This window comes from Litorilituus lipolyticus (genome assembly GCF_006439335.1).
Taxonomy (GTDB): domain Bacteria; phylum Pseudomonadota; class Gammaproteobacteria; order Enterobacterales; family Alteromonadaceae; genus Colwellia; species Colwellia lipolytica.
In genome coordinates this window covers 1-115343 of sequence record NZ_SAWY01000041.1, presented here as the reverse complement: position 1 = coordinate 115343, position 115343 = coordinate 1, and the positions used below count along the sequence as shown (strand labels likewise).

Here is a 115343-nt window from a genome sequence, read left to right as displayed (position 1 = left end):
ACCTAACGACAGTGTTTTACCAATAATTTTATCCGCAGAACTATAGCCCAGCTTTGAAACCGCTGTTTCATTCAAGATAATACTCGCTTGACCAATCTCAGTTGAATCTTCTGGCAAGGGTGTCAATATATCAGTGCCATACTGCTCATCAAACAAACGTCCCGCGATAGGTTTAACTTGATAAGATTCAAAAAAACCATAATCCATATTGTGATAGCTTAAAAAGACTGGCTCTACTTTTTGGCCATTTTCGTCAGTTTCTAGCAAAGTAAACTGGTTATTATTTTCATTGTCTTGCGTAGGGGCTTCTGAAGAAAAAGTTACTGCGCTAACCTCAGAAAGGTTAAGTAGCTCTTGCTTTAAACTCGATAAATTATCACCTGCTCGGCGAATATTAAGCACCAGTTTGTTATCGCTCTTATAACCTACATCAACAGAGTTTGAATAAATGGTTTGCCCATAAACCACTAAGGTTGCAATGACTAGCACAATAGAGGTAGCAAACTGAAAGATTACTAACAAATTTCGTAATTTTGTAGAATGACCAGACTCACTACTCTTACTCGCTTTTAGTATGTGACCTGGTAAAAATCTCGATAAGAACATGGCTGGATAAATACCTGCCCCGACACCGACTAAAGTTGCAACCGACATTAAACCAAAGAGTAATGAAGGCTCTTCAAATAATTTCAGTTCAAGTTGCGTACCTAGCACGTCATTATAAAAAGGTAAAACTAACTCAGATGCGGCAATGGCAAAAAGCAAAGCAATTAATACTAACACCACCGCTTCACTTAAAAACTGCATAGCAACTTGCTTTCGAGAAGCGCCAAGCACTTTTCTCATTGCTACTTCTTTGGCTCGCTTACTTGCTTTAGCAGTCGATAGGTTCATGAAATTAATACAAGCAATAGCTAATACAAGTAGTGCAACCACAATGAAAGTATTAATCATCTCTTGGTCACCCATTGGCGTCAAATCCCCCATATTACCTGCATGCTTTTTAGCATTTAAATGTAAGTCGGGAACTGACATAACTCGTTGAGTGATAAAGTCTGTGACCTGCTTACCGTTAGCTTTATCACCTAAAAATTGCTTAGACATTTCAACCAATGGACTTTCATTATTCATCCAATAAGTAATTCGATCTTGTAATTGAGTTACACTCACGCCAGGGTTTAATTTAAAGTAGGTATACACATTTAAACTAGTCCATGTATCAAGTGTGCCATTACCTGGCTGAAAGAGTGCTGGCTGCAAATAAAACAGCATATTAATATTTAAATGAGTATCTTCTGGTAAGTCTTTTAAAACACCTGAAATTTGCACGTCATTAGGGCCACCGCCGACACAACAAACGGTTAAAGTTTCACCAATCACGTTAGTGCGACCAAAGTACTTTATCGCTAATTCTTCAGTCACTAATAAGTTCATTGGCTGACTAAACGAGCTGGCGCGCGAACCATGGGCAAATGGCAAATCAAAAATATCAAGAAAACTACCATCCGCCATTGTCATCGATTCACTAAAAGCATCTTCTCCATTTCTTACTGTTAAAGACCATTGAATAAGACGCACCCCTGTTTCAATTTCATTGCTGGCATAGTCTCGGATCGCTTCCATCATTTTACCAGCAGAACGAACCGTTAAAAATGCAGGTTGGTTAGGCATGGTATACGCAGTGTGCATCCTGACTAATCTATCACTGTCAGTAAGCCAAGTATCAAAATTAGATTCTTGCTTAACAAATAACATAATCAAAATACAACTCATTAAACCCACGGCCAGACCAAAAATATTGATCACTGAAAATATGCCATTCTTAATAATATTCCGCCATGCGGTTATCAGGTAATTTTTAAACATAAGTTTCCCCTATTGAAGTCAGCAATTAAGCTGCTTTCACCCTTTCTGTGACCACATGTCCGTCAAATAGATTAATGGTACGTTTGGCATAATCAGCATGTGTTGGGCTATGAGTAACCATCACTATGGTAGTGCCTTCTGCATTTAGCGTTTGCAGCATTTCCATGACTTCTTGTCCATGTGCGCTATCTAAATTACCTGTAGGTTCATCAGCGAGGATCATTTTTTGATCACCTACTACCGCACGAGCTACTGCAACACGTTGTTGTTGACCACCTGATAACTGACTCGGCATATGCTTTGCGCGATGCGCTATACCCACTTTATCCATCACCTCAATAACGCGCTTATTACGTTCACTGGCAGGAATATTATGATACAGCAGTGCTAACTCGATATTTTCTTGCACAGTAAGCTCATCAATTAAATTAAAGTTTTGAAAAATGAAACCAATATTTTTCTTACGAATCACCGACAATTGTGCTTCTGAATAACTTGAAATATCTTCACCATTAAACTCATATGTACCTGAGCTAGGTGAATCCAACATGCCAATGGTATTTAGCAAAGTTGATTTACCACAGCCCGAAGGCCCCATAATAGCGACAAATTCTCCTTGAGCTATTTCAATATTCACGTTATTTAATGCGAGTGTTTCAACATCATCTGTTTGGTATGTTCTTGTTAAATTATGAAGCTTTAGCATAGCTATTTCCTTTTAAAATAATCTGTTCTTGTTACTGAGTAATTAAACGTTAAGCTGCTATTTTTCAGCAGTTAACTTAAGTCGTTGCATATCTTGATAACTGTTATAAGGGCTAGTAACAACACGCTCCCCTGCCTCTAAACCATCAAGCACTTCGATAAATTGATTGTTACGCCTACCGAGCCTAACTGGACGACGCACGGCTTCTTCCCCTGAGTCATTAACCACAAAGATCCAATTACCACCGGTATCTTGATAAAAAGCACCATTAGGAATAAGTGTTGCTTTACTGGCATCACCAAGTGTTAATTTTGTTTGAATAGTTTGTCCGCGACGAATACCGCTTGGTTGCTCACTCACAAAAGTAAAGTCCACTTCGAATTGACCATTTTGTACTTGCGGATAAATTTTACTAATCGTTAACGGGTAGTCTTGATACATAGCCCGTTGCCCAATATCAACGCGGCCTAAATAGAATTCATCAATAAAGGCCGTGACTTTATAATCGTTCGGTGTATCAATTTGCCCTAAACGTTCACCTCTACCAATACTTTGCCCCACTTCAACATTAAAGCCCGAGAGTTTGCCATCAACTGGCGCGCGCACATTCATGTTCTCAAGGTTTTGTCGAGATATTGCTAAGTTGCTCTCTAATCGTTCACTGGTTTCTTTTAGAAAGACCAATTGCGATTGTTGCATACGAGTATCAGACGCTTGGCTCTCTAGGGTCACAGCTAAGCGATTTTTATACCACTGCAAAGTGTCTTTGGTGTCATCAAGCTTTGACTGGATCACTGCGCCACTAGCAACTAACTCTTGCTCCCGTTGTAATTGTCTAGTTAACAGCTTAATCTGATATTCAATATCAATAATATTGCTTTTATGGCGCAAACGATTTTGCTCTAAACTTAATTCGATAGAACGCATGTTATTTAGTTGCTCTGCAACGCGGGCTTCATTGCCTAAGACATTAAGTTGCAAGCTTGCATTAGATAGCTCCACAATCAAATCACCCGCTTTTAATTCAACACCATCTTCAACAAGGATTCGTTCAACACGCCCTCCCTCAATCGCATCAAGGTAAACTGTTTTAGCTGGTGAGATTCGACCACGAACAGGAATGAAATCTTCAAAAGTCCCGCGTGTTACACTAGAAACTACAATACGGTTACTGTTAACCGCCAACGACTTTCCAGATAACTTACCGGTAAACTGTACCGCCAACCAACCAAGTAAAATTAGCGCAACCGCAACGACAAGCCATTTCATTTTACTTAACTTTTTCGGCTGCACTTTTCGATCCATACCAGCGCCTGAAACAGCACCTTGATCATTGTTAGATTGTTGAACCGCCTTTAATGAGTTACTCATTACTCAAATCACTTTTTAAATTTACAAATTAAGATAGTGATATGTATTACAAGAAACATTCCAAAACGTTAGCGATTGATTTATATAGATTAAAAATATTATTCAATAAATAGAGAAGAAAAAACTGTACGTTTGTGAACACTAAGTGTACGTTAATGAACACTTATTCTAATTCAATAAATTGCAAATAATGATGAAAACCGATGCACATATTCTGATTGTCGACGACGACCAAGATATTTTAGTCGCCTCAAAACTGTTACTTAAGAGACAGTTTTCACAAGTCACCATTTGCAACAGGCCAGAGCAAATCCCGAAATTATTTTCAGAAAACGACTTTGATGTCATATTACTCGACATGAACTTTGGCCCTGGCGAAAGCTCAGGTGAACAGGGTTTTTACTGGCTTGATAAAATACTTAATATAAAACCTGATAGTATTATCGTGATGATCACCGCTCATGGTGGCGTTGATGTCGCAGTTGAAGCAATGAAATTAGGCGCTACAGATTTTATTGCTAAACCATGGCAAAACGAAAAAGTTATTGCGACCCTATCAACAGCAGTGCAACTTAAAAAATCTCGCACTGAAGCTGAAAACCTTAAAGTCGCCAACCAAACGTTAGTCCAAGTTACGAATCAACTTAATCAAGTGCAAGCTCAGGAGATTATTAGCCAGTCTGCTACGATGACCAATGTTCAATCCCTCATAGCACGAGCCGCGCCAACTGATGCCAATGTACTCATTTTAGGTGAAAATGGCACAGGTAAAGAATTAGCGGCAAATGCACTACATAATCAAAGTAAACGATGTAACAATATTTTTATGTCTGTTGATTTAGGCGCTATCGCTGAGAGCCTTTTTGAAAGTGAGCTCTTCGGCCATAAGAAGGGAGCATTTACTGGCGCACACCACGATCGTGTTGGTAAATTACAAGCAGCCAATGGCGGCACCTTATTCTTAGATGAACTAGGCAATCTCCCTCTGCATTTACAAGCTAAATTACTTACCGTCCTAGAACAAAGGCAAGTCACCCCTTTAGGTGCAAATAAAGCTGTTCCCTTTGATGTACGTGTTATCGCTGCAACCAATATGAAAAAAACTGAGCTCACTAATGAAAGTAAGTTCCGTCAAGATTTACTCTTTAGACTAAACACAGTAGAAATAAATTTACCACCACTTAGAGAACGAAGCGAAGACATATTACCCATTGCTCAGCATTATCTAACGTTATATTGCAAAAAATATGGCAAGGCGAGCAAGGGAATCTCAAAGGATGCTAAAAATGCCATATTACATGATTCATGGCCGGGTAATATCAGGGCATTACGTCATGCTATAGAACGTGCAGTTATTCTTACAGAGCATGATGAATTAACCCTGAGTGACTTCCAGCTCAGCTCACCAGAACAAAGTAAAAAACCAAATATCAACAACTTACCTACAAAGCCTGATGTAAATAATCAACTATCAACAATTAGCGATGATGTTTCAGTTTCACCAGTAAATGAAGGTGAGTTAAATTTAGAAGCCATAGAAAAACATGCAATTAGCACTGCGCTAAAAAAGCACCGCTATAACATTAGCCACAGTGCAAAAGAGCTTGGCTTAACACGTGCAGCTTTATACCGAAGGATGGAAAAACATGGCCTTTAAACAATTTACTTTGCGGATCATTTTTCGCACGATATTAGCCATGGTAACCTTAGTGTTACTCACCGTTTTCATCACATCTCCTGGCTATCACGCAATGACAGTTTTGTTAACGATAGTTTTAGCTGTTCAGCTTGTTGAGTTAACAAAATTTGTCGCCAAAACAAATGCTGAACTTGTACGATTTCTTGATGCTATGCGCTATGGTGACTTTTCTCAGCGGTTTGATTTCACCAACCTTGGTACTGGTTTTGAAGAACTTGCCCAAGCCTTTACCGATATATTATCGCGGTTGCAAAGGGAACGAAATTCACAAGAACAAACGTTAAGGCACTTAAAGGCTATTGTTGAACATGTACCCGCTCCCTTGATCAGTATCAACACCGAACATAAGGTGACACTATGGAACAACAGTGCTAGACGTTTATTTGGTACTCATCCGATTGTCAATCTGAATGACTTATCATGTTTTGGTTCGCACTTTCCAAAGCAATTAATCGCAATGTCTGCCGGAGATAAAAAACTCATTCAACTAGATATCGATGGTATGGAACATCAACTCAGCGCTAAAGCGACTGAAATAAAAATGCCCAATACCAATGAACTCTTATTTAGTTTACAAGATATTCAAAGCGAATTAGTTTCGGCACAATTAGAGGCATGGCAAGATTTAGTGAGCGTACTTACTCATGAGATTATGAATAGCATTACACCAATAACTTCGCTGGCCAATACCGCATCAGTTCTCGTTGAAGATATAAAACCCAAAGTTCCCAATGATAATAACTTACAAGAAGAGTTAATTGATATCAGTGATGCCGTGACCACAGTAGCCAAGCGAAGTGACAGCTTAATGCAATTTGTTACTAGCTATCGCCGCTTAACACGCTTACCAAGCCCTAATAAAACATCAATCGAAATTAGTACTTTTATTGAAGAAGTCACCAAAGTAGCTTGCCATCATTGGCCTGAGAAAAACATCGTTTTAACTATCGATATTTCCCCTAGCTCATTAGATATTAATATCGACCATGACATGCTCGCACAAGTCCTCATCAACTTATTAAAAAATGCTGAACATGCATTAACAACAAGCAATAATAAGCAAGTAACCATCAAAGGTTTTATTAATCAACGTGGTAATCCTGTGATTGAAGTGAGCGATACCGGCTGTGGTATGAATAGCGATACGGCTAAAAATGCTTTTGTGCCTTTTTATACGACAAAAAGAGACGGCTCTGGTGTGGGCTTAGCTTTAACTAAACAAGTTATGCTTGCACATGGAGGGCAAGTTTCTTTGCAAACGACTCCTGAAAAAGGCAGCCATTTTAGTTTGATTTTTTAATGTTAATTCAAGCCATTATTAAATCAACATGTTATCGATATTGACTTGTTAATCATGACAGCTAACTAGCACCTGAAAATTTGCTGCTAAAGGTTTAATAAAAATGACCTTTTCGATTAAGGAAAGCTTCTCTCAAATGCTCAACTAATAAGTTTAGCTTTTTATCTGGTTGCCTTGAGCGAGGGTAAACCGCATAAATCCCCAGTCTTTTCGTTGAATAGTCACTTAATAATGATAGCAACTTCCCTTGCGCTAATTCCTCATGAATTAAAATTTTAGGTAAGTATGAAATGCCAAAACCATTTAATGAAGCCTGCTTAATCGATTCTAAACTGTTAGCATGAAACCGACCACAAACCTGTATATAGCAGTCTTCGCCATTTAGTTGAAATTGCCAATTATCTGGCCCAACACCTTCATATTTATATATCAAACATTGATGATCTTTAAGTTCACTCGGATGAACTGGCGTACCATGATTTTCTAAATAACTAGGACTTGCACAAACCACCCAGTGAGAATCAATTAATCGTCGGGCAATGAGCGACGAGTCTTCTAAATCTGCTGTACGAATAGCTAAATCGTAGCCATCATCAATGATATCGACCATCCGATTAGAGACGAATAACTCTACTTCAACATCTGGGTACAGTTTACAAAAATCAGCAATTGAAGCACTTAACAAAATATGTGCTGACACCACAGGTACGGTAACTTTAATTTTTCCTCGAACAGCATCACCATAACCAGTAACCGTATCTTGAGCATCTTGCAAAGCTTGTTTTGCAAGTCTTGCTTTACCATAAAGTGCTCTGCCTGCATCAGTTAATGTGAGCTTTCTTGTTGTGCGATAGAACAGTTGCACATTAATTTCTTGCTCCAATCGACTAATTCTTTTGCTCACTACAGAGTTTGTCATTTCAAGTTTATCAGCCACCTTTGAGAATGAGCCTTCATCAACTACTTGAACAAAAAGAAAAATATCATCTGCTTTAATCATTCGAAACCTTAATTATGTCAAAAAAGGAAAAAAACATTGTCTTTTATCAATATATATCAATAGTCCACAACATTGTACATTCAAGTAACTTTTGTTTGTTTAATTATTACAACAACCATAAGAACACTGAAAACAAGTACTGCAAACAGAAGCGCTAAACATATAATTATAATGATAAGGAGAAGAAAGATGAGTGAATTAACTCTAGGCTTATTAGCATTAGTTCCTATAGCACTTTCAGCAATACTCTTAATTGGCCTGCATTGGCCTGCCAAAAAGGCAATGCCCATTGTACTAGCTGCTACCGCATTTCTAGCACTGTTTGTCTGGGACATGTCAGCCAACAGAGTCCTCGCGTCGATCATGCAAGGTATGGGGATCACAATTTCTGTATTATGGATTGTCTTTGGCGCTATATTCCTATTAAACACCCTTAAAAATACTGGTGCTATTGCAGTTATTCGTCAAGGCTTTACCCATGTTTCACCCGATAGAAGAATTCAAGCCATTGTTATTGCGTGGTGTTTTGGTACTTTCATTGAAGGTGCTTCTGGATTTGGCACACCTGCTGCTATTGCCGCACCATTAATGGTAGCGATTGGTTTTCCTGCCGTTGCTGCAGTGCTAATGGGTATGATGATCCAAAGTACTCCTGTATCGTTTGGCGCTGTAGGTACGCCCATTATTATTGGCGTAAATAAAGGGTTAGATACTGTTGCCATTGAAGCACAATTAGCAACACAAGGTTGGACATGGGAGCAATATCTACAGTTAATTACCTCTGAAGTTGCCATCATTCATGGCATTATCGGTACTTTCATGCCATTGCTTATGGTAATGATGCTAACGCGCTTTTTCGGAAAAAATCGTAGCTGGAAAGAAGGCTTAGAAGTGATGCCATTTGCTATTTTTGCGGGTCTTGCTTTTACCATTCCTTATGCATTAACGGGAATATTTTTAGGACCTGAATTTCCTTCACTTATGGGTGGTTTAGTGAGCATGGCTATTGTGGTAACTGCTGCTAAGCAAGGCTTTTTAATGCCTAAAAAAACATGGCAATTTACTGATAAATCTTTATGGCCAGAAAAGTGGTTAGGCAAGCTTGAAATTAACGAAGACAAAACAACAACAGACAAACCTATGTCACAAGCTATTGCTTGGTTGCCATACTTACTAGTGGCAGCGCTTCTGGTTTGCTCTCGAGTCTTTGCTGAATTTAAAGCCATGTTATCAGGTGTGAGTTTAGGGTTTACCAATATTTTAGGCGAGGTTGGCATCAGTACCTCATTTAGCCCCCTTTATTTACCTGGTGGTTTGTTGATTATCGCAGCAATTGCCGCAATTTTATTACAAGGTACTCCTAACAACAGAACAAAAGCATTAACTAAAGCATTCAACGAATCAAGTAAAACCATAGTTAGCGCTGGGTTTGTATTAATGTTTACTATTCCCATGGTGAGATTATTTATTAACTCGGGTGTAAATTTGTCTGATCTGCCAAGCATGCCGATGGCGAGTGCACAGATGTTTGCAACCTGGTTTGGTGATGCTTTTCCTCTTATTAGCCCAACCATAGGTGCATTGGGCGCTTTTATAGCTGGCTCAAATACCGTATCTAATATGATGTTTAGCCAATTCCAGTTTGAAGCTGCTGTGAGTTTGCAATTGTCCCCTGCTCTGATCATTGCTGCCCAAGCCGTAGGCGCAGCTGCAGGTAATATGATTGCCATACATAATGTTGTTGCTGCCAGTGCGACGGTAGGGTTATTAGGACAAGAAGGTGCTACATTAAGAAAAACTATTTTACCGACCATCTATTACGTATTATTTGCTGGTGCACTTACCCTGTTTGCACTCTATGTTATGAAAATAAGTGGCCCATTAAGTTAAAAAAAGTCGATCACAGTAGTGCCGGAGAAATAAATGAACAATACACAGCTATTAGCTAATTTAACTAACATTCTGGGTGAAACCAAAGTTCGTGTTGGTCAAAAAAATACTGAGCATTACCGCACTGGTTGGCGATCTGGTGGAGGAAGCGCTTTAGCTGTGGTCTTTCCTAATACCTTATATGAATTCTGGCAAGTTTTAGAATGCTGTGTAACAGCCGACTGCATTATGATTATGCAAGCAGCTAATACAGGCCTAACTGAAGGCTCAACACCTAATGGTGACGATTATGATAGAGAAATTGTCATCATCAATACATTAGCGATGAACAAGTTGCTAGTGTTAGGTAATGGCGAGCAAGTTGTCAGCTTTCCTGGTACAACGCTACATACCTTAGAGAAGACGCTTAAGCCACTAAACAGAGCTCCTCACTCTGTTATTGGCTCCTCTTGTTTAGGTGCATCAATTGTCGGTGGAATTGCCAATAATTCGGGTGGTGCTCTAGTAAAAAGAGGCCCCGCTTACACTGAATTGTCTTTATACGCTTGGGTCGATGAGCAAGGACAATTAAAACTCGTTAATCATTTGGGTATTGATTTAGGCAGTAATCCTGAACAGATCCTCAATAACTTAGAGTCAGAAAACTTCACTCTTGAAACATTAGCAACAACAGAAAAAGCCAGCGCCAATGATTACATAGAACGCTTAAGAGACGTGAATGCCGAAACACCGAGTCGTTTCAATGCCGATACGACACGCCTTTATGAGTCAAGTGGTTGCGCCGGAAAAGTGGCAGTTTTTGCGGTACGTTTAGATACCTTCGACGTTGCTAAAAAAGAGCAAACTTATTATATAGGCACCAATAATCCCGACACTCTTACTCACTTGCGCCGTCATATTTTAAGTCAATTTAAGCATATCCCTGAAGTGGGTGAATATATGCATCGAGATATTTTTGATATTGCGCAAAAGTATGGCAAAGATACTTTTTTAAGTATTCAGCATTTAGGTACTGATAAATTACCCAAAATGTTCGCCTTAAAAGGCCGTATTGATGCAACGTTAAACAAAGCGCCCTTCTTGCCAAAGTATGCCACTGACAGAGTAATGCAGCGAGTTAGTCAATGCTTTCCACAACATTTGCCAGAACGTATGCTGGATTTTCGTAACAAGTACGAGCATCACCTTATTTTAAAAATGAGTGATGAAGGTATTGAAGAAGCATCACACTTTTTAGCTGAATACTTTCAAAGAAACCCAGAGGCAGGCAACTACTTTGTCTGTAATGAAGAAGAAACAGCAAAAGCTTACTTGCAACGCTTTGCAGCAGCAGGTGCCGCCATACGCTATCAAACACTTAATGATAATACCCTTGGCGATATACTGGCATTAGATATCGCCCTCAAGCGAAACGATCCTTTATGGGTGGAACAATTGCCAGAGTCCATTGCCAGTAAAATAGACAAGTCTTTATATTATGGACATTTCTTCTGCTATGTATTTCATCAAGATTACGTCCTTAAAAAAGGTGTCGACCCTATACAAGTTAAAAAAGAAATGCTCGCACTACTGGACTCTCGTGGGGCTAAATACCCTGCAGAGCACAATGTCGGCCACCTTTATGAAGCTGAAGAGGGAGTAAAAGCTTTTTATCAGCAATTAGACCCAACTAACCGATTTAATCCAGGTGTTGGTAAAACAGACAAGCACAAAAGAAATTGTTCGTGCTGCTAAGTTATGTGGAGTAAAAAACTATGCGTTTAAACCAGTGCTATAACTTTCAAGATTTTAGAAAACTTGCTAAGCATCGACTACCTGGCCCAATATTTAACTATATTGATGGTGGTGCTGATGACGAAACAACACACCGTCGTAATACTGAATCATTTGAAGGCTGTGACTTATTACCAAGCGTATTAACTGGCGTTAAAGATATTGATTTATCAACCACGGTTATGGGGCAAAAACTTGATACTCCTGTCTATTGCTCACCCACTGCATTACAGCGATTATTTCATCATCAAGGTGAACGCGCAGTGGCCAAAGCTGCGGAGAAGTTTGGCACTATGTTTGGCGTTTCATCACTCGGGACAGTAAGCCTTGAAGAAATAGCTAAACTAGTAGACACACCGCAAGTTTATCAGTTTTACTTTCATAAAGATCGTGGCCTTAATACTGCCATGATGCAGCGAGCTAAAGCAGCAGGTGTGAAAGTCATGATGCTCACCGTTGATTCCATCACCGGAGGAAATAGAGAGCGTGACTTACGTACAGGATTTTCTATTCCTTTTCGCCTAACACTAGGGGGAATGATGCAATTTGCCATGAAACCAATGTGGGGAATTAATTACCTTTTACATGAGAGCTTTAGTTTGCCGCAACTAGATGCACACTTAGACATGGGCAATAGCAGTAGCTCAATTGGCGATTATTTTACCAACATGCTCGACCCCTCAATGAACTGGCAAGATGTTGAAGATATGGTGAAGTATTGGGATGGTGAGTTCTGCTTAAAAGGCATTATGACCGTAGAAGATGCGAAGAAAGCGGTTGATATTGGCTGTACAGGTATCGTGATTTCAAATCATGGCGGTCGTCAACTCGACGGTTCAAGAAGCTCATTTGATCAACTGGCAGAAATTGTAGATGCTGTCGGCGATAAAATAGACATACTTTTTGACAGTGGCGTACAGCGTGGAACCCATGTACTTAAAGCGCTTTCTTTAGGCGCAAAAGCCGTAGGCGTTGGTAGAATGTATCTCTACCCTCTCGCTGCTGCTGGTCAGCAAGGTGTAGAACGTATGCTTGGCTTAATGCATGAAGAACTTATAAGAGATATGCGACTTATGGGTTGTAAATCGATTGAGCAATTATCACGTGAGAACTTAAGGTTTAGATAAAGTGGTAATAGCAGACTTTCGCTATTTATTCTTAGATGGCAACTTTGAGCCTAAAGCGGTCAAAAATGGTGGTTAATACTCAACAAAATTGACGTCGGCTATGATACTAAAGCTGGCGTTCCTCCATAGATAAAAACAAGAGCTTTTTGATGATTACTTCTGTCAATGAATCGCTAAGGCTGAATGTGAACTAAGCCACCAAAGCGTTCATAGAAACATTAAAACACAATACTAATCTTATTTTGAAATAGTGAGTGATATTACAAAATCAAAGTTGATAAGAAAAGAATCTCCTTTATCGAGGAGGTTTAATTGGAGGTATGTCCATTTAGACTATGAAAAGGCTGAAATTTGGTTAGTTTCTTATATTTTTGCCACAATAGTTCAACTTTATTTTGTCCTTCAAGCGCTCCTTCATGCTGCGCCTTACAAAATTGAACAAATTGCTCTTCAACGCCATTTTTAGGCTTGCTAAAACCTTGTTCTAACATAAACAATCGCTTTCCAACCTGAGTTAATAATTCAGATTCAGCGATGGTAAAATTTCCAGATTTACTAAAACCTCTCGGAAAATGCGCGTCATCATAAAAAGGTCCTTCAGCAATAAAACCGTGTATTAACTTCATATGTATCTCTGTTGACAGTCTATATATTTTGGCGGATTATGCGGCTATCTGAGTAAGCTGTAAAACAAATAATAATTATCGTAACGATAAGAGATAACATCATGGATGTAGAATTAATTAAAACCTTTTTAGAAGTTAAAGATTGTCGCCACTTTGGTAAGGCTGCTGAAAACCTTTACCTTACTCAAGCAGCAATTAGTACTAGGGTTCGCCAATTGGAAAGGTATTTTGGTGTACCATTATTTCACCGTGCTCGTAATAATATACAGCTAACATTAGCTGGAGAAAGGTTAGTTCCTCATGCTGAAAATATGCTTAATACGCTTAGAATGGCTAAACAAGATGTAGCGTTAGCCTCAGAACAAGTAGCGCAAATCTCTATTGCAGGCACCCCAAATACTTGGGATGTTTATATTCATGATGCGATATCAAAAATATATATCAACCAGCCTCAAGTTAGCTTAATTGCAGAAATCTTGTCACGTGAACAATTAACGAGGCAATTACTTGAACGAACATTAGATGTAGCCATATTATTTGATCCTCCAAAAGTGGAAGAGTTAAAAATTGAGCCTCTGCACATGTTCAAATTAATTCCTGTGACCACTTTTCAAAATGAAATTTCAAAACCCTCAGACGTTCAACGCTATATTATGATTGATTGGGGAACAAGCTTCATTAACTGGCATGCAAAAGAAGTTAATGGAATATCCATCCCTGCAATTAGAACAAGCACAGCGAGAATTGCATTAGATCTGATGTTGCAATGCGGTGGTAGTGCGTATCTTCCTGATATGCTCGCACGACCATTTATTGAGCAAGGAACACTATTTGAAGTGGAAAATTTGCCCGTATTTGAACGAGAAATTTTCAGCGCGTTTCATAAAGAGAATGAAAATGAAGAGCGTATTATTGAAATTAAGCAACTACTGAGAAAAGATGATCCTGAAGCACCAGCAATAATGACCCCTTAGCATTGCCCTTTATAATTTCAGCCCCCTTAAAGTAAAATATTTTTATCGTTAACTTAAAAATGTTTTACTTTTCTTTGTAAGAAAAAACGTAGATTATCCGATTTTAATATGAATATCTTTTGGTGAAAGACTAATGGCTATTGATCCGAATTTTGACGAGTCTTCTTCTGAAGAGCTGGATTTTGATAATGAAGAATCTTCTAGTGACCTAAGTAATGATATTGCTGAATTTGAATTGAATTCAGGGTTAAACGTAGGAAAAAATAGCAAAGCTAACTATAAACGTAATTTATTAGCTAAGCAAAGAATTGAACAGTTGCAGGAAGAAAGGCGACTTAAAAAATTCGAAGATGATTATTATGGTGATTGGGATTAATCTCACCAGATCTATTGACAACTGATATGTAACTAACTCATTTAAATATTAAATGAGCATTCTTACCACTTATTTAATGTAACATTATTGAATGAATCATATCTGATATTCAGAATGTTACATCTATAGGCCGCTCGATGAACATTCTTTTTTTAATGTACCCATGGGATAAAATTGATCCCGAAACAGACTCTACCTTAAGGCTAATACATGAGTGCGTATCACGTGATCATACGGTTGCTATTGCCACTCCGCATAACTTAACGATGCGAGATTCTGTTTCCAGTGCTTTTTGTCAAGTTTTTAAAAAAGGGGCAGCTACCCCAACAAATATTATGTCTTTTTACAAAAAGGCAGAATTTAAAAAATCTCGACTTCCTCTTGCTGGTTTTGACACCATCATTATGCGAGCAAATCCACCACTTGACCCTATTACTTTAAATTTTTTAGATTCAGTGCGTGAAGATGTATTTATCATGAATGATATCGATGGCTTACGGATAGCTAATACTAAGTTATATACGGCATCTTTCGATGACCCTGCTAATCATTTTATACCCGTTACGCATGTGTCTAAAACACCTGAATACTTAGTTGACGTATTGAATGATTCTGCATCTGGAAAAATGATCATGAAGCCATTAGATGGCTATGGTGGTCAAGGGGTTATTTTAGTTGAAAAGCATGCTCAGAAAAGCTTTCATTCTTTGTTGGAGTTTTATATTAACAATGGTAAAGGCGGTAATTACGTAATTCTTCAGGAATATGTAGAAGGTGCAGATTCAGGAGATGTCCGAATCTTAATGTTAAACGGTGAGCCAATCGGTGCTATGAAGCGCGTTCCTGCTTCTAACGAAGTACGCTCAAATGTGCATGCAGGTGGCACAGTTATAAAGCATACATTAACTAAAAATGAAAAAGCACTTTGTAAGCATATTGGGCCAAAACTTGTTCGTGACGGTTTATATTTTGTCGGTATTGATGTGATCAATGAAAAATTAATTGAAGTTAATGTCCAAAGCCCTGGTGGCATCATGAGAATTAACAAGCTAAATAACACCAAATTACAAAAGAAAGTTATTGATTTTGTTGAGAGTGTTGTTAATGCAAAAGAAGCATTAGCCCAACGTAAAAACGAATTTAGAAAGGCAATAAACGATGCGCACGTTGTCTGAGAAAGAATGTATTACCTTAATTAAAAAGGGTGAATGCTTTCATGCCGAAGTAGACGATGGCGCTTTTATTATCAAAATAGACGAATATGCCCCTATCATTTGTGCTGCTATTCATAATGGTCATCGTCTACGTAGTGATCTAACAAAAACATTTCTTCTGTCAAAAGAAGAACGTTTTTATGAAGAAGATCCGTATACAGATGAGTTAATATCTTCTTTTCCTATTCAGATTATAGGTAATGACTCGCGATTTGAGTATGATTTAAACCGAGCAAAAACTTTATCAACCTATTTTAAAACCGCATGGAATAAACAAGTTTGGCAAAAACCTTTAACTCAGAAGCAACGTGCAAAAAGTCATAGTAAACATCAAGCTTTTTATAACGTGCTTGAAGCAATTGTCACTGTTATCGAAAAGCAATTTAACAATGCGATAGTGTTTGATATTCATTCCTATAATTACAAACGCATAGAAAAAGACTCTCCTACTTTTAATATTGGTGGAGGTCAAATTGACGTAGAACGTTGGGGGAATGTTGTTAATCAATTTGAAAAACAACTTAATAAAATTGAATTGCCAAATTTAAATGTAAGAGCGGCAACGGATGAAATATTTCATGGTAGAGGCTATTTAATCACGCATATTAATGCTCATTTTGACAATACTTTGGTATTACCTACTGAAGTTAAAAAAGTATTTATGAATGAAGCATCTGGTGAACTTTATCCATTAGTTTTAGAAGAGTTAAAAGCTGGATTTAAAAATGCCATTAGTGAAACTGCCGCATTTTTTGTTCGTAGGTACGGCAAAAGAAAAAAAACTCAAAAGGCTGATATATTATCTTCAACAATTAGTGCTGAAGTTTTAGATTTAGATAAGAAGCTATTTTCATTGTGCAAAAGTATTGAAACATTGAATTTTATTAATCCTGTAAATTTGATCGCTCAACGAAATAAGTTTCTTAAAAAAAATAGCCATGTATCACCGAGTTTTAATTACAAGCAGCTCAATCTTGACCCGTATAAATTTAAAGAAAATTTGTACAACTTACCCGTGAGTGAAATCAATGATGCTGATATTCAACAGCTATATCGTCATGTAATTGATAACTTAGCGAGTAAAATAAATCTATTAACAACAATTGGTACAGATGATTTTGTTTATAACTCATTAAAGTACTACGGAGAACCTAGTCCAAGCGATATTGCCAATGCTCGATTTCTTCTGCATTTGAATGATGATGAACTTGAGAAAAATGAAGAACTATTGGGTGCTGATGGTGCGATTGATTATTTTAAGTCTCAGGCAAAAGAGTGGGGCCTTAATTGTAAAATAGAGAAATCTGCTAAAATAGTCGCTAAAGCTATGGTAAATAATGAGAAAGCCTTGTTGCTAATTAATAAGGAAGCACTTTTTACTCAAAAAGAATTGCATGCATTTGCTTATCATGAGCTTGGTATTCACATGTTAACCACGATTAATGCGAAAAAGCATCCACTCAAAGTCTTTAGTTTAGGCTTAGCAGGCAATACGCATACCCAAGAAGGCATTGCATTATATAGCGAGTATTGTTCAGGCAGCTTAACTACTAAACGCTTGAAAACAATTGCATTAAGAGTTATTGCCGTTCAATACATGTTGGAGCATGGCGATTTTGTTAAAACATATCACGCCTTAATGAATGAATTTAACTTAGACAAGGAGTTTGCTTTTACGTTAACAACAAGAGTATATAGGGGCGGTGGCTTTACTAAAGATTATTTATATTTAAAAGGTTTCAGAGATGTTTTAAACCTCGCTAAAGAAAGCTCTATTGATAATTTATTGGTGGGTAAAACAGGGTTACTTGATTTCAATGTCGTCTCTGAAATAGTAGAACGCGGCATGATCACTAAGCCAAAGCCTTTATTCGATTTAACCTATAAATCATCAGGTGATAAGGTTTTGGACTTTGTTGTAAATTCAATCAAGTAATTTATTGTAATAGACTTCAACTCAATACTTATAGCTATAAGTATTGAGTTGATTATGAATGGCTTCAATGAGCTTATAGCGGACATAAATGGAATTAACTTTATATGAGCCATTTACAACGTTGAAGTTACTTCCCTTAAATTCATAGCTTTCCTCTTCGTTCGGTTATTTAACAGATAAACACCTAAAGTTATCAATGCTGCCGCAAAGTACTCTTTTTTACCTATAGGTTCTAAAGCGATAAATGAACCTATCAATAACGCCACTACAGGTGTAATGTAACTTACGGAAGCTGCTTTAACGGCACCTAGTTGATCGATGATAAAATAGTAGATGATACAAGCGATGCCTGTTCCTAAGAAACCGAGACCAAGTGTGACAGAAGAAAAAACTAATGTATTTTTATTGATGTTACTCAATCCATCAAAGTCTATTACTACTAGCAAGATAATAAGAGCGATACCTAGTTGATAAGTCGTTAGAGCAGAAGCAGAAAGTTTTAAAGGTGATATAAAACGACTAGAGTAAACAAATGATGCACCTAAACAGACTGACGCCATTACCATAAAAAGTACACCTTCAATTGCAAATGATTTAAGTTCATTTGAAAATGGATTGGCAATTAAAAGAACACCGAGAAATCCAACCGTAATTCCAAATAACTTTTTTATAGAAAATGTTTCTTGTGGTAAGAAAATTACTGCGACTATAAAAGCAAATATTGGGGCTGCGCCGCTCATTGCGCCAGCAATACCTGATTGAAGAAGTTCTGTGCCTTTAACAAATCCGTATAGATTAAGAACTGTTGCAAACAATGACATTACAACAAAGTGATGTAGATGTTTAACATGCGCAAATTTAATCTCCTTTTTGAATAAGGCATAGGCAAAGACAGGGATAAATCCAAAAGCAACTCGCACTAGTACTACCTGTGTCGGGCTAATATGCCAAACAGCTATTTTCATGAGCATAAAATTACTGCCCCAGATTAAAGCTAGTAACCAAAGCCCAATGATTGCAATTGATTTAGAAGAAATACTCATGACTCTCACTCAAAAAATTTAACTTGTATTCATCTAGTTAGTTTCAATATAAAGAAAGCCAAGCTATTATTGAAATTAATAATTATTGATTCAGTTATTAATTTTATGGATATCTCAAAAGCAGACTTAAATTTACTAAAGGTATTTTTGGTATTAAGTGAAGAGCTTAATGTTACAAGAGCAGCCAATAGACTCCATTTAAGCCAATCGGCTGTTAGTGCTTCATTAGGGCGGTTAAGGGAGTTATACCAAGACCCTTTATTTACTCGTGCACAAGTTGGAGTTGTTCCAACAACAAAAGCCCTAAAAATGAAGCCTGCAATTGAAGAAGCCATAAATCAAATTAAGGCAACACTTTCTCCAAGTAAAGAGGTGGATTATTTATCCATAGAAAGAAATATAACGATTGGCCTATCTGATGATTTCGAGCTAACTTTTGGTAAAAAAATCATTGATGGGATTAATGATATTGCCCCCAACTTTACCGTGATATTTCGGCAAACAAATAGTGCACTTGTAGAAGAAGCCCTATTAAGTAGAAAAGTAGATATTAGTATTAGTGGTGGTGGGATAAAAGACCCTCGATTGAACAGCTATTCAGTTGGAAGTGCTGGATATATGTGTATTTTTGATAAAAAAGTCTGTTCCCCAAATTCGCCATTGACTCTAGAAGAGTTTATTTCATTGGAGCATTTACTAGTTTCTTACTCAGGTATTACTGGGGCGGTTGATGATGGACTCAGAGAGCTAGGGTTAAAGAGGAAGTTAAAAGCATCAACATCACATTTTTCGGCCTTATCATTTTTACTCGAAGACTCTGACATGGTTGCAACCATTCCAGAGTTTGCTGCCGCCACACTCATAAAGAATAAAAAATTAGGAATTTCATCATGCCCGATTTCTATGCCTCGTTACTCTGTGGAGGTCGGATGGAGACGCGAATCTGCAACTGATGATGCATTAATGGAAGTCAGGCAAGTATTAAGTAGCATAATAGCGATGCATTTTTCATGATGCATTTTGATTGCTAACCGTGTAAATCTCTACTATCTGTAGGCGCTTCAGAACGGCTATTCATGCCGTAATCTCTGATCACTCCAGCAACTCTTAATCTATAGTCTTCGAATACTCCTCCTCGTCCTTTAGATTGTGCAAATCTATGTGACTCTAATGTGCGCCATTCTTTTATAGCCTTTTCATCTTGCCAAAAAGATAAAGAAAGAACCTTATTATCGTTGGTAAAACTCTGAAAGCGCTCGATAGAAATAAAACCTTCAATTTTTGACAGTGACGGCATTAGTTCACTTGCTATTTCTAAATATTCAGGAGTTTTGCCTTCAGCTAAATAAACTTCAAAAATTACTGCAATCATAAACCACCTATTTTTAACTAGTTTCCGTATTCACGCTCTACTTTTGCAATACGAACTTTATAAGAGCCATACCATAACTTGCGGCCAGTTTTTTGTACTTCCAAATGCTCTGCATTTGCTTTCCAGTTTTTAATATCTTCTAGCTCAGCCCAATATGAAACTGTGATCCCAATATCTTCTCGAACTGACTCCATTCCTAAAAACCCGGGTTGCTGCTTTGCTAATTCAACCATACGCGTACTCGTTTCATCATAGCCATTATCTCCATCTGTTCTTGTAGAAGTAAAGATAACCGTATAGTACGGGGGAATTGGAGTAGATACTAGTTCAGACATTTTGTTTTCCTCAATTTACGAAAGCCTTAGGCCACATTATTAATGCATCTTATAAAAAGGTGATAATTACAATCACCTTAATCTTGATAGAGAAGGTTAAACTTTGCGTTTAACCTATTTAGCAGAGTATAGATAAGCAAAAACTATTACTGAAATTGATAATAATTGAATCAGTTATTAATGATATGGATATCTAAAGGTTGAGGCTATGAATGAATGGATACATATATAGAATATTAACACCATCCTTGGACTCAAATGTATGCTTTTGGCACGGAAGAGACGATACAAAATTCAAAGTTAATGTCAGCTTATAGCTAAATGAAGTCATAAAATATTCATTGATGCTAATGTCCACAATATCGGAAAAGCAGTCGTAATGATACGAAGTTGAAGGCCTATAGAACGCTCATTAACCATTCAATGAATAATTCAAACAAGATAAACCATAAAACAGTACTATAAAACAACATCGTAAAAACTAAGGTAAACATTTACTTAGATTGTTTTGTGTCCCACAGCTTTATACAGTGTTTATTGGGAAAAAATAATCACATTATCGAATTATCATCAAATCATAATACGATATACTCAACTAGTTACATCCGTCGCTAAAGATAGGCTTTTCAACGAGACTGTATCGAATCTTAAGCAAAGAGTCATTATAATAGCGCGTTTGCGTCCAACAAAATAATACACATTAAAATCAAAATTCAATAAGTAGCTTAATTCCTATGAAAAATTCCATTATTTCAGTGTTTCTACTGGCCACAGCTTTAGCTTCAACGGCTCATGCATCTGCCATTAAGCAGACCAAAGGTGACTTTGAAGATAAGTTTCGTCAACTAGAAGAAGTGCTGCCAACCCCGAACGTTTATCGCAATGCCTCTGGAGAACCGGGTGAGCGCTATTGGCAGCAACAAGTAGACTACAAAATAAAAGTTTCACTTGATGAAAAAAAACGTCGTATTAACGCTACAGAAGATATTAGATACCAAAATAATTCTCCGTACCGCTTAAAATACCTATGGGTGCAATTAGACCAAAACCGCTTTAAAGACGACTCCATTGCCAATATGGCCAGCAACTTCGGCGGCATGGGACGTCGTGGGCCAGTTAACACCGTAGGCGATGCAAATACCCCAACAAAATTAAACCTGAATGAATTACGTGCGATGCACTTTAAAGCCGATAATGAATTAGGTTATGAAATCAAAGCCGTTAAAGATAGTCGTGGTAATAAATTAGCTTTCACAGTAGTTGGCACACAAATGCGTGTTGACTTACCAAAGCCATTAAAATCTGGCGATGATGTAGAGTTTACCATTGATTTTGCTTTCAATATTGTTGAAGAAAACGCCGTGTCTGCTCGCTCGGGGTATGAAAAATTTGAAGATGGCAATGATATTTTCCTACTTGCGCAATGGTTCCCTCGTCTGCACGCCTACACAGATTACGAAGGTTGGAATAATAAAGAATTCTTAGGCCGCGGTGAATTCACTTTAGAGTTTGGTAACTACGAAGTAGAAATTGATGTACCCGCTGATCACATTGTTTCTTCTACGGGTGTATTAGCCAACCCGAAAGCCGTATTAACTAAAACACAACGTAAGCGTTTAGAGAAAGCTAAAACGGCTAAGCGTCCTGTGTTTATTGTTACCGAAGAAGAAGCCTTAGAAAACGAAAAAGAAGGAACCAACAAACGTAAAACTTGGGTATTTAAAGCGGAAAATGTGCGAGATTTTGCTTGGGCGTCATCACGTACTTTCATCTGGGATGCCAAAGGTCATAAGCAAGATAATGATGATACACCTCATGTCATGGCGATGTCTTTCTACCCTGTAGAAGGCGGCGATTTATGGAAGAAGTACTCAACTGAATCTGTTATCCATACCATGGAAGTGTATTCTCGTTTTTCATTTGATTACCCATACCCAACAGCACAGTCAGTTAACGGCCCTGTTGGCGGTATGGAGTACCCGATGATCACTTTTAATGGCCCACGTACCGAGCTACAAGATGACGGCGATCGTACCTATTCACAAGCAGAAAAGCGTTTCCTTATTGGTGTGGTTATTCATGAAGTAGGACATATCTACTTCCCAATGATTGTTAACTCAGACGAGCGCCAATGGACTTGGATGGATGAAGGTTTAAACAGCTTCCTTGACGGTGTAGCAGGACGAGAGTGGGATCCAACCATTCCTTGGGGCGTTGAACCACGTGATATTACCGGCTATATGAAGTCGCAATACCAAGTGCCTATTATGACGCAATCTGACAGCATTTTGCGTATTGGCCCTAACGCTTATACTAAACCTGCCGCAGCACTTAATATTCTGCGTGAAGTTATTTTAGGCCGTGAATTGTTTGACTTTGCCTTCAAGGAATACGCTGAGCGATGGATGTTTAAACGCCCGACTCCATCTGACTTTTTCCGCACAATGGAAGAAGCCTCTGGCGTTGATTTAGATTGGTTCTGGCGTGGCTGGTTCTACTCTACTGATCATGTTGATATTTCTATCGACAAGGTTTATCAAATGCGCTTAGATACTCATAACCCAGATATTGATTTTGCCCGTTTACGCGATATTGAAAATGATAAACCATCGTCTCTTTTTGTTGAGCGCAACAAAGCGGAAGGCAAAGAATTATGGGTTGACCGCAACCCTGATGTCACTGATTTTTACGATGATAATGATCGGTTTACAGTAACCAACAAAGAACGTAACAAATATCAAAAATTCCTCAAAGATTTAAAGCCTTGGGAACGTGAGACATTAGCGCGCGCCATTGAAGAAGATAAGAACTACTACGTATTGGAGTTCTCTAACCTAGGCGGCTTAGTGATGCCGATACTACTTGAGCTAACTTATGCCGATGGCAGCAAAGAAAATCAGTATATTCCTGCTGAAATCTGGCGTCGTTCACCTAAACAAGTACGCAAGTTAATTGTTACCGATAAAGGTAAACAATTAGTCAGTGCAGTGGTTGATCCAGGCTGGGAAACGGCCGACGTAGACGTAGAGAATAATCATTACCCACGCCAGATCATTCCTACGCGTATTGAAGCGTATAAATCGAAGAAGAGCAAAGACAAAGTTAAGCGCGATATTATGCAAGATATCAAAACCAAGCTTAAAGACGTTAAAAAAGAAGCGAAGGATAACTAATGGCTAAGCACCTGTTATTTATCTTAATAAGTTGTTTAATGGTGGTAGCAAACCCAGTGTTTGCCCACCAACAAAAAGCCGCTGAAACCACGGTTTTATTTAATAAGCGCTCTGGCCACCTTGAGGTAATGCATCGTTTCTATTTGCACGATACCGAACATGCGGTGCAAAAATTATTTGATAAGCATGCCGATATTATTAGTTCAAGCAAAACCCAGCAGCAATTTGCTGATTATGTTGCCAAACAATTCTTAGCCCGTGATTTGGATGATAAAGCACTGACACTAAATAACGTAGGTTTTGAGGTGGAAGGTAAGTTCTTTTGGGTCTATCAAGACGCTAAACTCCCCATTGAATTAAAAGGTATTAAGCTCTATAACGGCAGTTTACGTGAACTATGGCCTACGCAAATTAATATGGTCAATATTGAAGGTAAAGGACAAGTTAAAACCTTATATTTTAGTGATAGTAAAGACTGGTTAGTTACTACCTTTTAACAGTTAGCCCTTTTTATTCAACTGAATTGAGTCTGTCAGGTTTTGGAGAGTCTTTCTAAGCCTGACAGACAATTCACTCATTTGAGCTTGTTCTTTACAGCACAAACATTTAAAAAACACTTGCTAGCCATTAATGAGCATGTGCACCCAAATACTTGCGCCATAGCCTAAAGCAATTGCAGGCGTCCATTTTAAATGACTAAAAAAGGTGTATTGGCCACGAGCTTGACCCATTAATGCTACTCCAGCAGCTGACCCAATAGACAATAAGCTTCCGCCTACGCCTGCGGTTAAGGTAACCAAAAGCCACTGCATATGAGACATTTCTGGGTTCATTGTGAGCACAGCAAACATGACCGGAATATTATCAACAATTGCCGAGAGTATACCTACTAAAATATTTGCATTAATCGCGCCCAGTTCGCCATACATATAGCTAGACGCCATACTTAAATAACCAATAAAACCTAAACCGCCAACGGCTAAAATTACACCATAGAAAAAGAACAGCGTATCCCACTCTGCATGAGCGATTTTGGCAAACACATCAAAATTGTATTCATCGTCTTGAATACCCGGAGGGTTTTCTGTGCCGTGTGTCCAGGCATTTGACTTTCTACGCAAGTAATAACCATAAAATTTCAAATATGCCAATCCAGATATCATGCCAAAGACAGGGGGAATATGAAGAAAGTTATGAAAGCTTACCGCAGTGATTATGGTTAAAATAAACAAACCAACAATAGTCAAACCACCATATTTCATCACATTGCCGAGCGATTTTGTTTCAGGCGGGGTGCCACAAGGTAAGGCAAACTGCATAATAAAAGCAGGGATAATGAAATTAACCACAGCTGGAATAAATAACGAAAAGAACTCAGAGAATTCTATTACACCTTTTTGCCACACCATTAACGTGGTGATATCACCAAACGGACTAAAAGCGCCACCAGCATTGGCAGCAACCACTACATTAACACAGGCCGTTGCAACAAAACTTGCCTTGCCATTACCAACCGCTAAGATAACAGCACACATGATAAGCGCTGTTGTTAAATTGTCAGCAATCGGCGAAATAAAAAATGCAAGCAAACCTGTCATCCAAAATAAACTTCGATAACTAAAACCTTTCGCAACCAAGTAATTACGTAACGCGTCAAAGACGCCACGTTCCAACATGGCGTTAATGTATGTCATAGCCACTAGTAAAAAAAAGAATAACTCTGCGTACTCTAAAAAGTTATGTCTAATAGCAATTTCAACACTATGAGGTTGTCCCATACCGCCATATACAAGTGCTATCAAGAACCAAATAATGCCAGCAGCTAAAATGACAGGTTTAGATTTTCTCAGGTGCAGTTTTTCTTCCAAAATAACCAAAATATAGGCTAATGAAAAAACACCTAGTGCCACCGGCCCTAGCCAGTGGTGTGTTAAGCCAATAGAATTCGCCATGCTTTGTGATGCCTGAGTGTAAAAAGGCGAAAAAAGGCCTAGAACTAGGCCTAATAAATATTTCATTAATATGTCTCCAGTAAATAACGTTTCTTTTCTCAATTTAGTAAAACGATCATCAACGGATTTTCTAATACACAACAAGAATGCACATCAGAGCCCTAGACGTGCACTATGGGATTGAAATTACCGTTGAAGTTATTGAGGAGGAGCACGTATTAAATTGCTTGAAATATCATAACTATCCAGTCGAATCTGCAATAGTCTGTTTTCGAAATGACTTGGTGATAAAGGTGGGAGAGTTAGTGTAAAGGCAAGAAAGTCACAGTCTAAGGACTCACAAGATAAGTTATCTACAGCGTTACCTTGCCCTTCGGCAACCACAGCTATTTTCACATCTGAAAATAGCTCACTACGACTATCTCTTTCAGTTACCGTTAACGTGGTAGCATTTAAAAAAAAGCAAAGTAATAAAAACTGTAGTGTCGCTATCAACTGCAAATACTCGATGAAGTTCTAATGGCTTTGGCGTCTAAAATACCAACAAACGCTATTATCTTGCTTATGACTTGACTATGCAATTTAATTTTATTATGCGAAGAGAGACACCAAGTAGTATTAGTCAATCTCAGCGGCTTTGATCTTTGCTTCTCGAATCGCATTGAGCTTACACTTTCTTTGCGTTACCAAGTGTTTTTTCGCAAAATTAGCGCCGAGCCTATAGCCAGCATAAGCGACAAGTATCCACGCAATAAAGTTAGGTGTGTCAAATACATCAGGCCAATAGGTAAACCAAACAGCAGCAGCAACCATATTTTTAATCGCATCAATAAACATGTTGATTAGGGAGTCGAGAGTAAATAATGCAGCCACATCATGCCAACCAGTTACCCCCAGCCAAAAATTGGTAAACTGCAATAACTCAATAATGATGAAGGTTAATAGTGCCACTAGGCCATAAAATCCACCGCCAAAAGAAATCCATTTTGAATGAAAGTAACGTAGCTCTTTTTTATTTTTTCTCGATAAACTGACATATTCTTGATTATGCTTTTTAAAAGCATCTTCTATGGCAATATCCGTCGTTAAATAGCCATTTTTGTAGGCGTAATACATCATCACATAACTAAATACGCCAACAGGAAGGCCAACAAATAGCACCGCTTTGATCATATCTATCAACATGTTTTATCATCAACTAGTGGGAAGAAAAGTAAATAAAGTGTAAATGATAACTTTATGAATTACAGCAACATTTAGCTTTGCTTAAAACATATTTAGAGAGTTTTTTAGTAATGACATTTTCTAGACTACAGCTAAAGCTTGGCATTCCTTCATTTCTAACTGCTTTGGCAGTTTTCTTCGAAAAGAAAGTCACTATTTGTCTACGTATAACGACTTCTTATCAGTTACGACTTTAATTCATACTTTAGCTCTGATAATAATTTTCACAGCATTTTCGTTTATAGTTTTCCCTAAAACTAAAAGAGGGAACAATTTTATTTTGTATTAAAGCTCCTCGTTAAAGTAAACCCAAATCACATTTATTTCGTATTTAAAATAAAGATTCAGTTACCTAAGGTAATTATCGTGTTTTTTATTAATCTCATAGGCTTTGATTTTGTGTGGTTTGGTTTAATTTACTGGGGCAATGCTTTTATTCCCATAGCTTTCTTATTACTTGGTCTACATTTTTATTTTGCCGCCAAAGATAAACTTAAAGAGCTTTATTTAATCTGTGCTGTCGCCAGTATCGGAATACTCGTTGACTCTACTCTGCAATCTTTGAGGATATTTATATTTCCAGAGCTAAATATATTGCCTTTATGGTTAGTCACCTTATGGTTCTGTTTTGCTGCTACCTTGTGCCATAGCTTGAATTTTTTGCAACATTCAAAGTTATTGCAATGGTTTACAGGAGCATTTTTAGCACCAATGAGTTACTTAGCGGGTTACAAGCTAGATGTTGTGTCATTTAGTTTAACTGTCATCAATACGTTTGTAGTGCTCTCTTTTGTTTGGGGTCTACTTATGATTGTTTTTTTCATTTTAAAGTCTTATTTAATTCAAGAGGATCATAATTATGCATAAACTAATTAATGTCACACTTTTATGGTGCTTGATTCTTCCCTATGCTTGGAGTGGAACACAAACGTCATTACCAGCAGAAAACTTTAAAGGTGAGCAAAAGCTTAGTTCAATTTTGTCTTCTAAACGATTTATCACAACAGGGGAAGCAACTTTTTCAATCTTATTTTGGGACTTATATAAAAGTCAGCTAAGAACCACTTCGGGCAGGTATCCCATTTCATTAAAAGAAGAGCAGCTAATTTTCAATATAAATTATCTTGCTGACATATCCAGTGAAGATTTAATTAAACGTACTATCGAGCAGTGGCAGCACCAAGATATCTCGAAAGAAACCTATACCCACTATATAAAGCAGCTAAAAAATATTTGGCCAAACATAACGAAAGGAGACAGCTTAGCCATATTAATAAAGAACGATAAAAGTGTTTTCTACTTTAACGGCCAATATATAGGAGGAATTAATGACGATATATTCGGTCAATTATTTATCAATATTTGGTTAGATAAAAAGACAAGCCAACCGACATTACGTGCTCAACTATTAGGAGCAAACCTCAATGAATAAATTAACTCACTTAATTTTGATACTAATATTTACTAGCTTTCTTTATGCCTGCTCAACGAGTATAGAACAATATAATAAGGTTGATGAGCCCTTTGATATTAAAAATTATTTCAATGGTAATGTCATAGCTTGGGGTATAGTACAAGATTTTTCTGGTCAAGTAACTCAACGGTTTTGTGTTGAAATTCAAGGTAGTTGGCAAGAAACCCAAGGGGTACTTGCCGAAAAATTCTATTTTGATGATGGAAAAATAAATTACCGAAACTGGCATTTAACCAAACAAAACAATGGGAGCTATCTTGGTAAGGCAGAAGATACTGATGGTATTGCAATAGGTAAGCACAAAGGTTTTGCTTTCCAATTTAACTATAACCTTTTACTTCCCTATAATGGCGACACTTACAACGTGTCTATGGATGACTGGATGTATCAGCTAGATCAATATAGGGTAATGAATAAAACCTCAATAAGTAAGTTCGGTATTAAAGTAGCTGAGGTAACTCTATTTTTTGATAAGGAACTACCGCATAAAAACTGTATCGATAACGTTAGCCGTTAAGTAAACTTTTTAACGCTATATCTAAGTTTTCATACTTAAACTTAAAGTTGCTCATTTTAAGTTTTTTGGGCTGAACATTTTGTCCATAAAGTAATAGATCTGCCATTTCACCAAACATCAATTTCAATAAAAAACTTGGTGTAGTAAATAAACAAGGTCGATTTAACGTATTAGCTAGTATGAAAGAAAATTGCTTATTAGTTACCGTTTTCTCAGATGTAATATTAATCGCTCCATGTAATGTCTGGTTCTCAATAATATGGATAATGGCATTGACCATATCTTCAATGTGAATCCAAGACATAATCTGCTCACCCTGTGCTATTTTTCCACCCAAGCCTATCCTAAACGGTAATGACATTTTAGCTAAAGCTCCTTGTTCTTTTGCTAACACAATCCCCGTTCTTAATAAGGCAACACGAGTTCTTGCACTCGCTTTACTCGCAATTTTTTCCCACCTTTGACAAACAGTACTACTAAACTCTTCATGGTAATCTTTAAACTCCTCTGTGATTGGTTGATTACTTTGTCGTCCATAAATACCAATAGCACTGCCTGATATGAGTAAATTAGGTGGGGATTTTGCTTTCTCGATTAATGATACTATTTGCTGTGTAAGCAACCACCTACTATGACAAATTTTATTTTTTTGCTTCCTTGACCAGCGCTTATCAGCTATTGCCTCACCAGCTAAGTTGATAATAATATCCGCCTCTTCGATATTTTCCAATGAAAGCCTATTTATTACATTTACTCTCTCATCTAGTAGCTTTACCGCCTTGTTCACATTTCGAGTTAATACCGTTACACAATTGCGTTTATTTTGTATTAGCTTGCCTATAAGGTGATAGCCTATAAGACCTGTACCACCCGTTATTAAATAATTCATAAAGACTCCCTAATGCACGACTAACTTAATTTATACGTAAAAGATTGAGACAAAGTTCACTTAATAAATATTAATTGTTTTTACTGAAAAAGACTGATCTTTTTAAATTTATTAACCGTATTTTTAATGGATATTTGAAACAGATTGATAAATTATTGAGGGTGTTAAAATGAAATTTTTAAAGATTTTTTGTGTCGCTATATTAAGTGTGACATTTTTACAAGCCTGTAATGACGATGATGATAACGAAGTAGTAATGGCAGATGATGCTGTGGTTAGTATGACCATAGTCGATACTGCAGTTTCTGCCGGTAACTTTACCACCTTAGTTACTGCACTTCAGGCCACTGGACTTGATGCAACGCTTAGTGATACCAATCAAAAATTCACCGTGTTTGCGCCAACAGATGCAGCTTTTGCGTTACTTGGTCAAGAAACCATTGATAGCCTGTTAATGGACACAGACAATTTATCAAATATTTTAACCTACCATGTGATTAATGGTGAGGTACCTGCCAGTACAGCAATATCCCTTGCAGGTACTAAAGTGGTCATGGTTAATGGTGATGAAGTTGGTTTATCACTATCTGATGGTAATTTACTGGTTAACACTGTGACAGTAACTACTACAGATATTATTGCCGATAATGGCATTATCCATGTAATAGACGCTGTGTTGCTGCCGCCAGCAGATATGATGGAACCAACCATGAACATTGTTGATACAGCCGTTGCTAATGGCAGTTTTACTACCTTAGTTACTGCGTTACAGGCAACTAATTTAGATGCAGTATTAGCGGATGAAAGTACTGATTTTACCGTATTTGCCCCAACAGATGATGCTTTTGCACTTATTGATGAAAAAACTATGAGTACATTGCTAGCTAACCCAGATGTGTTATCAAGTATTCTTTTACAACATGTTGTTTCAGGCGCAGCTGTTAATGCGGTAACCGCATTTACTTTAAATGGCACCTCTGTTGAAACCGCATCAATGGCTATGCAACCAATCATGATTAATACCATGACGGATATGCTAACTTTTGGCGGTGCTAATATTGTAATGAAAGACATTTATACCACCAATGGCATTATCCATGTAATTGATGCTGTGGTTGTGGGTGAAGTAGAAATTCCTGCGCACATGAGCTTAGTAGAAGTTGCGGCTAATAATGGTAACTTCAACACCTTAGCATCAGCACTGCAATCAACAGGCTTAGACAGTGTGCTTGGTAATCTCGATAATGATTATACGGTATTTGCACCGACCGATGCTGCTTTCGCCAAACTTCCAGCTGGTACTTTGGAGAGTTTAACTAACGAGCAACTTTCTAACATACTTTTATATCATGTTTTACCAGGTAAAGTGATGTCTGATGCCGCTATTTCACTAGCTCAAACCAGTGATAATATGGCTGAAACGGCTAATGGCAGCTCAATTGCATTATCCTTTACTGATAGTATGCTGTTTGCTAATGGTGCAAAAGTAAGTACTGCTGATGTGATGGCAACTAACGGGGTAATTCATATAGTTGATAATGTAATCTTACCACCAGCTTCAATAGATATGTCTTCTCAAACCATTGTTGAGGTTGCTGTGGCAGACCCAGATAACTTCTCTACTTTAGTAACCGCATTAACTGCTGCTGATTTAGTTACTACATTAGCTGATGAAGAAGCGACTTTTACTGTATTTGCACCAACTAATGCTGCTTTTGACAAAATTGACTCAGCAGCCTTAACAGCGCTTCTAGCGGATACAACAGCGTTAACCAACGTGTTATTGACACACGTAGTAAGTGGCAGCGCGATTTCAGCTATTGATGCTTATGCTGCCAATGGTATGTCGTTAACAACAGTTTCTGGTAGTGACGTTGCGGTTAGTATCGACCCAGAAAGCGGTATGTTAATGATTGGCGATGCTAAAGTAACGGTTACTGATATACAAACTAGTAACGGCATTATCCATGTCATTGATACCGTTATCCTAGATTAAACCCCAAATCCTTGTTGTAAAACTTTGCCCCTAAACAGGGGCTTTTTTTTACTAAGCACTTGAATGTAAATGGGTTATCTCATTGAAACTGCAAAGTTGAAATATTATGAGGATAAAGTCATCTTAGATTGATCGCCTTAGCGCTTTATTACGTATGAAGTAGTATGATAGAACAAGAAATTAGCCATTTGTTCTTACCGATATTTCCCTTGTCGGCTTTTATTCTGCCTGAAGGAAAGTTGAGATTAAGAATCTTCGAAGCTAAATACGCCAAAATGTTAAGTTTGATATCGGCACATCAAATGTTTGTTATCCAACTAACATCAAAGACTGAGGGTATTAAACATAATGATTGGGGCAGCTTAGTAAAAATACAGGATTTCAACCAAGGAGATGATGGCTTGTTGGAGATTGACGTGCATTGCTGCGCACTAGTTGAACTATCAAATGTGAAAGTTGATGATAATAACTTAGCATTTGCCAAGGTTAACCCTTTGTACCATTGGTCTCAAAACACCGTTGATGACACTATGGTTTCTTCAGAATTAGAAGTAGCTCTAAACGAGGTCATCTACAGTAACAGCTTATTAAGTCATTTATATCAGCATAGACTCCTAAATAATAGTCACTGGGTGGTTGCAAGGTGGTTAGAAATATTACCCATTAGCTTAACAGTAAAAAGCCAATTCATTAGAGAAAATAACTTTTCACAAGCAAAAGATTTCGTAAATACTGTCATTATTTAAATTAATTTAATATATAAGTGATCTTTTCCAAGCGACCAACGTATAGGTAACCAAATGATTATTTATTGGTATTTACAGTGATGCAAACTAACTTGCTATGCACCAAGACAAATGCTAAATCTATTAAGATGTCGAATGAAATAGATCACGCACAGCTTTGTTTGAAACTAAACGCTGTCGCCCAAAAAAGAGATAAACAAGCTTTTACTGTCTTGTTCAAATTCTTTGCCCCCAAAATTTTACGTATAGCTCGTGGTAAATTTCCTAATGAAGCACAAGCCAATGAAGTGGTTCAAGAGACCATGAGTAATGTTTGGCGTAAAGCTCACCTTTTTAATGCTGACAAAGGCGCTGCTACCACGTGGGTTTATACGGTGATGCGTAATGTCACTTTTGATATGCTGCGTAAAATAAAAGGTAACAAAGAAGATAACCTAAGTGATGATATTTGGCCTATTGCGGAAAGTATGGTCAGTGAAGATGACTGCTACGACGACCACCTAGCTCAAGACAATTTACTCAATGTTATTGATTCCCTACCAGAAGCACAACGTGAAGTAGTAAAAGGTTTTTACTTTATGGAAATGTCCCAAGAGCAATTGGCTATCAAATTAAATTTACCCTTAGGTACTATTAAATCGAGGTTGCGCTTAGCACTCGCTAAACTCAAGGTGCAGTTAGGAGAAGATCATGATTAAACATCACCCTACTTTTGAGTTACTCAAATCATTCGTCGATGGTGAATTACCAGCATCATTATCTGCAGGTATCGCTATCCATGCTGATATGTGCCCTACTTGCCAACATCAAATTGCACAATTAACAGAGCAAGTTGCAGAGGCTAATTTTGAATTTGAAGAAACTTTTCTCGATCGTTTTATAGTTGATGAAGGTGAAGATATTGCCGACATGCCAGCAATTAGCTTTGAGCAAATGATAGACAATATCACCTCTACAGACGAGTTAGTTGAACCCGAGGTCAAAACACCAAAGCAAGTAACATTTAATGAACAATCATACGTATTACCTACCGCTCTTAATAATATGCAATTTAGTAAAACAGCAAACATAGGTAAATTATCTAGAGCACGTATTCAACTTGATGAAGATGAAATTCATACCAGTTTATTACATATTGCGCCTGGTGGCGGTGTGCCAGAACACACACATAAAGGTTTTGAGTTAACCTTATTACTTGAAGGCTCTTTTGACGATGAAAATGGCCACTATGAAAAAGGTGATTTCATCATGTTAAGTGGCGACCATCAACACCACCCTGTCTCTACTGAAGGATGTTTATGTTACACCGTAGCAAATGATGCATTGCACTTCACTCAAGGTATTAACAAATTACTTAATCCAATAGGCTCGTTTATTTACTAAAAGTAATAAGGGGTTAATCATGATTCTAAACGTTGATAAAAAAGACTTACATATTGGTATTAGCGCTTGCTTAGTGGGTGAAAAAGTACGTTTTGATGCCAGTAACAAGCCGTCTAAGTTTTGTATTAATGAACTGTCACAACATGCTACCTTTAAAAGCTTTTGCCCTGAAGTAGCGATTGGCTTACCTGTACCAAGAGCAACCATTAGGCAGATTAAACATAATGATTTAATCACTGTTTCTAGGGCAGATGGCAGTGGAGATGTTACTGAAGCATTAGCCACTTACGGTAAAAAGGTAGCTGACTTAACTAAACACCTCAGTGGTTATATCTTTTGTGCCAAAAGCCCAAGTTGTGGTATGGAGCGTGTCAAAGTTTATAGCCCTGAAGGAAACTCATTAAAATCAAATGGTATTGGCGTATTTGCCAATGAAATAATGAAAGCAAATCCCCTGTTACCTTGTGAAGAAAATGGTCGACTCAATGATGCCTTAATTAGAGAAAACTTTATTGCTCGCGTTTATGCCTATAAACATTGGCAACAGCTAACTGAGTCAGGATTAACAAAATACAAACTCACTAGTTTTCATAGCCAATATAAATATACCGTAATGAGTCACGACTTAATTGCTTACAAACAGTTAGGTCAGTTGTTAGCACGTTCAGATATGCCCTTAACAGAAATGGCTGAGCAGTATATCAGTGGCTTAATGCAAGCACTAAAAACCCTTGCCACCAGAAAGAAACATGCTAATACCTTAGCGCATATTCAAGGATATTTTTCTAAACACCTGCAAAGTAATGAACGCCAGGAGTTAACCCAACAAATACATAATTACCGTGAAGGTTTAGTACCATTAATGGCGCCACTTACCCTGATAAAACATTACCTTTTACAGTACCCAAAAGACTATTTAGCCAAACAAGCTTACTTATCACCTTACCCTGAGCAGTTAAGGCTCAGATACGCGTATTAAAATCAATATTAAGGAATTTACGTGTTACTTTGGCTCAGAAATGATTTAAGAACACACGATAACCCGGCCTTACACTATTTTTTAGACCACAATGGTTCGAAAAATAACTGCAAGGCTATTTTTTTTGTCTCAAAAAAACAATGGCGACAACATCATTGGTCTGAGATAAAAATAGATTTTGTCTTAAGACATGCACAATATATGATCAAAGCATTGGCCAACATGGGTATTGCTCTAGATATTGTGCCGCTTGATACCTTTGAGCAACAACAGCAATATCTTCAAGCTTATTGCCTGCAATATTCAATAAATGAGGTTGTAGCCAATAGCGAGTTAGAATTTAACGAACAACAGCGTGACAAAGCCCTGATTGAAAAAGGGGTTAACTTAACGCTGTTTGAATCCGATGTTATTGTGCCAAAAGGCAAGTTATTAACCCAATCTGATACTATGTTTAAAGTATTCACTCCCTTTAAGCGCGCTTGGATTAAATATGTGCTTAACAATGGTTTTGACTATCTTGGCAAAATCAAAAACGATAAAACTCGCTCTTTAACAACTCAAGCCGATAACAATACTGGCGATGAATTACATGATTCACCTTCAAAAAATTGGCCTCTTGCGGCTGAATTTGAACAAGAAGTACTTGCTAATTTCATTGCTAACAAACACATTCTCTATAAAAAAAGTAGAGATATCCCCAGCATTAAAGGTACTTCAGGCATATCACCGTATCTAGCAGCGGGCGTCATCAGTCCAAGATATGTTTTAACATTATTACTCAATAAATGGCCTGATTTATTACTGGCTTCTGATAGTGATAATTTCAGCTGGCTTAATGAAATCATCTGGCGGGAGTTTTATCGCCACCTATTATTTCATCGACCTGAGTTGGCCAAACATCAATGCTTCAAAGAAAAGTATCGAAAAGTCAATTGGCAAAATAATCCCAAGCATTTCGATGCTTGGAAACAAGGAAGAACCGGTTACCCTATTATTGATGCCGCTATGCGACAACTTAACAGCACAGGTTGGATGCATAATCGTCTAAGAATGCTAACCGCAAGCTTTCTTACCAAGCACTTATTGGTGGATTGGCGTTGGGGAGAGCAATATTTTATGAAGCACCTTATTGATGGTGATTTAGCAGCAAATAACGGTGGCTGGCAATGGTCTGCGAGCACGGGTTGTGATGCTCAACCTTACTTTAGAATTTTTAATCCCATCAAACAAAGTGAAAAATTTGATCCCTGTGGTAACTTTATCCGTATGTATTTACCAGAGTTAAGCAATGTACCAGAAAAATATATACACTTTCCCCATAAGTATTTGGAAGAGCATCAATTAAATGTGTATTGGTCAGCCATTGTTGAACACAGCGTTGCTAGAACAGAAGCGTTAGCATTTTATCAAGCTATTGAAAAAGCATAAAAGGCAAATCATGAGTGTACAAATACATAACCTTAATAACCATCATCAAGATCAGGCTATTTGGCTAGATAACTTTATTAATATTTACAGTCAATTGTCGGTAGATAACTTGCACTTGTTAGATAGACTGTATCACCAAGACATAATCTTTATTGACCCAATGCACTCCTTGCAAGGCTTAGCACAATTAAATAGCTATTTTTCAAACCTCTACAGTAACTTGGCTAGTTGTGATTTCACCATAGTGCAAGTAATTCATGAGGGTAATCAAGCGGCTATTTATTGGCAAATGAAGTTTTGCCATCCACGACTCAATAAAGGCCAAGAGGTAGAAGTCTCAGGTAGTTCACATATTCAAGGTGATAACGATAAAGTGACTTACCATAGAGATTATGTTGATGTCGGTGCAATGCTTTATGAACACATTCCTTTTATTGGGAAATTAATAGCTTTTATAAAACGCCGAGCAACTAAAAATGTCTAAAATAAGCATGCCTAAGCCGAATGATAATCCTCGAGCTAAAACCGTACTTATCACCGGAGCAAGTTCAGGTATAGGTTTAGCGTTATATAAACAATATGTTAGTTTAGGCTATCAAGTGATTACTTGTGGTCGCGATAAAGAAAAATTAGCACAGCAAACACCATTGGCAACCAAGTGGCTAGTCTTTGATGTTAATGATATTGATGCAGTGGCAAAAGCTGCTGAGCAAATCATTCATATTGATATTCTCATTCTTAACGCTGGCACGTGTCTTTATATCGATAATGCTAAACAATTTGACGGCCATTGTTTTAGAGAAGTTATCAAGACTAACCTTCTTTCTATGGGTGCTTTATTAGAAAACTTGTTACCTAAAGTATCATCGGGAGGGCAACTGGCTATGGTTAGTTCAAGCGCCACTATATTCCCCTTTTCTCGAGCACAAGCTTATGGAGCTTCAAAGGCTGGGGTGGACTACTTGGCCAATAGCTTAAGGATAGATCTAGCCAATGATCATATTGATGTTTGCCTCATTCACCCTGGCTTTATTAAAACGCCTTTAACCGATAAAAATAATTTTTCGATGCCATTTTTGTTGACAGCTGAAGAAGCTGCAAAACGTATTTACCAAGGCATTAAACACAAAAAGCATTATCTACAGTTTCCTAAGCGCTTAACCTTGTTATTAAAATTGCTCTCATATTTGCCGCAATCGTTTGCTAACTCACTACTTAGTAAGGATTAGATTAGATGAAAAACATCGCCATTATAGGCTCAGGGATTTCAGGCTTAACCGCCGCTTACCTATTATCTAAAAAACATCATGTCACTGTTTTTGAAAAAAATGCAATGATTGGTGGCCACACCGCAACGGTTGATGTGACTGTAGATAATCAAGATTATGCTATTGATACAGGTTTTATCGTTTTTAATAATAAAACGTACCCTAACTTTCTAGCCTTACTCTGTGAAATAGGTATTGATAAACAAGAAACCCAAATGAGCTTCTCAGTACATAACGCTAGCACTGGTTTAGAATATAACGGCCACAACCTTAACTCTTTATTTGCCCAAAGACGTAACATTTTCAGACCTAAATTTTGGCTGCTAATCAAAGAAATCTTACGTTTTAATAAACTTTGCAAAAAGATATACCAACAAGATAACTATCAAGCAGGGTTAAGCTTAGGTGATTTTTTATCGAATAACCGCTTTAGTGATTTTTTTGCTGAGCATTATATTCTGCCAATGGGCGCTGCAATTTGGTCAAGCTCCCTGGCGCAGATGGAAGCCTTTGAATTTCAATTTTTTGTCAAGTTCTTCTCTAACCATGGCTTACTCAATATAAAAGATAGACCGCAATGGTATGTTATTCCTAATGGCTCACGCAGTTACTTAACACCTTTGTGTAAACCGTTCTCAGAAAATATTAAGTTAAATACCAACATTAAGAGCATTGTCAGGACAAACAGTGGTGTCACTATTATATTTCATGATGAAACCAAGCAGTATTTTGATGAAGTTGTTATTGCATGTCACTCAGACCAAGCATTAACGTTATTAGCAGATGCCAGCGAGAATGAAAAGAAGGTCTTATCAGCGATGCCCTATAAAGCAAACTCAGTGGTGTTGCATACCGATATTAATATGTTACCTCAACGTAAAAAAGCTTGGGCGAGTTGGAATTATCAATTAAGTGGTGATAAACAAGCTGACGCCAGTGTCACTTACAATATGAATATTTTACAGGGCATTAAAGCAAAACATACTTTTTGTGTCACACTCAATCAAAAAGAAGCAATACTGCCTAGCAAAATATTAAAAGAATTTACTTATCATCACCCAGTATTTTCGCTTCAATCATCTCAGGCCCAACAGCAAAGGAACCTCATTTGTGGTCAACAATTCACTCATTTTGCAGGCGCGTATTGGCACAATGGTTTTCATGAAGATGGAGTCAGAAGTGCGGTTGAAGTGGCCAAGCGTTTTGACTGTTTTCTCGATATTGCTGAAAAAGACTAAAAGCCTATGAGCAATAAACCAATTAATCAAATATATACCGGCACGGTTTTTCATCAACGATTCTTTCCTAAGCAGCATAGCTTTAGCTATAAACTATTTATGTTGGCATTAGATGTTAAGCAAATGGATAAGCAACAAGGAGCTGCGGGCGTATTTGGTTTTTCTCGTTTTACGCCGCTATGGTTTAATGCAAAAGATTACTTAACGTCCGATATTAACCACAAAATAAAAAATACGCTAAATAGTGAACCAAACTCCTTAACAGAACGTATAACTACTAAAGTTCAGCAACTTGGTGGTAATAACGATATTTTTCGAATCACCATGTTAGTACAAGTAAGGTGCTTTGGAATTTACTTTAGTCCGGCAAATTTTTATTTTTGTTACAACCACAATGATGACTGTGAGCAAATGCTAGTTGAGGTAAGTAATACCCCATGGCATGAAAGACATTATTATTTAGTTGATATCAAAAAAAGACATATTTGCGAGAAAGAGTTTCAAGTCTCCCCTTTTATGGACTTAAATATGCGTTATCACTGGCGTGTAAAACCGCCAGAAACAAGTAATAACTTATTTATTAAGATAGAAAACCATAAAACTCACGGTGATAAGAGCAAAGTTTTTACAGCAGGATTAGCAATGGAAGCTAAACCGTTAACAGCAAAGAACATTTTCAAAACGTGGTGCAGATTACCTGTCATGACAATGAAAATAGTCACCAGTATTTATTGGCAAGCAATAAAGTTATTTGTAAAACGCATTCCCTTTATTGGTTATCAAACCTTAGCAGATAAAAAGCGGAGTTAAGCATGGAAAACATTGCACCTATTACACTAAAAAATAAAATGAGCTGGTTTGAAAGTCACTGTCGTAAATTAGTTCTGTCAGTGTTTTCAAAGATTAATTATGGTGTGTTAGAAGTAGTAGAAGGTAATGAGCACAGCTTCTTTCCTAATGAAAAAACCAAAGCTAAAGTATTTGGTAGAATTATTATTCATGATGTTAGTGTATATAAAGACTTCGTTCGTGGGGGGAGTATTGGAGCGGCAGAGTCCTTTATTGAAGGGAAATGGACCAGTCCAGATTTAACCTCAGTTATCCGTATTTTTGCTAAAGCTCAACAACAAACTGATCAATTAGAAAAAAAAGGGGCTTGGTTAGTTAAGCTTAAAAATCAATTTTTTCATTGGCAAAACCGTAATAATCAATCGGGTTCAAAAAGAAACATTTTAGCTCATTATGACTTAGGTAATGAACTTTATACGCGTTTTTTAGATGAAAGCATGATGTATTCTTCAGCTATTTACCCTACACCAGAAGCGACTTTAGCGCAGGCTCAACAACATAAATTAGAAACTATTTGTGAAAGACTCGCGTTAACCGCCGATGATCATTTACTTGAAATAGGCACCGGCTGGGGTGGTTTAGCCATTTATGCCGCACAGCATTACGGCTGCAAGGTCACCACTACCACCATTTCAGACGCGCAATATGATTTTGCAAAAGCTAAAGTTAAAGCCGCTGGACTAGAGCAAAAAATTACCTTATTAAAAGACGACTATCGCGAATTACATGGTCAGTTTGATAAATTAGTGTCGATTGAAATGATCGAAGCCGTTGGCTATGAATATTTACCGAGTTTTTTTGAAGTGTGTAATCGCTGCTTAAAATCTGATGGAAAAATGTTACTTCAATCGATCACTATTGCTGATCAACGCTTTAATTATTATAAAAACAATGTTGATTTTATTCAGCGTTATATTTTCCCAGGCGGTTTTCTACCATCAATCTCAGTATTATCAGGTCACTTAACTCAGTATTCTGAACTAGTTGTAGAGTCTATTGATGACATAGGTTTAGATTACGCCAAAACACTCGCAGATTGGCGCACTAATTTTTTAAATTCTTGGTCTGAATTATCAAATTATGGTTACGATGAGGAGTTTAAACGATTATGGCTATATTATTTTGCCTACTGTGAAGGTGCTTTTTTAGAGCGTTCAACCAGTACGGTTCACTTACTTGCGAGAAAGTGAGGAGGCTATGTATAAAGTAACTATTTATAAAGAGAGTATGTTTAAAATCTTCTTTATGGCGTTGGTAAGCATGTTATTGTCCGCATGTACAACAGTACCAGTAGGCGTTACGCCAGTAGATAATTTTAACCTCAGTAAGTACCAAGGGAAATGGTATGAAGTTGCCCGCCTTGATCATTCATTCGAAAGGGGCTTAGAGCAAGTAACCGCAGAATATCAACTTATGCCTGAGGGACACGTAAAAGTCACCAATAGAGGTTATTCAACTGAAGATGAAACATGGAATGAAGCCATAGGTAAAGCAAAGTTTGTTGAAAGCAAAAATATTGGTTTTCTCGAGGTGTCTTTTTTTGGCCCCTTTTATGGCTCCTACATAATCTTCAACCTTGACGAGCAATATCAGCACTCATTTGTTGCTGGCCCTAATACCTCATACCTGTGGCTACTTTCGAGAACACCAAATCCAGATAAAACTGTTATAGATAAGTTTTTAAAAATATCGGAAAAGCTAGGTTTTGATACTAGCAGCCTTATTTTTCCTGAGCATTCTTCATAGGCATAATATTAATAAAAACCACTATACGAACAATTATTAAGAGTGCGAAGTTCACCAATTTAAAAAGGTTTGCTAAGCAACAACCCTACTCTGTGTATTTTATACCCTCAGTTAATGGACTATTAATGATAACAGTACCTATATTGAAGCAATATAATTGATGAACTGATCGATAAGTGCTTTAGCTTGTATATAAATGGAGTGGCAAAATGCTCGCAAAAAAGCCTCTATATTGCTATAGAGGCTTTCAAAGATACTAAGCAGCCCTAATAATTAGGATAATATCCCCCTCCCTATTGATTGTTTGTTTTTTAACCACTATACCTAAGGGTAGGTGACCAATTAGGGTCATTTATTCAGAGGGCATTATTATGCCTACTAACGTCACACCCCCTCCTCAAGGTCCATGGGGAGATAAACCGCCTGCTCCACCAGATTTAGATCAACTTTTTAATGATAGCTTTTCTAAGTTTCAAGGTTTTTTGCCTGGTGGGAGTTTCCTTAATTTCTTCTGGCTACTACTTTTAATTCTATTGGGTTTCACTGCCTGGACGTCGGTTTATACTATTCCAAGTGATTCTGTTGCTATTGTTAAACGATTTGGCAAGTATGCTAGAGAAGTGCCTCCGGGGCTGCATTTTAAACTTCCCTTTGGTATTGAATCAGCAACCACTGTTCCCGTTAAGCGACAATTAAAACAGGAATTTGGTTTTACAACATCTGGTGCACAAGATCCTTTTCAAAATAGCCTAAATCATGACGAACAGCGAGAAACTCAAATGGTGACAGGTGACCTTAATGCCGCCTTAGTTGAGTGGGTAGTACAATATCGAATTTTAGATCCCGTTAAATTTCTATTTGAAGTTAGAGAGCCCAGTGAAACACTCAGGTACGTCTCTGAGTCAGTCATGCGTGAAGTAGTTGGAGATCGAACTGTTGATGAAGTGATTACCATTGGTCGTCAAGAAATAGAATCGCAAGCATTAGTAAAAATGCAAACCCTTTCAACTAAATACACTATGGGTATTAGTATTGATCAAGTGCAGTTAAAAAATATTAACCCACCTAAACCTGTACAAGAATCGTTTAATGAGGTGAATCAAGCACAGCAAGAAAAGGAAAAACTGATCAATGAAGCGAGACGGGACTACAACAAAATTATTCCTTTAGCACTGGGTGAGAAAGATCAGCGAATTCGTGAGGCGGATGGCTATCGATTAAAACGTATTAATGAAGCTGAGGGGGATATAGCGAGATTTGATGCTTTACTGGTTCAATACGTTAAAGCACCTGAAGTCACACTCCGCCGTATTTATATTGAAACCATGCAACAAGTGCTACCTCAAGTGCACTCTAAAATCATTATAGATAAATCAACAAGCAGTATATTGCCACTGCTAAACCTTGAACAATCAAATAAAATGTTAAAAATAGGAGAAAAGCGATGATCTCCAAAAAGATTACTATTTTCCTGATCGTACTAGCGTGTTTAGTTATTACAGTACAGCAATCGCTTTATACCGTAGATGAAGTGGAACAAGTGATCATTACCCAGTTTGGTAAACCAATTGGCGAGCCGGTAATGACCGCTGGCTTAAACGCGAAAATGCCTTTCATTCAATCTGTGAACGCCATTGATAAACGCATATTAGAATGGGATGGTGCCCCCTCAGATATGCCAACTAAAGATAAGTTATATATTTCAGTAGACCTTTTTGCCCGTTGGCGAATTACCGAACCTCTGCAGTACTTCTTAAGATTGCGAGACGAGCGCAGTGCGCAATCTCGGCTCGACGATATATTAGGCAGCGAAACGCGCAATGCCGTCGCAAAACATGAACTCATCGAAATAATTCGTACCACGAATGACCGCAAACCACTTCGCGATGCCATGCTAACCAAAGCAGAAAGAGATTTAAAAATGGGTAATTTAGTGCCCATTAACAAAGGTCGAAAATGGGTTGAAGAAGAAATATTTACTGCTGCTGCAGAGAAAGTCAAAGTATTTGGTATTGAATTGCTTGATATTCGCTTTAAGCGCATTAATTACAATGAAAGTGTACGCCCTAAAATTTACGACCGTATGATCAGTGAACGTAGGCAAATTGCTGAACGATTTTTATCGGAAGGTAACGGTGAAGCAGCAAGAATACGTGGTAACCGTGTTAGAGACTTAAATAAAATTCAATCTGAGGCTTATAAAGCGGTTGAAACCATTAGAGGATTAGCCGATGCACAGGCCGCGAATATTTACGCAAAATCCTACAGCCAAAGCCCAGAAGCTATGCAGCTTTATCAATTTACGCGCACCATGCGAGCCTATCCTGACATTATTGCTGATAATACAACGCTGGTTATGTCAACAGACAGTGATTTATTAAAATTTATCAATGGCATTAGCCATTCGGGCAAACAAAACTAGGTCTAATTATTATACGGTTCGATTCTTTTTACGCGCCGTTCTTTTTAAACGTTAATGGAGTGAACATAATGATGACAGTGACGGCTCAAAATCTATTGATGAAAAAGTACGGTATTTTATGCAAGCAAATTACAATTTGTTGTTATAAAAATTCACATTTTAATAATTTTCAAGGTGCATTAAATACGGCAGCGTTAGATAAAGATGTTCCTAAGGAGCAATCCAATGATCACAATAAATAAAGCTGCATGGCAAGAAAGGTACTTAACGCGATTAATTGATAATAACAAAGGCAAAAAAGGCAACATTTATTACTATTGGTCGCTAAACAAGCTTGCTGAAGATTTTCAGTTCAATTTGGATGACCTACCATTCATTACTAAAATATTTTTGGAAAACTTCCTTAGAAACTGCTCAACTAATGACACTTTTAATTATCAAAATGTTGTCAAAACAATCAAGAATATAGTGGATTCAACATCTCCAACTAACTTTGAATTTCCATTTTTTCCCAGTCGTGTATTAATGCAAGACTATACAGGTGTACCCGCATTAATTGACTTGGCAGCAATGCGAGATGCAATCGCAGATAAAGGCGGTGATGCAACTATTATAAACCCCGTATGCCCAGTTGATTTAGTGATAGATCATTCAATTATTGCTGATCAAGCCGGAACCCCCGCTGCATTAACGCATAATCAACAACGTGAGATGGAAAGAAATCATGAGCGTTACCAGTTCTTAAAATGGGCACAAGCCTCATTCAGTAATTTAACTATTATCCCACCAGGGCGTGGCATTTGCCATCAGGTTAATCTCGAATATTTAGCACAAGTGGTTAGAGATGAGGTTAATGTGTTAATTCCAGACACATTGGTCGGTACTGATAGTCATACGACGATGATTAATGGCTTGGGGGTGCTTGGATGGGGAGTTGGAGGTATTGAGGCCGAAGCCGTAATGCTAGGTCAACCATTAAGTATAAGTACTCCTCAAATAGTAGGCGTTAAACTGCTAGGAAAAATGCAGGTCGGTACCACAGCAACAGACTTAGTCTTAACTATCACTCAAATATTGAGAAAGTATGGTGTCGTTGGCAAATTCGTTGAATTTTATGGTTCCGGTGTTTCAGAATTAAGTATCGCCGACAGGGCAACGATTGCCAATATGGCTCCTGAATACGGGGCGACCTGTGGTCTATTTCTCATTGATAATGAAATTATTGAATACTTAAAGCTTACTAATCGTTCATCGGCTTTAGTTGAACGTGTCCACACATATACATTAACGCAAAAATTATGGAATGAAGATTCTAAGCCTCATGCAACATACCCTGAAAATATCGTCATAGACCTTAACACAATAGAGCCTTCGGTTGCAGGGCCAAAGCGACCACAAGATTGTTTTTCACTTAATACCATAAAACGAGTGACCAAAGAGGTAAGCGAGCTTGACTGGCATTGCCCTACCGTTGAGAGACTACCCTATAGATTACGGCCATTAACCTGCGGAGATATTGTCATTGCGGCTATTACTTCTTGTACTAATACTTCCAATCCTAAAGTGATGTTACAGGCAGGATTATTGGCAAAAGCAGCCGTTGAACGAGGGCTGAAGATTAACCCTAATGTAAAAACATCATTAGCACCGGGCTCTCAAGTTGTTGCTCGTTATCTTGATAGCACTGGTTTACAACAATATTTGGATAAATTAGGTTTTAATTGTATTGGCTTTGGTTGTACAACTTGTATCGGTAACTCTGGGCCACTAGATCCTGATATAGAACAGCAAATTAGCGAAGGTCATTTAAATGTAGGTGCTGTTTTATCTGGAAACCGTAATTTTGAAGGCCGTATTCATCCCTCCGTTCGATTAAACTGGCTAATGTCTCCTCCGCTTGTTATTGCATTTGCTTTAGTAGGTCATACTCGAATAAACCTCGACATTGAGCCATTAGGTGTAGATAAAAATGGTCAACCGACATTTTTACGCGATATTTGGCCAAATGATTACTTAGTCAACGAGACAATGCGTGCGATAACCAAAGAGAGTTATGCATTGTCATATCAAGATATGTTAGTTGGCGATCATGCGTGGGAAGATTTACCAATAAGTAATACAGACTGCTATCCGTGGAATAGTCATTCGACTTATATTATTCAAGCTCCTTTTCTCGAGTTATTAGCACAAACAGGCCATGAAGGGCTGAATAGTTGTAATCAAGTTCATGGTCCAATCAAAATTAAATCAGCTAACATTTTAGCAATTTTTGGTGATTCCATTACGACAGATCATATCTCCCCGGCAGGGCAAATTAGCCCGTATAGCCCCGCAGGTAAATATCTTATTGCTAAAGGTGTGGCACCCGAACAATTTAATAGTTATGGCGCTCGACGCGGTAATCATGAGGTGATGGTGCGAGGTACATTTGCTAATAACAGACTACAGAATAAGATTATTGCGTCGGAACAAGGGGGAATAACGAGGATTTTTGATGACAAATATTTACAAAACAAAGCACATATCTCAATTTTTGAAGCAAGTGAGTATTACGCAAAAACTAACATACCCTTGGTAGTTTTTGCGGGCAAAGAATATGGAACAGGATCAAGTCGAGATTGGGCAGCTAAAGGGTGTCAATTACTTGGAATTAAAACCGTGATTGCAGAGTCGTTTGAACGTATACATCGGAGTAATCTCGTTGGCATGGGTATCATGCCATTGCAGTTATCTAATAAAACGTCGTTAGCAAGTTTACAGTTGACAGGTGATGAAAAAGTAGATGTTGTAGTCGAAGGCGATGTAAGCAAACACCAATTAATACCTAATCAGACGTTACAACTTATTATATATTCAGCGAAAAATGATGATATTAATTGTGCTGTAACTCTACCTGTAGTTTTATGCATTAATAGCTCCTTGGAACTAGATTACTTTCTTGCAGGAGGGGTTTTGCCCTATGTTGCAAGCCAATTTTTATGAATAAATACATCTCCTGTCGAGCCGCTCCCTTGAGCATTTGCTAAACAGAGTTAGTTACTCAAACGAGTAATAATAAAGAAATAGCTGCATTGGGAAATGAGTTTAATGCACACAACTTTGGTTTTGTCGACGACTAATGGTTTATTCAAGCTTCTAATGGAATTCAAGCAAACGGGTTCTGTGATGATGAAATATTTAAGATGAAAAATATGGCATTACTTTTGAGCAGATAAACATTATTAATGTGGAAAACTTAAATGTGCCGTCAATTATGCAAGGGTTGCCCAATCTAGTCCATATGCCAATTTTGCATTGAGTGGCGAGGAAAGAACACTATTACCTCAAGGCGTAAAATATGAACCATGAATCGATGAGTGATAAGCGGGGGCATCCAACGCAATTACCTAAAGAGCATATCGATTGGGTCGTTCAACCCCTCACACGATTTGTTAAAGTTGAAGCGGCTGCAGGTGTTGTTTTGCTGTTATCCACCTTGCTGGCATTATCGTTGGCAAACTCCCCGTTAAGTCAGTCGTTTAATGACTTGTGGCATGTATCGCTCGGAATAAGCATTGGTACTTTTGTATTTGAGCGTTCGTTACATGGATGGATAAATGATGCTGTAATGACGCTGTTTTTCTTTTTAATTGCGCTAGAACTCAAGCGAGAGCTAGTGCTTGGAGAATTGCGTAATCCACGCCTTGCTATGTTATCTATTTCCGCCGCTGTAGGCGGAATGCTAGTGCCCGCTCTAATTTATCTCTTTTTTCAGTATGGTGAGCTAGGTCAACATGGTTGGGGAACTGTTATGGCGACAGACACAGCGTTTGTGGTTGGCTGTTTAGCACTGTTAGGCGCGAGAATTCCTAAGAACTTGAAAATATTCATGTTATCACTAGCCGTAGTTGATGACATCGGTGCCATTATCGTCGTCGCCGTGGGTTATGGTAGTGACATTAATTGGCTAGCTATTGCATTCGCGTTACTCGGATTCATCGTTATTAAAGTCATGGCATTTATCGGCATCCGTAGTATAGCCTTGTTCTTTATGGTGGGGATTCTGATCTGGTTGGCAGTTGATGTATCGGGTATCCACCCGACAGTGACTGGTGTCATTCTGGGGCTAATGACCCCAACGACAAAATGGATAACTGATGATCGTCTACACACTATTATGGAATGCGTAGTGGCTTATCCTCCGGGTAATCATTGGAGTGGTGATACGCCTGATCGTAAGGCATTGAAAACGGCTGAAGCGGCTGCACGTGAAGCCCTTTCACCGGTAGAACGATTGGAGATGATGCTTCACCCTTGGGTGGGGTTTGTAGTGATGCCCTTATTTGCTCTTGCTAATGCTGGGATAGCATTCACGGGAATAAATGTGGCTTCTCCACTAGCGATGGCGGTATTTCTTGGTTTCGTGATAGGCAAACCGTTAGGTGTCTTCTTGTTCAGTTGGGCTTCGGTTCAACTGCGATTCGCCGTGTTGCCTTCTAATCTTAGTTGGCTAATGATTCTAGCAGGGGGACTGTTGGCGGGTATTGGTTTCACTATGGCCTTATTTATTGCTAACCTAGCTTATAACTCAGAGCAAATTAATGGAGTGAAATTCGGTATCCTTTGTGCATCAATTTTGTCTGCCTTTCTAGGGTTACTGTTATTACTGTATCTGACTAAATCATCGAAAAATCATACCCCAGGAAATACCTTAGAAAACGAGAAAAGCGTATCCAGCCCAGCTGAAAATAAACCTATGCTTTGGGGCAAACAAACCGAGCCTTCATTAAACTATTTTGCGATCGGAAAGCACATTTTTGAGCAGAGCTTTATTGATTCTTTGGTTTGTATAAAGCGCGCCTGCGCGCAAGTCAATTATGGGTTAAACCTGATAAGTGACGAGCAGCACAAAGCGATTATTTTCGCCTGCAATGAATTGCTTGATGGCAAGCATACCGATCAATTTCCATTAAGAATTTGGCAAACAGGATCAGGGACTCAAACTAATATGAACGTCAACGAGGTTATCACGTCGCTGGAAAATACGTATTTTCTTCAGAATGCCCAAGGAGATTCTGCGAAAGATAATGCCTGCTTGCACCCCAACGATCACATCAACATGTCGCAGTCATCTAATGATGTCTTTCCCACTGCCATGCATATCGTTGTCGCTCAGCAGACATTGGACATATTGCTGCCATCAATCGAGCAGATGGAAAGAGCGTTATCCCAGAAGCAATCAGAATTCGATGAATTGTTCACTGTTGCTCGCACTCACTTAATGAATGCGTTACCAATTAAAGTCAGTGCAATTTTGTCAGCTCACGAGCAACAGCTAACAGCGGCTAAAAAAGCTATAGAAGAGAGTCTGATCCCGGTTCATCAGTTAGCTCTTGGTGGCACGGCGATAGGTTCAGGTGCTAACGCACCAAAGTAATTCGGTCAGCAGGCGATTGCGCTGCTGGCAGAGCAGTACCAGTTGCCATTTGTTCAGCATGAAAAACTCTATGCGGCAGTTTCTGGTGAAGATGCATTGATGCGGTTTAGCGGTTCGCTTAAATAACTCGCTACGGCCTTGTTTAAACTTGCCAATGATTTTCGGCTACTAGAAAGTGGCCCGCGCTGCGGCTTGAATGAATGGCATTTGCCCGTCAACAAACCTGGAAGCTCTATTATGCCGGGCAAGGTAAACCCGACACAATGCGAGGCATTGAGCATGGTGTGTCTACAGGTTTTTGGCAATGACCTGACAGTATCTCTCGCTGCCTCGAATGGGCAGCTGCAACTAAACACTTGTCGGCCAGTGATTATTCATAACATTTTAGAGAGTATCGAATTGCTGTCCGATGCGATGTCTTCGTTTACCGTAAACTGCATACGAGGTTTGAAACATAATCATGCACAAATTGACTAAAATATGCGCAACAACTTGTCGGTCATTACTCTTTTAGCGCCTATACTTGGGTATGACGTGGCAGCACAGATAGCGTATAAAGCGGATCAACAGAACGTTTCTTTAACGATAGCGGCGGAATCCTTGGGATTGTATGATCAGGAGAAATTTGAATCTCTATTGCAGAAACAATTGAATGCAAACCTATCAGATAAAAGCGCAGATTAAAAACGGACAAACGTTTGATGGAGCTTTGTAATAAGTTAATTTTGTACTTTCACAGCTGAGAGGGAGTTTATGGAATTTAAAGATTATTACAAAATACTTTGTGTCGAGCCGGATGCAAATGCGAAGACGATTAAAACCGCTTATCGCAAGCTCGCTCACAAATATCATCCAGATATGAATCCGGATGAGGGTGCTGAAGCAAAATTTAAAGAAGTTGCCGAAGCGTATCACGTGCTTAAAAATGAACAGCTAAGAGCTGAATTTGACGAGCTGCGTCAATACGGCTCACAGTCTCGACACGATTTTCAGCCTCCGCCTGGGTGGAAAGCGCCACCAAATACAGGGCAACAAGGGGGTTCACAATTCCACGGTGATTTTTCTGATTTTTTTAACTCTATTTTTGGTGGGCGGGGGCAATCGCATCATGCACAGGGTTTTGATCAAGCACAGCGCAGTGCTAGAGGGCAGGATATCGAGATTGAGTTGCCTATATTTTTGGAAGAAACGTTAAAAGAAAGCCAAAAAACGGTAGAATTTGTTATGCCAGCGGATGACTATGCGCAAACGGCGCCATCGAAAAAGCACTTGAAGGTGAAAATCCCCCAAGGTGTGATGGATGGTGAAAGAATTCGCCTTAAGGGACAAGGAAAGCCAGGTCATCAAGGCGGCACTGCTGGTGACTTGTATTTACACATTCGTGTAGTTCCACATCCGCTATTCGATGTGCAGGGGCATAATATCATAATCACTATCCCGCTTTCTCCTTGGGAAGCAGCCCTGGGTACCAAAATAAGCGTTCCCACCTTAGATGGCAAAATTCATCTAACCATACCGCCGGATAGTCAGTCAGGTGATAAGCTACGTGTGAAAGGTAAAGGATTGAAAACCAAGACACTTATTGGTGATATGTTTGCCGTTGTCAAAGTTACAATGCCCGAAAAAACCAGTGAGAAAGGTAAACAGTTATGGCAAGAGCTGGCAAACAGTGAAGATTTTGATCCAAGGCTAGAGTGGAGTACGTAATCATGAGTGAAACTTTGTTCAGTATTTCATTTGACGAGCTGTGTCAGGTTGAAGGTATCGAAGGTGAGTTAATCATCGAAATCGTTGAGTATGGCATTGTCATGCCTATCAACAAACCTTCAGATCAAATTCGCTATGAGCAATGGTTATTTGATACTGGAGCTATTCATTGGGTTAAAAAAGCATTACGCCTGCGCCAAGATCTGGAAATTGATTGGGTGGCTATTGCCATGGTGATTAAATTAATGCAACAGAAGGAAGCCCTACAGAAAGAAAACCGATTGTATCAACGCCAGCTAAGGCGATTTATTCCTAGTGGTGACCTTGATTAACACGATAGGATGCGGTTAAAGGCAAACTTACTGTTTAGCCCTTCGTCGCAAGTTTAGCCTCTCGATAACGCTTCCTAAGGTATAAATACTTAAAGCCGGAAACTGCCTGCACTTTGCTCACTCAAGCTGGCCAATATTTAACAACCGTGTACCAAAGTGTGTACCACAATTTATAAAATTCTGACGGTGCTGATATCTTTAATTTGAAATCATTGAGAAAAGTTTATCAGGCAAAAAGCTTAGCCTAAATCTATTCCGTAGAGAAGTTTCGATGTGTTGTAGTGATGCGTTTGAGCTAAAAATGATGATTGAATTTCAGTTTGCGAAATTCTAGGCCGTATACCAAACCGTGTACCATTTTTTATTGTAACGATCTGATATGAAAGGATTTTAGCAAGCCGTTTGCAAATTCAAGCGGTTACTAAAATTGGTGAGATGACCGATAAGTTAACTTCACAACCAAAGTTAACATATTGTTTTTAAATAAAATATTTAACATTTTGATTTTGAGATTTTCGTAGGAGAGTTTTAGCAAGCTGCTCACTAATGCAAGCAGCTACTAAAATTTGTGAGTCAACACATAAGTTAGCTCACATCTAATTACATTCGCTAAGACAATGCTGTATGAGAAGTCACAACCTGCTAACTTAAAATTTTACAAAAGCCGATCCGGTGTAAGAAAAATCCTTTGGCATAATAAGTTATATAGAGCCATCACTTGTAATACCTCAAATTTGAGAATTATAAATTTTTGCGATCAACCAACCACTAAGCCCCATTAATAATACCCATAGAATACCCCCAGTAAAGGAATATGCTAGCCCATACCTTTCAAATTAGTATGTAACATGTGACCTGTCATACTGGACATCATATCTGGCATCACCATAACCAATATTGAACAAGCAACCCAAACAATGCCAAAAGCAGCGGCGCAAGCCAATGCAAATGCGTTTTCATTAAGTTTCATCACTTTCTCCTCAGCTAACTTATTTACTAAGTATGTTCTCATTGAACTTACTTATTTTTCGGCAGATACCCAGAGAAGTTTTATGACAACTCTACGGTATATGCTCTGAATTATCTTTAACATTCTGATCAACAAATCTGTAGTAGCTTTCTTTAGTATGTGTCCACCAGCCATCTTGAATATCTGCATTATGTTTTTGAATTCAAGAGTGGGTGTCCTTTTAATTTCGTTGAAATTGAAAAGCAGATGAGCCTCACCTTTCGCAAAATTGCGGATGCACGATACAGAACTTTGGTCCTCAAGTAGAATGTACATTTCCTACTTTACAGCTTGATTATATTAATTTTTACGCATTTTTTAGGATCAGCAAATGACAATTCAAATTGGAACTGAGGAACTTAATGCAATAAGTCATAAGCTATAACCTCAATATTTCGTGATAACAAGCGACTTCAACATCAAACTGAGTGTTTTGCATTAAGTGATCTCTCATCGCTTCACTGGCCTCTGGTTCACCATGCACTAAACGAATTTTAGTTTTTCGATGTAATTGTGATAACTGTAACCACTGGGTAATTTCTTCATAGTCTCCATGACCAGATAAACCATGCAATACTTCAACCTCTGCCTTAACAGTTAACCACTTTCCATGTATTTTTACTGCATCCTTTCCTGCTAACATTTTTGCCCCTCTCGTTCCCCCAGAAAGGTACCCTGTGAATAATATAGTTGTACGATAATCGCCTAACAAACGTTTCATATGATGTAAAATTCGCCCGCCCGTAGCCATGCCACTGCCAGCTATAATAATATGAGGCATTTTCAACTCAGCTAGTGCTTTAGATTCATCTACTGTTCTGGTAAACGTTGCAACATTGCACATATCACGGCATTGGTCTTTGCTAAGACAATTCAAATCAAAATGTTGACAATAAATATCGAATACGTTGATCGCCATAGGGCTATCAAGATAAATAGGTAATTTAGGAATTCTCTTTTCTTTAATCAAGGTTGCAAGCATATGTTGCACTGATTCAGTTCTTCCTACAGCAAAACTAGGTATCAGTAACGCACCTCCTTTTTTAGCCGTTGAATTAACAATTGTTGCAAGTTGCTCTAAAGGGTCCTTTTTATCATGTAGTCGATTGCCATATGTTGACTCAAGTAGTAGTAAGTCTAATGGAGGAAGTGGTTTTGGAGGATACATAATAATATCATCGTGACGACCAACATCACCAGAAAAGCCAATACGTTTTCCATCCGCTTTTAGTATCACACTAGCAGCACCCAATATGTGCCCTGCACTTTGCAATACGATATCAATATCGCCAACTGAAAACTCTTCGTTAAAAGCTACCGCTTGAAAAAGCGACAAACTTGCCTCAGCAGTCGCCTTGTCATATAAAGGCTCAGGGTTTTCATGCCGGCTAATTTTATGCTTTCCATAAAACTTGGCGTCATCCTCTTGTATATGGCCACTATCAGGCAGCAAAATGGAACATAGGCTAACCGTTGCTTGATGAGTATAAACAGGGCCACGAAAGCCTTGTTTATAAATAGCGGGAATAAAGCCGGAATGATCTAAATGTGCATGGGTAAGCACTATGGCATCTAAGCTTTTTAAATCTAACGGTAACGGCTCTCGGTTTCGTGCTCGCAGCCATTTATAACCTTGATATAATCCGCAATCGACCAAAACTTTAGTTGTGCTAGTCTCAACTAAAAACTTTGAGCCTGTTACTGTTCCTGTACCACCTAAAAATGTAATATTCATCGAAAACCCTCGCTAATATCTGATAAACGCTGCACTATTGACACAATTAACAACGGAAATGCCACAGTATCTAAAGCATGACCAATTATTTTATTTAAATCAGTGCTAATCCATATTGATAAAAACCACAACATCATCAACTATTTCACGTTCATTTAACATAATTTCAGCTGGTTGTTTTGTGGGTAACCTTACTTTTTACGAGAATCTGGAGGTGTTTTGTGACAACTCCATGGTTTATGAGCATCGTTGTCTTTAACATTCTGATCTACAAATTTGTAGTAGCTTTCTTTAGTATGCGTCCACCAGTCATCATGAATATCAGCATTATGTTTTCGAATAACTTGCTCAATCCCTTCAAGGTCTAAGTTAACGGCATCATAGGCGAGATGAATTTCGCCTTCTTTAATGTTGTAACTAACCTCGTCGATACCAAATAAATGCTCTATTTCTTCGACAAGAGCATCGCTATTTTCTTCAGTAACCTTGTGTAGCTTTAAATTTCGAATAACTAAATTTTTCTCTCTTACGCCTACTCTATGGTCAAAATTACTCATAAGTTTTCTCCTTATGTGAGTGGAACTCGCTCTGCTGTTTTCTTTTCCTATTAACAGCAACTTAATGAACAACTTACAAAAATAACTAAATTACTTAATGTTTTCATGATGTTCACCTTCTGTGTTGTTGTTAAAACGTGGCAGCCAACTTGCCGTTGTTTTAATATAATTAAGATACTTTGAACCAAACTCAGCAATAGCTTGAGACTCCTCACGCTTTGCTAGCTTGACGTAAACAACAACTAAAATAGGAAACATCACGACGGTTGGAATAGTCGGCCATTGCAGTAAGAAACCAAACATAATTATGATAAAGGCTAAATACTGAGGATGACGACACCGCGCATACCAACCTGTCGTGGCGAATTGGTGGTGTTTTTGTGCGTGGTGCGCTACATTCCACGCAGACGACAACATAAAAAACCAGCAACAATTAATGCCATGCTCGCAATGTGAAACGGACCCCAGTGGGCATCACCTTCAAAGCCAAAGAATGTATGCAATAAATGTCCATTTTCATACGCAAAGAAATTAACCTCTGGATAGGTTTCAGTCAGCCAACCCGACAAAAAATATATCGTAAAAGGGAAGCCGTACATTTCGGTAAATAAGGCAACAATAAATGCTGAAAACGCACCAAGACTTCGCCAGTCAGTTGACGATTTCGGCTTAACAAAACTAAAGGCAAAAAAGATAAAAATTGCCAAGTTCAGTATCACCATTGACCACAAACCATAGTCGTATGTCTCATTCTTATCGTTCAGCTCTTGAAAGGTCTCTTCTTTTTCGTTATGTTCAACAGAATGGGAGTGGCCGTGACTCTCTTCACCGTGACTATGTTTACCATGACTTCCGTGCATAAAGACATGCATTAACGGACATAACAACAAGATTAAATACGGAAGAAATTGCAGAACATGATGTCCATGTTCAAAAATAAGAAAATAGGTTACCGCTGCAATCAGTGCTAATGCCGCCCACCCTGTTGGTGTCGACCAAAATTTAGGGTGATTGCTGTTCATGTTGGCCTCCTATTAACATTACGTCATAAAAAGTAGCGGTGATTTTCCTCATAGTTATTCTTTCACCTCTAGCTTTACTTTTTTCAATAAGATGGAGTTTCCAATGACAGTCAGTGAACTAGTCGTCATTGCGACAACACCGACCATTGGGTGCAACAAACCCAGTGCTGCAATAGGAATCGCAGCTAAATTGTAGAACCAAGCCCAAAAAAGGTTTTCGATAATTTTGCGAAATGTTGCTTTGGATAAGCGAATAGCTTCGACAAGCTTACTCAATTGCCCCTGGACTAAAGTAACGTCAGCAGCCTCAATCGCGACATCAGCGCCAGCACCAATGGCAATCCCCACATTAGCTTGCTTTAAAGCTGGAGCATCGTTAATACCATCACCTACCATAGCTACGCGGTTGCCATAATCTGCTTGCAGTCGTTTAATAGCATCTACTTTTCCTTCTGGTAAAACACCAGCCAATACCTTGTCGATACCAACGAGTTTAGCAACATACTTAGCCGTTCTTTCGTTGTCACCAGTTACCATAGCAACCTTGATACCCATTTGGTGTAATGCAGTAATCGCTGATTTAGAATCTTTCTTAATCGTGTCAGCAACAGCAACTAACCCAGCGGCTTTACCTTCAATTGCGACCAACATTGCGGTTTTGCCTTTGCTCTCCAAAGAAATTAATGCCTCTTCAAGTTTTCCAATTTCTATATCAAAATCTGCCATCAGGCGACGGCTACCAACATACACTTTTTGACCATGAACTAAACCTTCAACACCTCGTGCTGTTATTGATTTAAACTGCTCAACTTCAGGAACAGTTACCCCCTTGGCTCTTGCTCCTGCTGCAATAGCCTGACCAAGTGGGTGTTCGGATCCTGCCTCCACCGACGCAGCTGCAACTAGCACCTGACTTTCATCAAAAGATTCAACTGTTATCACATCCGTTAATGAAGGCTTACCTTCAGTAATCGTGCCTGTTTTATCTAACACGACTATTGCAATGTCTTTTAGAGTTTGAATGGCTTCACCTGAGCGGATCAGCACACCTCTTTCTGCGCCAATACCAGAGCCCACCATAATGGCTGTCGGCGTCGCTAGTCCCAAGGCACAGGGGCAGGCAATTACTAGCACAGCAACTGTCGCCAAAATTGCAGCCATAAGCGGTGTTAAGGTGGGATCAACCCAAGGAAGAAAGTTTGCCCCCCATGATAAAACGGGACGCAAAGTATCGGCCATCATTAACCATAGAATAAAACTTGTAAATGCAATGACAATAACCCCCGGTACAAAACGCGAGGTTACTTTGTCAGCAAACTCCTGGATCGGCACTTTTGAGCCTTGCGCTTGTTCAACCAATCTGATTACTTGTGAAAGAAAAGTGTCATTGCCAACTTTAGTTGCCCGTATTTTAATCAGTCCTTCTTTGTTAATCGTGGCGCCTATTACCTTATCACCAAGTGACTTTTCGACGGGCACCGATTCACCTGTTGCTATGGATTCATCTAAGTGACTTCCCCCATCAACAACCTCTCCATCAGTGGGCACTTTTGCTCCAGGACGAACAAGCATAATGTCACCAACAGCTAGTTCACTAATGGCAATTTCCTCTTCTTTACCAGAGCGCAGTACAGTAGCCGTTTTTGCGCCTAAGGTGAGTAATCGTTTGATAGCCTGAGAGGCTCTTCCTTTAGCACGCGTTTCAAGATACTTACCTAGTAAATGAAAAGTCATAATGGTAGATGCCATCTCAATAAATGACGTCATTGGATATACAAAGCCAACTAAACCGATGAAATAAGGAGGTAAGCTTCCCATTGATATCAGTACATCCATATTGGCGGTACGATTAGTTAAGGAACGCCATGCTGAACGGTGGGTTGACATACCACCTTTTAAAAATACGACCGGAAAAGCTAAAAGAGCCACTATCAACAAATAACCGGGTATTGGTTGCCAAAACATTTGCGGGATCATTAAGGTCATGATCAACGTCGTTGGGATGGCAGCAAACCACAATTTCCGTTTAGCGTCATTAAGGTAGCGTTCTTCAGAATTTGAATCAATGACCGTATCGCTCCCGCCAGCCTGAGCCATCGTTACTTCATAACCAGCGTTAAACACAGCTTGTTTAATATCTTCTGCGCTAAGATATTCTTTATTAAAATCGACCGTTATCTTATGTGTACTAATATTGGTCGTTATCACATAAATACCAAATAACCGTTTGATCGAAGTACTGATCAAGCCTGCGCAATGGTTGCTCCCCATCCCCTGCACATCAAGCACTACTTGCTGCGTATTTTCTCCCTGCGCTGATTCAATCTCGTACCCTGCATTTTCAACTGCTTCTTGTAAGTCTTGTAGCAATAGCCTTCTACTGTAACTCACAGACACTCGATGTAAGGCAATATTAGTGTCAACAGATACTACGCCACGTAGTCTTGACAGAGATTGTTTAATCAAGCCTGCACAATGATCAATGCCCATTCCCAGTACAATGATCTGTGCTGTGATTAATGCTTCACCACTTTCTATAGCTGGGCTAGTATCCTGATTTAGTGGTTTAGTTGACTGTTCACAGCAATGCTTAGCTTTCAAAGTCGATTGTTCGCTTTCTTTTTTCAAAGCGATATCATTTGACTCACGTTTCATTTTTAACTCCTATTGAAGCTACCACTGAATTTAATTATTCAATGGTGATCATTTGAGGGGAGTTGCATAAAAATAATGCACTAATCCCTTGATTAGCCAATAATTGGAGGGCGATAAGGTAAGAGATGAATACCAGAATTTGTAAAAGCTTTTAATTGAATGAGCAGTTCAGGATGAACTTTTTCACCACTAGCAACTAATGTTTTTGCAAGATAAGCGATCGAAAGAATATTCCCACAAAAGCCACAACCACAGCATAAACAATCACCTACGTGACATTTTCCATGCTCGTCTTCAGCCTCATTGAGGGGTGCATTCATTGATTGTTCAGGGTGAGGGGGCAGAGACGTATTTGTTACTAGCTGATGCTCGTCGCCATTTGGTTGCATCATATGTATATAAGCAGGCTTATATGAGTGTTTCTCAAACGCTATTGCTCTGCTAATAGTAAAGCTATGTTGCCCAAGCAACACGGTTATCATTACAATTTTAAACCAGACGAAGAACCTAAACATGGTAATTCCTTCTATAGGAGGCTAAGTATAGCAATTCATCTAACCCTCTTATGTTCTGAACAACTTAATCTCGAAACTTTTGTTGAGCAAAGCTGTTTATGCTCTTTTGGCGATAGCGCATCATTAGATGTATGATTCGTTACACATTACAATAACGCATATAAGCCACACCTTCTCATATGTTCACAAGTCGGCAGATCTCATAGTGCACGAATGTAGCCAACTAACTACTCCCCTAGAACGAGAGTTTCATTTACTACATGACTACTTTTCTGTTTTTGGTGATTGTTTCACTTGTTCCTTAAATAAAGTATCCATTAAACCCATCGGCATTGGGAATAATATTGTTGAATTTTTCTCCCCTGCAATTTCTGTCAGTGTTTGTAGATATCGGAGTAAAATTGCATTTGGCTCTACCGCTAAACTATTAGCAGCCGACACTAGTTTTTCTGAAGCTTCCATTTCACCGGAGGCATGAATCACTTTTGCGCGCCTGGTTCGCTCTGCTTCTGCTTGCTTAGCGATAGCTCTGATCATATTTTCATTTAGGTCAACATGCTTTATTTCGACATTTGAGACCTTTATGCCCCAACCGTCGGTTCTGGCGTCTAGGATAGTTTGAATATCAGCATTTAACATTTCTCGATTTGCTAACATCTCATCGAGTTCGTGTTGACCGAGAACAGAGCGTAGCGTTGTTTGTGCTAATTGCGATGTCGCCTGTAGATAGTTTTCAACATTGATGACAGCTTTTTGTGAATCTATCACCCTAAAATAAAGTACTGCGTTGACCCTAACAGAAACGTTGTCACGGCTGATAACATCTTGGCTAGGTACATCCATTACTACCGTACGCAAATCAACTCGCACCATTTGTTGAATAACAGGGATCACTATAATAAGCCCTGGGCCTTTAACCGTTTGAAATCGACCAAGAAAGAAGATAACGCCGCGTTCATACTCTCTTAATACTCTAAACACACTCATTACGATAGCCAATGCTAACAAGGTAATAATTGCAGGCATCAACATATTAGCGATTATTAGTGGTTCCATCTTGTATTACTCCTCTATGATTTGGGGTGACAATTAAAACTAAACCAGTGATGGCCAACACGGTAACAACCTGTCCTGCTGTAATTGCATGTTCGCTTCTCGCAGCCCAGCGTTCTCCGCCCATTAGTACAAATCCATGTTTTTTAAAACTGTTAAGTGCAATTGCCTGTGCACCAAGGATTGATTCTTGTCCGGTAACGACTGTTTTTTTTCTTATTTTCCATAAAGTACCTAGGACAAATAAGCTAAACAGTAGTGACATAAGTGCTAAAGTAGAGATCAATTCTATTGATACTCTAAAGTAGACTTGTTCAGTGTCGATAAGAAATATTGAGCCAATAACAAAAGCAATGACACCGCCAATACCAAATAGGCCAAAACTTGGTAAGAAAGATTCGGCCACGAGTAAACTGATCCCCAATATCAACAAACCAAGACCTGCATAATTGAGAGGCAATAACTGCAGGGCGTACAAGCCAATAAGCAGTGATATTGCTCCTGTTATACCCGCAACCCCCATACCTGGGCTGTAAAATTCGAGTAATAAACCATAAATACCTACTAGCAAAAGGATATAAGCGATATTAGGGTCTGTTATAGTGGCAATAAACTGACTGCGCCAATCAGGCGTTCGATGATCAAGAATTGAATTACTCAAGTTGAGCCGTTTTTGGCTATTATCGACATTAACTATTTGCCCATCTAACCTTACGAGTAATTGCTCGGGTGTATCAGCAAGCAGATTAATCACATTTTGTTCCAGTGCTTCCTTGGCTGTTAGGGTAGCCGCCTCTTTGACCGCCAATTCGGCCCATTCAACGTTTCGGTTGCGTAACTGAGCCAATGAGCGAATGTAGGCGATGGAATCATTAAGTACTTTCTTTTCCATCGCACTTGGCTCATCAGATGTTTTTTGCTTGTTTTTGTCGTCTGTTGCAGGTCCGCCAATCGTTACCGGTGTTGCGGCGCCTAAAGTGGTCGCTTCAGCCATTGCTGCAATATGGCAAGCATAAAGGATATAAGTGCCAGCGCTGGCTGCCCTCGCTCCTTGCGGATAAACTAAACAAGCAAGGGGGATGCGGGAACTTAAAATGGATTGATTAATGTCTCGTAAACTAGCACTTAACCCACCAGGAGTATCCATCGTAAGAATAATTAATGGCGTCTGATTTTGGTTGTTTATTCGAGTTATTTCTCTGGTTAGATAATCACTTACTGCCGGTCCGATAGCTCCGTTGATAGACAATACTGGGACTTCTACCATGTTATTGACGGTACTTGATGGTGCTGACAGATCCGACTCAGCAGATAATAAACAGGGAAAGCATAATAGCACCCCGATAACCCAGTCACGCATAAGAATATTCCAGATTGTTACTTTAGTGTAGTTCAAATATATTAAAAGCCGAACATATTTTGACTTATCTTAAACACTCCTTTTAGTGTGACTGTAATATTTGTAGTGGCATAGTGATTTTGGCCACCTAATTAGAGGATGTTATGATTAATTCATAGCAGTATTAGGTGAATAAAATGGCGAAGAAATCCCGTAAAAATTTCAGCCCTGAATTTAGATTAGAAACAGCACAATTGGTACTCGACCATGGTTATACCCACGAAGAAGCCGCTAAGGCAATGAATGTTGGGTATTCCACCATTGGTAAATGAGTCAAACAGTTAAGAGAAGAGCGTAAAGGTAAAGCCCCCCAAATAACACCAATGACGCCTGAGCAGCTTAAAATACGAGAGCTAGAGAAAAAGTCTTAACGTATTGAATTAGAAAAGGAAATTTTGAAGAAGGCTACAACTCTGTTGATGTCGGACTCAATGAACAATTCGAATTAATCGAAAAACTCAATCAGAGCCATAAAGTAAAATATTCAATAAAACTGTTGTGTGGAGTGTTTGGTGTTCATCGCAGCAGTTATAAATACTGGGCGTTACTTGATAATTCGCTTTCAACAGAAGAGCTTACACAGCGTGCAGAAGTTAAAGCTGCTCATGAATTAGGTGGTGGTTCTGCTGATGCTAGAGCCGTAGCTGACATTGTGACACAAAATGGCATAAACCTTAGTCGTTACCATGCGACAAAGTTTATGAAAGGTCTAGGATTAGTTAGCTGCCAATTGCCGCAACATGCATACAAGAAAGCGTCTAAAGAGCATGTTGCAATACCGAACCTGCTTGAACGACAGTTTAGCGTTACTGCGCCTAACCAAGTTTGGTGTGGTGATGTGACCTATATTTGGACAGGAAACCGTTGGGCTTATTTAGCTGTAGTTATTGATTTATTTGCCCGTAAGCCTATTGGCTGGGCGATGTCTCATTCGCCAGATAGTGAGCTAACGGTTAAAGCATTGACTATGGCGTATGAGTTACGTGAAAGGCCAGAAAATTTGATGTTCCATAGTGATCAAGGCAGCCATTATACAAGTTGTTTAATCAAAGAAACTAAAGGTGAAAGCCGATCTAAAACAACAACAGCCACACTAAGTTTTTTTGTGCGTAAACAAAGCCTAACTTCCCTGGTTCCCAGACGCTTAGGTACTTTCATCCTGAGATAAAAAGTCTCCTTTCTGCGATTTAAATGCTTAAAACCCACTACGGCTTGCATTGCTTCACTACTCAATTGTTAAGACAAAAGATCTTAAATTAATACGGTGTAACATTTTGTGTATCACACCTGCCTACGAATTCATTAATCTTTTGAAATTTTTGAAATAAATACTATAACTGGAGCCTGGCAGAAACAAAAATAAGCCTAAACAAGCATTTCGGATAATTTCAGGAAAATCTATAGCAAATAAATGTGTGCTAGTAATGAAAGATGACTACTAAAATTTTTAGAGAGGTGCACCAAATGGCGCGCCATTTTCTTGAACGTAACCATTTGATAACAAAAGATTTTAGTAAGCTGCTCACTAATGCAAGCAGCTACTAAAACTTGCGAGTCAACACATAAGCCGGGTTTTGTATCTTCCGAAGAAGTGACAATCATTCGTCTAGGCCTTAAATCGCTCTAAGGCTCAAGCAACCTACCCGGTTTCCGCGCGAGCCACGCGTATACTATTTAAAGTAATGAAACCCTATTTGGTCTTGCTCCGGGTGGAGTTTACCCTGCAATTACTGTTACCAGTAACCCGGTGCGCTCTTACCGCACCCTTTCAGCCTTACCTGTTCCGCAAGCGGTCATCGGCGGTCTTCTCTCTGCTGCACTTGTCGTCGGCTTGCGCCGCCCAGGCGTTACCTGGCACCCTGCTCGTTGGAGCCCGGACTTTCCTCCCCTTTATCTGTCTACCCTTTGTCGAAACATTAGGCACAACGATAAAGCAGCGATTGTCTAGTCAACTCGCCGCGCATTCTATCTTATCGTGAGGTTAACGCCAACCTTAAACTTTAATTCTTACTGAAGTTCTGTTTTATTGCGTGAGTTATTCTAGGAAGAATAGTTTTATGGCGTTTGTGAATATAATGATAAAGGTTTACAGCTTCTATTTCATTTGAATGAAATTCCTTAGAAGCATTCATGGCGTTCAACAATTTTTTCGATAATAACGTTTTTGAAGTAATCAGTACATCGACTCTTTTGGCTTTTAACATAGCAACCGCTTGTTCATATGAGTCTGTAACAAAGTGCTCAATACCGTGTTCTTTTAATCGCCTATTAATAGAGACAAAACCTCTTAACGTTACTACTTTATATGGCTTAAGTGATAGCCAAGATGAAGCATTAATACTTTTTTGAAAGGAGAAACTGTTTAATGTGAATTCAAAAACTGGAATAGGTACTTTAATATAATCTTTTAATAAATCACTTACTTCAGCTACTCTCGCTAATTCAGCATCGACCCAATCTGATTTGATTGCTGATTCTAAAGATCGTTGAGTTGGTAAATGGATAATTTCTGCTGCTATATCGATGTCTTTATATGATTGAATTATCTTACGCTCAAGCTCGGGGGCAATTTGCGCAATTAAAGGAGCGGATATTTTGAATACTTCATCATTTGCTAGTACACAGAAGCTACACGAAATAAAACAGATTGTTAGCCAAATACCTTTGAGCATAGGTGTTTTGCATCCTTATAATCTGAGCTTCTACACTCCCTTAACGTCTAGAACATATTAAATAATAGGCTATTTTAACGATAAAGCTATATCGTATAACGCGTTTTTCTTAACACCATGTATTTCTGCTGCAATAGCACACGCCTTTTTAGGCTTCATTTCAGCTAATAGTAATGTCAATGTTTTGATGACTTGCGGAGGAATTTCACTTGCATCATTTTTGTGTCCCTCAATAATGAGCACCATTTCGCCTTTAAGTTGATTAGCATCTTGCTCAAGCCAACTAACAAAATTTTCAGCAGTATCTGAATGTATTGTTTCAAAGGTTTTCGTGAGTTCGCGTGCTATAACCACATAACGAGCGCTACCTAAAGTTTCGACAATGTCTTTTAAGGTATCGATTGCTCTTCTTGGTGCATCATAAAACACCATCGTTCTCTCTTCATGCTTTAATGCACTTAATGTCGTTTGTCGTGCGCCTGACTTTGACGGTAGAAAACCTTCAAAACTAAACCTGTCGGTCGGCAAACCTGCAACTGATAATGCTGAAATGGCGGCACATGCTCCAGGCACAGGTGAAACTGAAAGGCCAAGGCTTCTACAATGTCTTACTAAATGAAAACCAGGATCACTTATTAATGGTGTTCCCGCATCAGAAACAAGTGCAATGCTTTTCCCTTCTTGCAACATGGATGCCATCTGATCTTGTCTCTGCCTTTCATTATGGTCATGCATCGACAGTGTTTTATTTTTGATAGAAAAAGCCGACAGTAACTTTCCTGTATGACGCGTATCTTCACAGGCGATTATATCTACCTGTGTTAGCACTTCTATAGCCCTTTGAGTAATATCAGCCAAATTGCCAATTGGCGTTGCGACGATATATAAGGTACCAGGATTTACAATACTATTATTCATTTGGCTATACTTCATTGATTTAGTTGAGACCTTGACTGATGAGGTTTATTATAAACCACTACTGATAGCAAAATGCACGGATTTATTCATTGTGGGTCAAATTAATTTTTTCGTATTCCCTCGTTCTCGCTTTACATACAATAGAAAAATTACCAATGGCCTAAATTCGGCCAGCTTTTATATGGCTATTGGATTATTTTTACTGACTTTATCAAGTTGTAGTAACCAAAAAGCGATGCCAAAGAAGCAACCTATTGTTAAAAGCCATGAAGAAGTTGTGGTTGACCCATTACCGTTATCAGCAGAACAAACACTAAAGTTCGCAGCAGAATTACCTCCTGAACAAGCTATTCTACATTTGATAGCTGCGAGTGAACTTTATCTACAAGAGAAAAACTACCCTAAAGCACTTTGGCTTGCTGATAAGACAATGGCTATTATCGCTAATGATAATCATCAACTCGCCAATAAAATATCTTTACTGCAAGTTAAAGCCACTAGCTTAATGGCCCTAGATAAAGCCAGTCTGAGTAAAGAGCAGCTCCATGCTATACATCAACTTTCAGCTGACAATAACATCTCTTTATCAATAGATTACTACCAAACTTTAAGTAAAGTTATGTCAGCCAGCGCTCAGCCCATTGCAGCCTTAGAGGCTGATTTTCATGTTTTTGCATTAGATGGCTCTTTAACAAATGAATTAGCAACAGAGGAAGTGAAACAACTTTGGCAAAAACTGCAAGCGTTATCAGCTTGGCAGTTCGCACAATTTTCAAAGAGCGAAGTCCCTTTTGGTAAAGGTTGGGTGCAATTGATGCAATATGCCAATAAATTTGGCCATGATAAAGTGCAATTTGACCGCTATTTAACTCAATGGCAAAGACAGTTTCCTACTCACCCTGCCACGCCAATTGCTTTATCATTACTCGATAAAGAAAGTGCTACAAATCAATCTGAAAATATAGCCATTTTGTTACCTTTATCAGGTAAACAAGCCTCTGCAGGTGTAGTAGCTCAACAAGGAATTTTGGCAGCCTATAAAAATGATGAAAGCAAACATTTACACTTTTTTGATACACACCAACTAAACTGGCAAGAATTGCCGGCAAAACTGAATGATAGCAATATAGATTTTGTTATTGGCCCTTTGCTGAAAAATGATGTTGAGAGCTATTTAGCGATTACAAAAACGACAGAAGATGATTCGAAGACACAAAACACCACTTCCTTACCTACTTTATTACTTAATTTACCAGATAAAAACGCGTTAGACTCTAATCAAATGGCATTATCTATGAGGCCTGAAGATGAAGCTGTTCAAGCAGCAACAACATTAAGTAATTCCAATTATAAAATGCCTGTAGTACTAAGCCATCAAGATAAGGTTAGTAAACGCATTGCGAACGCCTTTGTTGCACAATGGCAAGTAATGACCGGTAATAATATCGACATAGTCTTTTTTGAGAAAGGCAAGAAAATGCAAGCTAATTTAAAAGCAAGCCTCGATGTAGACAGTAGCCAAAACCGAATTGATGAACTTAAGGGCCGATTACAGCAGACCCTTAAATTTCAAACACGTAACAGACGCGATATTGACATGATTTACGTTGTTGGCTCTGCTGAACAAACTCGTTTAGTTAAGCCATATATTGATGTCAATATCAGCCCTTTTGCTAATGTTATTCCTGTTTATGCTAGCTCTCGCAGCCACAGTAATAAAAAAGATAATAGTAGTCATAGAGACTTACAGGGCTTAACGTTTACTGAAATGCCTTGGTTACTTGAGTCTTCACAGCAAAACACTACATTGAAGCAAATCAGCCAGCAATTATGGTCTAAGCGAAGTGACAGTTTATCTAGAATATTTGCCATGGGTTACGATAGTTACAACTTAGTTGACAAAGTCAGCTTAATGCAGAAAGCACCTTATATTAGGCATTATGGGCAAACAGGTATATTGCAGCTTAATGATAACAATATTCTTACCAGAAGCCTCATTTGGGGACGTTATCAGCAAAATCAGGTGATTAACATTGTTATGGACTAAGCAAAATACTTCAACGAAAACCACAAAACAACTTGGTGACTTTACCGAGGAGTTAGCTTCAAATTTCCTTCAAAAGCAAGGCCTCACTTTTGTTGCTAAGAACGTACACTGTCGACAAGGCGAGCTTGATCTCATCATGAATGATGGCAATACATTTGTCTTTGTAGAAGTAAAATATCGTAAATCGACTCAATTTGGTGGTGCTATTTCAGCTGTTTCTGCCGCTAAACAAACAAAAGTTAAACATTGCGTAACATTTTACCTGCAACAACAAGGGTTAAATGAATATAATACTCCTTGTAGAATTGATGTTGTCGCCTTACAAGGTAACATTGAACAACCTGACATCACTTGGATTAAGAATGCCTTTTAAAGCCAGTAGGCATTGATAACCCAAATAATACATTATTAATTAAATACGTTAAGCGGAGAGATAAATCGCTATGCTAGAGCAGATCAAAGACAACTTCACTGAAAGCATACAAACGCAAATTGCTGCTAGTGAAATGTTAGCTCAATCGATAGAACATGCAGGCATGACCATAGTGCAAGGATTACTTGGAGGCAATAAAATAGTTACTTGCGGTAACGGCGGTTCAGCTGGGCACGCACAACACTTTTGTGCTCAATTACTCAATAAATACGAAACTGAGCGGCCTAGCTTGCCTGCTATTTCGTTGAATAGTGATATAGCTACGCTAACCTCTATCGCTAATGACTACCAATATGACGAAGTCTTTTCAAAGCAAATTAGGGCATTAGGTAATAACGGCGATGTACTCATCGCCATTTCTACTAGCGGCAACTCTAGAAATGTTATCAAAGCCATCGAAAGTGCCGTGTCTCGTGATATGCCTATTATCGCCCTTACTGGCAATGACGGTGGCGATATCGCCGGTTTACTGGGTGAATCAGACGTTGAAATTAGAGTCCCTTCTCATCGAACATCACGTATACAAGAAGTACATTTAATGGTATTGCACAGTTTATGCGAAATTATTGACACTATGCTTTTTCCACAAGGAGACTGCTAATGTTAATTAAATCTAGCAGCATTAAACTTGCGGGTATCATTATGGCTTTGTTAACTCTTCAGGGGTGTGCTGTTGCAACTGTGGCTGCGATCACTGCTGGGGCAACTATGGTGAGCGATAGACGTAGCATAGGAAAACAGATTGATGATCAAACCATTGAGTTTAATGCACATAATGAATTGGCCAAACAAAAATCAATCAATGATAATACTAACTTACATGTAGTCAGTGTGAATGGCTCAGTATTAGTTGTTGGCCAAGCACCAAATACTTACCTTAGAGATCTCGCAATAAAAACCGTTACAAATGTCGCTGGTGTTGTCCAAATTCATAATCAGATACGCATCAGTTCCAATACCTCAGTTACCACGCAAACTAACGATATTTGGTTAACCTCAAAAGTAAAATCAGCATTATTTGCTAGTGACGAAGTGAATGTTAAAGACATTAAAGTTGTTACTGAAAATGGCGAAGTATTTTTAATGGGATTAGTATCGAAAAAAGAAGCAAACGCTGCTGTAAATGTTACGCGAAACATCAGTGGTGTAAGCCGAGTTTTTAAGGCTTTTGAATACATTTAGTCTTGCCATAATTACTGTAATACTTCATTAAATTTATGACAAAAAAATACCTCTTGATAGAGGTATTTTTTTGAATACAAAGCCTGTGTTGTTAAGTTATTACTTAATTATTTTTAAGCTTGGCTTACCTTTCTTTTTACTCTTGCCGTCTTCTTGCGATGGTTTTTCATTACCGCTAGAGCTTACACTACTTAAACTTGCCTTCGGCTTAGTTTTTTCAGGCGCGCTTTGTGCTAGTTCGTCTGGCTCCAGCTCATCTTCACTAGGATGTTCTATTGGCAAAGATGTACCTGCGCCATTTTCTTTAGCGTATATTGCGCCAATAGCACCATATGGTACCGTGAGATGCTCTAACTTGCCGCCGAAACGAGCGCTAAATTCAATTTCTTTTGGCCCTAAAACAATGCTTCCTACGGCTGATGATGCAATATTTAAAACTATTTGCCCATCTGCCACATAGTTCATTGGAACTAAAACACCATACACATTAACATCAACAACAATATAAGGTGTTAAGTCATTGTCTGAAATCCAATCATAGAAAGCCTTAACTAAATAAGGCTTATTTGAACTCATCGACGCAAGAGTTGGCCCCGACATTATGCTGGGTTACCAAAACGTAATTCACGCTCAGCTTCAGTCAAAGATGCTTGGAACGATTCACGTTCAAACAAACGTAACATATAAGTCTTAAGCTCTTTTGAACCTTGACCCACTAATTCAATACCAAAAGCTGGTAAACGCCATAAAAGTGGTGCTAAGTAACAATCGACTAAGCTGTACTCTTCACTCATAAAGTAAGGTGCTTCATTTAATATAGGAGCAACACTTAACAAGCTTTCTTTTAATTCTTGACGTGCTTTTGCCGCTTCTTCAGCAGTACCTGAAAGGATTGTTTTAGCTAAGCTGTACCAATCATTTTCAATACGGTGCATCATTAAACGACTACGTCCACGAGACACAGGGTATACCGGCATAAGTGGCGGATGAGGGAATCGTTCATCTAAATATTCGATGATGATAGAAGCTTCATATAATGCCAATTCACGATCAATTAAAGTTGGCACTGTACCATAAGGGTTTAAATCTAATAAATCTTCTGGCAAGTTTGCTAAATCAACTAAATGAATATCAACGCCTACGCCTTTCTCTGCCAACACAATACGTGCTTGATGGCTATACATATCATCAGCATGTGAGTATAAAGTCATCACTGAACGTTTGTTTGCTGCTACGGCCATAAAGCCTCCTATTCCATAATTCTTTAATTAACAATTTTCTAAAACTAACAAAGGGGTATTTAATAGCTAGCTATTAAATACCCCTACAATTTCTTCTAGTACTAAAATATTAGTGTACGTCTTTCCAATATTCTTTCTTAAGTAAATAAGCCAGAATAAAGAAAATAAAAATAAAGATTAGTACTTTAACACCTAAAGCTTTACGCTCTAGTTTATTTGGCTCACCAACATACTCTAAGAAGTTTGTTAAATCACGAATCACTTCATCGTACTCTTCAGCTGTTAAACTGCCGCCTTGTGCTGGTGTCAATTTACCACTTTCGTCAATTGAACTGACACCTTGAAGATCTTGTAATACATGTGGCATACCAACATCTTTAAATATTGTATTGTTCACACCAAATGGACGAGACTCATCAATATAAAAAGAACGTAAGTAAGTATAGATCCAATCAGGGCTACGTAATCTAGCTTCTAAAGTTAAATCTGGTGGCGCAGTACCAAACCATGCTGCAGCTTCTTTCTTTGGCATGGTATTCGTAATATGATCGCCAACTTTCTCACCAGTATACATATAATTTTCAATACCATCCGCCTCTTCAATACCTAAGTCGGTAAAAGTACGGTTGTAACGTTGATATTGTAATTGGTGACAACCTAAACAATAGTTTATATAGGTTTTAAAACCACGTTTTAATGATTCTTTATCTGCTAAATCATTATTAGCGCTATCTAGTGGTAAGCTTGGGCCTGCGGCAAAAGCTAACACAGGTACTAGAGCGAACACTGCTAAAATAAATTTTTTCATTATTTACTCACCCTCTCTGGTACTGGCTTGGTATTTTCGTTTTTACTGTAGAACCACAGCGCAATAAAAAAACCAAAGTAACCAAAACTTGCTATTGTGCCAATCAAGTTATTTAACGGCGTAGCAGCTTTAGTTCCTAAAATAGCCAAAACTATAAAACTGATAGTGAATTGGAATAAATTCACTTTATGCCAAGTACAACGGAATTTCATCGATTTAACAGTACCGCGATCAAACCAAGGTAAAGCGAATAACATGATGATTGCACCAAACATCGCTACAGCCCCTAATAACTTATCAGGTACAACACGTAAAATGGTATAGAAAGGACCAAAATACCATACTGGCACAATATGCTCAGGAGTTTTTAAACCATTAGCTGGCTCAAAGTTTGGCGCCTCAATAAAGAAACCACCACCTTCAGGGGCAAAGAACATCACCCAACAGAAGATGAATAAGAAGAAAGCAACACCCATAATATCTTTTACAGAATAATACGGATGGAATGGAATCGCATCAACAATATCGTATTTGTCTGTGTAATGTTTATGGAACTTGAATTTGCTCAATTCTTCAGGCTTAACAGAACCTTTTTTCTTCTTAATCTCAGTACCGTCAGGGTTATTTGAACCTACTTCATGTAAAGCAAGGATATGTAAAAACACTAAAATAACTAAAACTAAAGGCATCGCAATGACATGCAAAGCAAAGAAACGGTTTAATGTAGCGCCAGAAATAACGTAGTCACCACGAATCCACTGCGTTAAATCATCGCCAATAACAGGAATTGCACCAAACAGGGAAATAATTACTTGTGCACCCCAGTATGACATATTACCCCAAGGTAATAAGTAACCCATGAATGCTTCAGCCATTAATACTAAAAAGATCAACATACCGAAGATCCACAATAATTCACGTGGCTTTTGGTAAGAACCGTACATCATACCGCGGAACATATGTAAATAAACCACGATGAAGAAGAATGAAGCACCCGTTGAGTGCATATAACGTAATAGCCAACCGTAATCGACATCACGCATAATATATTCGATTGAAGCAAATGCTCCATCGCCAGACGGCTCATAGCTCATTGTTAACCAAACACCTGTAAGGATTTGGTTAACTAGTACTAACATGGCTAAAGAACCAAAAAAGTACCAAAAGTTGAAGTTTTTAGGTGCAGGATACTGAGCTAAATGTTTATTCCAACAATCAGTAACAGGCAAGCGCTTGTCAATCCAAGCCATAAAATTAGCGAACATTACGCCTCTCCTTGACCAACACCAATCAATAAGGTGTCTTCACTTGTGAATGAATGCTCAGGAACCATTAAATTCAATGGTGCAGGAACGCCTTGAAAAACACGACCAGCCATATCAAATTTACTACCATGACATGGACAGAAGAAACCTTCACTAACGCCTTCAACGAATTGGTCAAAGTCACCATTATGGTGTGTTGGAGCACAACCTAAATGAGTACAAACACCTAGCGCTACCATAAACTCAGGCTTTATAGAGCGATAAGCATTTTTAGCATATTCTGGTTGTTGTGCTTCTTCAGAGTTAGGATCACGTAATTGATCGTCAACTTTAGCTAAATCATTAACGGTCTTCTCTGTTCGACGAACTACATAAACAGGTTTACCACGCCATTCAGCACGGATTAATTGACCTGGTTGTATTTTCCCTACATTGATTTCAACTGGAGCACCCGCAGCTTTCGCTCGAGCACTAGGATTCCAGGAACCAATGAAAGGCACAGCCACGCCGACCACACCAGCACCACCAACAACTGCAGTAGCAGCAGTTAAGAAGCGACGGCGGCCATTATTCACAGGCACATTGCTCATTCATACTCTCCAACTAAGACACTAACCCAACAATTATTATTTATACGTTACTCAATAAACTCTAAACAAAAAGTACGCATTAAATTTGTTTTCGTTAGATCAAATTCATACCAAGCGGTATATCGATAAAAAAATTTTTCTGATCATAAAGAAATACCCTGTTTTTTACAAGGTAAAAACGGAGTAAGTACACTAAAAATAGCAAAAAATTAGAACTATTTTTTATTCGATTTTAATAATGCTCAATTAGGAATAATTGCGATTTCCATCTATAACAGGTGTTGAACTTTTTAGAGCCTGTATTGAATAATGCAAAATCGGTAAAACAGAGCAACACAGATATTATGAACAGTATTTCGAGTTACTTTATTTTTTAAGAGGAAGAAAAAGGCAAGCAATAAAAAAGCCGACATAAAGTCGGCTTTTGCAAAGTATATTCGAATGAATATTAACGTTTTGAGAATTGTGGACGTTTACGTGCTTTATGTAAACCAACTTTCTTACGTTCAACTTTACGCGCATCACGAGTAACGAAACCAGCTTTACGTAGATCGCTACGGAAAGTTTCATCGAACTCCATTAATGCACGAGTAATACCGTGACGAATTGCACCAGCTTGACCAGAAATACCACCACCTACTACAGTGATGTTAAGGTCAAATTTCTCTAGCATTTCGACTAACTCTAATGGTTGACGAACAACCATACGAGCCGTTTCACGACCAAAGTATACAGAAATATCACGATTATTAATTGTGATTGCACCGTTACCAGCTTTCATGAACACACGAGCAGTAGAGCTCTTGCGACGACCAGTACCGTAATATTGATTATCAGCCATTGTCTACAGCTCCAAAAGTTGTGGTTGTTGTGCAGTATGCTTGTGCTCAGAACCAGCATACACTTTAAGCTTACGGTACATTTCACGACCTAAAGGACCTTTAGGAAGCATACCTTTAACAGCAAATTCAATTGCACGTTCTGGCGCTTTTTCCATTAGTTTTTCAAAACTAATTTGCTTAAGACCACCAGGGAATTCAGTATGCGAGTAGTAAATTTTACCTTTCGCTTTGTTACCAGAAACACGAACTTTCTCTGCATTGATAACAACGATGTAATCGCCAGTATCTACATGAGGAGTGTATTCTGCTTTATGCTTACCGCGTAAACGGCTAGCAATTTCAGTAGCGATACGACCAAGAGTTTTGTCTTCGGCGTCCACTAAGAACCATTCGCGTTGTACGCTTTCTGGTTTAGCTACAAAAGTTTTCATTAAAAAACCCAATTTTAAAAATGTTACTTAAAAAACAAGCTAACGTTTTGTTAGTTTGTCGGTTAAAAAGACCACGCTATTGCCCCTTCGAGCATCGAGTCCAGCGCCCATATTTACTGACCGTTTAATAATTTTGCTTAGTAAACTAAGTCATAAATAATAGACATTTGTAACGTAGGGAGCGCGGATTATACAGAACATCCACGAAAAGATCACGCCTATTTTTTAATCTTTTGATACATTTATACCTAATAGCGGCAAAAGTAATAAACATTTAACGGCTGGTGATTAATACTTTATCTTCCCAAAGCTGTCCCAGCATTAAATAGAACAATTTCACATTTAATACTCTTATAATGGTTATTAGAAGAAAATCACCTTGGTCGATTTGTTTACTCATACATTAATGTACATCTGTACAATTCCATATTCCAACTATTGATTACCATAAAAATAGCTCTACATTAGAGTTAAACACGTAGTTAATACATGCAACGTGTTGCAAACAAAGGCTATCGTGTCTACACATAAGAAAAAGAAAAGAAGTAAAATTCTTGCAAATAAAAGTTAACTTAAGGTTAAGAATGAGTTATAAAAGACCCGATTGTTGAATAATCAGCAAAAAAATCAAAAAAAAGTGCTACAAAATTTTACATTTGTGAAAAAGTGTCGCAATATAAATTCAGCCCCCGTAGAAAATTAATGGAAGTATTAACTATGAAAAATTTACAACAAATGAAAAACTCAGCTCAAAAGGGTTTCACCCTTATTGAATTAATGATCGTTGTAGCGATTATCGGTATTCTTGCAGCTGTAGCATTACCTGCATACAAGACTTATGCAGATAAAGCTAAGTTCTCTGAGGTTGTTCTAGCAACGTCTTCTGCTAAAACAGCAGTTGACTTATGTATTCAAACGGGTCGTGGTGGTGCTCCTGCAACGCCTGATCAATGTGAAACAATTCCTGTTGTAGCTGGTTGGAGTGCATCTACTATTGTTAGTGGCGTTACAATTGCAGCGCCATCTGCAACGACATACACAGTAACAGCAGTATCTATCGGTGATTTTGGAACAGCAACTAATCCAAATGTCGTATTTTTAGCTACTCTAAATGCTAATGCTACTACTGCGACTTGGACTTTAGATGGATCAAGTACTTGTTTAGCTGCTGGTGTATGTTAATAAGAACGTAAACAAATATAAAATAAACCTTTTGTTTTTAAAAAACTCCCTTCGGGAGTTTTTTTTTGTGATAAATGTGTATAAATTAGCAGGTGAATAATGAATTCATTAAAAATAAGGTATTTCTATCGACATCTTATTATTAGTATCCTCATAGTCGGTAGTGTGACATATATATGCCAGCTTATATGGTTTCCTTCCCCTTTTATTGAGCTTGATGGTACTTGGCGAGCATTATTAGTGCTAATAGGTGTAGATATAACACTTGGCCCTCTTTTAACATTAATCCTAGTAAACTCCAGTAAATCAAAGTTTGAATTAAGATTAGACATGTTAGTTATTGTTCTACTTCAAGCTTCTGCGCTCATATTTGGTTTATCTAAGATCGAGCAAGAGCGGGTCTGGGCGATTGTCCACTATGATGGGGCTTTTCATTCAATAACAAAAAAAGATATTTCTGAGTCTGAATATAAAACCAAACTTAATTTACCTCAATTCCAAAAAATTTATTTTGCTATGATACTTGAAAAAGATGTAAATAATCATACAAAACAAGAGTCTACAAGCTTTTTATTTTCACCAACCATTTATAAAAATATAACTAAAGAAGAAATAGAGAAACAAAGCTTTTCCTATGATAATTTGCCTGAATATATACAAAACAAATACCAAAACAAGTATATTTTCAAAGGCCTTGCCGGTAAAAAAAGAAATGCGGCATTAGTTTTCAATCCAAATATGAAACTAATAGATATAGTATTGCTTCCAGAACAAAGCGAGCCTGAAAATATATCAAGTAATAATTAATAATAGAATTCGGTATTTTTTAAGATTAAAAGAAGATAAATCTCTTTGTTCTTTTATACGATTTTAAGTTACACTGAAAGTGTGCTCTCAGTATTTCAGTAAATCCAAAAGGTTATAACCATACGTTATGAAAGGAAGTCATCAGCAATCAAGCGTTCTTTCAGCGCTATCAAAGCAAAACCTCATTCCTGACGAGTCGGTAGACGAGATCTGGGAGGGTTATGCCAATAAAGCCAAACCCTTTGTTCGGTACTTAGTTGAAGATAAAAATATTGATGGATTAAAAATAGCAAAAGCACTTTCTAAAAGTTATGGTTACCCTCAAATACAATTGTCTAGTTTTGATACCAGCCTCGTTCCTGAAGGGGTTAGGAATGAAAAGCTTATAGTTAAGCATAATGCGTTACCCCTCTATTTAAGAGGTAAGGTATTGTTCGTTGCTATGTCAGATCCAACAAATTTGGATGCACTTGAAGAGATTCAATTTAATACTGGCTATAGTACTGAACTTATACTCTGTGATGAAAAAAGCCTTCAATCCTGTATCGAAAAAGTATTAGAAGATGAAAATGATGCGCTTGAAATATCAGATATTGACTCTGAAGAGCTTGCGGATATAGATGTACATGAGGCTAAGAAGGATGATGACCCCGTTACAGGTGAAGACGACGCGCCTATCGTTGTTTTTATTAATAAAATATTATTAGATGCGATAAAAAAAGGCGCTTCCGATCTGCACTTTGAACCTTATGAGAAAGCATTTCGTATCCGTTTTAGGGTAGATGGTATTTTAACTGAAATAGCCAGACCTCCTGTTTCTCTTGCTTCCAGAATGGCTGCTCGCCTGAAAGTTATGTCTAAGCTTGATATAGCTGAACGTCGAGTTCCCCAAGATGGCCGAATAAAGTTAGCTTTGTCACAAAAAAAATCGATAGATTTTCGTGTGAGTACCCTACCTACTATGTGGGGCGAAAAAATCGTAATGCGTATTTTAGACTCTTCAAGTGCTATGTTAGGCATTGATATGCTTGGCTACGAAGCCGAACAAAAAGCTATTTATATGGATGCCTTAGCACAACCTCAAGGTATGATATTAGTAACTGGACCCACAGGTTCTGGTAAAACAGTTTCTCTTTATACTGGCTTAAATATTCTTAATACACCTGAACGTAATATTTCAACGGCTGAAGACCCTGTGGAAATTAACTTGGAGGGCATTAACCAAGTTCAAATTAATACAAAAGCTGGTTTAACTTTCCCAAGTGCTTTGCGTTCTTTCCTTCGACAAGATCCTGATATTGTCATGGTAGGTGAGATTCGTGATCTTGAAACTGCCGAAATTGCCATTAAAGCAGCACAAACAGGTCACCTAGTATTATCGACCCTCCATACTAACTCTGCTGCTGAAACCTTAACACGTTTGCTTAACATGGGCGTACCTTCCTATAACGTAGCCAGCTCAGTTTCAATTATTATTGCCCAACGTCTAGCTCGTCGTTTGTGCCCTCAATGTAAAGAAAAAGAAGAACTATCTGAAAGCCAATTAAGAGAACAAGGCTTCCCAGATGATAAATTATCTGAAATCACTTTATTCAAACCCGTAGGCTGTACTCACTGTACGGGTGGTTATAAAGGTCGAGTAGGTATTTATGAAGTTATTGAAATTACACCAACTATTTCAACTATTATTATGGAGGGAGGAAACTCCCTTGACATTGCAACACAATGTCAAAAAGAAGGTTATAACAATTTAAGACAATCTGGTTTAATAAAAGCTATGAACGGTATGACAAGCTTAGAAGAAGTTAACCGAGTAACTAGCGCTTAATTACGAATTAATGTAATTTATAAAGACCATAATTTGGTAGTAATAATATTATAATAATGCAATCACAAGCTAACATTGTATTTTCAAAAGGAAGTTGTGAATTGACTAGGTAAACTTATGGCAAAAATAAAGAAAGCAAATAAAACTAAAGAGTTAGACACTTTTATTTGGAGCGGTGTAAACCGTAAAGGTAAAAAAATCAACGGTGAACTCACTGCTAATAATGTAATAGAGCTTAAAGCACAGTTACGCAAGCAAGGTATTACACCTAGTAAAGTAAAGAAAAAACCTAAGCCAATGTTTGGACTAGGTAAAGACCAAGCAATTAAACCAGCTGATATTGCTGTCATTACTAGGCAAATAGCTACTATGCTAGGTGCTGGTGTTCCATTAGTGCAAACTATAGAAATGATCGGTAAGGGGCATGATAATGGCAATATGCGTAAACTACTGGGAGAAGTTGGTAATAAATTAGCTTCTGGTATTCCTTTGTCTGATTGTTTACGTGAACACCCACTTTATTTTGATGATTTGTATTGTGATCTGGTAGCTTCAGGCGAGCAATCCGGTGCGTTAGAAACCATCTACGGTCGCATTGCCACCTATAAAGAAAAAGCCGAAGCACTTAAGGCTAAGATCAAAAAAGCCCTAACTTACCCTATAGCTGTTTTAGTTATTGCTGCCATTGTAACCAGTATATTACTTATTTTCGTGGTGCCCGTTTTCGAAGAAATCTTTAATAGTTTCGGTGCTGAGTTGCCAGCCTTTACGCAATTAGTTTTAGCAATATCTGATTTCATGCAGAATTATTGGTACTGGGGACTTGCGGCAATCTTTGGTGCTGGATTTCTATTTAAAAGAGCACACCGAAACAGCCAAAAATTTCGAGACAGTGTGGATAGAAAAATTTTAAAACTGCCTATTATTGGTGATTTGCTAGAAAAAGCGGCTGTTGCTCGGTACGCACGGACGCTTTCAACAACATTTGCTGCCGGTGTCCCTTTAATCGACGCTTTAGAGTCAGCTGCAGGTGCCTCTGGTAATGCAGTATTTAGAGATGCCATTCTTGAGATTCGAGCTGAAGTTTCTTCTGGTATGCAAATGAACTTAGCCATGAGGAATTGTAAAATTTTCCCTGATATGGTTATTCAAATGGTTGCTATTGGTGAAGAATCAGGTGCGGTCGATGATATGCTATCTAAAGTAGCAAATGTTTATGAAGCCGAAGTAGATAATGCTGTAGATTCATTAACAAGTCTTCTTGAGCCTATGATAATGGCTGTATTAGGTGTTGTTATTGGTGGTTTGATCATTGCGATGTACCTACCAATCTTCCAAATTGGTATGGTTGTATAACTCTAACGAGGCAATCTTAATAGTTGATTGCCTCCTATTTCCTTCCTTTCAAAGTTAATACCAAGGTTTTGATTTGCTAGATTTATCTTTACTTGAAAATATTGTCACATTATTTGAACAATCACCTAACTTTTTCTACCTCTGTGTAATATTGGTATCGCTATGTGTTGGTAGCTTTTTAAATGTTGTGGTTTTTCGAATGCCAAAAATGTTGGAATACTCTTGGTATCACGAGTGCCGTGAGTTTTTAGCCGACGAAGTAAAGGATATCAAGCCAAAACAAATGCAGGAAATAACACTATCCTCACCCGATTCAACTTGCCCTAATTGCCAGCATAAAATTCGCTTTTATGAAAATATTCCCGTAATAAGCTGGCTATTCCTTAGAGGAAAATGTGGCAATTGTTCACAACCAATTTCTAAGCGCTATCCATTAGTTGAATTATCCACCGCAGCCTTAAGTATCATCGTAGCTCAACACTTTGGACCAACTGTTACTACATTTTTTGTTTTGATATTGACCTGGAGCTTAATCGCTTTAACATTAATTGACTTTGATCACATGCTTTTGCCAGATCAAATCACTCTCCCGTTAATGTGGCTAGGCCTGCTCATTAACATTAATAGCCTAATCGTGCCGCTCTCTGATGCCGTTATAGGTGCTGCAGTTGGCTACATGAGCCTTTACTCCGTGTTCTGGTTATTTAAATTGCTAACCGGTAAAGAAGGCATGGGGTTTGGTGATTTTAAACTGTTAGCCGTTTTTGGTGCCTGGGCAGGTTGGCAGTTATTGCCTATTTTAATATTAATGGCTTCTGTTGTAGGTGCTATGGTAGGTATTACCTTAATGTTATTTAATAACCACAAACGTGAACAAGCCATACCTTTTGGCCCATATTTAGCAGTTGCAGGATGGATAACTTTACTTTGGGGTGAAGGTATTTGGTCTTGGTACCTTCAGCTAATTAGTTAAACACTCTATGTCTTCATATATAGTCGGTCTGACAGGTGGAATCGGTAGTGGTAAAACAACTGTTAGCGACCAATTCAATGCATTAGGAGTCAGCATCATTGATGCTGATATTATCGCTCGTGAAGTTGTAGCACCAAAAAGTCAGGCATTAGGTGAAATTTCACATCACTTTGGTGAAGACTTTATTAATCAAGACGGTAGTTTAAATCGAGCTTTACTTAGGTCTCGAATTTTCAGTAACGAAGAAGATAAACATTGGCTTAACTCTTTATTACATCCCCTGATTCGCCAGAAAATACAGGAGCAGTGTGCAGACGCCAAGAGTAAATACTGTATTTTAGTCGCTCCCTTATTAATTGAGAATAACCTTCTTCAGCTAGTTGATAGGGTACTTGTCGTTGATGTATCTGAAACAATTCAACTTGAGAGAACTTTACAGCGAGATTGTAGTAATGAAGAGGAAGTGAGATCTATCATTAATAGCCAAGCTCAACGAAAAGATCGCTTAGCTCATGCCAACGATATTATTAACAATGAAGATATCGATCTTTCACTGCTTAATGAAAGTATCAGAAAGCTTCATCATGAATACCTTACATTAGCATCTGATAACGAATAAAAACTGATTTATTTACCATAAAAGCTTTTGCTTACATTTGTTTGAAAAATAATCAACAAAATCATTCGCCATTTTTTTATTCTGTGGTTACTATAGCTAAACCATCAAACGAAACATGAACTTAGCTATAGATGTCAACGGTTTTATATGAACATCCGCTTAATGAGCGTATCAGAAATTATTTAAAACTTGAGCAATTATTTGCTCAAGCACACCATTGTTCTACACAAGATATCAAACTACATCATCAAGTTTTTTTTAGTGCATTGTTCGCTATTATTGATACCCTCGAGCGTAACGATGTCAGAGGCGATTTAATTAAAGATCTTGAAAAACTTGAGCAAAGCTTAGTCGTTTGGTCTAAAGCCCCTGAAATTGACGCGAGAGCCCTAGAAAACAACCTTGCTGAAACAGTTAAACTTGTTGGGCAGTTGAAAGTTGCTTCTCCTATTTGGTGTAAATTAAAAGAAGATAAATTCCTCGCCAGTTTAAAACAACGTTTTGCTATACAAGGTGGTAGCTCTTTATTTGATTTGCCTCAGCTTCATTTTTGGCTTCATCATGCACAAGATAAGTTACAAGCAGACATTGATGGCTGGCTTGCCCTTTTAGCTAATATCCAATGTTCATTAAGCTTAGTCTTAAAGTTTGTCCGACAACGGGCAAACTTTGAACCAGTGAATACAGAAAGTGGGTTTTATCAAGATAATGGCGAAGGCCTTTTACTCTTGAGAATTAAGTTAGACGAACAAGCGAGGTTTTACCCTACGGTTAGTGGCAATAAGTTTCGTTACTCAATACGTTTCATGCTTCCTTGTGAGCAAACTGGTAGACGTTATTCTAACCAAGCAACGCAATTTCAATTAGCCCGCTGTTAACCCGCTTATGTAATTCAGGTATAATCATGGTATCTGAAACTAAATAGATGTAATCATGACAATAGAAGTCCCCTGCCCCAACTGCCAGAAAAAAGTGAAATGGGAATCAAAAAGTGAATTTAGACCATTTTGCAGTAAACGTTGCCAATTGATTGACCTTGGTGAATGGGCTGACGAAGGTCACAAAATTAGTCAGCCAGTTCAAAGTCATACTCCAATGAGTGAAGAAATGTTAGATGCTCTGGAAGATGAATTCTTGATGAATAACAAATTTTTTGTCGAACCTGAATAAGCAAATTTAATAGACTACTATTGAAATCGGCTTTCTAATTGCTCAACAATTGGGTAGTTTGCTTTAGGGAAGTCGATGGTTGCAAGCTCGGATAAAGCGAACCAGCCCTCTTTTTGTCCTTCCAATGCTTTCGGCTTTCCCTCATAGTTATCAATAAGGTAAACTTCAAGGCACACATGCTTGTCGCCATAATCATGATTTATTGTCATTAAGTGCTCACAACTAAGCACATCAATAGCCACTTCTTCTTTTAATTCTCGTGCTAAAGCCTGTCCGACAGTTTCACTCTGCTCTATTTTCCCACCAGGAAATTCCCACTTATTCGCTTGATGAACATGTTCATGACGCTGAGTTAAAAAAAACATTGGCTCTTCATTGGCTGAAGATATTGCTTGAACTATGACACCAACCGCTACATTGACCACTTTTAACATTTCTTTCCTTTAAAAATAAAAAAGCTGACAATTTTGTCAGCTTTAAATCTCTAAATACTTAGGTATTTAGTTTAATTTTCCATGACACTGCTTGTACTTCTTACCAGAGCCGCACGGACAAGGTTCATTGCGCCCCACTCTAGGAAATTCAGGTTCGCTTTCTGCACCTGAGGCAGACTCGTGCTGATAGTCTTTTGGTACTTCTTCAGCTCTTCTATGCTGCTCTTCAACCGCTTCAACATCAGATTCAGCTCTAATTTGAACCTTAGATAAAATACCAACAACATCATACTTTAAGGTATCAAGCATAGTAGTGAATAGCTCAAAGGATTCACGCTTATATTCTTGCTTAGGGTTTTTCTGAGCGTGGGCACGAAGACCAATGCCTTGACGTAAATGGTCCATTGCTGATAAATGCTCTTTCCAATGAGAATCAAGACTTTGAAGCATTACCGCTTTTTCGAACTGTCGTAAAACATCAGCACCTACAGCAGCTTCTTTATCTTTATAAACTTGTTCAAATTCTGTGATAATTTTTTCACGTAAGCTTTCTTCATGAAGCTTCTCATCTTCTTCAAGCCATTTTGCAATAGGTAAATCTGTTGTGAACTCACCCTTAAGTTGCTCTTCAAGGCCTGTAATATCCCACATTTCAGCAAGAGATTGTGGCGGAATATGCTGGTCAATGACTGAATTGATCACATCACTACGAATAGCATGTACTACTTCAGCAATATCTTCCTCATCTAATAGTTCATTACGTTGCTCATAGATAACGCCACGCTGATCATTTGCCACATCATCGTATTCTAATAACTGCTTACGCATATCAAAGTTACGACCTTCAACTTTTCTTTGTGCATTTTCAATACTACGCGTAACCCATGGATGTTCAATTGCTTCTCCACGTTCCATACCTAATTTACGCATCATATTTGAAATACGCTCTGAGGCAAAAATACGCATTAAAGAATCTTCCATAGAAAGATAAAAACGTGTTGCACCCGGATCACCCTGACGACCTGAACGACCACGTAGCTGATTATCAATACGACGTGATTCATGACGCTCAGTAGCAACAATTTTAAGGCCACCTAGTGACTTAACGCGTTCGTGATCTTCTTTCCATTTCGCTTTAACTTTTTCTATCTGTTCTTCACTCGGATTTGAAAGCTTAGCAATAGCTGCATCTAAGTTACCACCTAATACAATATCTGTACCACGACCAGCCATATTAGTTGCAATAGTCACCGCACCTTCCTTACCTGCATCAGCAACAATTTCTGCTTCTTGTTGGTGGAATTTAGCATTCAGTACTTTATGCTTAATTTTTGCCTTTTTTAAATAGCTAGATAAAAACTCTGATGTTTCTATCGCAATTGTACCAACAAGTACTGGTTGCCCACGCTCAACACAGTCTTTGATATCTTCTAATATCGCTTCGAATTTTTCTTCCGTGGTTAAATAGATTAAATCAGCCATATCATCACGAACCATATCTCTATTGGTCGGGATAATAACGGTTTCTAATCCATATATATGATTGAATTCAAATGCCTCAGTATCGGCAGTACCAGTCATACCTGATAATTTTTCATAAATTCTAAAGTAATTTTGGAAAGTGATAGATGCTAAAGTTTGGTTTTCATTTTGAATATTGACACCTTCTTTGGCCTCAACAGCTTGGTGTAAGCCTTCAGACCAGCGACGACCTTCCATTGTACGACCAGTGTGCTCATCAACAATGACAATTTCACCATCTTTAACGATGTAATCCACATCTTTTTGGAAAAGTTTATGCGCCCTTAAAGCAGCCATAACATGATGTAGTAAGGTGATATTTGCCGCAGAGAATAAAGTATCCCCCTCTTGCAATAATCCTTTCTCAGCCATGATCTCTTCAATGCGAACTTGACCACGCTCAGTTAAATAGATTTGCTTTGCTTTTTCATCAATAGTGAAGTCACCTGTACCTTCTTCACCTTCTTTATCCTCTTCTTCTTGTTGCTCAAGCGTAGGAACAATAGTATTAATTGTGCGATATAGTTCTGAACTATCTTCAGCTTGGCCTGAAATAATTAACGGCGTACGAGCTTCATCAATTAAAATTGAATCAACTTCATCAACAATAGCAAAGTGTAATGGCTTTTGTGCTCGCTCTTGCGGTGCAAACACCATATTATCGCGCAAGTAATCAAAGCCAAATTCATTGTTTGTACCGTAAGTGATATCTGACTGATAAGCTGCTTGTTTTTCTTGCGTAGAAAGACCAGGAATATTACAACCAACAGTTAAGCCAAGAAATTCGAATAACGGACGACTCCAATCAGCATCACGCTGAGCTAGGTAATCGTTAACCGTAATAACGTGTACACCTTTACCTGTTAAGGCATTTAAATATGAAGGTAAGGTCGCTGTTAAGGTTTTACCTTCACCAGTACGCATTTCTGCAATTTTGCCATCATTTAATACCATGCCACCAATCATTTGCACATCAAAATGACGCATACCAAAAACACGTTTACTTGCTTCACGAACTACAGCGAAAGCTTCTGGCAATATTTGCTCTAACTTTTCATCTTGAGCTAAGCGTTCTTTAAACTCTGCAGTTTTCGCCTTTAGCTCATCATCACTTAGCGCTTCAATAACCGGCTCTAGTGCATTTATTTTTTTTACTTCTTTGCGCATTTGTTTAAGTAACCTATCATTTCGGCTACCAAACATTTTAGTTAACAAGTTTACAAACATCTTTTTTAAACCATTTATTGAATATATGCAGAAATCATTCTGCTATTGGTGAATTTTATTTTTTATTCTTTGCTTTACGATAAACATATTTTACTGGGTTTATCTGCGTATTATGTTTAAGTATTTCATAATGAACATGTGGTCCTGTTGAGCGACCTGTGCTGCCCATTTTGGCAATAACCTGCCCTTTATTAACAACATCCCCTACTTCAACAAGTAAGGTTTTATTGTGACCATAGCGTGTTTTAAATCCGTCACCATGATCTATTTCAATCAATTGTCCATAGCCATACCGTTTACTGGCCCAACTAACAACACCAGCACCGGTTGCAATAACACCCGTACCTTCTTTACCAGCAAAATCGACACCTTTATGCATAGTCGGTCGGCCATGGAAAGGGTCTTTCCTCATACCGTAATAGGAGGATAACCAACCTTTTTCAATTGGACGCCCAGATAAATAGCGATTATTTTCTATATGGTGACCAAAGGTTAAAGATTCAAGCAGTTGTAACTGCTTTTCTTCATGATTAATATTTGTTTCTAATTGCTCAATCTCTTCAAGCAAGACAGGTAAAGGCTTATGGGCTATGGCATCAATTGAAATAGATGGACCACCACTAGGTGGAAGTTGGCTAAAATTGAATTCTTTATCAGGAATATTCGCATCGTCAGCTAATCGTTCCCCTAAGGCATTTAACCGCAATAGTTGACTTTGTAATTCTGCCAGTTTCATAGTCAAAGCTGTGACTTGTCGCTTATGTTGTTTTGTATTATCAGCTTCATTTTCTAAAAGAATGCTTTCTTTACTGGTATACTGTTGCTCAGACGTATTAAGTTCGGGTGTTGTCAACGCGTATTTTTCTAAAGAGTTGGTCTCTTTGGAGGGCAGCATTAAATGCACACTAATACCAGAAATTATCGCAAATACGACTAATGCAGATAGCCAGTGCAATTTAGATAATTGCATCGAGAATCTTACGTTTTTCCCACGATATAGTAATGTTAAACTCATAGTACGTTCTGTTTAATATAATTTGATAAAAAGAGTTGAATCAAAGGTATAAATTATGGCTCGCAAGCCTAAAAAACCACTAAACTTATCGACACTGTTGCAATCAACGACAGGCACTTTGGCACAAATTCAGTCAAAAACCAACTCTTTGACAATATTGGCCGACATTGTACGACAAATATGCCCTGATTTACCAGAAGAGGTATGGCATATTGCTAATTTTCGCCAAGACACATTAATAATTGAGTTGAAAACGCCTGTTTGGGGTCAAAGGTTGCAGTTTGAACGTAATAAAATTTGCCAGCAACTCGCCATTGAAACAGAAGGGCAATGTTCAAAGATTGAGATTAAAGTTAATCCTCAGGGCTTTATCTCCAGTAAATCTGATAAAACGCTTAAACAAAAGCAAAAAATTTCTGCTATTTCACCTAACTCTACTAGCGCATCCCCTTCTAACCCTGCAACCGCTAGACTCCTACTTGATGTTGCACAAAGCGCCCCTAAAGGCCTTAAAGAAAAGCTCGAGAAATTAGCGAATGTAGCAGGCAAAAAATAGTAAATAAGTAATCAAGAGACAAGATCAAAAAAGCCGAACGAATTGTTCGGCTTTTATAGGTTTAAACAGCTTATTCAAACTGTTTAGCGTACTAAATTAAAACGCTGTTGCATTTATTTCTTGGTATTCAATTGGTGAAGAGTGTGTATCTTCATAAGTTACCCACTCCCAAGCATCTTCTTGCTTGAAGACTTCTCGTAGCAACATATTATTTAGGCCATGACCTGATTTAAATGCATTCAGTTCACCTAAGATACTTGCGCTGCCCATGTATAAATCACCAATAGCATCAAGGATCTTATGTTTTACAAATTCATCATCATAACGAAGTTCATTTTTGTTAAGCATGCGGTATTCATCTAACACTATCGCGTTTTCTAAACTTCCGCCTAAAGCTAAGTTATGAGAGCGTAAAAACTCAATATCTTTCATAAAACCAAACGTGCGCGCTCGACTGATTTCTTTTATAAAAGAAGTGCTTGAAAAGTCCATACTCATTGTTTGACACGTTGAAGCAATAACAGGGTGCTCAAATTCAATTGCAAAATTCACTTTAAAACCTTCATATGGTTTTAATTCTGCCCATTTATCACCCTCTTCTACACGTATAGCTTTTTTAATACGTAAGAAGCGTTTTGCAACATTTAATGTTTCAATACCTACAGACTGTATTAGGTAAACAAAAGGTAAAGCACTACCATCCATAATAGGAATTTCAGGCGCATCAACATCAATAATTAAATTATCAATGCCTAAGCCAGCGATAGCAGAAAGCAAGTGCTCAACCGTAGAAATTTTGACATTTTGCGGATTCACTAAACAAGTACATAGGGTGGTTTCACCCACAGCCTCAGGTGTTGCTTTAATATCAACCACTGGCTCTAAATCAACTCGGCGGAAAACAATACCGGTGTTTGCTTGTGCAGGACGGAGAGTGACCTGTACCTTTTCACCTTTATGTAATCCAACACCTACGGTTGATACACTGTTTTTTATTGTACGTTGCTTAATCATATTAGCCTCGCCTTCTTAACATTTTACGCTGAGTAAAGTTCCCACTTAACAGCAGTAACCAACTCTCTTGTTGAACCATTTAACGAACAGCCTGATTCAACGGGCGCGTAATATATCAAAGTTTACTAGTTAAATCAAAATTTAATCAGTTTACCGATAGTTATTACCCACACTTTTGTAACAACTTTCACACTTAAACATACGTTAATTGCCCTGTTACTTTCTACTATTAAATTGTAGAAAAATTGTAACTTTTGCTATTAATCTGCTTGTTTACGTAAGAAAGCAGGAATGTCCAAATAGTTATCCAAATCTGTTGCGGCAACTTTCTGTGCATTACTATCAGTCATCGCTACGGTTTCCGTAGACGTTGCCGCTTGTACTTGTGGTGCAGCAGCTGGAGTGTAATCAGCACCAACAACTTTAGGCTCCGCTACAGGCATTGGATTAACTAAAGTAATATCTGGTTTAACTTCAGCACCGATACCTGTAGCAACAACAGTTACACGAAGTTCTTCTGTCATTTCAGGGTCAATTACCGCACCGACAACTACTGTTGCATTTTCTGAAGCAAATGCTTTAACCGCATTACCGACAGTTTCAAACTCATCAATACTGATATCCATTCCTGCTGTGATATTTACCAAGATACCGCGAGCACCTGCTAAATCAACATCTTCAAGTAACGGGCTAGAAATTGCAGCTTCTGCTGCTTCTTCAGCTCTATCTTCACCTGATGCGATACCAGACCCCATCATTGCTGTACCCATTTCAGACATTACAGTGCGAACATCAGCAAAATCGACATTGATTAAACCTGGACGAGTGATTAATTCAGCAATTCCCTGTACTGCGCCAAGTAATACATTATTAGCCGCTTTGAAAGCATCTAATAAACTTGTTCCAGGCCCTAAAACTTTCAATAGTTTTTCATTCGGGATAGTAATTAATGAATCAACATTTTTACTCAAAAACTCTATGCCTTGATCGGCATAGTTCATACGTTTTTTCCCTTCAAATGGGAAAGGTTTCGTAACAACGGCAACCGTTAAAATCCCCATCTCTTTGGCAACTTCAGCAACAACTGGTGCAGCACCGGTTCCCGTGCCACCACCCATGCCTGCCGCGATAAAAATCATATCAGCACCATCAAGTGTCTGTCTGATTGTTTCTCTATCTTCTTCTGCTGCACAGCGACCTATTTCAGGGTTTGCACCTGCACCTAAGCCTTTAGTCACATCTGCGCCAAGCTGTAATGTTACATCTGCTGACGAGTTTCTTAGTGCCTGAGAATCAGTGTTCGCTGTGATAAACTCTACACCTTCAATGGTTTGAGTTACCATATGCTCAACTGCGTTACCACCGCCGCCGCCGACGCCGATAACTTTAATTACCGCCTCTTCGTTATGATCTTCCATCAATTCAAACATTTTCTCTCTCCGTTTTTACTTAACAAACTGTTTAACTAACTAAATGACTTTTACCTTGGTTTAAAATTCACCTTTAAACCAAGCATGAATACGTGACCATAAATCAGTCACACCTTCATTCTTATTCTTTTCATGACCACCTTGATTATTAGCTTGCATACCATAATGCAATAAGCCAACGACTGTTGCGTAGCTCGGATCATTTACATACTCTTTAAGCCCCTGCACTGCTAGAGGGTTGGCGATTCTAACAGGCATTTGAAAGACTTCCTCGGCAAATTCAACGACACCTTCCATCTTCGCTGTACCACCAGTTAGCACATAACCCGCAGCGATTTGATCTTCTAGACCAGACTCTCGAAGTTCTTCTTGAATTAATTCAAATAACTCATGGTATCTTGGCTCTACTACTTCAGATAACGTATGACGCGACATTGAACGTGCGGGTCTGCCGCCAACACTCGGTACATCAATATTTTCTTCCATACTCACTAATTGTTTAAGTGCACATGCATATTGCACCTTAATGTCTTCAGCATGACTTAGTGGCGTTCTAAATATTTTGGCGATATCGCTAGTAACCTGATTTCCAGCAACTGGGATCACCGCGGTATGACGTAATGCACCACCAGCAAAAACTGCAATATCCATTGTGCCTGCACCCATATCTACGACACAAATACCTAATTCTTTCTCATCCTCGGTTAAAACAGCATAACTTGAAGCTAACGCTGAAAATATTAGTTGATCTGCCGTAAGCTCACAGCGCTCTACACATTTAACTAAGTTCTTCGCCATATCATTTGCACAAGTAACAATATGAACTTTCGCTTCCATACGCACGCCAGACATACCAATAGGACTTTTAATGCCTTCTTGAACATCAATGCTGTATTCCTGAGGTAGCACATGCAACATTCTTCTCTCTGCTGAAATTGGTACAGAACGTGCGGTATGAATAACATTATCGACATCGTCTTGAATAACTTCTTTGTCGTTAATCGGCACCATACCATTTTCATTTTGACAACTGATGTGCTTACCTGAAATACCTAAATAAATTGAGCTTATTTGGCAGTCAGCCATTAATTCAGCTTCGTTAATAGCTCGCTGAATAGATTGAATAACCAAATTTAAATCGTTAACGCCACCTTTATCCATGCCACGTGCAGGTTGATTACCTACACCAACAATACTTAGTTGGTTATCAGGGGTAATTTCCCCTACGGCCACTGAAATTTTGGAGGTACCAATATCCAGACCGACGACTAATTTCCTTTCTGCTGCTTTAGACATTTAGGTTTTTCTCTTGCTCATTTATATTGCTTTGCTGTGTTGTTTCTATGATATTTTTCCAACCGACAGCCAATCCCGTATCATACCGTAAATCAATGTAATCAACCGCCTGATTTTGCTCTTTTTCTGTATTTATTTGTGCTTTGATTAAAGAATAAACATCCATAAATCTTTGTATACGTTCTACACGTTCTTCTCGCCCCAAATTAAGGGTAATTCCATCATTTAAAGTCAGCTGCCATGAGTAACGTTCAGTTAATACCAATTCATCTATGGACAACGCTTTATAATCTAATAAGGCATTCAAATTACTGTAATTCTCAAGTGCCATTTGTTCGGAGCCTTCAGGCCCAAAAAATTTTGGCAATGGATGAAATACTCGCTTAATATCTGCTTGAAATGCTTTACCAAACTGATTAAGCAAAAAATCACCATTCCAAAGGGCTACAGGTGTTTGATCAACGACATATATTTTTAATTCATCTGGCCAGTGCTTTCTAACAGCCACTGAGTATACCCAAGGTAAAGCCAATACTTTTTCTTGAACTTCATCGACATCAACAGTAAAAAAATTCCCCAAATCAATGTGTTCAATAGCTTGCAGTACATCATTACGCTCACTATATGGCATTTCACCAGCAACAATTACTGAGCTAACCGGTACATTTTCTTGACCTAAAAAGTGCTGGCTCAGCCACCAAGTTGCCGTAATTAAAGCAAATAATACTGAAACGAAAAAAAACAAACCCAGTCCAAAACTCCATGCAGGGGTTTGGTTTTGAGTGCTGCTTCCTATCTTTTTAGTCTCTTGCTTTTTCGGCATCACATTTAATCCGTAACACTTAACGCTAAAATTCGTTCAACTAAATCTTCAAAACTTAAACCAAATTGCTTTGCCGATTTTGGTACTAATGACGTTTCCGTCATACCAGGCACTGTATTAACTTCCAATAATTGCCATGAGCCATCACGCTCTCTCATTAGATCTACTCGACCCCAACCACTTGCCCCTGTCGCGTTAAATGCTTTTAATGCTAATGTTTGGATATAAACTTCATCCTCTGCATTTAATCCGCACGGACAATGGTATTGCGTACTATTTGACTGATATTTAGCTTCATAGTCGTAGAATTCTCTCGGTGTTTCCATATGTATTGCAGGTAGCGCTTGTTGTCCCAATATGCTGACCGTATATTCAGGTCCATCAATCCAAGCCTCTAACAATACTTGTTGATCAAAGCCAAAAGCCTCTGTTAAGGCATTGGTTAGTTGTTCAACTGTGCTAGCTTGAGCCATGCCGATACTTGAGCCCTCATTCGCAGGTTTAACCATGACTCGACCGCCTAATTGGTGCAAAAGCTCTGCTAATACAACACTACTATTTGTTAACGCTAAAAAATCTAATTTGTTAACTACACGATATTTGGCCGTTGGTAAGTCACTTGCAGCAAAAACTTGCTTACTACGTACTTTATCCATTGAAAGTGCTGAACCTAATACCTTTGAACCTGTGTACGGTATAGCTAAATACTCTAATGCACCTTGCAAGCAACCATCTTCACCACCTCGGCCATGTAAAGCTATAAAAACGCGATCTATTTTTTGCTTTACTAGGTTCGATAAATCAAAACCTTTAGTATCAATTAATTCAACTTGATACCCTTTGTTAGCAATTGCCTTAGCGATAGCCTTACCTGAATTGAGCGAAACCTCTCGTTCAGCTGAGTTGCCACCGTACAATACCGCAATTTTTTCTTGTTTCAGTTGCTTAATTTCTTTAGCCAACATAACTAATCACCTTTAGCCTGTAATAAGTTATGCTCTGATAAATTACGTGATACAGCGCCGATATTGCCTGCACCTTGAGTAATCACCATATCGTTATCTTGTAGTTGTGCAGCGAGTAGTTCTGGTAGCTTTTCAACATCGCTGACATATATCGGCTCAACTTGACCACGTTGTCTAATTGAACGCGCTAAACTTTTACTATCAGCAGAAGGGATGCTTGTTTCACCTGCCGCATAGACATCGAGTAAAAATAGGCAATCTACCTCAGATAACACTTCAACAAAGTCTTCATATAAATCACGAGTACGTGAATATCTATGGGGCTGAAATACCATGACCAAACGTTTATCAGGCCAACCTGCTCTCATCGCTAAAATAGTAGCTTTTACTTCACTAGGGTGGTGACCATAATCATCAACAAGTACCATTTTTCCAGCTGCGGTTGATAAGTCTGCTAACTGTTCGAATCGACGACCTATGCCTGCAAAATCAGCTAAGGCCTGGCAAATAGCACCATCAGCAACGCCCTCATCTTTTGCCACTCCAACACCAGCTAAGGCATTCAATACATTATGTTGACCAGGCAAATTAACACTCATATCTAACGGAGGTTGCCCTTGGATCTCCACAGTAAAATGACTTACACCACCATGTTGTTGGTAATTAACCGCTTTAATATCAGCGTCATCAGAAAAACCATAGGTAATCACTTGCCTGCTAATTCTCGGTAATAACTCCCTTACTACAGGATTATCAATACAAACCACCGCTAAACCATAAAAGGGCAGATTATGAAGAAACTCAATGTAGGTATCTTTTAGTTTTTCAAAGTCACCTTGATAAGTTTCCATATGATCGGCATCAATATTGGTGATGACTGCAACCATAGGCTGTAAATGTAAAAATGAAGCATCGCTTTCATCAGCTTCAGCAACTAAATAGCGACTACTGCCTAAACGAGCGTTAGTACCAGCACTATTTAACAAGCCACCGATAACAAACGTAGGGTCTAATTCACCTTGGGCAAATATGCTGGCAATTAAACTAGTAGTAGTGGTTTTTCCATGTGTACCCGCTATTGCAATGCCGTGACGAAAGCGCATTAATTCAGCAAGCATTTCTGCTCTTCTAACAATTGGAATACGTTGTTCTTTTGCTGCGACTAGCTCTGGATTATCTTTATTAATCGCGGTAGACACCACAATAACACTAGCATCTGAGATATTTTCTGTACTATGACCAATATAGACTTTCGCTCCCAATTTGGTTAAACGCTTAACAACTTGATTTTCACCTATATCAGAGCCTGAAATTTGGTAACCTTCATTAAGCAGTACCTCAGCAATACCACCCATACCTGCGCCGCCAATACCAACAAAGTGAATACGTTTTACCCTACGCATTTCTGGTACATGCGCACCGTAATGGTTTAACTGCTGTTGCTTTCTGTTTACTTGCTGAGTCATAAATTCTCTATAATTATTTCGTCTTCACTAATTGCTGACATAAATCAGCAACCTTTTCTGTTGATTGCTTGTCTGCTGCTTTAGAAGCCGCAACAGCCATTGTTTTTAATATTTTCTTATCGACAAATAGCGCTGTTAATGTCTGTGCTAATTTTTCAGCATTAAACGCTTGTTGTGCAATGAGTTTGGCGCCACCTTTATTTACCAAAAATTGAGCATTTTTACTTTGATGATCATCAACAGCATGAGGTAGTGGAACAAAAATGGCGGGTTTAGCAGCCATAGCTAGTTCAGAAACCGTTAACGCCCCTGCTCGACAAATAACAATATCAGCCCATTGATATGCTGCTGCCATATCATCAATAAATTCTGTGACTTTAACACTGCCATCAGTAATGAACTGCTCATCGTATTGAGCTTCCACCGACCTAGCATTACCTTTACCCGTTTGATGCCAAATGCTGTATCGTTCATCGTCTTTAGTTAATAACGAAAATGCCTTAGGTACAGTATTATTTAGAACTTGTGCACCTAAGCTGCCACCAACAACCAATATACGCCGTTGCTCATCATTATTCGTTTTTTCTTTAGCAGTATCTTCACTATCTTGTTGGCTTACTTGAGTAATATTCGCTCTTAATGGGTTGCCTACAACCTGAACTGTTTTCTTGCTTTGTTTAAAAGCACCGGGAAAAGCACTACATACAATAGTAGCTATACCTGCCAGTAATCTATTTGTTAAGCCTGCAGCAGCATTTTGTTCATGAACAATTACTGGTCGTCTTAATAACCATGCAGCCAAACCACCTGGACCACTCGCATAGCCGCCCATGCCAAGCACCACATCAGGTTTGGTTTTTCGTATCACACGCATCGCCTGCCATATTGACTTAACTAAGGAGAACGGCATCAATAATAAGGTCTTAACTCCTTTATTTCGTGCTCCTTTAATATCGATAAACGATATATCAAACCCGTGATTTGGTACTATATCTGCTTCCATTCGCTCAGCAGTCCCAAGCCAATGAATATGCCAACCTCTACTTGCTAATAATTGCGCAACAGCCAGTCCGGGAAAAATATGACCGCCCGTGCCACCAGCCATAACCAATAATGTTGGAGCAGTATTCAATGTCATGATTTTGCTCCTCGTCTTTTAGTACTGGTTGCTTGCATGCTTTGTAAACGTATTTCATGATCAATTCTAATTAAGATAACCAAAGCTATAGTCATAGTTATCATCGAACTACCACCATAACTTATCAAAGGCATAGTTAACCCCTTGGTTGGAACAATACCTGCACTGGCACCTATATTTACTGCTGCTTGAAAACACATCCAAATGCCAATGGCATAAGCAAGAAATCCTTCAAAATACTTCTCTTTGGCTAACGCTTTCTTGCCAAGGTGCATTGCCTTAAAGACTAAGGCCATGCTTAACAGCAAAATAAAGCTGACGCCAATAAAGCCAAATTCCTCAGCTAACACTGCCATAACAAAATCGGTATGAGCTTCTGGTAAATATTCTAACTTTTGAATACTGTTTCCTAGCCCTTGTCCTAATAATTCACCTCGACCATAGGCCATTAATGATTGGGTAAGTTGATAACCACTGCCAAAAGGATCTTGCCAAGGATCAAGAAAACTAGTGATTCGGCGCCAGCGATACGGCTCAAAAATAGCCAACATGGAAAGTAAAAACACACCGACCGATGACAAACCAATAAATTGCCACAGCTTCGCACCCGCTAAAAATAACAGTCCAAAAGTTGTCACAAACATAACAATAATGGTGCCTAAATCAGGTTGCATTAGCAGTAAACCTGCTAGTACACCGAACACAACTAAAGGCTTAATAAAGCCTTTAATATTTTCCATCACTTGTTCTCTTCGTCTTACGAGATATGCTGCTAAGTAACAGAAGAAAAAGAGTTTGGCAGGTTCTGCCGCTTGGACGGTAATTGGCCCAAGTACTATCCATCTTGTTGAACCATTGACTGTTCGGCCCACCACAAGTACCACCATTAGCAGTAAGACCGCAAAACCGAGTAAATAACTACTGTTTCGTTGCCACCATGACATAGGTATTTGCAAAGCAATAGCGGCAATACCGACACTCAGCACAATATAAATGCCATGGCGAATGACAAAATGAAACGGATTATCAAATAATCGCTCTGCGACAGGCATTGACGAGGTTGCCACCATCACTAAACCAACCATATACATAATCAACCCCAGCACAACAAAACCGCGATCAAAGGTCGCGGCATTATGTTCAGCCCCTACAGTGATATTGGTTATCCATTTAGGAAGTTCTATAGTGAATGGTTTTACAACTGAGGTCATATGCTCTCCCTAGTTGTATGAACTGTATCTTGCACTAAATCAATAAAGTGTTCGCCACGTGCAATGTAATTTTTGTACATATCTAAACTGGCACACGCTGGTGAAAGCAAAACGATATCGCCCGAACTTACCAAAGAGTTAGCTAATTTTACTGCTTCATGCAAGGTGGTAACTTCATAGGCAGTTGTCGATGTTTTCTCGCTTTGTAAAGCAATAGCATTACCATCTTTACCAAAGGTTATCAGGCTACTAACATGATTTTCGAAGACTTGATGCAATGGAGTAAAGTCAGCACCTTTGCCTTCGCCACCAGCAATTAGGATTAAACGACTCGTCGTTGATTTTGTACTTGCTAAGCCTTTAATAGCGGCTATTGTTGCGCCTACATTTGTTGCTTTAGAATCATTGATCCATTGCACTTCATCAGCTGTTGCAATACGTTGACAACGATGAGCCAAGCCAGCAAACCCAGTTAAACTCTCACTCATTGCTGATAAAGACCACCCAGCACTATAACCTAATGCCAATGCTGCTAAATAATTCAACGCATTATGCATACCTGCAAGAGGTAATTCAGCTAAAGAAATGAGTGTTTGCTCGCCAAAGGCTAAGTGTGCCTTGCCATTAATATAATGAATACCAAAATGACCTTTAGCAGGTGTATCACTGCCAAAGCTAATGGCATTTTCAACTGATGATGTTGGACTTGTAGCCTTATCATCTCGATTATAAACAGCTGCTTCTGCTTGAGGATATATTCGCTGTTTAATGGCTTGATAATTATCCATAGTTAAGTGGCGATCTAAATGATCATCACTTAAATTCAACATAGTCGCAGCAATCGCCTTCATACTGTTCAATGTTTCTAACTGAAAACTAGAAAGTTCGAGAATAAGCATTTCTGGTTGATTAGCTAACTCTGCACTTGTTGCGTTTTCAAGCTGTAAAAGGTCAAGAACAGGTAAGCCTATATTGCCGCCTAATTGAGCATTAACTCCCAGCGTTTTAGCAATATAAGCTAAGAGTGAAACCACTGTTGATTTACCGTTCGAACCGGTAACCGCTAATATACTCACAGGGTTAATACGCGCATTATTAATTTTACAGAATAGCTCTACATCACCTATTACCTGACAGTCATTATTAACCCAAACTGAAATGCCGTTAGCCACTAAATCGATACCTGGGCTTACAAGAATAAGATCAGCATGACTAATTGCTTGTTGACACCATTGCCCGGTAATGAGTTTTGCATTGATAAACTGTGCAGTAAATTTACTTGTTTCAATCACGTTGTCGCGACTGTCATTAACAGTAAAAGATAACCCTAACCCGTGCAAATACTTAGCACAGGAAAGCCCTGTTAGCCCAGCACCTAACACAAGAATGTTTTTACCTTTTAATTCTGTTAAAAACGTCATTAATATTTAAGCCTATTCGTCTCTTTTAACGTAATTTCAATGTAGCTAAACCAATCAATACCAATATGAGTGAAATAATCCAAAACCGGACAATAACACGTGGCTCTGGCCACCCCTTTAACTCATAGTGATGATGTATAGGAGCCATTCTAAATATGCGTTGACCACGCATTTTATAAGAGCCCACTTGTAAGATGACTGACATGGTTTCCATAACAAAAACCCCGCCCATGATAAATAGCACCAGTTCTTGTCTCACTAAAACGGCTATAACCCCAAGGGCTGCACCTAAAGCTAAAGATCCAACATCTCCCATAAACACTTGCGCAGGATAAGTGTTAAACCATAAAAACCCTAAGCCAGCGCCGACAATTGCGGTACAAACTACAACCAGCTCACTGGTTAGCGGAATATGTGGAATATTTAAATAACTAGAAAAGTTGACATGACCTGTTACATAGGCAAAGACAGCAAAAGCACCTGCCACCATAATGGTTGGAACAATGGCTAAACCATCTAATCCATCTGTTAAATTAACGGCATTTGACGTGCCGACAATGACAAAGTAAGTCAAAATTAAATACAGTATGCCAAGCTGAGGTAAGACATCTTTAACAAAAGGGATCAGCAACGCTGTCTCTTCAGGTGCTTGCGCCGAAGCATATAAGAAGAATGCTGTTGCTAAACCAGCTACGGTTTGCCAAAAATACTTCCACTTGGCAATTAAACCATTTGAATCTTTTCTAATAACCTTTCGATAATCATCAACAAAACCAATAATGCCAAAACTTACGACAACAAATAACACCACCCAAACATATCGGTTGGTTAAATCCGCCCACAGTAAAACACTGGTGACAATTGAAGCTAAAATTAAAATTCCCCCCATAGTCGGGGTACCAGATTTCGATAAGTGACTCTCAGGTCCATCATCACGCACAGTTTGACCTATTTGCATAGCTTGCAAATAGCGAATTAATTTAGGGCCAAAATACAATGAAATAAGTAGCGCGGTTAACGTACTGACTATTGCTCTAAACGTTAAATATGAAAAAACGTTAAAGGCAGAATAAAACTGAGTTAAATACTCTCCTAACCACAACAACATTAAGAATTTACCTCTTTATTCTGTAAAGCATTATATTGCTCAAACCATTCAATGATAGCTTTGACAACATGTTCCATATGAGCACTGCGCGATCCTTTAATTAAAATCGCTAATTGCTCTTCGCTATCACTGAGTAATTGATTAAATTCCTCATATACGTGATGTAATAATTCATCTCTATGGGCAAAGTGTTGGCTGCTGTCAGCCTCATTTACCGGTTTTTTCGCACAAAAGCCGTCGCAAGCACTTTGGCTTAACACGCCTAAGGTTATTAAGGTATCAATATCTAACTCTGCAGCAAATTCACCGACCTGTTGATGATAGCTACGCGCTTGCGTACCTAACTCCCCCATATCGCCCAAAATCAAAATTTGCTTGCCTGGGTATGAAGATAACAACTGAGCAGCAGCTTTCGCAGATTCTAAATTAGCATTGTAACTATCATCAATTAACTTCACATTTTCAGTCAGTTGATACAGATTTAATCGACCTTTAACTGGTTTCATTTGTGCCAAACCAGTCGCTATATCTGCTAAACTTGCGCCAAACTCTAAGGCAATACTGGCTGCAGCCACTGCATTACAAACGTTATGTTTGCCTGGAATATTTAACTCAATCAAGCATTGGCCTTGAGTGGTATGGAGTTGAAAACTCGCACAGCCGAGCTGATCTAAATTAACGTCGCTGCTGTAACAATCGGCTTCGTTAAAGCATGAAAAAGTACGAACAGTTTTATCTACTAAACGCCACTGCCATTTATCGGTATAGCGTGTATCTTTGTTATATAGGGCAACGCCTTGAGAGGTTAAACTAGAAAAGATTTCACCTTTTGCTCTAGCCACGCCGCATAAATCACCAAAACCTTCTAAGTGAGCTGCTGCAATGTTATTAATAACAGCTACATCAGGTTTCACTAAATTAGTTGTGTAAGCAATCTCACCAATATGGTTGGCACCAAGCTCTATCACTGCATATTCATGAGACGGCTCTAAGCGTAATAATGTTAGTGGCACACCAATATCATTATTAAAATTGCCCGAGGTTGCCAGCACTTTACCTAACCCTGACAATATTGCAGCAACCATCTCTTTTACCGTGGTTTTTCCGCTACTACCAGTGATGGCTACAGTTTTTGGCGCGACGATTTGCTTTACATAGGCGCCAAGTTTACCTAAAGCAACACGGCTGTCTTGTACCACAATTTGTGCAACATTATTTTGATTCAGCTGCGCATTAAATTGTTCAACAACCACCGCCACACAACCACTTTTTAAGACAGCCTCAATAAAGCGGTGACCATCAAAGTTAGCTCCTTTAAGCGCTAAAAACACTGTTTGTGTAGCTTTTGCATCTTGTTCAAATACTCGGCTATCAGTCACAATATTGGTAATTACTTGTCGCGCTAAATCTTTTGAGCTATGTAACGTACCTTCTGCAGCAACAGCAACATTCTCAATGGTTAAAGGGATCATTTGGTTACCCCGTTGTTATTCAGCTTATCTTTTGAAGTGTTTGAATTTTCTTGGCTGTTCAATTTGGCTTGATAGTACTTTGCAACAACATCGCGTTCATCATAGCTTAATGTTTCATCACCAATAATGATGTAATCTTCATGACCTTTGCCCGCGAGTAAAACGATATCAGTCTCCATCGCTTGCTGTAGAGTTTCTATCGTAGCTTTTTTTCTATCTAGAATGACCTTCAATCTTGTTTGATCAATACCAGCAATGCCAGAGATCATATCTTCAACGATTGCTTGTGACGATTCAGTGCGAGGATTGTCATTGGTAATCACTAAATGATCAGCGTACTTTTCTGCCGCTTCAGCCATTAATGGTCTCTTACCTTTATCTCGGTCACCGCCACAACCAAAAATAACATAGAGCTCACCTTGGCAATGAGCTTTACACGCTATAAGTGCTTTCTCTAAAGCATCTGGCGTATGGGCATAATCAACCACCGTTGTTGCTAAACCACTTTGACTAATCGCTTCCATACGACCAGCAATTGGTGTTATTCGTGCAACAGTTTTGGCTAAGGTTGCTAAGAACTCCTCTGAAATTCTCCGCGTTTGAGCCATCTCAACCATAGTGACTGCAATGGCAGCTAATAGGTTGTCAATATTAAAGTCACCTAGCAATGGGCTAACAATATCAATGTCGCCTAAATGAGTTTTCAGGGTAAATTCGACACCACTAACATGATGTTTAACATTATCAGCTAATACATACTTACTCTGCTTAGTTATATATTGCTCTTTACCATACAGCCATAATTCTTGTTCTACTGGCCAATTCAACAACCACTGCTTGGCACAGTCATCGTCACCATTAAGTATTGCTACTTGCTTGTCGTTACCGATAAACAGTTCACGTTTTGCTTTGGCATAATTTTCCATGGTGCCGTGATAATCTAAATGATCGCGGCTTAAATTAGTGAATAATGCCGTATTGAAAAGCTCACCATTGACTCTATGTTGCTCAAGGGCATGAGAGGACACTTCCATCGCGACATAGCGAATACGTTTTCGCTCAAAGCGATAAAACAACTGGTGAAGTTCGGTAGCACTTGGTGTTGTATTAGCAAGGGGCGTTAACTTTTCAAAAGTACCCGCACCATTAGTGCCAATAATGGCACATTGATGCTTTTCTATTTCTTTGCAATTATTATCTTCATTGGACAGATTTGAAAGTAACTGAGCAACAAGCTGAGTGGTACTTGTTTTGCCATTGGTTCCTGTGATGCCAATCATGCGCATCTTATCTTGAGGGTTTTGATAATAACTTTTTGCTAAACTAAATAAGGCTTGATTAAGTAGGTAAAAGCTCACTATCGCAACAGAGTTCGTACTATCTGACCAGCTCATCTTACCGTGTTCTTCAGGTGTAGAACACTCATTGATAATTAGGCAAGCACCTGCTTCAATAGCGCTTGCTATATACTTGCCGCCATCTTGAACCGTACCTCGTATAGCACAAAAAATATCACCAGATTGAATCTTGCGACTATCGTTATGCAAATTACCACGATGCTGTGATAAATTAAGCTCATCGCTAATATTTATCTTAAACAGGCTTAAGGCTGAAATGATATTTTGGCATTGAGGCTTATGCATTTAAACCTCCGTCTACCTTACTTTGCTGTGGTTGATTTGTTGACTCTGCTACTTTACTTGATGCATCAGGTGCAATATTTAGTACCCTAAGCGCACCTTTCATAATGCGAGAAAATACTGGTGCAGCAACTTCGCCACCATGATACAAATCTCCACCGGGGTCATTAATTACCACAACAACGACTAATTCTGGCTTAGAAATAGGACCAACACCGGCAAATAACCCAACATAATCATTACCGTATCCACCAGCAACAGCCTTAAATGATGTACCAGTTTTACCACCAACACGGTACCCCTCAACTTTTGCTTTAGGTACATGTTCATCTACAACGGTTTCAAGCATATTGACGATAGCGTTACTATTTTCTTCAGAGAAAATACGTTCACCCTCATTAGGTGTATCAGATTTTACGATCGACAACTCTCGCTTAACACCGCCATTAGCTAATGCAGTATAAAATCTTGCTAGTTGCAGTGGCGTAATTGCTAAACCGTATCCCCAAGACAAAGTGGCTAATTCGAATTGCGACCAACGCTGCCTATCATGCATCATGCCAGTGCTTTCACCGACTAACTCTGTACCTGTATCTTCAGCAAAGCCAACATCAAAAAACTTATCCAGTAGGTAATCCTTAGGTACAGACAATGCTAATTTTGTGGTACCCATGTTCGATGAATGGATCAATATTTCTTCAATAGATAACTTTCCGCGATTAATAGGATCACTTACTCGTCGCCCGCCCAACCTCATCCAGCCAGGACTTGTATTAATAACAGAGTTGACTTGTGCCGAACCGAATTCAAGGGCGGTAAGTGCAGTAAGAGGCTTCATAGTTGAGCCTGGCTCATACACATCAGTAATCGCTCGATTGCGAAAACGGTGAATAGCAGTGTTTCTTCTATTGTTTGGGTTATATGAAGGGCTGTTGGTGATAGCTAATATTTCGCCCGTGTTGGCATTAGCAACAACAACGGAACCTGACGCCGCCTTAAAAGCTTGTACCGCACCTTTAAGTTCTTTATAAGCAATAGCTTGTATGCGCTGATCTATACTTAGGGTAATGTCTTTTGCTTGTTCTGATTCTTCTACAGATAAAATCTCAATTTTTCTGCCTTTGGCATCTTTTCTAAAACGCTTTTCTCCGCCCTTACCAGTTAGCATATGATCATAAAGACGCTCAATACCTTCAATACCTTTATCATCCACATTGGTAAAACCAACTAGATGTGCGCTAATTTCACCTGTTGGGTAGAAACGCTTAGACTCTTTACGTAAATGAATTCCAGGTATTTTTAACTCGCGTATGTAGCTTGCCATGGCAGGAGAAATCTTACGTTCTAAATAAACAAAACGCTTTCTTGGGTTTTTAACAATACGTGTAGTTAATTGATTAATATCTTGATCGAGAACATCAGCTAAAGCTTGCCAGTGCTCTGACATTGCTAGGGCATTATTATCCATGATTATTTTAGGATCTGCCCAAACCGTTTCAACAGGTACACTTATCGCTAATTCAGCACCATTTCTATCAACAATCGAACCTCGCTGCACTCTATCAGCATGCACTCTTAATGAGCGCATATCGCCTTGCTTTTTCAACATTTCAGGTTCAACAATCTGAATATAAGCACTACGCACCATAAGACCAACATAAATCAAGACGACAACAACCATCACCAAGTAATAACGCCATGCAGCAGTACTTGGTTGGCCATTATTGCCTAATTTTTTGGCTGATTTTATGGTATCGCCTTTGGTCATTTTGTTGCTTATATCTCTGTAAAATTACCATTTAAGGTAAGTTAATAATGACTTCTGATTTTGTATCGGGTCGTTTCATATTGAGTAATTTTTTCGCTTTACTCTCTATCGCACTATGCTCAGCTAAACTATTTTGCTCTAACAATAAATTGCGCCATTCAATATTCAATTCATCTCTTTGGCTCAACAGTACTTCTAATTCACTTGTTGTTTGCCTATTAACATGTGTGTAGTAAATAACTGAAAAAGCAGAAATAACCACTGCTAAGAGTAAAAAATAACTAAAAGCATAACGCGTTATGTCTTGCCATATATCTGTTACTAATGCAGTGCGACTTACTGCCATAATTTACTCTTCTATATGCGCTAATCGCTCTGCAACACGTAAAACAGAGCTTCTAGAGCGTACATTTTCAGTAACCTCTGATTTACTCGGTTTTTGCTTTTTACCCACCAATTGAAGCTTTTTGCCTTTATGTAATTCTTCTTCACTCACAGGTAAGCCACGAGGCACTTTTTTAGGCTGTGAATGCTTTTTCATAAACTGTTTCACTAACCTGTCTTCTAATGAGTGAAAACTAATAACCACTAATCGACCATGCTCAGCTAGCACAGATAATGAAGCAGCAAGGGCCTTTTCAATTTGCTCAAGCTCACTGTTGATATACATACGAATAGCTTGAAAACTTCTGGTGGCGGGATGCTTCTTTATTTCCCTTTGTGGCGCAGCTGTTTTAATAATATTGGCTAGCTGACCTGTTCTCTCTATCGCCGTTTCTTCTCGTGCTTCCACAATGGCATTGGCAATGCGCCAAGCATGTTTTTCTTCACCAAAAGTACGTAAAACCCAGGTAATATCTTCAACATCTGCTACTGCTAACCACTGTGCAGCCGTTTGTCCTTTTGTCGTATCCATACGCATATCAAGCGGACCATCATTCATGAAACTAAAGCCACGTTCTGCAACATCTAGTTGAGGTGATGACACGCCCAAATCAAGCAAAATGCCATCAACTTTTCTGGTTAAACCGTGCTTCTTTACAATTTCGGCTAAATGAGCAAAGCCCTGATGCTCTATTAAAAACCGCTTGTCGTCATGAAACTTCTCAGCCGCTTTAATCGCTGTAGGATCTCTATCAATAGCTATGAGCCGGCCTTTGTCAGAAAGTTTTGATAAAATCAAACCAGAGTGTCCACCTCGACCGAAAGTACAATCGATGTAGCAGCCATCTGCATCAATGTCTAAACCATCGACGGCTTCGCTTAGCAAAACACTAATATGTGATTTATCAAATTCCATGTTGTTATTTTTATAACCTTTGTTACGTTGTTATCGCGTTACTTCGTTTTTCGCTTATAGCGATAAATCCAGTAATCGTTCAGTAAGCTCTATTTCGCCTGATTGAATTTTGCTAATACCTTGCTGCATTTGAGTTTGCCACGCAGACTCACTCCAAATTTCAAACTTCTTCAGCTGGCCCACTAACATAATGCTCTTTTCTAGGCCGGCATGATTTCTTAAAGGGCCATTAAGTAATAGGCGACCATTTTTATCCATATCACAATCGGTCGCATTACCTAGCAATACTTGTTGCAGCAACCTCTCTTGTTCATTCATGCTTGATAGATTGCACAATTTGAGCTCAATTTCTTCCCACTCAGGCAATGGATACAGCAACAAACACGGGTGTTGAATATCAACAGTACAAATCATTTTCCCTTGGCAATCAGCAAATAGCTCTTCGCGATACCGAGTAGGTATCGTGATCCTATTTTTACTATCTAATGTAATTGAGCTAGCGCCTCTAAACATAACTGATTATTTTTTATCTGATTTGTTGTTTTTATATCCAAATAAAAGTGGTTATGCGATTAAGATCCACAATTTCCCACTTTTCTCCACATTGATACAGTTTAGTGAACAATGCAAAGCTATGTCAAGCAGATAATAAGGAAAACAATTTGCCTACAACTAGTTTCAATGCTAGGAAAATTAAGGCTTTCAAGGAAGTGGATGATATTGTGGAGTTTTGTGGATCTTTAGCGCTAAATTGTGGCAAAAATAAAATTATTTTACTGCATTATTTTCTTAGATGAGGTTAAAAGTGTCGCCAAAGGTGATTAGCCACCCAAAACTCTATAAGTAAAAATAAAATAAGCCTGATCTGTTAAATCAGGCTTATAGAATAAACGGCATTGTACCTTAATCGAAGTATTATTACCTAGAGTAGCGTTAGAATAAATTGTCATCTATAGCAAAGAGAGGTTGGCTACCTGAACGTATACTCGCAAGTAATGATAGCCTTCTTGGCAATAAGCGAGCAAAATAATATCTCGCTGTTAAGATCTTACTCTGATAGAAGTCATGATCAATTTCTTCACTGGCTAATGAAACCTGAGCCATTTTTGCCCAAACAAACGCCATAGCGGTATAGCCAAATACATGCAAGTAATCATTGGCTGCAGCACCTATTTCTTCAACATCTACAGTAGATTTTTCAAGTAATTCTTGAGTAATAGTCGTAAGATCTGTTAGCGAATCTGATAGTGGTGAAATGAACTCAGCCAGATGATCGTTTTGCCTATTTTCTTCAATAAAGCTCAGAACTTCCTCTTTGAAAACATGGTACATAGCCCCTTTTGAACCAATGACTTTTCGCATTAATAAATCCATAGCTTGGATACCATTAGTTCCTTCATAGATTTGGGTAATTCGAGCATCACGTACCAATTGCTCTTGACCCCACTCACGAATATAACCATGACCGCCAAAAACTTGTTGACCTGTCACGGTATTTTCAAAACCAAGGTCGGTAAAGAATGCTTTAGCAATAGGCGTTAGTAATGCCGACAAGGTATCCCCTTGCTTTTGGATATCACCTTCTCCATAAGTTGCATAATCAAGTTGCATGGCAATATAACTTGATAAAGCACGAGAACCTTCATTTAATGCTTTCATATTTAACAACATTCGGCGCACATCACCATGCACCATGATAGAATCTGTGGTTTGTTCTGGGTTTTTAGCTCCAGAAAGTGCACGACCTTGACCACGATCTTTAGCGTACTCTAAGGCGTTTTGATAAGAACGAACTGCGGCTCCTAAACCTTGAATACCAACACCAATACGCTCAAAGTTCATCATAGTGAACATACAAGCTAAGCCTTTATTTAATTCACCAATTAAATAACCTTTAGCACCATCAAAATTCATTACACAAGTGGCAGAAGCATGAATGCCCATTTTATGTTCAATAGAACCGCAAGAAACATTATTACCATCGCCTAAGCTTTCATCGTCATTCACTTGAATTTTAGGCACTAAAAACAAAGAAATACCTCTTGGCCCCTTAGGCGCATCTGGTAATTTTGCTAACACCAAATGAACTATATTATCTGTTAAATCATGTTCACCACCGGTAATAAAGATCTTATTACCTGTTATTTCATAACTACCATCATCTTGCAAAACCGCTTTAGTACGAATTATCCCTAAATCGGAACCAGCATGTGCTTCAGTTAAGCACATTGAGGCAGCCCATTCGCCTGAGTACATTTTAGTTAAGTAGCGCTCTTTTAATTCTTCACTACCATGTTTAGCCAATGATAATGCAGCACCTGCAGTTAATGATGGATATAAAGCAAAGGAAATATCTGCGCTACATAACATTTCTTCATGTAAGGCTGTAAGCATTTTAGGCATGCCCATACCACCATACTCCACATCACCACCTAAAGCAGTCCAACCGCCTTCAGCGTAAGTTGCAAAGGCTTCTTTATAACCAGGTGCTGTTGTTACCTGACCATTATTATAACTCACACCCGTTTCATCACCTTCTCTGGCAATAGGGTCAATCTCTTGCTCTGCAATTTTGGCACATTCTTGTAAAATGGCTTGGGCTGTGTCTTTATCAACTTGTTCCGCTAGTTTAGGTAAGCGCTGCCACATTTGATCCGCTTTAAAAACATCAAACAATAAGAAATTCATATCTTCTAGTGGAACTTTATACTCAGCCATTTTGACCCCTTAACAAAACCAAACAAACATTTAAAACAGTTGTTTGAATATACCTTAACGATATTAAATGTAAAGCTAAAAAAGCATTCGCGATATTGATATAGCAACTTTCAACTCTCTTAGCCGAATACTAATTAGCGTGTTATAGTTAATAATCAAAGGTATAGGTAAGTTTTTCGTTAATGTCCAATGGCGTTTATTTCAATCATACGTTCTAGGAAATCGTTAAAAATGAGTAAGCAAAATATTAATCACTGGCTAGCGTTAATTTGCTCTATTAGCATTTTATCTATTTATTTTGTCATTTCTCCGGTGAAAGCGAAGCAAATTGCCTTCACTAAACATCAAGAAGCACAACAAGTTTCTTTAAGTTATCGTTGGAATGACTATAAAAATACAGAACAATCGATGACCTTTAATTTGACCAATGAGAGTATATTCGAACGCTTTAGGCACCTAAAAAGTTACCAAGCAGATTTTGCGCAAAAGGCGATACTCAGAAACATCAAACAACAATTGCGAAAAGAAAGATTAGCCGGAGTGAATATTCACTATACGCGTCAGCATGGTGAAACAAAGATTGAAGTGCGTGGACAAAATGAAACTAAAATAGCCGCAGCTTACGCTAAAATAAAAGAAGTAGAGCAAGAACAAACCGCTTTATATTATCAACAAAATTATTATCAAATTTTTACCAATTTCGATCAAACGACAGGTGTTAAAGTCGACCATCGCAGTATTGCCAACGATTCTGTATTAGATTTGAAACCTTTAAAACCACTTATCTTAGAAAAAGTATCCATCAAGAATATTAGAAAGGTTACCAATTATGTGCTTGGTTTTATTCAAAGTATTCCATACGCAACATTAGAAAACAGAATGACTTCATCAGGGGCTGGGTTTAACCCCCCTTTAAAATTGCTTTGGGAAAACCAAGGTGATTGCGATAGTAAGATGACATTAGCAGCAGCGATATTAAGATCGTTAATGCCACGTATTGAAATGGTGCTTATTTATATCGAACAACATGCTTTTATTGGTATTGCTATTCCTGCTGAAGCAGGAGAAATGACAATTCACCATGAAGGAATTGACTACTTACTTGCTGACCCTACGGGACCAGCTCTATTACCTTTAGGAAAGTTGAGCCCAGAGTCTGAATTGGCCATTACTCAAGGGCAATATGTGGCAGAAAATTTTCATGCCACACACTTAGCACAAGAATAGTGTATTAATTACTCTTCCTTGAGGCTAGCAAGAAAATCAAGACTTGGAGCAAAAAATGCAGCGCCTGTCTCTGCTTGGGTATATTTAAGTAAATGATCAACATGCCCTTCACTATCTCCATGAATCATACTATCTAGCATAATTTCAAATGGCTCAGGCGAATGGCAATAAGACACAAAAAACAAACCTTTTCTTTTCATATCGCCATAAGGCATGCTTTGTCTTAAAATTTCTATACTATTGCCTGTTTCATCTTTTAAGCTTGTTCGCTTGGTGTGTGCAGTTAATGGCTTATCTTCACTGGCATATTCAATATTATCGACTTTTGTTCTACCATAAACATCTTCTTGTTCACGCTCAGTGATTGAATTCCATAAAGCTAAGTTATGCTGATATCTTTGCACATGCAAATAGCTACCTGCAGAAAATTGGCTATCATCTTCATCTTTTACTAACGCAACTTCTCTTCGATGAATGCCTTGAGGGTTTTCGGTGCCATCAACAAAACCCGTTAAATCACGCCCATCTAAGAATCGAAATGCTTGAACTTGTTCTATCAGCTCAACACTTTCGCCTAACAACTGACATACTTTAGAACTGACAATATGGTTTACATCAGCACGGTCACTTCTAATTTCAACATAAATATCATAGCTACTTGCTGGAGCAACCCGATCATCACTATCCATCGCAACGAATGGTTTCAATAAAAGTGGTCTACCATCAGGATAAAATTCATCCCAATAATTGGCTCCAATAGCGACAACACCAATTAAATTAGCTTCTGAAAATTGTTCCGCGTAAACGTCAAATAATGCAGGTAAGCGAGATATTGCCGCACGAATAAATGCATTCTTATCATCCAGTGCATTAAATAATAAATAACTACCATGTAAATTAGGCTCTGCGCAAATACCGAATTGTTCTCTAGCCATCTGAATTCTCACCACAAAAATATTTTATTGTTAGATTGTACACAAATTTTTTTCTCTTAGCATGAGCTGGATTACATTACTTGCCATAAACCTTCTTTATTAGGACACATCAGCTCTTCTAATGTTTCTTTTTGCTTATTGAAGAAATTGGTAAACTCTACTTGTACGCATACTTTTCCTTTGTAATTTTTCTCTTCTTGCTTAGTTATACGGCCATAATTACCACTATCGATATTGCTCCATAGGATATGTTTTTGATCAGGGCTATCTAATAATGAAATAAGATGTTCTTGCAAGGTAGCAACATCTTTTGCAGTTAAGTGTTTAGCAGATTGAGAGTTTGAATCAACAATATTTGTTAAACCCGAAACGACTTCAAATGGCAAAGATATAACCCCTTTGAATATACCCGAAACAAAGCCACTGCTATTTTTTTCACCGACTTGATTTGCTTGCTCAATAATGCGTTCTATGCGGGTTAAATATTGAGGGATATTTTCTCTAGCTAATGCTAACTCTTCAATATAGTGATTTGAATGAGGCCGCCACAGGGCTATCTCTGCAACGGCATGATTGGTTGCTGCTTCAAGATTATCTAGCCGTTGGTATGCAAGTGGGATCTGCTGCTCAAAGTACTCTAGTCGTTGTAATAAGCTTGGTATATTACGAGAGTAGTTTTCACTTTCAGCAATCACATTATCAATAGTGGCTATACTTGCTTCAACTTGCCGCAAAACCTCAGGCAACTGCTTAGTAATTAACTCTCTCGTTAATGTAACTTCATCCTTAACCAAAGCAACCTGCAGAGCAATATTATCCATTTGAGGCTTTACATTATTAACCATAGCGACAACATCGGGAACTTGACGGGCTACTTCGCTTAAAGAATAAGCTAAATAAGTTATTGCTAGTGCTAAAATAATTTGTGAAATAGAAAATGTTTTCATTACTTATGCAGGCTTATTTCAATATGATGAAGATAATGATAGTTAGAAGCCGTTATTCTGCAACAACAAGGTTTAATTCATCAAGCAGGCATTCTGCTAAATCTAGCGTTATCTCTTCTTTCTCTTCACTATGAGTCATTTTTAAGTGTTTTTCGAGTTCTTGTGCACTTTGCCCTAACTCAATATAGCCAAACATTTGTGCTGCACCTGCTAGACGATGAGCAAAACGTTCAAGCTGAAAATTCTCTTTGCTTTCAAGTAAAGACAGCAATTTCTTTTTATCTTCCACTAAATTCTTAGTAAAGGAGATCTTAAGGTCCGTAAAGTCAACTTGTTCAATATCATGTTCAAGTTTTGTATTATTAACGCTTAAAACAGGTTGGTAATACGTATCTATTGTGCGTAAAAATTGCTTTCTTTCAATCGGCTTTTTTAAGTGTCCATCGAAACCCAGAGCTAAAAAGTAATTAACTTCATGAGACATAGCGTTCGCTGTTAGGGCAAACAAGGGCTTTTTATAGTGTAAACTTCTTAATTTTCTAAATGCTTCAATACCATCCATTTCAGGCATTTGAATGTCAAGTAAAGCTAAATTTGGCTCGTGCTCAATACATAAATCAACCGCTTGCTTTCCGTTGGTAGCGCACAACACCTCCAAGCCAACTCCTTCGAGTATTCTTGCAATTAAACGGCGATTATCATCATGGTCATCAGCAAGCACTATTTTACCTTGATACTTTTTCTCAATAACCTCCTGCTCATGAATATTACCTAATTTTTGATTACTCGAAAGCTTGTATTGACAAGGCATAGAAAACACAAAGGTACTGCCTTTACCAACTATACTTTCGACTTCTATTTTACCTGACATTAATAACGCCAACTGATTAGATAAATATAGCCCTAAACCAGAACCGCCAAAACGTCGACTAATACTATTATCCGCTTGTGTGAATAATTCAAAAATTGTCGATAACTGCTTTTTAGACATTCCTATGCCAGTATCTTGAACAGAAAAAGTTAACGCCTGATCACGCCAGCTAATAGTAATAATCACATGGCCTTTTTCTGTAAACTTCACCGCATTAGAGCATAGGTTTATCAGAATTTGCTTTAACCTAAAGCCATCTATCGTGACAAAAAACGGTGAAGGCAGTTGGTGTTTTACTTCAAAGGTTAAGCCTTTTTTATTGGCTTGTTCTGAAAAGATATCAATAATGGCATTGATTATTTTATGTAAATCATATTCTCTTAATTCCAAGTCTAATTTATTAGCTTCGATCTTACTTAAATCGAGTATTTCGTTAATTAACTCTAATAAATGTAAACTATTGCCGTGAATAATATTGACTTCATGACTTAACTCAGCCTCGTTTATATCACCATTAATAATTGCTTCTGATTGACCGACAATTGAAGTTAATGGTGTTCTTATTTCGTGGCTCATATTTGCCAAGAATTGGCTTTTAACTTGATTAGCCTGTTTTAACTCTTGCGTTAAAAACTCTAATGCTTGTGTACGTTGCACTACTCTGCTTTCTAATTCATTTGTTAGTCTATTTTCTAGTCGTCTTCTGTATATAAGAAAAGCAATCACAAAAATTAAGATAATCGCCAATAAAATTAATCCACGTTGCTGCTCAAGCTTAATCATTTGTAACTTTTGTAGCTTTTTATTTTGTTCTAAGCGGATTACTTGTTGCGCTAGTTGTTCAGATTCAAATTTTGCTAGCTGCTCGTTTAATTTAGCATTGACCTCTTGGTGCATCTTACTTTCATAATGCTGTGCTTGTTCAATTGCTAAATCAAACTTTTGTAAGCCTGTATTAATCAGCGATGAAAGCAACATATTACTTACAGTAAGTGCTTTATAATCTTCACTAAGTGCAACCTTATTAGACTGAGCAAGGTATTGTGCTGCAGCGGGAATATCACCTAAAGAAAAAGACGCTTTAGCCAAACTTTGTAAGCTGCCTGCAAGTGCTTTTTTATGACTAATTTCTTGGCTTAATTTTACTCCTTGCTCGGCAAACCCTTTTGCTTTTGAAGGTTGTTTCATAAGATTATAAATCTCAGCAATATTATGTAGTTGAGAAGCTGTTTCAAAGTTATTATTTTGAGATTGAAAGTAATTAAGTGCCACTAAGGTATGCTGTAATGCCAACTCAAACTGGCCCGAATATTTAAAGGCAACGCCCAGATCCGCCTTAGCTTTTGCTACCCCACTGTTATCACCAAGCTGGCCAAGTTTTGGGATGATTTCTTTCAACATAGTAATCGCTATGTCATAACGTTTTAAATTAATAAGCATAGTTGCTATGTTATAGCGAACATCGACTTTATCATTCTCTGAGCCAAACTGCTGGTACAAGGCTTCAGCTTTCTTATAGCTTTGAAGTGCAAAACTACTTTTCCCTAATAAGACATAAGCTAGTGCTATATTATTGAGTAAATTGGCACGTTTAACGGCGTTTTGTTTAAACGGTTCACTGGTAGGTGAAAATTGAGAAACTTGCCCTTGGTAGAAGTCATATGCATTTTGATAATAAGTTACAGCACTAGAATACTCCCCAAGAAAGTAATAACAAATTCCTAGCAATTTATTTAGCTCTGCTTGCTCAATAATTAAGTTTTGATGATAAGCAATTTTTAATGCCGATTTTGTCGGCTCGATGGCATGTTCATAATTCCCCATTTCATAATAGGTTCTACCTTGATGTGACAGAATCATCATTTGATGCTTAGCAGATAAAGATTTTTGCAGCAGCATCTCGTCTAACCGAATTATCGCTTCTTCTTTATTCTCATATTTTGCAATATCAGCTAACTTTTGTTGCACTTCTGCAGTTTGAGCAGCAAAAGCGACTCCAATATAGCATTGAAGCAGTAAAGTCAGCACAAAGAAGAATATCGACTTAAAAGGTTCCATCTGTAACAATCCAATACTGAATTGTTCTTTTATTTCAAGAACTTCAACAGCGGTAATAAATAAGAATGAGAAAGCAATGAGTTAACTACTTATAGCATTTATTAAAGAGAAAAAAAACTGTTGGAAAACATTTTCACAACTCATACTATAATCCATAATCAATATTTGATTTAAAGGGACTCAACGCTGTGAATAAACTTATCATACCCATTAAAGTGTTGTTAATTTGTTTTTTTGTTTCTTTCTCACTGCTAGCTCAAACCTCACAAAAAAGTACCTTCGAAGAAATTCACATCAACTCACTCGATGAATTGATGAATTTATTTGAACAACATGGTTATACCAATGAAGCATGGCAAAACGGTCATAGAGAAGTGCCTAGGATCACCTTTGATGGTGTCAGTGAAAAGTGGAAACAAACATCAAATCACATTCCGGTAAAGCTAAAGAAAAAGGTATTCTTCAGACTGATGGCTCCTTTAGTGTTAATGTCGAATGAGAATATATTAAAAGAAAGAGTCATTGTTAAAACCGCTCCTTTAACTTCTCCACAACTTAAATTAATTGCCGATAAATACCGTATTAGTACAGATAAAACCGGTCAAATTAACGAGAAAATAAGGCAGGAGTTACTCAAAAAGGTTGATATTATGCCACCTTCGTTAGCCCTCGCTCAAGCAGCTGAAGAAAGTGGCTGGGCTACCTCACGCTTTACCGAAGAAGGCAACGCATTTTTTGGTCAATGGGACTTCTCTGGCAAGGGAATGGTGCCAAAGCATCAACGCAAAGAACTAGGCAATTATGGCTTGGCTCGATTTGATAGCCCACTCGCCTCTGTTGAAGGCTATATGCTAAATATCAACACAACTTTTGCTTACGCAAAACTACGCACGATGAGGGCAGAATTAAGAAAGGCGAATAAGCCAATAACAGGCCTCGCCCTTGCTAATACATTAGATAAATACTCAGAACGAGGCCAAGCTTATATTGATAGCATTCAATCGATGATTCGCTACAACAACTTACAGCAAGTTGACAGTGCTTACTTATCAAATAACATCTTAATCAAACTCATAGGAGATAAATAGATTCTGTAATATAAGCCTAACGTATATTTTGTACAATTTTCTAACATTGTAGGCTTGTGAGTTCATGCAATAACTCTTAATATGCTTGCTCTTTTTTAATGATTACATTTTATAGGTTAGCAATGAACCCTACCAAAATACTGATAACGTGTGTTCTCGCTATTGCTTTTGTGATGACTTCTAAAGCAAATGCAACCATAGTCGAGTTTCAAACCTCTCACGGAAACATGCAAGTTAACTTGTTCGATACAACGACCCCTAAAACTGTTGAGAACTTTTTAAACTATGTTAATGACTTACATTATTCTAATTCAGTAGTTCATCGTGTTGTGCCTGATTTTGTTATTCAAGGTGGCGGTTTTACTTTTACTGGTGATTGGCCGTTAACTGACATCCCTGCAAATGCTGCTATTCAAAATGAACCTATATATTCTAATGTAAAAGGCACCATTGCCATGGCTAAGCTTGGCTCAAGTAAAGATAGCGCAACCGATCAATGGTTTTTCAATGTAGCAAATAATAGTAGTAACCTTGACCTGCAAAACGGCGGCTTCACGGTTTTTGGTCAAATAATAGGTGATGGCATGACTGTATTGGATGCCATTGCAGAACTGGGTTTATGCAATAATGGTAATTTGCAAGGCATACCTATGGTCAATTACAGCAGCGAAGATTGCACAAACAAAACGGTGCCCGGAATTGAGAATTTTGTTGTAATAGAGCAAATTGTTATTGTTGACTCTTCAACAGCAACTGATGCCAATTTATCGCCGGCAAAAAACACGCTAATCAATAAAGAGCCAGAGAACAATGACAGCAGTGGCGGCGCAATCGCCTGGCTAATGTTATGTTTACTGCCAATTATCGGCAGAAAACTACTCAAATAGAATGCTGTTTTTCAAATACAAAAAAGCAGCGAGTTCGCTGCTTTTTTATTCTTCTGGTGTGACCCGTCCTAAATAAGGTTGACACTTTTCCACGATTAAATTGGAGAGTGTTATGAAATCAATCACTAAACGAACTCAAAGAGATTAC

Annotated in this window: 102 protein-coding genes, 1 other RNA gene and 4 pseudogenes (1 of these 107 running past the window's edge); 52 read left to right on the top strand and 55 right to left on the bottom strand. The window is 38.3% G+C overall.

Annotation, left to right across the window (positions count from 1 at the left end; all coding sequences use genetic code 11):
• The 3 genes in view from EPA86_RS17325 to EPA86_RS17315 are tightly spaced (at most 57 nt apart) and all read right to left on the bottom strand, a layout consistent with a single transcriptional unit that may run on beyond the window.
• Positions 1-1866, bottom strand: the 5' portion of a protein-coding gene (locus EPA86_RS17325) for an ABC transporter permease (RefSeq protein ID WP_140605647.1). 642 nt of this gene lie to the left of the window's left edge; the window shows 1866 of its 2508 coding nt (coding positions 1-1866); its start codon is at positions 1864-1866; its stop codon lies beyond the left edge, outside the window.
• Positions 1867-1891: 25 nt separating this feature from the next.
• Complete coding sequence (locus EPA86_RS17320) at positions 1892-2572, bottom strand: ABC transporter ATP-binding protein (protein ID WP_140605646.1); 681 nt, start codon at positions 2570-2572, stop codon at positions 1892-1894.
• Between the two features lie 57 nt (positions 2573-2629).
• Positions 2630-3943 (bottom strand): efflux RND transporter periplasmic adaptor subunit, encoded by a 1314-nt coding sequence (locus EPA86_RS17315; RefSeq protein WP_211664961.1) that lies wholly within the window; start codon positions 3941-3943, stop codon positions 2630-2632.
• Between the two features lie 190 nt (positions 3944-4133).
• Here EPA86_RS17315 and EPA86_RS17310 point away from each other — a divergent pair, with 190 nt between their 5' ends.
• Complete coding sequence (locus EPA86_RS17310; RefSeq protein WP_246058450.1) at positions 4134-5600, top strand: sigma-54-dependent transcriptional regulator; 1467 nt, start codon at positions 4134-4136, stop codon at positions 5598-5600.
• Positions 5590-6942: a sensor histidine kinase gene (locus tag EPA86_RS17305; protein ID WP_140605644.1), complete on the top strand. Its 1353-nt coding sequence runs from the start codon at positions 5590-5592 to the stop codon at positions 6940-6942. Before EPA86_RS17310 ends, EPA86_RS17305 begins: the two co-directional genes overlap by 11 nt.
• Before the next feature lie 94 nt (positions 6943-7036).
• On the opposite strand, the gene EPA86_RS17300 is transcribed toward EPA86_RS17305, so the two are convergent.
• Positions 7037-7942, bottom strand: coding sequence for a LysR family transcriptional regulator (locus EPA86_RS17300; protein WP_140605643.1), 906 nt, complete (start codon positions 7940-7942; stop codon positions 7037-7039).
• Between the two features lie 189 nt (positions 7943-8131).
• On the opposite strand from EPA86_RS17300, the gene EPA86_RS17295 reads away from it, so the two are divergent.
• Genes EPA86_RS17295 through EPA86_RS17285 form a run of 3 tightly spaced genes read left to right on the top strand, consistent with a single transcriptional unit; the run spans position 8132 to position 12732 of the window.
• Positions 8132-9832 (top strand): L-lactate permease, encoded by a 1701-nt coding sequence (locus EPA86_RS17295; RefSeq protein WP_140605642.1) that lies wholly within the window; start codon positions 8132-8134, stop codon positions 9830-9832.
• 33 nt (positions 9833-9865) lie between these two features.
• Positions 9866-11566 carry a D-lactate dehydrogenase gene (gene dld / locus EPA86_RS17290; RefSeq protein WP_140605641.1) on the top strand — a complete coding sequence of 567 codons (1701 nt, stop codon included), beginning with the start codon at positions 9866-9868 and terminating at the stop codon, positions 11564-11566.
• A 20-nt stretch (positions 11567-11586) separates the two neighbouring features.
• Positions 11587-12732, top strand: coding sequence for an alpha-hydroxy acid oxidase (locus EPA86_RS17285; protein WP_140605640.1), 1146 nt, complete (start codon positions 11587-11589; stop codon positions 12730-12732).
• A gap of 308 nt (positions 12733-13040) precedes the next feature.
• Here EPA86_RS17285 and maoP read toward each other — a convergent pair whose 3' ends face one another.
• Positions 13041-13358: a DUF413 domain-containing protein gene (gene maoP / locus EPA86_RS17280; protein ID WP_140605639.1), complete on the bottom strand. Its 318-nt coding sequence runs from the start codon at positions 13356-13358 to the stop codon at positions 13041-13043.
• Positions 13359-13459: 101 nt separating this feature from the next.
• On the opposite strand from maoP, the gene EPA86_RS17275 reads away from it, so the two are divergent.
• The 4 genes from EPA86_RS17275 (at position 13460) to EPA86_RS17260 (ending at position 17858) form a co-directional block, all read left to right on the top strand.
• Complete coding sequence (locus tag EPA86_RS17275) at positions 13460-14332, top strand: LysR family transcriptional regulator (RefSeq protein ID WP_140605638.1); 873 nt, start codon at positions 13460-13462, stop codon at positions 14330-14332.
• Positions 14333-14465: 133 nt separating this feature from the next.
• Complete coding sequence (locus tag EPA86_RS17270) at positions 14466-14708, top strand: hypothetical protein (RefSeq protein ID WP_140605637.1); 243 nt, start codon at positions 14466-14468, stop codon at positions 14706-14708.
• A 137-nt stretch (positions 14709-14845) separates the two neighbouring features.
• Positions 14846-15883 carry a glutathione synthase gene (gene gshB, locus EPA86_RS17265; protein ID WP_140605636.1) on the top strand — a complete coding sequence of 346 codons (1038 nt, stop codon included), beginning with the start codon at positions 14846-14848 and terminating at the stop codon, positions 15881-15883.
• Entirely contained in the window at positions 15867-17858 is a 1992-nt protein-coding gene (locus EPA86_RS17260) for a flavohemoglobin expression-modulating QEGLA motif protein (RefSeq protein ID WP_140605635.1), read from the top strand. Before gshB ends, EPA86_RS17260 begins: the two co-directional genes overlap by 17 nt.
• A 113-nt stretch (positions 17859-17971) precedes the next feature.
• Here EPA86_RS17260 and EPA86_RS17255 read toward each other — a convergent pair whose 3' ends face one another.
• Positions 17972-18901, bottom strand: a complete 930-nt coding sequence (locus tag EPA86_RS17255) for a DMT family transporter (protein WP_140605634.1) — start codon at positions 18899-18901, stop codon at positions 17972-17974.
• Positions 18902-19006: 105 nt separating this feature from the next.
• On the opposite strand from EPA86_RS17255, the gene EPA86_RS17250 reads away from it, so the two are divergent.
• Positions 19007-19915, top strand: a complete 909-nt coding sequence (locus EPA86_RS17250) for a LysR family transcriptional regulator (protein ID WP_140605633.1) — start codon at positions 19007-19009, stop codon at positions 19913-19915.
• Positions 19916-19928: 13 nt separating this feature from the next.
• On the opposite strand, the gene EPA86_RS17245 is transcribed toward EPA86_RS17250, so the two are convergent.
• Both EPA86_RS17245 and EPA86_RS17240 read right to left on the bottom strand, forming a co-directional pair.
• On the bottom strand, positions 19929-20273 hold the full coding sequence (locus EPA86_RS17245; RefSeq protein ID WP_140605632.1) for an antibiotic biosynthesis monooxygenase family protein: 345 nt from the start codon (positions 20271-20273) through the stop codon (positions 19929-19931).
• A gap of 17 nt (positions 20274-20290) precedes the next feature.
• Positions 20291-20608 (bottom strand): antibiotic biosynthesis monooxygenase family protein, encoded by a 318-nt coding sequence (locus tag EPA86_RS17240; protein WP_140605631.1) that lies wholly within the window; start codon positions 20606-20608, stop codon positions 20291-20293.
• Between the two features lie 734 nt (positions 20609-21342).
• Here EPA86_RS17240 and EPA86_RS17235 point away from each other — a divergent pair.
• Positions 21343-23781, top strand: a complete 2439-nt coding sequence (locus tag EPA86_RS17235) for a M1 family metallopeptidase (RefSeq protein WP_140605630.1) — start codon at positions 21343-21345, stop codon at positions 23779-23781.
• An 11-nt stretch (positions 23782-23792) separates the two neighbouring features.
• Complete coding sequence (locus EPA86_RS17230) at positions 23793-24278, top strand: DUF6702 family protein (RefSeq protein WP_140605803.1); 486 nt, start codon at positions 23793-23795, stop codon at positions 24276-24278.
• A 123-nt stretch (positions 24279-24401) separates the two neighbouring features.
• Here EPA86_RS17230 and nhaD read toward each other — a convergent pair whose 3' ends face one another.
• The 3 genes from nhaD to EPA86_RS17215 all read right to left on the bottom strand — a co-directional run bounded on the left by nhaD (position 24402) and on the right by EPA86_RS17215 (position 26918).
• Complete coding sequence (gene nhaD / locus EPA86_RS17225; RefSeq protein WP_140605629.1) at positions 24402-25799, bottom strand: sodium:proton antiporter NhaD; 1398 nt, start codon at positions 25797-25799, stop codon at positions 24402-24404.
• Between the two features lie 132 nt (positions 25800-25931).
• Positions 25932-26228 carry a hypothetical protein gene (locus tag EPA86_RS17220; protein ID WP_140605628.1) on the bottom strand — a complete coding sequence of 99 codons (297 nt, stop codon included), beginning with the start codon at positions 26226-26228 and terminating at the stop codon, positions 25932-25934.
• A 123-nt stretch (positions 26229-26351) separates the two neighbouring features.
• Positions 26352-26918 carry an FtsB/FtsL family cell division protein gene (locus tag EPA86_RS17215; protein ID WP_140605627.1) on the bottom strand — a complete coding sequence of 189 codons (567 nt, stop codon included), beginning with the start codon at positions 26916-26918 and terminating at the stop codon, positions 26352-26354.
• Between the two features lie 405 nt (positions 26919-27323).
• On the opposite strand from EPA86_RS17215, the gene EPA86_RS17210 reads away from it, so the two are divergent.
• Genes EPA86_RS17210 through EPA86_RS17200 form a run of 3 tightly spaced genes read left to right on the top strand, consistent with a single transcriptional unit; the run spans position 27324 to position 28948 of the window.
• The gene (locus EPA86_RS17210) at positions 27324-27824 is read left to right on the top strand and encodes a DUF2878 domain-containing protein (protein WP_170309693.1); all 501 of its coding nucleotides are present in this window, start codon (positions 27324-27326) and stop codon (positions 27822-27824) included.
• Entirely contained in the window at positions 27817-28389 is a 573-nt protein-coding gene (locus tag EPA86_RS17205) for a chalcone isomerase family protein (RefSeq protein WP_140605625.1), read from the top strand. The genes EPA86_RS17210 and EPA86_RS17205 overlap by 8 nt, the downstream gene beginning before the upstream one ends.
• Positions 28382-28948, top strand: coding sequence for a DUF3833 domain-containing protein (locus tag EPA86_RS17200; protein WP_140605624.1), 567 nt, complete (start codon positions 28382-28384; stop codon positions 28946-28948). The genes EPA86_RS17205 and EPA86_RS17200 overlap by 8 nt, the downstream gene beginning before the upstream one ends.
• On the opposite strand, the gene EPA86_RS17195 is transcribed toward EPA86_RS17200, so the two are convergent.
• The gene (locus tag EPA86_RS17195) at positions 28938-29837 is read right to left on the bottom strand and encodes a TIGR01777 family oxidoreductase (RefSeq protein WP_140605623.1); all 900 of its coding nucleotides are present in this window, start codon (positions 29835-29837) and stop codon (positions 28938-28940) included. The two genes, EPA86_RS17200 and EPA86_RS17195, sit on opposite strands and share 11 nt — an antisense overlap.
• A gap of 169 nt (positions 29838-30006) precedes the next feature.
• On the opposite strand from EPA86_RS17195, the gene EPA86_RS17190 reads away from it, so the two are divergent.
• The 20 genes and pseudogenes from EPA86_RS17190 to EPA86_RS17095 all read left to right on the top strand — a co-directional run bounded on the left by EPA86_RS17190 (position 30007) and on the right by EPA86_RS17095 (position 51350).
• The gene (locus EPA86_RS17190) at positions 30007-31833 is read left to right on the top strand and encodes a fasciclin domain-containing protein (protein ID WP_140605622.1); all 1827 of its coding nucleotides are present in this window, start codon (positions 30007-30009) and stop codon (positions 31831-31833) included.
• Between the two features lie 164 nt (positions 31834-31997).
• Positions 31998-32579: an LON peptidase substrate-binding domain-containing protein gene (locus EPA86_RS17185; protein ID WP_140605621.1), complete on the top strand. Its 582-nt coding sequence runs from the start codon at positions 31998-32000 to the stop codon at positions 32577-32579.
• Between the two features lie 128 nt (positions 32580-32707).
• Positions 32708-33277 carry a sigma-70 family RNA polymerase sigma factor gene (locus EPA86_RS17180; RefSeq protein ID WP_246058449.1) on the top strand — a complete coding sequence of 190 codons (570 nt, stop codon included), beginning with the start codon at positions 32708-32710 and terminating at the stop codon, positions 33275-33277.
• On the top strand, positions 33270-33962 hold the full coding sequence (locus EPA86_RS17175) for a ChrR family anti-sigma-E factor (protein ID WP_140605620.1): 693 nt from the start codon (positions 33270-33272) through the stop codon (positions 33960-33962). Before EPA86_RS17180 ends, EPA86_RS17175 begins: the two co-directional genes overlap by 8 nt.
• 19 nt (positions 33963-33981) lie before the next feature.
• Positions 33982-34941: a YbgA family protein gene (locus tag EPA86_RS17170; RefSeq protein ID WP_140605619.1), complete on the top strand. Its 960-nt coding sequence runs from the start codon at positions 33982-33984 to the stop codon at positions 34939-34941.
• Between the two features lie 15 nt (positions 34942-34956).
• The gene (gene phrB, locus EPA86_RS17165) at positions 34957-36372 is read left to right on the top strand and encodes a deoxyribodipyrimidine photo-lyase (protein WP_140605618.1); all 1416 of its coding nucleotides are present in this window, start codon (positions 34957-34959) and stop codon (positions 36370-36372) included.
• A gap of 10 nt (positions 36373-36382) precedes the next feature.
• Positions 36383-36856 carry a nuclear transport factor 2 family protein gene (locus tag EPA86_RS17160; protein ID WP_140605617.1) on the top strand — a complete coding sequence of 158 codons (474 nt, stop codon included), beginning with the start codon at positions 36383-36385 and terminating at the stop codon, positions 36854-36856.
• Positions 36849-37601, top strand: a complete 753-nt coding sequence (locus EPA86_RS17155; RefSeq protein WP_246058448.1) for an SDR family NAD(P)-dependent oxidoreductase — start codon at positions 36849-36851, stop codon at positions 37599-37601. The genes EPA86_RS17160 and EPA86_RS17155 overlap by 8 nt, the downstream gene beginning before the upstream one ends.
• 5 nt (positions 37602-37606) lie before the next feature.
• On the top strand, positions 37607-38878 hold the full coding sequence (locus EPA86_RS17150) for an NAD(P)/FAD-dependent oxidoreductase (RefSeq protein ID WP_140605616.1): 1272 nt from the start codon (positions 37607-37609) through the stop codon (positions 38876-38878).
• A 6-nt stretch (positions 38879-38884) separates the two neighbouring features.
• On the top strand, positions 38885-39688 hold the full coding sequence (locus EPA86_RS17145) for a DUF1365 domain-containing protein (RefSeq protein ID WP_140605615.1): 804 nt from the start codon (positions 38885-38887) through the stop codon (positions 39686-39688).
• Between the two features lie 2 nt (positions 39689-39690).
• Positions 39691-40917, top strand: a complete 1227-nt coding sequence (locus EPA86_RS17140; protein WP_140605614.1) for an SAM-dependent methyltransferase — start codon at positions 39691-39693, stop codon at positions 40915-40917.
• 7 nt (positions 40918-40924) lie between these two features.
• Positions 40925-41473, top strand: coding sequence for a lipocalin family protein (locus EPA86_RS17135; RefSeq protein WP_425462582.1), 549 nt, complete (start codon positions 40925-40927; stop codon positions 41471-41473).
• A gap of 371 nt (positions 41474-41844) precedes the next feature.
• On the top strand, positions 41845-42921 hold the full coding sequence (gene hflK / locus EPA86_RS17130) for an FtsH protease activity modulator HflK (protein WP_140605613.1): 1077 nt from the start codon (positions 41845-41847) through the stop codon (positions 42919-42921).
• Entirely contained in the window at positions 42918-43895 is a 978-nt protein-coding gene (gene hflC / locus EPA86_RS17125) for a protease modulator HflC (RefSeq protein ID WP_140605612.1), read from the top strand. Before hflK ends, hflC begins: the two co-directional genes overlap by 4 nt.
• Positions 43896-43963: 68 nt before the next feature.
• Positions 43964-44137, top strand: a complete 174-nt coding sequence (locus EPA86_RS18245; protein WP_170309692.1) for a hypothetical protein — start codon at positions 43964-43966, stop codon at positions 44135-44137.
• Positions 44121-46877 (top strand): aconitate hydratase AcnA, encoded by a 2757-nt coding sequence (gene acnA, locus EPA86_RS17120; RefSeq protein WP_140605611.1) that lies wholly within the window; start codon positions 44121-44123, stop codon positions 46875-46877. Before EPA86_RS18245 ends, acnA begins: the two co-directional genes overlap by 17 nt.
• A gap of 355 nt (positions 46878-47232) precedes the next feature.
• Positions 47233-49788: pseudogene (gene nhaA, locus EPA86_RS17115) on the top strand (Na+/H+ antiporter NhaA).
• Positions 49789-49791: 3 nt separating this feature from the next.
• On the top strand, positions 49792-49995 hold the full coding sequence (locus EPA86_RS18540) for a hypothetical protein (protein WP_140605608.1): 204 nt from the start codon (positions 49792-49794) through the stop codon (positions 49993-49995).
• A 69-nt stretch (positions 49996-50064) separates the two neighbouring features.
• Positions 50065-51018 carry a DnaJ C-terminal domain-containing protein gene (locus EPA86_RS17100; protein WP_140605607.1) on the top strand — a complete coding sequence of 318 codons (954 nt, stop codon included), beginning with the start codon at positions 50065-50067 and terminating at the stop codon, positions 51016-51018.
• A 2-nt stretch (positions 51019-51020) separates the two neighbouring features.
• Entirely contained in the window at positions 51021-51350 is a 330-nt protein-coding gene (locus EPA86_RS17095) for a chaperone modulator CbpM (protein WP_140605606.1), read from the top strand.
• A gap of 817 nt (positions 51351-52167) precedes the next feature.
• On the opposite strand, the gene EPA86_RS18265 is transcribed toward EPA86_RS17095, so the two are convergent.
• The 9 genes and pseudogenes from EPA86_RS18265 to EPA86_RS17045 all read right to left on the bottom strand — a co-directional run bounded on the left by EPA86_RS18265 (position 52168) and on the right by EPA86_RS17045 (position 61256).
• Positions 52168-52320, bottom strand: coding sequence for a DUF5676 family membrane protein (locus EPA86_RS18265; protein WP_211664959.1), 153 nt, complete (start codon positions 52318-52320; stop codon positions 52168-52170).
• Between the two features lie 418 nt (positions 52321-52738).
• Positions 52739-54094, bottom strand: coding sequence for an MBL fold metallo-hydrolase RNA specificity domain-containing protein (locus tag EPA86_RS17080; RefSeq protein WP_140605605.1), 1356 nt, complete (start codon positions 54092-54094; stop codon positions 52739-52741).
• Between the two features lie 191 nt (positions 54095-54285).
• The gene (locus EPA86_RS17075) at positions 54286-54651 is read right to left on the bottom strand and encodes a cation transporter (protein ID WP_140605604.1); all 366 of its coding nucleotides are present in this window, start codon (positions 54649-54651) and stop codon (positions 54286-54288) included.
• A gap of 90 nt (positions 54652-54741) precedes the next feature.
• Positions 54742-55373: pseudogene (locus EPA86_RS17070) on the bottom strand (methyltransferase family protein).
• 108 nt (positions 55374-55481) lie between these two features.
• Positions 55482-55673, bottom strand: a pseudogene (locus tag EPA86_RS17065) (DUF2933 domain-containing protein); the annotation flags it as partial.
• A 54-nt stretch (positions 55674-55727) separates the two neighbouring features.
• Positions 55728-58328: a heavy metal translocating P-type ATPase gene (locus EPA86_RS17060; protein WP_140605603.1), complete on the bottom strand. Its 2601-nt coding sequence runs from the start codon at positions 58326-58328 to the stop codon at positions 55728-55730.
• Between the two features lie 92 nt (positions 58329-58420).
• The gene (locus tag EPA86_RS17055; protein WP_140605602.1) at positions 58421-58843 is read right to left on the bottom strand and encodes a hypothetical protein; all 423 of its coding nucleotides are present in this window, start codon (positions 58841-58843) and stop codon (positions 58421-58423) included.
• Positions 58844-59107: 264 nt separating this feature from the next.
• The gene (locus EPA86_RS17050) at positions 59108-59875 is read right to left on the bottom strand and encodes a slipin family protein (RefSeq protein WP_246058476.1); all 768 of its coding nucleotides are present in this window, start codon (positions 59873-59875) and stop codon (positions 59108-59110) included.
• Between the two features lies 1 nt (position 59876).
• A complete protein-coding gene (locus tag EPA86_RS17045) occupies positions 59877-61256 on the bottom strand; it encodes an NfeD family protein (protein WP_140605600.1) in 1380 nt (459 codons plus the stop codon).
• Between the two features lie 176 nt (positions 61257-61432).
• On the opposite strand from EPA86_RS17045, the pseudogene EPA86_RS17035 reads away from it, so the two are divergent.
• Positions 61433-62334, top strand: a pseudogene (locus EPA86_RS17035) (IS3 family transposase); the annotation flags it as partial.
• Here EPA86_RS17035 and EPA86_RS18535 read toward each other — a convergent pair.
• The 4 genes from EPA86_RS18535 to rsmI form a co-directional block, all read right to left on the bottom strand.
• Positions 62325-62453: a hypothetical protein gene (locus EPA86_RS18535; RefSeq protein WP_425462588.1), complete on the bottom strand. Its 129-nt coding sequence runs from the start codon at positions 62451-62453 to the stop codon at positions 62325-62327. The pseudogene EPA86_RS17035 and the gene EPA86_RS18535 overlap by 10 nt on opposite strands.
• A gap of 389 nt (positions 62454-62842) precedes the next feature.
• Positions 62843-63251, bottom strand: an RNA gene (gene rnpB, locus EPA86_RS17030) — RNase P RNA component class A.
• Positions 63252-63295: 44 nt separating this feature from the next.
• Positions 63296-63967 carry a type 2 periplasmic-binding domain-containing protein gene (locus EPA86_RS17025; protein ID WP_140605597.1) on the bottom strand — a complete coding sequence of 224 codons (672 nt, stop codon included), beginning with the start codon at positions 63965-63967 and terminating at the stop codon, positions 63296-63298.
• 69 nt (positions 63968-64036) lie between these two features.
• Entirely contained in the window at positions 64037-64885 is an 849-nt protein-coding gene (gene rsmI / locus EPA86_RS17020; protein WP_140605596.1) for a 16S rRNA (cytidine(1402)-2'-O)-methyltransferase, read from the bottom strand.
• A gap of 91 nt (positions 64886-64976) precedes the next feature.
• Between rsmI and EPA86_RS17015 the strand changes: the two genes are divergently transcribed.
• The 4 genes from EPA86_RS17015 (at position 64977) to dolP (ending at position 68547) form a co-directional block, all read left to right on the top strand.
• Positions 64977-66932 (top strand): penicillin-binding protein activator, encoded by a 1956-nt coding sequence (locus tag EPA86_RS17015; RefSeq protein WP_170309689.1) that lies wholly within the window; start codon positions 64977-64979, stop codon positions 66930-66932.
• Positions 66919-67305, top strand: coding sequence for a YraN family protein (locus EPA86_RS17010; RefSeq protein ID WP_140605594.1), 387 nt, complete (start codon positions 66919-66921; stop codon positions 67303-67305). Before EPA86_RS17015 ends, EPA86_RS17010 begins: the two co-directional genes overlap by 14 nt.
• A 70-nt stretch (positions 67306-67375) precedes the next feature.
• A complete protein-coding gene (locus EPA86_RS17005; protein ID WP_140605593.1) occupies positions 67376-67966 on the top strand; it encodes a phosphoheptose isomerase in 591 nt (196 codons plus the stop codon).
• Positions 67966-68547: a division/outer membrane stress-associated lipid-binding lipoprotein gene (gene dolP, locus EPA86_RS17000; protein ID WP_140605592.1), complete on the top strand. Its 582-nt coding sequence runs from the start codon at positions 67966-67968 to the stop codon at positions 68545-68547. The genes EPA86_RS17005 and dolP overlap by 1 nt, the downstream gene beginning before the upstream one ends.
• A gap of 99 nt (positions 68548-68646) precedes the next feature.
• Here the strand turns inward: dolP and EPA86_RS16995 are convergent, their stop codons facing one another.
• The 7 genes from EPA86_RS16995 to rplM form a co-directional block, all read right to left on the bottom strand.
• Positions 68647-69147: a ClpXP protease specificity-enhancing factor gene (locus EPA86_RS16995; RefSeq protein ID WP_140605591.1), complete on the bottom strand. Its 501-nt coding sequence runs from the start codon at positions 69145-69147 to the stop codon at positions 68647-68649.
• The gene (gene sspA / locus EPA86_RS16990) at positions 69147-69788 is read right to left on the bottom strand and encodes a stringent starvation protein SspA (RefSeq protein WP_140605590.1); all 642 of its coding nucleotides are present in this window, start codon (positions 69786-69788) and stop codon (positions 69147-69149) included. Before sspA ends, EPA86_RS16995 begins: the two co-directional genes overlap by 1 nt.
• Before the next feature lie 109 nt (positions 69789-69897).
• Complete coding sequence (locus EPA86_RS16985) at positions 69898-70599, bottom strand: cytochrome c1 (protein WP_140605589.1); 702 nt, start codon at positions 70597-70599, stop codon at positions 69898-69900.
• Complete coding sequence (locus tag EPA86_RS16980) at positions 70596-71861, bottom strand: cytochrome b (protein ID WP_140605588.1); 1266 nt, start codon at positions 71859-71861, stop codon at positions 70596-70598. Before EPA86_RS16980 ends, EPA86_RS16985 begins: the two co-directional genes overlap by 4 nt.
• A complete protein-coding gene (gene petA / locus EPA86_RS16975) occupies positions 71861-72451 on the bottom strand; it encodes a ubiquinol-cytochrome c reductase iron-sulfur subunit (RefSeq protein WP_140605587.1) in 591 nt (196 codons plus the stop codon). The genes EPA86_RS16980 and petA overlap by 1 nt, the downstream gene beginning before the upstream one ends.
• Before the next feature lie 448 nt (positions 72452-72899).
• On the bottom strand, positions 72900-73292 hold the full coding sequence (gene rpsI, locus EPA86_RS16970) for a 30S ribosomal protein S9 (protein WP_140605586.1): 393 nt from the start codon (positions 73290-73292) through the stop codon (positions 72900-72902).
• Positions 73293-73295: 3 nt separating this feature from the next.
• Complete coding sequence (gene rplM, locus EPA86_RS16965; protein ID WP_140605585.1) at positions 73296-73724, bottom strand: 50S ribosomal protein L13; 429 nt, start codon at positions 73722-73724, stop codon at positions 73296-73298.
• A 735-nt stretch (positions 73725-74459) separates the two neighbouring features.
• Between rplM and EPA86_RS18485 the strand changes: the two genes are divergently transcribed.
• The 8 genes from EPA86_RS18485 to yacG all read left to right on the top strand — a co-directional run bounded on the left by EPA86_RS18485 (position 74460) and on the right by yacG (position 81659).
• Positions 74460-74906: a pilin gene (locus EPA86_RS18485; protein ID WP_211664966.1), complete on the top strand. Its 447-nt coding sequence runs from the start codon at positions 74460-74462 to the stop codon at positions 74904-74906.
• Positions 74907-75005: 99 nt separating this feature from the next.
• Positions 75006-75713 carry a hypothetical protein gene (locus tag EPA86_RS16955; protein ID WP_140605583.1) on the top strand — a complete coding sequence of 236 codons (708 nt, stop codon included), beginning with the start codon at positions 75006-75008 and terminating at the stop codon, positions 75711-75713.
• Positions 75714-75840: 127 nt separating this feature from the next.
• On the top strand, positions 75841-77541 hold the full coding sequence (pilB, locus tag EPA86_RS16950; protein WP_140605582.1) for a type IV-A pilus assembly ATPase PilB: 1701 nt from the start codon (positions 75841-75843) through the stop codon (positions 77539-77541).
• Between the two features lie 126 nt (positions 77542-77667).
• The gene (locus tag EPA86_RS16945; protein ID WP_425462587.1) at positions 77668-78897 is read left to right on the top strand and encodes a type II secretion system F family protein; all 1230 of its coding nucleotides are present in this window, start codon (positions 77668-77670) and stop codon (positions 78895-78897) included.
• Positions 78898-78970: 73 nt separating this feature from the next.
• Positions 78971-79870 (top strand): prepilin peptidase, encoded by a 900-nt coding sequence (locus tag EPA86_RS16940; protein WP_140605580.1) that lies wholly within the window; start codon positions 78971-78973, stop codon positions 79868-79870.
• 7 nt (positions 79871-79877) lie between these two features.
• On the top strand, positions 79878-80489 hold the full coding sequence (gene coaE, locus EPA86_RS16935) for a dephospho-CoA kinase (RefSeq protein WP_140605579.1): 612 nt from the start codon (positions 79878-79880) through the stop codon (positions 80487-80489).
• Positions 80490-80620: 131 nt separating this feature from the next.
• Positions 80621-81367: a cell division protein ZapD gene (gene zapD / locus EPA86_RS16930; RefSeq protein ID WP_140605578.1), complete on the top strand. Its 747-nt coding sequence runs from the start codon at positions 80621-80623 to the stop codon at positions 81365-81367.
• A 55-nt stretch (positions 81368-81422) separates the two neighbouring features.
• Entirely contained in the window at positions 81423-81659 is a 237-nt protein-coding gene (gene yacG / locus EPA86_RS16925) for a DNA gyrase inhibitor YacG (protein WP_140605577.1), read from the top strand.
• Positions 81660-81676: 17 nt separating this feature from the next.
• Here the strand turns inward: yacG and mutT are convergent, their stop codons facing one another.
• The 3 genes from mutT to EPA86_RS16910 form a co-directional block, all read right to left on the bottom strand.
• Positions 81677-82093, bottom strand: coding sequence for an 8-oxo-dGTP diphosphatase MutT (mutT, locus tag EPA86_RS16920; RefSeq protein ID WP_140605576.1), 417 nt, complete (start codon positions 82091-82093; stop codon positions 81677-81679).
• Positions 82094-82159: 66 nt separating this feature from the next.
• Positions 82160-84841 (bottom strand): preprotein translocase subunit SecA, encoded by a 2682-nt coding sequence (secA, locus tag EPA86_RS16915; protein ID WP_140605575.1) that lies wholly within the window; start codon positions 84839-84841, stop codon positions 82160-82162.
• A 55-nt stretch (positions 84842-84896) separates the two neighbouring features.
• Entirely contained in the window at positions 84897-85811 is a 915-nt protein-coding gene (locus EPA86_RS16910; protein WP_246058447.1) for a M23 family metallopeptidase, read from the bottom strand.
• A gap of 100 nt (positions 85812-85911) precedes the next feature.
• Here EPA86_RS16910 and EPA86_RS16905 point away from each other — a divergent pair, with 100 nt between their 5' ends.
• Positions 85912-86412 carry a DUF721 domain-containing protein gene (locus tag EPA86_RS16905; RefSeq protein WP_140605573.1) on the top strand — a complete coding sequence of 167 codons (501 nt, stop codon included), beginning with the start codon at positions 85912-85914 and terminating at the stop codon, positions 86410-86412.
• Positions 86413-86508: 96 nt separating this feature from the next.
• Here the strand turns inward: EPA86_RS16905 and lpxC are convergent, their stop codons facing one another.
• The 17 genes from lpxC to EPA86_RS16820 form a co-directional block, all read right to left on the bottom strand.
• Positions 86509-87426, bottom strand: a complete 918-nt coding sequence (lpxC, locus tag EPA86_RS16900) for a UDP-3-O-acyl-N-acetylglucosamine deacetylase (RefSeq protein ID WP_140605572.1) — start codon at positions 87424-87426, stop codon at positions 86509-86511.
• A gap of 260 nt (positions 87427-87686) precedes the next feature.
• The gene (ftsZ, locus tag EPA86_RS16895; RefSeq protein WP_140605571.1) at positions 87687-88856 is read right to left on the bottom strand and encodes a cell division protein FtsZ; all 1170 of its coding nucleotides are present in this window, start codon (positions 88854-88856) and stop codon (positions 87687-87689) included.
• A gap of 60 nt (positions 88857-88916) precedes the next feature.
• Positions 88917-90152, bottom strand: coding sequence for a cell division protein FtsA (ftsA, locus tag EPA86_RS16890; protein ID WP_140605570.1), 1236 nt, complete (start codon positions 90150-90152; stop codon positions 88917-88919).
• Positions 90145-90975: a cell division protein FtsQ/DivIB gene (locus EPA86_RS16885; protein ID WP_140605799.1), complete on the bottom strand. Its 831-nt coding sequence runs from the start codon at positions 90973-90975 to the stop codon at positions 90145-90147. Before EPA86_RS16885 ends, ftsA begins: the two co-directional genes overlap by 8 nt.
• Before the next feature lie 5 nt (positions 90976-90980).
• Positions 90981-91940 (bottom strand): D-alanine--D-alanine ligase, encoded by a 960-nt coding sequence (locus tag EPA86_RS16880; protein WP_140605569.1) that lies wholly within the window; start codon positions 91938-91940, stop codon positions 90981-90983.
• 2 nt (positions 91941-91942) lie between these two features.
• Positions 91943-93406: a UDP-N-acetylmuramate--L-alanine ligase gene (gene murC, locus EPA86_RS16875; RefSeq protein ID WP_140605568.1), complete on the bottom strand. Its 1464-nt coding sequence runs from the start codon at positions 93404-93406 to the stop codon at positions 91943-91945.
• A 13-nt stretch (positions 93407-93419) separates the two neighbouring features.
• Entirely contained in the window at positions 93420-94544 is a 1125-nt protein-coding gene (gene murG / locus EPA86_RS16870) for an undecaprenyldiphospho-muramoylpentapeptide beta-N-acetylglucosaminyltransferase (RefSeq protein WP_140605567.1), read from the bottom strand.
• Positions 94541-95755 (bottom strand): cell division protein FtsW, encoded by a 1215-nt coding sequence (gene ftsW, locus EPA86_RS16865; protein WP_140605566.1) that lies wholly within the window; start codon positions 95753-95755, stop codon positions 94541-94543. Before ftsW ends, murG begins: the two co-directional genes overlap by 4 nt.
• The gene (murD, locus tag EPA86_RS16860; RefSeq protein WP_140605565.1) at positions 95752-97176 is read right to left on the bottom strand and encodes a UDP-N-acetylmuramoyl-L-alanine--D-glutamate ligase; all 1425 of its coding nucleotides are present in this window, start codon (positions 97174-97176) and stop codon (positions 95752-95754) included. The genes ftsW and murD overlap by 4 nt, the downstream gene beginning before the upstream one ends.
• A 25-nt stretch (positions 97177-97201) precedes the next feature.
• On the bottom strand, positions 97202-98284 hold the full coding sequence (gene mraY / locus EPA86_RS16855; protein ID WP_140605564.1) for a phospho-N-acetylmuramoyl-pentapeptide-transferase: 1083 nt from the start codon (positions 98282-98284) through the stop codon (positions 97202-97204).
• Complete coding sequence (locus EPA86_RS16850; protein WP_140605563.1) at positions 98284-99756, bottom strand: UDP-N-acetylmuramoyl-tripeptide--D-alanyl-D-alanine ligase; 1473 nt, start codon at positions 99754-99756, stop codon at positions 98284-98286. The genes mraY and EPA86_RS16850 overlap by 1 nt, the downstream gene beginning before the upstream one ends.
• Positions 99753-101399: a UDP-N-acetylmuramoyl-L-alanyl-D-glutamate--2,6-diaminopimelate ligase gene (locus EPA86_RS16845; protein ID WP_140605562.1), complete on the bottom strand. Its 1647-nt coding sequence runs from the start codon at positions 101397-101399 to the stop codon at positions 99753-99755. Before EPA86_RS16845 ends, EPA86_RS16850 begins: the two co-directional genes overlap by 4 nt.
• The gene (locus EPA86_RS16840) at positions 101392-103164 is read right to left on the bottom strand and encodes a penicillin-binding transpeptidase domain-containing protein (RefSeq protein ID WP_140605561.1); all 1773 of its coding nucleotides are present in this window, start codon (positions 103162-103164) and stop codon (positions 101392-101394) included. Before EPA86_RS16840 ends, EPA86_RS16845 begins: the two co-directional genes overlap by 8 nt.
• A gap of 31 nt (positions 103165-103195) precedes the next feature.
• On the bottom strand, positions 103196-103510 hold the full coding sequence (gene ftsL, locus EPA86_RS16835) for a cell division protein FtsL (protein ID WP_140605560.1): 315 nt from the start codon (positions 103508-103510) through the stop codon (positions 103196-103198).
• Positions 103511-103513: 3 nt separating this feature from the next.
• The gene (gene rsmH, locus EPA86_RS16830) at positions 103514-104464 is read right to left on the bottom strand and encodes a 16S rRNA (cytosine(1402)-N(4))-methyltransferase RsmH (protein ID WP_140605559.1); all 951 of its coding nucleotides are present in this window, start codon (positions 104462-104464) and stop codon (positions 103514-103516) included.
• Positions 104465-104518: 54 nt separating this feature from the next.
• Positions 104519-104977, bottom strand: coding sequence for a division/cell wall cluster transcriptional repressor MraZ (gene mraZ / locus EPA86_RS16825; protein ID WP_140605558.1), 459 nt, complete (start codon positions 104975-104977; stop codon positions 104519-104521).
• 420 nt (positions 104978-105397) lie between these two features.
• A complete protein-coding gene (locus tag EPA86_RS16820; RefSeq protein ID WP_140605557.1) occupies positions 105398-107182 on the bottom strand; it encodes an acyl-CoA dehydrogenase C-terminal domain-containing protein in 1785 nt (594 codons plus the stop codon).
• A 231-nt stretch (positions 107183-107413) separates the two neighbouring features.
• Between EPA86_RS16820 and EPA86_RS16815 the strand changes: the two genes are divergently transcribed.
• Positions 107414-108409, top strand: a complete 996-nt coding sequence (locus EPA86_RS16815; protein ID WP_246058446.1) for a hypothetical protein — start codon at positions 107414-107416, stop codon at positions 108407-108409.
• An 8-nt stretch (positions 108410-108417) separates the two neighbouring features.
• On the opposite strand, the gene EPA86_RS16810 is transcribed toward EPA86_RS16815, so the two are convergent.
• The 3 genes from EPA86_RS16810 to EPA86_RS16800 form a co-directional block, all read right to left on the bottom strand.
• Complete coding sequence (locus EPA86_RS16810; protein ID WP_140605556.1) at positions 108418-109344, bottom strand: Dyp-type peroxidase; 927 nt, start codon at positions 109342-109344, stop codon at positions 108418-108420.
• Between the two features lie 71 nt (positions 109345-109415).
• Entirely contained in the window at positions 109416-110291 is an 876-nt protein-coding gene (locus tag EPA86_RS16805; RefSeq protein WP_140605555.1) for an ATP-binding cassette domain-containing protein, read from the bottom strand.
• Positions 110292-110343: 52 nt separating this feature from the next.
• Positions 110344-113220 (bottom strand): ATP-binding protein, encoded by a 2877-nt coding sequence (locus EPA86_RS16800; RefSeq protein WP_140605554.1) that lies wholly within the window; start codon positions 113218-113220, stop codon positions 110344-110346.
• 188 nt (positions 113221-113408) lie between these two features.
• Here EPA86_RS16800 and EPA86_RS16795 point away from each other — a divergent pair, with 188 nt between their 5' ends.
• Together EPA86_RS16795 and EPA86_RS16790 are read left to right on the top strand one after the other, a co-directional pair.
• Positions 113409-114308, top strand: a complete 900-nt coding sequence (locus tag EPA86_RS16795) for a glucosaminidase domain-containing protein (RefSeq protein ID WP_342777404.1) — start codon at positions 113409-113411, stop codon at positions 114306-114308.
• Between the two features lie 122 nt (positions 114309-114430).
• On the top strand, positions 114431-115195 hold the full coding sequence (locus EPA86_RS16790) for a peptidylprolyl isomerase (RefSeq protein ID WP_246058445.1): 765 nt from the start codon (positions 114431-114433) through the stop codon (positions 115193-115195).
• Positions 115196-115343: the final 148 nt, after the last annotated feature.

Coding starts and splice junctions, on each gene's coding strand:
- EPA86_RS17320 (WP_140605646.1), bottom strand. CDS start 2,572: ATGCTAAAGCTTCATAATTTAACAAGAACATACCAAACAGATGATGTT.
- EPA86_RS17315 (WP_211664961.1), bottom strand. CDS start 3,943: ATGAGTAACTCATTAAAGGCGGTTCAACAATCTAACAATGATCAAGGT.
- EPA86_RS17310 (WP_246058450.1), top strand. CDS start 4,134: ATGATGAAAACCGATGCACATATTCTGATTGTCGACGACGACCAAGAT.
- EPA86_RS17305 (WP_140605644.1), top strand. CDS start 5,590: ATGGCCTTTAAACAATTTACTTTGCGGATCATTTTTCGCACGATATTA.
- EPA86_RS17300 (WP_140605643.1), bottom strand. CDS start 7,942: ATGATTAAAGCAGATGATATTTTTCTTTTTGTTCAAGTAGTTGATGAA.
- EPA86_RS17295 (WP_140605642.1), top strand. CDS start 8,132: ATGAGTGAATTAACTCTAGGCTTATTAGCATTAGTTCCTATAGCACTT.
- dld (WP_140605641.1), top strand. CDS start 9,866: ATGAACAATACACAGCTATTAGCTAATTTAACTAACATTCTGGGTGAA.
- EPA86_RS17285 (WP_140605640.1), top strand. CDS start 11,587: ATGCGTTTAAACCAGTGCTATAACTTTCAAGATTTTAGAAAACTTGCT.
- maoP (WP_140605639.1), bottom strand. CDS start 13,358: ATGAAGTTAATACACGGTTTTATTGCTGAAGGACCTTTTTATGATGAC.
- EPA86_RS17275 (WP_140605638.1), top strand. CDS start 13,460: ATGGATGTAGAATTAATTAAAACCTTTTTAGAAGTTAAAGATTGTCGC.
- EPA86_RS17270 (WP_140605637.1), top strand. CDS start 14,466: ATGGCTATTGATCCGAATTTTGACGAGTCTTCTTCTGAAGAGCTGGAT.
- gshB (WP_140605636.1), top strand. CDS start 14,846: ATGAACATTCTTTTTTTAATGTACCCATGGGATAAAATTGATCCCGAA.
- EPA86_RS17260 (WP_140605635.1), top strand. CDS start 15,867: ATGCGCACGTTGTCTGAGAAAGAATGTATTACCTTAATTAAAAAGGGT.
- EPA86_RS17255 (WP_140605634.1), bottom strand. CDS start 18,901: ATGAGTATTTCTTCTAAATCAATTGCAATCATTGGGCTTTGGTTACTA.
- EPA86_RS17250 (WP_140605633.1), top strand. CDS start 19,007: ATGGATATCTCAAAAGCAGACTTAAATTTACTAAAGGTATTTTTGGTA.
- EPA86_RS17245 (WP_140605632.1), bottom strand. CDS start 20,273: ATGATTGCAGTAATTTTTGAAGTTTATTTAGCTGAAGGCAAAACTCCT.
- EPA86_RS17240 (WP_140605631.1), bottom strand. CDS start 20,608: ATGTCTGAACTAGTATCTACTCCAATTCCCCCGTACTATACGGTTATC.
- EPA86_RS17235 (WP_140605630.1), top strand. CDS start 21,343: ATGAAAAATTCCATTATTTCAGTGTTTCTACTGGCCACAGCTTTAGCT.
- nhaD (WP_140605629.1), bottom strand. CDS start 25,799: ATGAAATATTTATTAGGCCTAGTTCTAGGCCTTTTTTCGCCTTTTTAC.
- EPA86_RS17215 (WP_140605627.1), bottom strand. CDS start 26,918: ATGTTGATAGATATGATCAAAGCGGTGCTATTTGTTGGCCTTCCTGTT.
- EPA86_RS17205 (WP_140605625.1), top strand. CDS start 27,817: ATGCATAAACTAATTAATGTCACACTTTTATGGTGCTTGATTCTTCCC.
- EPA86_RS17200 (WP_140605624.1), top strand. CDS start 28,382: ATGAATAAATTAACTCACTTAATTTTGATACTAATATTTACTAGCTTT.
- EPA86_RS17195 (WP_140605623.1), bottom strand. CDS start 29,837: ATGAATTATTTAATAACGGGTGGTACAGGTCTTATAGGCTATCACCTT.
- EPA86_RS17190 (WP_140605622.1), top strand. CDS start 30,007: ATGAAATTTTTAAAGATTTTTTGTGTCGCTATATTAAGTGTGACATTT.
- EPA86_RS17185 (WP_140605621.1), top strand. CDS start 31,998: ATGATAGAACAAGAAATTAGCCATTTGTTCTTACCGATATTTCCCTTG.
- EPA86_RS17180 (WP_246058449.1), top strand. CDS start 32,708: ATGTCGAATGAAATAGATCACGCACAGCTTTGTTTGAAACTAAACGCT.
- EPA86_RS17175 (WP_140605620.1), top strand. CDS start 33,270: ATGATTAAACATCACCCTACTTTTGAGTTACTCAAATCATTCGTCGAT.
- EPA86_RS17170 (WP_140605619.1), top strand. CDS start 33,982: ATGATTCTAAACGTTGATAAAAAAGACTTACATATTGGTATTAGCGCT.
- EPA86_RS17160 (WP_140605617.1), top strand. CDS start 36,383: ATGAGTGTACAAATACATAACCTTAATAACCATCATCAAGATCAGGCT.
- EPA86_RS17155 (WP_246058448.1), top strand. CDS start 36,849: ATGTCTAAAATAAGCATGCCTAAGCCGAATGATAATCCTCGAGCTAAA.
- EPA86_RS17150 (WP_140605616.1), top strand. CDS start 37,607: ATGAAAAACATCGCCATTATAGGCTCAGGGATTTCAGGCTTAACCGCC.
- EPA86_RS17145 (WP_140605615.1), top strand. CDS start 38,885: ATGAGCAATAAACCAATTAATCAAATATATACCGGCACGGTTTTTCAT.
- EPA86_RS17140 (WP_140605614.1), top strand. CDS start 39,691: ATGGAAAACATTGCACCTATTACACTAAAAAATAAAATGAGCTGGTTT.
- EPA86_RS17135 (WP_425462582.1), top strand. CDS start 40,925: ATGTATAAAGTAACTATTTATAAAGAGAGTATGTTTAAAATCTTCTTT.
- hflK (WP_140605613.1), top strand. CDS start 41,845: ATGCCTACTAACGTCACACCCCCTCCTCAAGGTCCATGGGGAGATAAA.
- hflC (WP_140605612.1), top strand. CDS start 42,918: ATGATCTCCAAAAAGATTACTATTTTCCTGATCGTACTAGCGTGTTTA.
- EPA86_RS18245 (WP_170309692.1), top strand. CDS start 43,964: ATGATGACAGTGACGGCTCAAAATCTATTGATGAAAAAGTACGGTATT.
- acnA (WP_140605611.1), top strand. CDS start 44,121: ATGATCACAATAAATAAAGCTGCATGGCAAGAAAGGTACTTAACGCGA.
- EPA86_RS18540 (WP_140605608.1), top strand. CDS start 49,792: ATGCGCAACAACTTGTCGGTCATTACTCTTTTAGCGCCTATACTTGGG.
- EPA86_RS17100 (WP_140605607.1), top strand. CDS start 50,065: ATGGAATTTAAAGATTATTACAAAATACTTTGTGTCGAGCCGGATGCA.
- EPA86_RS17095 (WP_140605606.1), top strand. CDS start 51,021: ATGAGTGAAACTTTGTTCAGTATTTCATTTGACGAGCTGTGTCAGGTT.
- EPA86_RS18265 (WP_211664959.1), bottom strand. CDS start 52,320: ATGAAACTTAATGAAAACGCATTTGCATTGGCTTGCGCCGCTGCTTTT.
- EPA86_RS17080 (WP_140605605.1), bottom strand. CDS start 54,094: ATGAATATTACATTTTTAGGTGGTACAGGAACAGTAACAGGCTCAAAG.
- EPA86_RS17075 (WP_140605604.1), bottom strand. CDS start 54,651: ATGAGTAATTTTGACCATAGAGTAGGCGTAAGAGAGAAAAATTTAGTT.
- EPA86_RS17060 (WP_140605603.1), bottom strand. CDS start 58,328: ATGAAACGTGAGTCAAATGATATCGCTTTGAAAAAAGAAAGCGAACAA.
- EPA86_RS17055 (WP_140605602.1), bottom strand. CDS start 58,843: ATGTTTAGGTTCTTCGTCTGGTTTAAAATTGTAATGATAACCGTGTTG.
- EPA86_RS17050 (WP_246058476.1), bottom strand. CDS start 59,875: ATGTTGATGCCTGCAATTATTACCTTGTTAGCATTGGCTATCGTAATG.
- EPA86_RS17045 (WP_140605600.1), bottom strand. CDS start 61,256: ATGCGTGACTGGGTTATCGGGGTGCTATTATGCTTTCCCTGTTTATTA.
- EPA86_RS18535 (WP_425462588.1), bottom strand. CDS start 62,453: ATGAAAGTACCTAAGCGTCTGGGAACCAGGGAAGTTAGGCTTTGTTTA.
- EPA86_RS17025 (WP_140605597.1), bottom strand. CDS start 63,967: ATGCTCAAAGGTATTTGGCTAACAATCTGTTTTATTTCGTGTAGCTTC.
- rsmI (WP_140605596.1), bottom strand. CDS start 64,885: ATGAATAATAGTATTGTAAATCCTGGTACCTTATATATCGTCGCAACG.
- EPA86_RS17005 (WP_140605593.1), top strand. CDS start 67,376: ATGCTAGAGCAGATCAAAGACAACTTCACTGAAAGCATACAAACGCAA.
- dolP (WP_140605592.1), top strand. CDS start 67,966: ATGTTAATTAAATCTAGCAGCATTAAACTTGCGGGTATCATTATGGCT.
- EPA86_RS16995 (WP_140605591.1), bottom strand. CDS start 69,147: ATGTCGGGGCCAACTCTTGCGTCGATGAGTTCAAATAAGCCTTATTTA.
- sspA (WP_140605590.1), bottom strand. CDS start 69,788: ATGGCCGTAGCAGCAAACAAACGTTCAGTGATGACTTTATACTCACAT.
- EPA86_RS16980 (WP_140605588.1), bottom strand. CDS start 71,861: ATGTTCGCTAATTTTATGGCTTGGATTGACAAGCGCTTGCCTGTTACT.
- petA (WP_140605587.1), bottom strand. CDS start 72,451: ATGAGCAATGTGCCTGTGAATAATGGCCGCCGTCGCTTCTTAACTGCT.
- rpsI (WP_140605586.1), bottom strand. CDS start 73,292: ATGGCTGATAATCAATATTACGGTACTGGTCGTCGCAAGAGCTCTACT.
- rplM (WP_140605585.1), bottom strand. CDS start 73,724: ATGAAAACTTTTGTAGCTAAACCAGAAAGCGTACAACGCGAATGGTTC.
- EPA86_RS18485 (WP_211664966.1), top strand. CDS start 74,460: ATGAAAAACTCAGCTCAAAAGGGTTTCACCCTTATTGAATTAATGATC.
- EPA86_RS16955 (WP_140605583.1), top strand. CDS start 75,006: ATGAATTCATTAAAAATAAGGTATTTCTATCGACATCTTATTATTAGT.
- pilB (WP_140605582.1), top strand. CDS start 75,841: ATGAAAGGAAGTCATCAGCAATCAAGCGTTCTTTCAGCGCTATCAAAG.
- coaE (WP_140605579.1), top strand. CDS start 79,878: ATGTCTTCATATATAGTCGGTCTGACAGGTGGAATCGGTAGTGGTAAA.
- zapD (WP_140605578.1), top strand. CDS start 80,621: ATGTCAACGGTTTTATATGAACATCCGCTTAATGAGCGTATCAGAAAT.
- yacG (WP_140605577.1), top strand. CDS start 81,423: ATGACAATAGAAGTCCCCTGCCCCAACTGCCAGAAAAAAGTGAAATGG.
- mutT (WP_140605576.1), bottom strand. CDS start 82,093: ATGTTAAAAGTGGTCAATGTAGCGGTTGGTGTCATAGTTCAAGCAATA.
- secA (WP_140605575.1), bottom strand. CDS start 84,841: ATGTTTGTAAACTTGTTAACTAAAATGTTTGGTAGCCGAAATGATAGG.
- EPA86_RS16910 (WP_246058447.1), bottom strand. CDS start 85,811: ATGCAATTATCTAAATTGCACTGGCTATCTGCATTAGTCGTATTTGCG.
- EPA86_RS16905 (WP_140605573.1), top strand. CDS start 85,912: ATGGCTCGCAAGCCTAAAAAACCACTAAACTTATCGACACTGTTGCAA.
- lpxC (WP_140605572.1), bottom strand. CDS start 87,426: ATGATTAAGCAACGTACAATAAAAAACAGTGTATCAACCGTAGGTGTT.
- ftsZ (WP_140605571.1), bottom strand. CDS start 88,856: ATGTTTGAATTGATGGAAGATCATAACGAAGAGGCGGTAATTAAAGTT.
- ftsA (WP_140605570.1), bottom strand. CDS start 90,152: ATGTCTAAAGCAGCAGAAAGGAAATTAGTCGTCGGTCTGGATATTGGT.
- EPA86_RS16885 (WP_140605799.1), bottom strand. CDS start 90,975: ATGCCGAAAAAGCAAGAGACTAAAAAGATAGGAAGCAGCACTCAAAAC.
- EPA86_RS16880 (WP_140605569.1), bottom strand. CDS start 91,940: ATGTTGGCTAAAGAAATTAAGCAACTGAAACAAGAAAAAATTGCGGTA.
- murC (WP_140605568.1), bottom strand. CDS start 93,406: ATGACTCAGCAAGTAAACAGAAAGCAACAGCAGTTAAACCATTACGGT.
- murG (WP_140605567.1), bottom strand. CDS start 94,544: ATGACATTGAATACTGCTCCAACATTATTGGTTATGGCTGGTGGCACG.
- ftsW (WP_140605566.1), bottom strand. CDS start 95,755: ATGACCTCAGTTGTAAAACCATTCACTATAGAACTTCCTAAATGGATA.
- murD (WP_140605565.1), bottom strand. CDS start 97,176: ATGACGTTTTTAACAGAATTAAAAGGTAAAAACATTCTTGTGTTAGGT.
- mraY (WP_140605564.1), bottom strand. CDS start 98,284: ATGTTGTTGTGGTTAGGAGAGTATTTAACTCAGTTTTATTCTGCCTTT.
- EPA86_RS16850 (WP_140605563.1), bottom strand. CDS start 99,756: ATGATCCCTTTAACCATTGAGAATGTTGCTGTTGCTGCAGAAGGTACG.
- EPA86_RS16845 (WP_140605562.1), bottom strand. CDS start 101,399: ATGCATAAGCCTCAATGCCAAAATATCATTTCAGCCTTAAGCCTGTTT.
- EPA86_RS16840 (WP_140605561.1), bottom strand. CDS start 103,164: ATGACCAAAGGCGATACCATAAAATCAGCCAAAAAATTAGGCAATAAT.
- ftsL (WP_140605560.1), bottom strand. CDS start 103,510: ATGGCAGTAAGTCGCACTGCATTAGTAACAGATATATGGCAAGACATA.
- rsmH (WP_140605559.1), bottom strand. CDS start 104,464: ATGGAATTTGATAAATCACATATTAGTGTTTTGCTAAGCGAAGCCGTC.
- mraZ (WP_140605558.1), bottom strand. CDS start 104,977: ATGTTTAGAGGCGCTAGCTCAATTACATTAGATAGTAAAAATAGGATC.
- EPA86_RS16820 (WP_140605557.1), bottom strand. CDS start 107,182: ATGGCTGAGTATAAAGTTCCACTAGAAGATATGAATTTCTTATTGTTT.
- EPA86_RS16815 (WP_246058446.1), top strand. CDS start 107,414: ATGAGTAAGCAAAATATTAATCACTGGCTAGCGTTAATTTGCTCTATT.
- EPA86_RS16810 (WP_140605556.1), bottom strand. CDS start 109,344: ATGGCTAGAGAACAATTCGGTATTTGCGCAGAGCCTAATTTACATGGT.
- EPA86_RS16805 (WP_140605555.1), bottom strand. CDS start 110,291: ATGAAAACATTTTCTATTTCACAAATTATTTTAGCACTAGCAATAACT.
- EPA86_RS16800 (WP_140605554.1), bottom strand. CDS start 113,220: ATGGAACCTTTTAAGTCGATATTCTTCTTTGTGCTGACTTTACTGCTT.
- EPA86_RS16790 (WP_246058445.1), top strand. CDS start 114,431: ATGAACCCTACCAAAATACTGATAACGTGTGTTCTCGCTATTGCTTTT.